The 111,915-nt window shown below is 72.8% G+C and carries 101 protein-coding genes, 1 tRNA gene and 6 pseudogenes; 56 read left to right on the top strand and 52 right to left on the bottom strand.

What is annotated here, in order from left to right:
* The first annotated feature begins 160 nt into the window (after positions 1-160).
* Both KJS59_RS11080 and KJS59_RS11075 read left to right on the top strand, forming a co-directional pair.
* Positions 161-1,255, top strand: a complete 1,095-nt coding sequence (locus KJS59_RS11080; RefSeq protein ID WP_213452728.1) for a hypothetical protein — start codon at positions 161-163, stop codon at positions 1,253-1,255.
* A complete protein-coding gene (locus KJS59_RS11075) occupies positions 1,252-1,833 on the top strand; it encodes a flavin reductase family protein (RefSeq protein ID WP_213452727.1) in 582 nt (193 codons plus the stop codon). Before KJS59_RS11080 ends, KJS59_RS11075 begins: the two co-directional genes overlap by 4 nt.
* Positions 1,834-1,859: 26 nt before the next feature.
* Here KJS59_RS11075 and KJS59_RS11070 read toward each other — a convergent pair.
* The 3 genes and pseudogenes from KJS59_RS11070 to KJS59_RS11060 all read right to left on the bottom strand — a co-directional run.
* Positions 1,860-2,120, bottom strand: a pseudogene (locus tag KJS59_RS11070) (helix-turn-helix domain-containing protein); the annotation flags it as partial.
* A complete protein-coding gene (locus KJS59_RS11065; protein ID WP_213452726.1) occupies positions 2,101-2,619 on the bottom strand; it encodes a DUF6879 family protein in 519 nt (172 codons plus the stop codon). The pseudogene KJS59_RS11070 and the gene KJS59_RS11065, both read right to left, overlap by 20 nt.
* 232 nt (positions 2,620-2,851) lie before the next feature.
* Positions 2,852-3,241 (bottom strand): Scr1 family TA system antitoxin-like transcriptional regulator, encoded by a 390-nt coding sequence (locus KJS59_RS11060; protein ID WP_213452725.1) that lies wholly within the window; start codon positions 3,239-3,241, stop codon positions 2,852-2,854.
* Here KJS59_RS11060 and KJS59_RS11055 point away from each other — a divergent pair.
* The gene (locus KJS59_RS11055) at positions 3,240-3,998 is read left to right on the top strand and encodes a hypothetical protein (RefSeq protein WP_213452724.1); all 759 of its coding nucleotides are present in this window, start codon (positions 3,240-3,242) and stop codon (positions 3,996-3,998) included. The two genes, KJS59_RS11060 and KJS59_RS11055, sit on opposite strands and share 2 nt — an antisense overlap.
* On the opposite strand, the gene KJS59_RS11050 is transcribed toward KJS59_RS11055, so the two are convergent.
* Entirely contained in the window at positions 3,984-5,018 is a 1,035-nt protein-coding gene (locus KJS59_RS11050) for an NAD-dependent epimerase/dehydratase family protein (RefSeq protein WP_213452723.1), read from the bottom strand. The two genes, KJS59_RS11055 and KJS59_RS11050, sit on opposite strands and share 15 nt — an antisense overlap.
* A gap of 410 nt (positions 5,019-5,428) precedes the next feature.
* Between KJS59_RS11050 and KJS59_RS11045 the strand changes: the two genes are divergently transcribed.
* A complete protein-coding gene (locus tag KJS59_RS11045) occupies positions 5,429-5,728 on the top strand; it encodes an SDR family NAD(P)-dependent oxidoreductase (protein WP_249714045.1) in 300 nt (99 codons plus the stop codon).
* A 220-nt stretch (positions 5,729-5,948) separates the two neighbouring features.
* On the opposite strand, the gene KJS59_RS11040 is transcribed toward KJS59_RS11045, so the two are convergent.
* Entirely contained in the window at positions 5,949-7,538 is a 1,590-nt protein-coding gene (locus KJS59_RS11040) for an acyl-CoA carboxylase subunit beta (RefSeq protein ID WP_213452722.1), read from the bottom strand.
* A 64-nt stretch (positions 7,539-7,602) separates the two neighbouring features.
* Between KJS59_RS11040 and KJS59_RS11035 the strand changes: the two genes are divergently transcribed.
* On the top strand, positions 7,603-8,463 hold the full coding sequence (locus tag KJS59_RS11035) for a biotin--[acetyl-CoA-carboxylase] ligase (protein WP_213452721.1): 861 nt from the start codon (positions 7,603-7,605) through the stop codon (positions 8,461-8,463).
* A gap of 80 nt (positions 8,464-8,543) precedes the next feature.
* Positions 8,544-9,104 carry a PH domain-containing protein gene (locus tag KJS59_RS11030; RefSeq protein ID WP_213452720.1) on the top strand — a complete coding sequence of 187 codons (561 nt, stop codon included), beginning with the start codon at positions 8,544-8,546 and terminating at the stop codon, positions 9,102-9,104.
* A gap of 4 nt (positions 9,105-9,108) precedes the next feature.
* On the opposite strand, the gene KJS59_RS11025 is transcribed toward KJS59_RS11030, so the two are convergent.
* Both KJS59_RS11025 and KJS59_RS11020 read right to left on the bottom strand, forming a co-directional pair.
* Entirely contained in the window at positions 9,109-9,705 is a 597-nt protein-coding gene (locus tag KJS59_RS11025) for a GtrA family protein (RefSeq protein ID WP_213452719.1), read from the bottom strand.
* 71 nt (positions 9,706-9,776) lie between these two features.
* Positions 9,777-10,307 (bottom strand): GtrA family protein, encoded by a 531-nt coding sequence (locus KJS59_RS11020; protein WP_249714044.1) that lies wholly within the window; start codon positions 10,305-10,307, stop codon positions 9,777-9,779.
* Between the two features lie 397 nt (positions 10,308-10,704).
* On the opposite strand from KJS59_RS11020, the gene KJS59_RS11015 reads away from it, so the two are divergent.
* The 5 genes from KJS59_RS11015 to KJS59_RS10995 all read left to right on the top strand — a co-directional run bounded on the left by KJS59_RS11015 (position 10,705) and on the right by KJS59_RS10995 (position 16,391).
* Positions 10,705-12,540, top strand: a complete 1,836-nt coding sequence (locus tag KJS59_RS11015) for a phosphoenolpyruvate carboxykinase (GTP) (RefSeq protein WP_213452718.1) — start codon at positions 10,705-10,707, stop codon at positions 12,538-12,540.
* A gap of 93 nt (positions 12,541-12,633) precedes the next feature.
* A complete protein-coding gene (locus KJS59_RS11010; protein ID WP_213452717.1) occupies positions 12,634-13,431 on the top strand; it encodes a hypothetical protein in 798 nt (265 codons plus the stop codon).
* 58 nt (positions 13,432-13,489) lie between these two features.
* Positions 13,490-14,377 (top strand): hypothetical protein, encoded by an 888-nt coding sequence (locus tag KJS59_RS11005; protein ID WP_213452716.1) that lies wholly within the window; start codon positions 13,490-13,492, stop codon positions 14,375-14,377.
* Positions 14,378-14,402: 25 nt separating this feature from the next.
* Positions 14,403-15,581 carry an NAD(P)/FAD-dependent oxidoreductase gene (locus KJS59_RS11000; RefSeq protein WP_249714043.1) on the top strand — a complete coding sequence of 393 codons (1,179 nt, stop codon included), beginning with the start codon at positions 14,403-14,405 and terminating at the stop codon, positions 15,579-15,581.
* A 24-nt stretch (positions 15,582-15,605) separates the two neighbouring features.
* Entirely contained in the window at positions 15,606-16,391 is a 786-nt protein-coding gene (locus tag KJS59_RS10995; RefSeq protein WP_213452715.1) for an isoprenyl transferase, read from the top strand.
* 45 nt (positions 16,392-16,436) lie between these two features.
* On the opposite strand, the gene otsB is transcribed toward KJS59_RS10995, so the two are convergent.
* From otsB to KJS59_RS10980, 3 genes are all read right to left on the bottom strand, one after another.
* Entirely contained in the window at positions 16,437-17,294 is an 858-nt protein-coding gene (gene otsB / locus KJS59_RS10990; RefSeq protein WP_213452714.1) for a trehalose-phosphatase, read from the bottom strand.
* A gap of 75 nt (positions 17,295-17,369) precedes the next feature.
* Positions 17,370-17,735, bottom strand: a complete 366-nt coding sequence (locus tag KJS59_RS10985) for a hypothetical protein (RefSeq protein WP_213452713.1) — start codon at positions 17,733-17,735, stop codon at positions 17,370-17,372.
* Positions 17,736-17,909: 174 nt separating this feature from the next.
* The gene (locus KJS59_RS10980; protein WP_249714042.1) at positions 17,910-18,353 is read right to left on the bottom strand and encodes a helix-turn-helix domain-containing protein; all 444 of its coding nucleotides are present in this window, start codon (positions 18,351-18,353) and stop codon (positions 17,910-17,912) included.
* A gap of 241 nt (positions 18,354-18,594) precedes the next feature.
* Between KJS59_RS10980 and KJS59_RS10975 the strand changes: the two are divergent.
* The 6 genes and pseudogenes from KJS59_RS10975 to KJS59_RS10950 form a co-directional block, all read left to right on the top strand.
* Positions 18,595-18,888: pseudogene (locus KJS59_RS10975) on the top strand (hypothetical protein); the annotation flags it as partial.
* A gap of 212 nt (positions 18,889-19,100) precedes the next feature.
* The gene (locus KJS59_RS10970) at positions 19,101-19,412 is read left to right on the top strand and encodes a hypothetical protein (protein ID WP_213452711.1); all 312 of its coding nucleotides are present in this window, start codon (positions 19,101-19,103) and stop codon (positions 19,410-19,412) included.
* A 469-nt stretch (positions 19,413-19,881) separates the two neighbouring features.
* Positions 19,882-21,156, top strand: a complete 1,275-nt coding sequence (locus KJS59_RS10965) for a PhoH family protein (protein ID WP_249714049.1) — start codon at positions 19,882-19,884, stop codon at positions 21,154-21,156.
* Positions 21,157-21,408: 252 nt separating this feature from the next.
* Complete coding sequence (locus tag KJS59_RS10960) at positions 21,409-22,083, top strand: aggregation-promoting factor C-terminal-like domain-containing protein (protein ID WP_213452708.1); 675 nt, start codon at positions 21,409-21,411, stop codon at positions 22,081-22,083.
* 104 nt (positions 22,084-22,187) lie between these two features.
* Entirely contained in the window at positions 22,188-22,826 is a 639-nt protein-coding gene (locus tag KJS59_RS10955) for a rhomboid family intramembrane serine protease (RefSeq protein ID WP_249714041.1), read from the top strand.
* Positions 22,827-22,968: 142 nt separating this feature from the next.
* The gene (locus KJS59_RS10950; protein WP_213452706.1) at positions 22,969-23,937 is read left to right on the top strand and encodes an NAD(P)/FAD-dependent oxidoreductase; all 969 of its coding nucleotides are present in this window, start codon (positions 22,969-22,971) and stop codon (positions 23,935-23,937) included.
* Here the strand turns inward: KJS59_RS10950 and glpX are convergent.
* Positions 23,934-24,953: a class II fructose-bisphosphatase gene (gene glpX, locus KJS59_RS10945; RefSeq protein ID WP_213452704.1), complete on the bottom strand. Its 1,020-nt coding sequence runs from the start codon at positions 24,951-24,953 to the stop codon at positions 23,934-23,936. The two genes, KJS59_RS10950 and glpX, sit on opposite strands and share 4 nt — an antisense overlap.
* Before the next feature lie 123 nt (positions 24,954-25,076).
* Here glpX and KJS59_RS10940 point away from each other — a divergent pair, with 123 nt between their 5' ends.
* Entirely contained in the window at positions 25,077-25,580 is a 504-nt protein-coding gene (locus KJS59_RS10940; protein WP_213452703.1) for a DUF4245 domain-containing protein, read from the top strand.
* Positions 25,581-25,600: 20 nt separating this feature from the next.
* Here KJS59_RS10940 and KJS59_RS10935 read toward each other — a convergent pair whose 3' ends face one another.
* On the bottom strand, positions 25,601-26,521 hold the full coding sequence (locus KJS59_RS10935) for an NADP-dependent oxidoreductase (protein WP_213452702.1): 921 nt from the start codon (positions 26,519-26,521) through the stop codon (positions 25,601-25,603).
* Between the two features lie 138 nt (positions 26,522-26,659).
* Positions 26,660-27,643: a 4-hydroxy-3-methylbut-2-enyl diphosphate reductase gene (locus KJS59_RS10930; RefSeq protein ID WP_213452701.1), complete on the bottom strand. Its 984-nt coding sequence runs from the start codon at positions 27,641-27,643 to the stop codon at positions 26,660-26,662.
* Between the two features lie 165 nt (positions 27,644-27,808).
* Between KJS59_RS10930 and xseA the strand changes: the two genes are divergently transcribed.
* The 3 genes from xseA to KJS59_RS10915 all read left to right on the top strand — a co-directional run bounded on the left by xseA (position 27,809) and on the right by KJS59_RS10915 (position 29,827).
* A complete protein-coding gene (gene xseA / locus KJS59_RS10925) occupies positions 27,809-29,032 on the top strand; it encodes an exodeoxyribonuclease VII large subunit (protein WP_213452700.1) in 1,224 nt (407 codons plus the stop codon).
* 73 nt (positions 29,033-29,105) lie between these two features.
* A complete protein-coding gene (locus tag KJS59_RS10920) occupies positions 29,106-29,303 on the top strand; it encodes an exodeoxyribonuclease VII small subunit (RefSeq protein ID WP_213452699.1) in 198 nt (65 codons plus the stop codon).
* A 152-nt stretch (positions 29,304-29,455) separates the two neighbouring features.
* Positions 29,456-29,827, top strand: a complete 372-nt coding sequence (locus KJS59_RS10915; protein ID WP_213452697.1) for a hypothetical protein — start codon at positions 29,456-29,458, stop codon at positions 29,825-29,827.
* An 80-nt stretch (positions 29,828-29,907) separates the two neighbouring features.
* On the opposite strand, the gene KJS59_RS10910 is transcribed toward KJS59_RS10915, so the two are convergent.
* Positions 29,908-31,095 (bottom strand): DNA recombination protein RmuC, encoded by a 1,188-nt coding sequence (locus KJS59_RS10910; RefSeq protein WP_249714040.1) that lies wholly within the window; start codon positions 31,093-31,095, stop codon positions 29,908-29,910.
* 62 nt (positions 31,096-31,157) lie between these two features.
* Here KJS59_RS10910 and KJS59_RS10905 point away from each other — a divergent pair, with 62 nt between their 5' ends.
* The 3 genes from KJS59_RS10905 (at position 31,158) to KJS59_RS10895 (ending at position 33,881) form a co-directional block, all read left to right on the top strand.
* Positions 31,158-31,937 carry a hypothetical protein gene (locus KJS59_RS10905; RefSeq protein WP_213452694.1) on the top strand — a complete coding sequence of 260 codons (780 nt, stop codon included), beginning with the start codon at positions 31,158-31,160 and terminating at the stop codon, positions 31,935-31,937.
* 124 nt (positions 31,938-32,061) lie between these two features.
* Positions 32,062-32,721 carry a hypothetical protein gene (locus tag KJS59_RS10900; RefSeq protein ID WP_213452692.1) on the top strand — a complete coding sequence of 220 codons (660 nt, stop codon included), beginning with the start codon at positions 32,062-32,064 and terminating at the stop codon, positions 32,719-32,721.
* Positions 32,722-32,915: 194 nt separating this feature from the next.
* Positions 32,916-33,881 carry a hypothetical protein gene (locus KJS59_RS10895; protein WP_213452690.1) on the top strand — a complete coding sequence of 322 codons (966 nt, stop codon included), beginning with the start codon at positions 32,916-32,918 and terminating at the stop codon, positions 33,879-33,881.
* 74 nt (positions 33,882-33,955) lie between these two features.
* On the opposite strand, the gene valS is transcribed toward KJS59_RS10895, so the two are convergent.
* From valS to KJS59_RS32185, 6 genes and pseudogenes are all read right to left on the bottom strand, one after another.
* Entirely contained in the window at positions 33,956-36,511 is a 2,556-nt protein-coding gene (gene valS, locus KJS59_RS10890) for a valine--tRNA ligase (RefSeq protein ID WP_213452688.1), read from the bottom strand.
* A 111-nt stretch (positions 36,512-36,622) separates the two neighbouring features.
* Positions 36,623-38,134, bottom strand: coding sequence for a trypsin-like serine protease (locus KJS59_RS10885; RefSeq protein WP_213452686.1), 1,512 nt, complete (start codon positions 38,132-38,134; stop codon positions 36,623-36,625).
* Between the two features lie 114 nt (positions 38,135-38,248).
* The gene (locus KJS59_RS10880; protein WP_213452684.1) at positions 38,249-40,099 is read right to left on the bottom strand and encodes an ABC transporter ATP-binding protein; all 1,851 of its coding nucleotides are present in this window, start codon (positions 40,097-40,099) and stop codon (positions 38,249-38,251) included.
* Positions 40,099-41,799: an ABC transporter ATP-binding protein gene (locus tag KJS59_RS10875; RefSeq protein WP_213452746.1), complete on the bottom strand. Its 1,701-nt coding sequence runs from the start codon at positions 41,797-41,799 to the stop codon at positions 40,099-40,101. Before KJS59_RS10875 ends, KJS59_RS10880 begins: the two co-directional genes overlap by 1 nt.
* Positions 41,800-41,922: 123 nt before the next feature.
* The gene (locus tag KJS59_RS10870) at positions 41,923-42,420 is read right to left on the bottom strand and encodes a methylated-DNA--[protein]-cysteine S-methyltransferase (RefSeq protein WP_249714048.1); all 498 of its coding nucleotides are present in this window, start codon (positions 42,418-42,420) and stop codon (positions 41,923-41,925) included.
* Between the two features lie 677 nt (positions 42,421-43,097).
* A pseudogene (locus tag KJS59_RS32185) lies at positions 43,098-44,258 on the bottom strand (bifunctional transcriptional activator/DNA repair enzyme AdaA); the annotation flags it as partial.
* 507 nt (positions 44,259-44,765) lie between these two features.
* Here KJS59_RS32185 and ychF point away from each other — a divergent pair.
* Complete coding sequence (gene ychF / locus KJS59_RS10860) at positions 44,766-45,854, top strand: redox-regulated ATPase YchF (protein WP_213452680.1); 1,089 nt, start codon at positions 44,766-44,768, stop codon at positions 45,852-45,854.
* Between the two features lie 13 nt (positions 45,855-45,867).
* Here ychF and KJS59_RS10855 read toward each other — a convergent pair whose 3' ends face one another.
* Positions 45,868-46,188: a 4a-hydroxytetrahydrobiopterin dehydratase gene (locus KJS59_RS10855; RefSeq protein ID WP_213452676.1), complete on the bottom strand. Its 321-nt coding sequence runs from the start codon at positions 46,186-46,188 to the stop codon at positions 45,868-45,870.
* A gap of 239 nt (positions 46,189-46,427) precedes the next feature.
* Between KJS59_RS10855 and KJS59_RS10850 the strand changes: the two genes are divergently transcribed.
* Positions 46,428-46,811, top strand: coding sequence for a (deoxy)nucleoside triphosphate pyrophosphohydrolase (locus tag KJS59_RS10850; protein ID WP_213452674.1), 384 nt, complete (start codon positions 46,428-46,430; stop codon positions 46,809-46,811).
* A 205-nt stretch (positions 46,812-47,016) separates the two neighbouring features.
* Here the strand turns inward: KJS59_RS10850 and KJS59_RS32180 are convergent.
* The 8 genes and pseudogenes from KJS59_RS32180 to KJS59_RS10815 form a co-directional block, all read right to left on the bottom strand.
* Positions 47,017-47,202, bottom strand: a pseudogene (locus KJS59_RS32180) (succinate dehydrogenase/fumarate reductase iron-sulfur subunit); the annotation flags it as partial.
* Between the two features lie 75 nt (positions 47,203-47,277).
* Positions 47,278-48,030: pseudogene (locus tag KJS59_RS10845) on the bottom strand (succinate dehydrogenase/fumarate reductase iron-sulfur subunit); the annotation flags it as partial.
* Entirely contained in the window at positions 48,030-49,940 is a 1,911-nt protein-coding gene (locus tag KJS59_RS10840) for a fumarate reductase/succinate dehydrogenase flavoprotein subunit (protein ID WP_213452657.1), read from the bottom strand. The gene KJS59_RS10840 and the pseudogene KJS59_RS10845, both read right to left, overlap by 1 nt.
* Positions 49,941-49,950: 10 nt before the next feature.
* On the bottom strand, positions 49,951-50,766 hold the full coding sequence (locus KJS59_RS10835) for a hypothetical protein (RefSeq protein ID WP_213452656.1): 816 nt from the start codon (positions 50,764-50,766) through the stop codon (positions 49,951-49,953).
* Between the two features lie 242 nt (positions 50,767-51,008).
* Positions 51,009-52,379, bottom strand: coding sequence for a TldD/PmbA family protein (locus KJS59_RS10830; protein ID WP_213452655.1), 1,371 nt, complete (start codon positions 52,377-52,379; stop codon positions 51,009-51,011).
* 263 nt (positions 52,380-52,642) lie between these two features.
* A complete protein-coding gene (locus tag KJS59_RS10825; RefSeq protein ID WP_213452653.1) occupies positions 52,643-54,067 on the bottom strand; it encodes a TldD/PmbA family protein in 1,425 nt (474 codons plus the stop codon).
* A 70-nt stretch (positions 54,068-54,137) separates the two neighbouring features.
* Positions 54,138-54,329, bottom strand: a complete 192-nt coding sequence (locus KJS59_RS10820) for a hypothetical protein (RefSeq protein ID WP_213452651.1) — start codon at positions 54,327-54,329, stop codon at positions 54,138-54,140.
* Positions 54,330-54,625: 296 nt separating this feature from the next.
* Complete coding sequence (locus KJS59_RS10815) at positions 54,626-56,776, bottom strand: S9 family peptidase (RefSeq protein ID WP_213452649.1); 2,151 nt, start codon at positions 56,774-56,776, stop codon at positions 54,626-54,628.
* A 133-nt stretch (positions 56,777-56,909) separates the two neighbouring features.
* Here KJS59_RS10815 and mshB point away from each other — a divergent pair, with 133 nt between their 5' ends.
* The 3 genes from mshB (at position 56,910) to KJS59_RS10800 (ending at position 58,918) form a co-directional block, all read left to right on the top strand.
* A complete protein-coding gene (mshB, locus tag KJS59_RS10810) occupies positions 56,910-57,815 on the top strand; it encodes an N-acetyl-1-D-myo-inositol-2-amino-2-deoxy-alpha-D-glucopyranoside deacetylase (RefSeq protein ID WP_213452646.1) in 906 nt (301 codons plus the stop codon).
* A 76-nt stretch (positions 57,816-57,891) separates the two neighbouring features.
* Positions 57,892-58,332: a hypothetical protein gene (locus KJS59_RS10805; protein WP_213452644.1), complete on the top strand. Its 441-nt coding sequence runs from the start codon at positions 57,892-57,894 to the stop codon at positions 58,330-58,332.
* Between the two features lie 109 nt (positions 58,333-58,441).
* Positions 58,442-58,918 (top strand): hypothetical protein, encoded by a 477-nt coding sequence (locus KJS59_RS10800; protein ID WP_213452642.1) that lies wholly within the window; start codon positions 58,442-58,444, stop codon positions 58,916-58,918.
* A gap of 10 nt (positions 58,919-58,928) precedes the next feature.
* On the opposite strand, the gene KJS59_RS10795 is transcribed toward KJS59_RS10800, so the two are convergent.
* Positions 58,929-59,882, bottom strand: coding sequence for a GNAT family N-acetyltransferase (locus KJS59_RS10795; RefSeq protein WP_213452639.1), 954 nt, complete (start codon positions 59,880-59,882; stop codon positions 58,929-58,931).
* Positions 59,883-59,962: 80 nt separating this feature from the next.
* Here KJS59_RS10795 and fdxA point away from each other — a divergent pair, with 80 nt between their 5' ends.
* The 3 genes from fdxA (at position 59,963) to gdhA (ending at position 62,923) form a co-directional block, all read left to right on the top strand.
* Positions 59,963-60,289 (top strand): ferredoxin, encoded by a 327-nt coding sequence (fdxA, locus tag KJS59_RS10790; protein ID WP_213452637.1) that lies wholly within the window; start codon positions 59,963-59,965, stop codon positions 60,287-60,289.
* Positions 60,290-60,311: 22 nt separating this feature from the next.
* Positions 60,312-61,424 carry a succinyldiaminopimelate transaminase gene (gene dapC, locus KJS59_RS10785; protein ID WP_213452745.1) on the top strand — a complete coding sequence of 371 codons (1,113 nt, stop codon included), beginning with the start codon at positions 60,312-60,314 and terminating at the stop codon, positions 61,422-61,424.
* Between the two features lie 155 nt (positions 61,425-61,579).
* The gene (gene gdhA / locus KJS59_RS10780; protein WP_213452635.1) at positions 61,580-62,923 is read left to right on the top strand and encodes an NADP-specific glutamate dehydrogenase; all 1,344 of its coding nucleotides are present in this window, start codon (positions 61,580-61,582) and stop codon (positions 62,921-62,923) included.
* A 22-nt stretch (positions 62,924-62,945) separates the two neighbouring features.
* Here the strand turns inward: gdhA and KJS59_RS10775 are convergent, their stop codons facing one another.
* Both KJS59_RS10775 and KJS59_RS10770 read right to left on the bottom strand, forming a co-directional pair.
* Complete coding sequence (locus KJS59_RS10775; protein ID WP_213452633.1) at positions 62,946-63,197, bottom strand: hypothetical protein; 252 nt, start codon at positions 63,195-63,197, stop codon at positions 62,946-62,948.
* A 5-nt stretch (positions 63,198-63,202) separates the two neighbouring features.
* The gene (locus KJS59_RS10770; RefSeq protein ID WP_213452631.1) at positions 63,203-64,123 is read right to left on the bottom strand and encodes a hypothetical protein; all 921 of its coding nucleotides are present in this window, start codon (positions 64,121-64,123) and stop codon (positions 63,203-63,205) included.
* A gap of 939 nt (positions 64,124-65,062) precedes the next feature.
* On the opposite strand from KJS59_RS10770, the gene KJS59_RS32175 reads away from it, so the two are divergent.
* From KJS59_RS32175 to KJS59_RS10750, 4 genes are all read left to right on the top strand, one after another.
* Positions 65,063-65,320, top strand: coding sequence for a helix-turn-helix domain-containing protein (locus KJS59_RS32175; RefSeq protein WP_213452629.1), 258 nt, complete (start codon positions 65,063-65,065; stop codon positions 65,318-65,320).
* Positions 65,321-65,531: 211 nt separating this feature from the next.
* Positions 65,532-66,017, top strand: a complete 486-nt coding sequence (locus KJS59_RS10760) for a hypothetical protein (RefSeq protein WP_213452627.1) — start codon at positions 65,532-65,534, stop codon at positions 66,015-66,017.
* Between the two features lie 11 nt (positions 66,018-66,028).
* Entirely contained in the window at positions 66,029-66,571 is a 543-nt protein-coding gene (locus tag KJS59_RS10755) for a GNAT family N-acetyltransferase (RefSeq protein ID WP_249714038.1), read from the top strand.
* Positions 66,572-66,666: 95 nt separating this feature from the next.
* Positions 66,667-67,296 carry a nucleoside/nucleotide kinase family protein gene (locus tag KJS59_RS10750; protein ID WP_213452625.1) on the top strand — a complete coding sequence of 210 codons (630 nt, stop codon included), beginning with the start codon at positions 66,667-66,669 and terminating at the stop codon, positions 67,294-67,296.
* A gap of 43 nt (positions 67,297-67,339) precedes the next feature.
* On the opposite strand, the gene dapD is transcribed toward KJS59_RS10750, so the two are convergent.
* On the bottom strand, positions 67,340-68,353 hold the full coding sequence (gene dapD, locus KJS59_RS10745) for a 2,3,4,5-tetrahydropyridine-2,6-dicarboxylate N-succinyltransferase (RefSeq protein WP_213452623.1): 1,014 nt from the start codon (positions 68,351-68,353) through the stop codon (positions 67,340-67,342).
* On the opposite strand from dapD, the gene dapE reads away from it, so the two are divergent.
* Positions 68,352-69,419 carry a succinyl-diaminopimelate desuccinylase gene (gene dapE / locus KJS59_RS10740; RefSeq protein ID WP_213452621.1) on the top strand — a complete coding sequence of 356 codons (1,068 nt, stop codon included), beginning with the start codon at positions 68,352-68,354 and terminating at the stop codon, positions 69,417-69,419. The genes dapD and dapE overlap by 2 nt on opposite strands.
* Before the next feature lie 78 nt (positions 69,420-69,497).
* Here the strand turns inward: dapE and KJS59_RS10735 are convergent, their stop codons facing one another.
* Positions 69,498-69,653 (bottom strand): hypothetical protein, encoded by a 156-nt coding sequence (locus KJS59_RS10735; RefSeq protein ID WP_213452619.1) that lies wholly within the window; start codon positions 69,651-69,653, stop codon positions 69,498-69,500.
* A 116-nt stretch (positions 69,654-69,769) separates the two neighbouring features.
* On the opposite strand from KJS59_RS10735, the gene KJS59_RS10730 reads away from it, so the two are divergent.
* The 4 genes and pseudogenes from KJS59_RS10730 (at position 69,770) to KJS59_RS10715 (ending at position 78,138) form a co-directional block, all read left to right on the top strand.
* Complete coding sequence (locus KJS59_RS10730) at positions 69,770-70,591, top strand: LOG family protein (RefSeq protein ID WP_213452617.1); 822 nt, start codon at positions 69,770-69,772, stop codon at positions 70,589-70,591.
* A 1-nt stretch (position 70,592) separates the two neighbouring features.
* Positions 70,593-71,135: pseudogene (locus tag KJS59_RS10725) on the top strand (LOG family protein); the annotation flags it as partial.
* A 230-nt stretch (positions 71,136-71,365) separates the two neighbouring features.
* Positions 71,366-74,728, top strand: coding sequence for an ATP-dependent helicase (locus KJS59_RS10720; RefSeq protein ID WP_249714047.1), 3,363 nt, complete (start codon positions 71,366-71,368; stop codon positions 74,726-74,728).
* Positions 74,725-78,138 carry an ATP-dependent helicase gene (locus tag KJS59_RS10715; protein WP_213452613.1) on the top strand — a complete coding sequence of 1,138 codons (3,414 nt, stop codon included), beginning with the start codon at positions 74,725-74,727 and terminating at the stop codon, positions 78,136-78,138. Before KJS59_RS10720 ends, KJS59_RS10715 begins: the two co-directional genes overlap by 4 nt.
* On the opposite strand, the gene lipB is transcribed toward KJS59_RS10715, so the two are convergent.
* A complete protein-coding gene (gene lipB, locus KJS59_RS10710) occupies positions 78,135-78,773 on the bottom strand; it encodes a lipoyl(octanoyl) transferase LipB (RefSeq protein ID WP_283775765.1) in 639 nt (212 codons plus the stop codon). The genes KJS59_RS10715 and lipB overlap by 4 nt on opposite strands.
* Positions 78,770-79,189 (bottom strand): pilus assembly protein CpaE, encoded by a 420-nt coding sequence (locus KJS59_RS10705; RefSeq protein ID WP_213452611.1) that lies wholly within the window; start codon positions 79,187-79,189, stop codon positions 78,770-78,772. Before KJS59_RS10705 ends, lipB begins: the two co-directional genes overlap by 4 nt.
* 129 nt (positions 79,190-79,318) lie before the next feature.
* On the opposite strand from KJS59_RS10705, the gene KJS59_RS10700 reads away from it, so the two are divergent.
* Both KJS59_RS10700 and KJS59_RS10695 read left to right on the top strand, forming a co-directional pair.
* Complete coding sequence (locus KJS59_RS10700; RefSeq protein WP_213452609.1) at positions 79,319-79,516, top strand: hypothetical protein; 198 nt, start codon at positions 79,319-79,321, stop codon at positions 79,514-79,516.
* A complete protein-coding gene (locus KJS59_RS10695) occupies positions 79,513-80,460 on the top strand; it encodes a hypothetical protein (RefSeq protein ID WP_213452607.1) in 948 nt (315 codons plus the stop codon). The genes KJS59_RS10700 and KJS59_RS10695 overlap by 4 nt, the downstream gene beginning before the upstream one ends.
* A 1-nt stretch (position 80,461) precedes the next feature.
* Here the strand turns inward: KJS59_RS10695 and KJS59_RS10690 are convergent, their stop codons facing one another.
* The 4 genes from KJS59_RS10690 to KJS59_RS10675 form a co-directional block, all read right to left on the bottom strand.
* Entirely contained in the window at positions 80,462-81,424 is a 963-nt protein-coding gene (locus KJS59_RS10690; protein ID WP_213452605.1) for an ABC transporter permease, read from the bottom strand.
* Entirely contained in the window at positions 81,414-82,190 is a 777-nt protein-coding gene (locus KJS59_RS10685; protein WP_213452604.1) for an ABC transporter ATP-binding protein, read from the bottom strand. Before KJS59_RS10685 ends, KJS59_RS10690 begins: the two co-directional genes overlap by 11 nt.
* Entirely contained in the window at positions 82,187-83,251 is a 1,065-nt protein-coding gene (locus KJS59_RS10680) for an ABC transporter substrate-binding protein (RefSeq protein WP_213452603.1), read from the bottom strand. The genes KJS59_RS10685 and KJS59_RS10680 overlap by 4 nt, the downstream gene beginning before the upstream one ends.
* Before the next feature lie 83 nt (positions 83,252-83,334).
* Positions 83,335-83,769, bottom strand: a complete 435-nt coding sequence (locus tag KJS59_RS10675; protein ID WP_213452602.1) for an RrF2 family transcriptional regulator — start codon at positions 83,767-83,769, stop codon at positions 83,335-83,337.
* 174 nt (positions 83,770-83,943) lie between these two features.
* On the opposite strand from KJS59_RS10675, the gene KJS59_RS10670 reads away from it, so the two are divergent.
* Genes KJS59_RS10670 through nudC form a run of 4 tightly spaced genes read left to right on the top strand, consistent with a single transcriptional unit; the run spans position 83,944 to position 88,012 of the window.
* On the top strand, positions 83,944-84,399 hold the full coding sequence (locus tag KJS59_RS10670; RefSeq protein WP_213452601.1) for an RrF2 family transcriptional regulator: 456 nt from the start codon (positions 83,944-83,946) through the stop codon (positions 84,397-84,399).
* Positions 84,400-84,432: 33 nt separating this feature from the next.
* A complete protein-coding gene (locus KJS59_RS10665; RefSeq protein WP_213452599.1) occupies positions 84,433-85,740 on the top strand; it encodes a M16 family metallopeptidase in 1,308 nt (435 codons plus the stop codon).
* Positions 85,737-87,050, top strand: a complete 1,314-nt coding sequence (locus KJS59_RS10660; RefSeq protein ID WP_213452598.1) for a M16 family metallopeptidase — start codon at positions 85,737-85,739, stop codon at positions 87,048-87,050. The genes KJS59_RS10665 and KJS59_RS10660 overlap by 4 nt, the downstream gene beginning before the upstream one ends.
* Entirely contained in the window at positions 87,047-88,012 is a 966-nt protein-coding gene (gene nudC, locus KJS59_RS10655) for an NAD(+) diphosphatase (RefSeq protein ID WP_249714037.1), read from the top strand. The genes KJS59_RS10660 and nudC overlap by 4 nt, the downstream gene beginning before the upstream one ends.
* 61 nt (positions 88,013-88,073) lie before the next feature.
* On the opposite strand, the gene KJS59_RS10650 is transcribed toward nudC, so the two are convergent.
* From KJS59_RS10650 to KJS59_RS10635, 4 genes are all read right to left on the bottom strand, one after another.
* Positions 88,074-88,388, bottom strand: coding sequence for a hypothetical protein (locus KJS59_RS10650; RefSeq protein ID WP_249714036.1), 315 nt, complete (start codon positions 88,386-88,388; stop codon positions 88,074-88,076).
* Between the two features lie 175 nt (positions 88,389-88,563).
* Positions 88,564-88,794, bottom strand: a complete 231-nt coding sequence (locus KJS59_RS10645) for a DUF397 domain-containing protein (protein ID WP_213452597.1) — start codon at positions 88,792-88,794, stop codon at positions 88,564-88,566.
* Positions 88,795-88,845: 51 nt separating this feature from the next.
* Positions 88,846-89,865, bottom strand: a complete 1,020-nt coding sequence (locus tag KJS59_RS10640) for a helix-turn-helix domain-containing protein (RefSeq protein WP_213452596.1) — start codon at positions 89,863-89,865, stop codon at positions 88,846-88,848.
* Positions 89,866-90,141: 276 nt separating this feature from the next.
* Complete coding sequence (locus tag KJS59_RS10635; protein ID WP_213452595.1) at positions 90,142-90,402, bottom strand: mycoredoxin; 261 nt, start codon at positions 90,400-90,402, stop codon at positions 90,142-90,144.
* A gap of 72 nt (positions 90,403-90,474) precedes the next feature.
* On the opposite strand from KJS59_RS10635, the gene KJS59_RS10630 reads away from it, so the two are divergent.
* Together KJS59_RS10630 and KJS59_RS10625 are read left to right on the top strand one after the other, a co-directional pair.
* Positions 90,475-92,601 carry an ATP-dependent DNA helicase UvrD2 gene (locus tag KJS59_RS10630; RefSeq protein ID WP_213452593.1) on the top strand — a complete coding sequence of 709 codons (2,127 nt, stop codon included), beginning with the start codon at positions 90,475-90,477 and terminating at the stop codon, positions 92,599-92,601.
* A gap of 532 nt (positions 92,602-93,133) precedes the next feature.
* Entirely contained in the window at positions 93,134-93,514 is a 381-nt protein-coding gene (locus KJS59_RS10625) for a WhiB family transcriptional regulator (RefSeq protein WP_213452591.1), read from the top strand.
* A 306-nt stretch (positions 93,515-93,820) separates the two neighbouring features.
* Here the strand turns inward: KJS59_RS10625 and KJS59_RS10620 are convergent, their stop codons facing one another.
* The 3 genes from KJS59_RS10620 to KJS59_RS10610 all read right to left on the bottom strand — a co-directional run bounded on the left by KJS59_RS10620 (position 93,821) and on the right by KJS59_RS10610 (position 96,602).
* Entirely contained in the window at positions 93,821-95,149 is a 1,329-nt protein-coding gene (locus KJS59_RS10620; RefSeq protein WP_213452589.1) for an ABC1 kinase family protein, read from the bottom strand.
* Positions 95,146-96,234, bottom strand: a complete 1,089-nt coding sequence (locus KJS59_RS10615) for a hypothetical protein (protein ID WP_213452587.1) — start codon at positions 96,232-96,234, stop codon at positions 95,146-95,148. Before KJS59_RS10615 ends, KJS59_RS10620 begins: the two co-directional genes overlap by 4 nt.
* A 215-nt stretch (positions 96,235-96,449) precedes the next feature.
* Complete coding sequence (locus tag KJS59_RS10610) at positions 96,450-96,602, bottom strand: DUF5679 domain-containing protein (RefSeq protein WP_213452585.1); 153 nt, start codon at positions 96,600-96,602, stop codon at positions 96,450-96,452.
* A 431-nt stretch (positions 96,603-97,033) separates the two neighbouring features.
* Here KJS59_RS10610 and KJS59_RS10605 point away from each other — a divergent pair, with 431 nt between their 5' ends.
* The gene (locus KJS59_RS10605) at positions 97,034-97,567 is read left to right on the top strand and encodes a M48 metallopeptidase family protein (RefSeq protein WP_213452583.1); all 534 of its coding nucleotides are present in this window, start codon (positions 97,034-97,036) and stop codon (positions 97,565-97,567) included.
* Entirely contained in the window at positions 97,564-98,160 is a 597-nt protein-coding gene (locus KJS59_RS10600) for a hypothetical protein (RefSeq protein WP_213452581.1), read from the top strand. Before KJS59_RS10605 ends, KJS59_RS10600 begins: the two co-directional genes overlap by 4 nt.
* On the opposite strand, the gene KJS59_RS10595 is transcribed toward KJS59_RS10600, so the two are convergent.
* Positions 98,143-99,426 carry a zinc-dependent metalloprotease gene (locus tag KJS59_RS10595; protein WP_213452579.1) on the bottom strand — a complete coding sequence of 428 codons (1,284 nt, stop codon included), beginning with the start codon at positions 99,424-99,426 and terminating at the stop codon, positions 98,143-98,145. The two genes, KJS59_RS10600 and KJS59_RS10595, sit on opposite strands and share 18 nt — an antisense overlap.
* Positions 99,427-99,514: 88 nt before the next feature.
* Here KJS59_RS10595 and KJS59_RS10590 point away from each other — a divergent pair, with 88 nt between their 5' ends.
* The 4 genes from KJS59_RS10590 (at position 99,515) to KJS59_RS10575 (ending at position 104,993) form a co-directional block, all read left to right on the top strand.
* On the top strand, positions 99,515-100,528 hold the full coding sequence (locus KJS59_RS10590) for a YlbL family protein (protein ID WP_213452577.1): 1,014 nt from the start codon (positions 99,515-99,517) through the stop codon (positions 100,526-100,528).
* A 101-nt stretch (positions 100,529-100,629) separates the two neighbouring features.
* A complete protein-coding gene (locus KJS59_RS10585) occupies positions 100,630-103,647 on the top strand; it encodes a UPF0182 family membrane protein (protein ID WP_249714035.1) in 3,018 nt (1,005 codons plus the stop codon).
* A gap of 48 nt (positions 103,648-103,695) precedes the next feature.
* Positions 103,696-103,772 (top strand) — tRNA-Met (locus KJS59_RS10580).
* 336 nt (positions 103,773-104,108) lie between these two features.
* Positions 104,109-104,993: a hypothetical protein gene (locus KJS59_RS10575; RefSeq protein WP_213452575.1), complete on the top strand. Its 885-nt coding sequence runs from the start codon at positions 104,109-104,111 to the stop codon at positions 104,991-104,993.
* A 63-nt stretch (positions 104,994-105,056) separates the two neighbouring features.
* On the opposite strand, the gene pepN is transcribed toward KJS59_RS10575, so the two are convergent.
* Entirely contained in the window at positions 105,057-107,474 is a 2,418-nt protein-coding gene (pepN, locus tag KJS59_RS10570) for an aminopeptidase N (RefSeq protein ID WP_213452573.1), read from the bottom strand.
* Positions 107,475-108,051: 577 nt separating this feature from the next.
* Here pepN and KJS59_RS10565 point away from each other — a divergent pair.
* The gene (locus KJS59_RS10565) at positions 108,052-108,990 is read left to right on the top strand and encodes a sensor histidine kinase (protein WP_213452571.1); all 939 of its coding nucleotides are present in this window, start codon (positions 108,052-108,054) and stop codon (positions 108,988-108,990) included.
* Positions 108,991-108,994: 4 nt separating this feature from the next.
* Here the strand turns inward: KJS59_RS10565 and KJS59_RS10560 are convergent, their stop codons facing one another.
* From KJS59_RS10560 to rsgA, 3 genes are all read right to left on the bottom strand, one after another.
* Positions 108,995-109,864, bottom strand: a complete 870-nt coding sequence (locus KJS59_RS10560) for a hypothetical protein (RefSeq protein ID WP_376771153.1) — start codon at positions 109,862-109,864, stop codon at positions 108,995-108,997.
* A gap of 99 nt (positions 109,865-109,963) precedes the next feature.
* Positions 109,964-110,797 (bottom strand): histidinol-phosphatase, encoded by an 834-nt coding sequence (hisN, locus tag KJS59_RS10555; protein ID WP_213452567.1) that lies wholly within the window; start codon positions 110,795-110,797, stop codon positions 109,964-109,966.
* Between the two features lie 68 nt (positions 110,798-110,865).
* Positions 110,866-111,915, bottom strand: coding sequence for a ribosome small subunit-dependent GTPase A (rsgA, locus tag KJS59_RS10550; protein ID WP_213452739.1), 1,050 nt, complete (start codon positions 111,913-111,915; stop codon positions 110,866-110,868).

The following is a 111,915-nucleotide window of genomic DNA, read 5'->3' as shown; positions in this document are numbered from 1 at the left end:
ACCCGTAACGATCGACAACGCCCTCATTCACCGTGAGGATGAGAGCGACGACAGGTGTTACTCAACTAGGCCCGCACGGTCACTAAACGCCGAAGACGCCGGAACAAGTTATAAAGGCGCCCTGAACCGCCGAAATGCGCCAAGCCCATCCTCCAACGGGATGGACCGTCGCACCCTGATCAAGAAGACTGCGGCAGTGGGTGTCGGCCTCGCGGCGGCTGTGCCCGCTTCATTGCTGTGGACGGCGGCCTACGAGTCGGCCCAGGTGAGCAAGGCGGTCATGCCGATCGATATAGCCCCTGGAACGGTTGACGACCTTCGCGGTGAGCTACACCGACTTGCTAACGACTACGTGCATACCTCCGACCTGCCGCGCATCATCGGTAGCGTGATCCTTCTGAGAGACCGGTTGGCGGTACAAGTTGATCCGCGGCGGCCGCACCCACGGCAGGCGCGCGAGCTGTACCTGATGATGGGTGCGACCTGCCTCCTTCTGGCATCCATATCCCATGACCTCGGCGAGTCCGACGCCGGCATGATGCAGGCCAAGTCGGCCGAGGTGTTTGCCGACCTCGCCGAATATCCCGAGTTGACCGCCTGGGTACTGTGCACACAGGCCATGATCGACTTGTGGCGACAGAGGCCAGCAGATGCACTCCGCCACGCGGAACGCGGCCGCGCCATGTCGATCACTGGAAGCGGAAGCGTGCGCCTGACGGGCCTGCACGTGCGTGCGTTGGCACAACTCAATCGCAAGGATGAGGCGAAAGCGCTCCTACCCCGGGTTGAAAGAACAGCCGGCCGCGTCACCAGGACCGATGCCCTCGCCGAGCTGGGCACGGTCTTCTCGTTCCCGGAGACACGTCAGCGCTACTATGCGGCGGTCAGCCACACCGAACTCGGCAACTATCCGGCAGTCGAGCGGGCTGTGGCCGCGCTGGGCCACGATGACCAACCACCATCATCATCTGACGGCGCGTGGCCCATCAGCTGGGCACTCAGCCGCTGCTATCTTGCACTCGCCCGACTGGACCACCGTGGCAGCGACGGGGGCCCGGAGGCCGCCGCTCAGGCCCTTCGGCCGGTCCTGAGTCTGGCGGAACCGCAGCGGATCAATCAACTCGGCCAGGTGTTCGATCAAATCAATGGGCGACTAACGACCCCGATGTTCAGTGGGAACAGCACCGCTCAGGAACTCCGCGACACGCTTCATAACTTCCGCCCTGACAAGCGTCTCGCGGTGACGGGCGGATGAGCATGCGACCTGGTCTCCCAGCCAAGGCCCACCGCCTCCTTGCCCCGCGCATCGCCTACCTTATCGGGACAAGAAGCGCAGGCGGCGAGGCTAACCTCATCCCGGTGTCGAACGTCACCTCGATATCCACTGATCCGCAACAGATCCTTCTCGCGGTATACAAGCAATGGCTCACCTACGACAACCTCAACGCGACGGCGGGATTCACTCTCTCGGTACCGTCCGCCGCGCAACTCGAAGGCGTTTGGAAGCTGGGAGCGCGCTACTCGCGGTATGACTTTCCTGACCGACCCGCGAAGCTTGGCGCCTCCAGACTCACCATTCTCGATCGACCGGATATGTTCGGTCCCGTACTGGCGGAGGGACTTGGTTGGCTATCTTGCCGGACGGTTCAACGCCTTGACTTCGGCGGCGACCACGGCGTCTACGTCGGAGAGGTCGTCCACGTGGAGTTCAACACCGACGTGTTCGGCGACGATGGAAGACCACTTACCGAGCTACGCCCACTGATGCAGGTCACTGGGAACCACTTTTCTACCGCAAGTGAAACAATCACAATTCCCTATGGCAATGAGTGACGCGGGCGAACCCACCGGCGCAGCGGATACGCCGATTCAACTGCCCGCAAGGTGGCAATCAGGTCTGCGACCTGGTCGTCCGCGCCGCACGCCCGGCACCTGTTGCGGATGTCCTGATCGGTCGGCGGCTGGACACCGTGCTCGATCTTGCTGACGCGCGTGAAGTGCTGGCCGGTAGCGGCAGCAAGCGCCCGCCCGGTGAGCCCCGCGTCTTTGCGAATCTCACGCAGGCGGACGCCCAGCGCTTCCTGCGCCTGCCGTACAGCGCTAGAAGGGTTGGTAGTCACGGTGCGGCACGGCCAACTTCCACACAATGCTGAACGCCGAGCGGCACAGGGCGACGTCCGCCGGGTCGGTCGAGCTCTCGTAGGCGGCGTTCAGACCGTTGCCGCTGTAGATTAAGAAAACCACCAAGCGGTCATCGAGCAGGTAGAAGTCGTTGCCAGGTACACCAATGGACGACACCAGCCGCCGCGGCACCCAGCGGATATCTTCACCGGCGTTGACCATCGGGTGGGCAATGCTGTACGACCACCGCTGGTAGTCGCTGAGAGGCTCGGAGACGATACGCGCCCGCTGTACTGTTTTGCCATCCGTTATGTGCTGGCGCAGGGTATCGCACCAACCGCCCAGCCATGAAAGGTCATCCGGCTCACCCGCCGCCCATTGCGCCATGTGCGGAAGTTCAACCGCCGTGCCATAGGCGTCTCGCGTTTCGAGGTGCACGCTCGAGCGCTCGAAGATGCGTAGCAGGCGGTCGAAATCGGCCTCACTGATCGAGGTCACGGCCCTCCCTGAAGAACTGCAGCATCCGGTCAGGAATCTCGACACGTTTCCCCAGCCGGGATGTCCATCTGTGCAAGCGCGTCCTGGTCCGCCACCACCCAGCCCTGCACAACCCAACTACGGATTGGAATCCAGGTCTTTGCCGATGAACGTTAGGCGCAACGTTACTCCCTGTCGCGAAGGTTGCGGAAAGTTGCGCTGTCGCCATCCTTGTTGCGTTGCTGGCGAAGGGTCAAGAGCCTGGCCGATTCCTCACGTTGTGCCAATGGCGGTGCCGCCTCACGGTCGGCGTGGCCGTGAGCTCGATCAGGTGGCCGAGCTGTCCGATCATGACGCCGGCCCCGCCAACTCCGGCGGTCAGCACTGATTCCTCGATCAGGAAGGCGAAGCGATGTCGCGGGTCCTGGAAGATGGTCTTGCGCTCCATGCGGACGGCTACGGCGCCCTCGATGTCGTCTGGGACGGAGCGGCGACGCCCGATCGCGGTCAGGATCGCGGTCGTGTACGCCTTCGTCTGGAGGACGCCGGGAAGCAGGCTCGGCGTGTAGACGCGGAACTGTCGGGTCTGTTGGTAGAGCGGCCAGATCGCCTCCTGGGCGTGCGGTAGCCCGGCCTGCTCCATGCGGTGCCACTCGATCCACATTGTTTCGACGGCGCCGAGCTGGGACGCCGCCGCCGAACAGGCTCGCGCGGCCCATGTGTACGCCGAACTGGTCGACCACCCTGGACTCCGTACCTGGGCACTCGGCACACAGGCTTTGATCGCTTACTGGACCGGTCGCCCGAGACAGGCCATCATCCACGTCGAGGCAGGACTCGACCGCACTCCTGCCGGTGCCGCCGGGGCGCGCTTGCGCTCGATTGAGGCTCGGGCATGGTCGTACATCGGAGGGGACCCCGATCGAGCCACAGCGGCACTCCAAGCCGCCGACGCGGCGCACGCCGCTGATCAAGGTGGCGATGATCTCCACGACGAGATCGGCGGCGAGTTCGGATGGGGACCATCGCGTCACGCCGCCTGTGCGGGAACGGCGCTGCTTGCGCTCGGGAACGCGGCCGGTGCCGTCGAGCGGGCGCGTCAAGCTCTCGACCTGCTAGTGGATGACCCTTCCGGCGGCCTGGTGACCGAGCGCGCACACATTGACCTTGCCGCTGCCGAGTTGGCGCTCGGACATCTGGACGTCGCCCAAGAGGCGCTCGTTCCGGTGTGGCTCGTTCCTGTGCCGCAGCGCCGCCACGGACTCACCGACCGGCTAGCGCAAATGGCCCGCTCGTTGGGCGACTCACGATGGTACGACGTTCACGAGGCATCAGAGCTTCGAGATCGCATCGAGGTCTTTAACTACGAGGCGGAGGCCCGTGCACTACCGTCCGGGTGACGCCAGCTCGGCCTCCCACGCCGCCAGCAACTCAGCCTCACGCCGTGCGCTCATGCCGTGCTCAGCCTGGCGTTCGTGCGGTACGGGTTGCTCAACCTGTAACCACCGCCATGTGTCGAACACCGTGTCACGCAAAGGCCGGCAAACCAATCCAGCCGAACGGGCGCGGGAGGCGTCCACTGCCCACGTACCAGTAGGCGTGCGCCACAGGGGAACCTCGGTCCACTGGCGTACGCCCTGGTTGGCCAGCCAATCTGAATCGGCCCACACCAACTCGGCGCCGGAGTCGGTTGCGTCCACGCAGGCACCAATCAAGTCGCCGTAGGTGGCGTGCCCGAACGGTGCGGCCACGTTCAACGCCTCACCCGAGCCCGTCTCGATCATGCGTAGCGTGAAATCAGTCAGATCACGCACATCAACCGGCTGAATTGGTTGCCCTGGATCGCCGGCTGCCAGCACCCGACCGCCGCGCGCAGCACGGCCGAGCAGGGCCGGGAGTCGACCGATGTACTCGTAAGGGCCGAGGACTACTCCCGGCCGCAGGATCAATGCATCACCGCCGTACAGGTCACGCACCGCTTGCTCGCACCCGGCCTTGAGCGTGCCGTAGGCGTACGGAACAGGCATCGCACCGATGTCCGCGTCCGAATCCCGTGCGTCTGGGCGTGACGGCCAGAGCGGCGAGGACTCGTCAACCGGTTCCTGAGGCCAGAACCGATAGGCCGAGACGGTGGACACCAGTACGTAACGGTCAACTGCCCGCCGCAACGCCCGCGCCATCATCAGCGCGTCCGGTGGTTCATAAACGCTGGTGTCCACCACCGCATCCCACGCCCCATGCTCGGCCAGCCGCTCCACATCCGCCAGATTTGTGCGATCCCCGCGGATGGACTCGGTGCCCGGAACGTCATGCCCGCTGCGACCACGGTTGAAGCACGTCACGCGCCAGCCACGCGCCAAGGCCGTCTCCGCAAGCGTCCGACCGAGAAACCAGGTGCCGCCGAGGATCAACAGTCGCATCCGCCCATCATGCCCGCGCGCTGCTGGCGTCGCTATACCTCTATGTCGACCAAATCGCCGCCATCCGCCGCAATCCCGGCGCCGCCGGCGAGCAAGCGCGGCGAATCTTTAACCGGGTCGCTTCGGCCGATGAGGAGGTCAGCGATTTCGCGGTACCGCCATGGCGTATGGAGAGCTTCCGATCGATGCTGTGCGCCCGCCTAGGCGACTGCAGCGCGGAACGGCAGCACCGGATTCGGCGGACGGATGCAGTCGGCGAACCCCGCTTTGCAACGCACACTGAACTGCACCGGGCGCTGATGATGGAAGGCCGGCGACCGGGATGCTGGGGTCGATTACGGCCGTCCAGCCATGTCGGAGCTGCCTCCGAGCCGCCGCAGCCAGGCGCTGCGCGTGCGTAGTCTGCTTGCATGAGTGAGGCCAAGCGCGTCGCTGTCGTCACCGGCTCCAACCGTGGACTCGGGAAGGCCATCGCCCGAGGCATAGCCGGTACGGGCGCCCACGTGGTCGTCACGGCTCGCACTGAGGAGGCCGCCGCGCGGGCCGCCGACGAGCTACGCGCAGAGGGGCTCTCCGCATCCGGTCATCAACTCGACATAGCCGATCCGGCCAGCGTTGCTCGTGTGATGGCCGACGTGGGCTATCAGTATGGCCGCACAGAGTGCCCAGTCGCACACTCTCCGACTTTGCCGTGCCCGTGGACCTCCTAGACGGCGCAGTCGCCCGAAAGGTTTATGCCAAGAGGGTCGACCTGGTGTTCCTGCCTGCGGATGCGTCGCGGCTGAACTGGATCGAGACCCGAATTCGTCGTGGTACGGTACTTCGCCCTCAACAGCGCCGACCACCGCTGTGGGCGTTTCCAACGCCGCGAGCACGTCGCCGACGATCCAGAATTCGGCTGAGGCGACGGCCGCGCACTCGCGACCAGTTCTAGAGCGGCATGTTGCCGTGCTTCTTCGGTGGCAGCGTCTCCCGCTTGGTGCGCAGCACCCGCAGCGCCCGTACGAGCTGGACCCGGGTCTGCGCCGGGCGGATGACCGCGTCCACGTAGCCGCGCTCGGCCGCCACGTACGGGTTGGCCAGCGCGTCCTCGTACTCGGTGATCAGTTGGGCGCGCAGCGCGGCCGGGTCCTCGGCGGCGGCGAGCTGGGCCCGGTACAGGATGTTGACGGCGCCCTGGGCGCCCATCACCGCGATCTGCGCGGTCGGCCAGGCGAAGTTCAGGTCCGCACCGAGGTGCTTGGAGCCCATCACGTCGTACGCGCCGCCGTACGCCTTACGGGTGATCACGGTGACCTTCGGGACGGTCGCCTCGGCGTACGCGTAGAGCAGCTTGGCGCCGCGCCGGATGATCCCGTCCCACTCCTGGCCGGTGCCGGGCAGGAAGCCGGGCACGTCCACGAACGTGACCACCGGGATGTTGAACGCGTCGCAGGTGCGCACGAACCGGGCGGCCTTCTCCGAGGCGGCGATGTCCAGGCAGCCGGCCAGGTGCAGCGGCTGGTTGGCGACCACGCCGACCGGGCGCCCCTCGACCCGGCCGAAGCCGGTGACGATGTTCTGCGCGTACAGCGGCTGGACCTCGAGGAACTCGCCGTCGTCCAGGACGTGCCCGATCACCTGGCGGATGTCGTACGGCTGGTTCGCCGAGTCCGGGACGAGGGTGTCCAATTCCCGGTCGGCGTCGGTGAGCTCCAGTTCGGCCGGCGCGTCGTACCGGACCGGCTCGTCCAGGTTGTTCGACGGCAAGTAGGACAGCAGCGCCTGCACGTACTCGATCGCGTCTTCCTCGTCCGCCGCGAGGTAGTGCGCGTTGCCGCTGCGGGTGTTGTGCGTGCGGGCCCCGCCCAGCTCCTCCATGCCGACGTCCTCGCCGGTGACCGTCTTGATGACGTCCGGCCCGGTGATGAACATGTGGGAGGTCTGGTCGACCATCACGGTGAAGTCGGTGACCGCGGGGGAGTACACGGCGCCGCCCGCGCACGGGCCCAGCACGAGCGAGATCTGCGGGATCACCCCGCTGGCCCGCACGTTGCGGAAGAAGATCTCGCCGTACCGCCCGAGCGAGACGACGCCCTCCTGGATGCGGGCGCCGCCGGAGTCGTTGATGCCGACCACCGGGCAGCCGATCTTCATGGCCAGGTCCATCACCTTGACGATCTTCTCGCCGAAGACCTCGCCGAGGGAGCCGCCGAAGACCGTGAAGTCCTGCGCGAACACGCACACCTGCCGGCCGTCCACGGTGCCGTACCCGGTGAGCACGCCGTCCCCGTACGGGCGGTTCCGCTCCTGCCCGAACGCGGTGGACCGGTGCCGGGCCAGTTCGTCCAGTTCGACGAACGAACCGGGGTCGAGCAGCAGCTCGATTCGCTCCCGGGCGGTCTTCTTGCCCCGGGCGTGCTGCTTGTCGACCGCGCGCGCGGAACCCGCGTGCACCGCCTCGAGGACCCGCCGCTCCAGGTCCGCCAGCTTCCCGGCCGTGCCCCGGAGGTCCGCCTGATCAGTGTGGAGGTCGGTCACGAGCAGGATCGTAACGACGCGCCAGGGCCGGCGCCGCAGGACGGCGGTGTGGCAGGGTGGCGGTGTGACGCAGAGCCCCTATACGGACCTGGACCGGCCGCCCCTGCACCCGGCCGGGCTGCGCCGGGCCCTGCTGGTGCCCGGCGGGCTGTGGACCCGGCTGGACCTGCGCGCGGCGACCGGTTCGACCAACGCGGACGCCGCGGCGGCGGCCCGGGCCGGCGAACCCGAGGGTCTGGTGGTGGTGGCCGAGCAGCAGACGGCGGGGCGTGGCCGGCAGGGCCGGCAGTGGACCTCCCCGCCGCGCGCCGGCCTGGCGGTCAGCGTGCTGCTGCGCCCGGCGGTGGCCCACCCCGAACGGGCCTGGCCGGCGGTGGACCCGGCCCGGTTCGGCTGGCTGCCGCTGCTGGCCGGGGTGGCGCTGGCCGAGGCGGTCAGCCGCCTGGCCGAGGTGGAGGCCGCCCTGAAGTGGCCGAACGACCTGCTGATCGCCGAGCGTAAGTGCGGCGGCATCCTGGCCGAGGCGGTCGGCGAGGGGGTGGTGGTCGGCATCGGGCTGAACGTGACCCTGCGGGCCGACGAGCTGCCCGAGACCGCCGGCGCCGTCCCCGCCACGTCGCTGCGCCTGGCCGGCGCCACCGCGACCGACCGGGACCCGCTGCTGCGCGCCCTGCTGCGGGCGCTGTCCGACTGGTACGACCGGTGGCGGCTGGCCGGCGGCGACGCCGAGAAGTGCGGCCTGCGCGCCGCCTACCTGCGGGACAGCGCCACCATCGGCCGCGAGGTGCGGGTGCTGCTGCCCGCCGAGGCCGACCTCACCGGCACCGCGACCGGCCTTGACGCCGACGGCCGGCTGCTGGTCACCGACTCCGCCACCGGGGCCTCCCGGGCCGTGGCGGCCGGCGACATCCGGCATCTGCGGTAGAAAGCCACCCGTGCGGTGCACCCCACGGGTGGCCGGTAACCGCTACCGTCGGCGCGGATCGATTCACGAGGAGGTTGACGGTGGCTTTCCCCGATGACGTGCTCACCAAGGACGAGCACGTCGTGCTGAACCTGCACCCGCACTGGAAGGCCCTGATCCGGCCGGTGTTCGTGCTGGTCCTGGCGGTGGCCGCGGTGGTGGCCGGGTGGATCTTCCTGCCGAGCGGCACGGCCGGCATGGTCGGGCTGTACGCCATCGGCGCGATCGCGCTGGTCCTGGTGGCGTGGCTCGCCCTGTGGCCGTTCCTGGTCTGGAAGACCACGCACTACGTGTTCACGAACGAGCGAGTGCTGCTCCAGCACGGGGTGTTCTCCCGCGGCCGGCGGGACATCCCGCTCGGCCGGGTGAACGACCACTCCATGAACCAGTCGCTGATGGAGCGGATCCTGGGCTGCGGCACGCTCACCATCGAGTCGGCGGGCGAGCGGGGCCAGTCGGTGCTCACCGACATCCCGCACGTCGAGCGGGTACAGACCACGCTCTACGAACTGGTCGAGGGGGACCGCGACAAGCACTCGCTCGGCGACGACGAGATGCGGGAGATCATGGAGTCGATGCGGGAGGGGCGCGGCGGCCAGTGACCGGCTAGCGGTTCCGGGTGCGACGGCCCGTCACCATGTCGGCCTTGGCCAGCTCCGCGGCCAGGTCGGTATCGAGCGGGCCGTCCAGCTCCGCCTCCAGCGTGGCGGTGAGCTGGTCGAAGTTCTGCCGCGCGCCGGGTTTCTCCGGCGCGACGGCGGTGGGCGCCGGCGCCGGCCGGAACACGAACGTGCGGTACGCCCAGAACCGGAACAGCGTGCCCAGGGCCAGGCCGGTGAACTTCGCCAGGTTGAGCGCCAGCAGGCTGGTCAGGCCCAGGCCGTACTTCGCGCCGCCGAGCACCGCCAGCTCGATCACCAGGCCCGCGCCGTTGAACAGGAAGAACAGCGTGTACTCGCGGCGCATCGTCGACTTGGGCCGGTCCCGGTAGGTCCAGTGCCGGTTCATGAAGTACGACGCGGTGGTGGCCACCACGGTCGCGACGACGTTGGCCTTGAGCTGGCCCTGGTGCAGCACGGTCAGCACGAGCGCGTTGAACACCAGGAAATTGATGACCGTATTCAGTCCGCCGACGATGCCGAACTTCGCCGCCTCGTGGGCCAGCTTCCGCCACCGCTGGGCGCGGGCTCCGGTATCAGGCACTTGGCCACCTTACGCGAGTCGGTTTACCGTCGCGTGTCCTGCGATCGGGGGGTGCGCCGCAGGTCACGCCCTCAGCTGCAGTCTGTCGCCGGGGCGGGCACCCCGGGTACCGGTGTGTTATCGCTGGGGTGCCCCGGAGCGCCGGCCAGAAACACGAACCGCCGGTAGGCCCAGAACCGGAACGCCGTCGCGGCCGCGTTGCCGACGATGCTGCCCGCGATGAGGTCGGCCAGGAACGTGTGGAACACGCCCGGCCAGACGGCACCCAGCACGGTGCCGCTGAGGAACAGGACGACCAGGGTGATGGCCAGGCCGACCGCGTTGTAGAAGAAGTACAGCCCGTACTCGCGCGCCAGGCCGGAGCGTCCGCGGTGCCGCCAGGTCCAGAAGCGGTTGCCGAGGAACGCGAGCGTCGCCGCGATCACCGTGGCGATCGTCTTGGCGAGCAGCCGGTCCATCCCGGTGCGCAGCAGCGCGCCGAAGATCAGGGTGTCCACCGCGAATGCGGTACCGCCCACCACGCCGAACTTGCCCAGTTCGTGGACCAGGTGCCCGAACCGGTCCCATAGCCGGCGGATCGGGCCGGGCGGGGTCTGCTGCACGGTCTGAGGGTACGCGGGGCGGCGGCGCCGCGACCCGCACTGTCCACGTGGTGGCAGCTTTCTGACAGCGGGCGCCGATCGCCGCCCCTCCCCGGGGTGTCGTACAGGAGTGGTGGCTACGCAGCGTGACGGTGGCGTAAGTGAATGATCACCGGAACGTTTGCGCGATCATGTCCATGGGAGCGCGAAAATGCTCGTCAGTCTGCACATGGACCGCATCTTGTGCAGTTCTTCACAAGCTTCCCAGGAGCCCTGACCGCTCCGCCGGTTTACCCTGAGCACATATCCCGCATGGCCCTTGCCCGGCGTGTCCGTACCGGTCACCCGGCGTATCCCCGTATACCCCGCCGGGGCCAGCCCGGGTTTCCGGTCAGTGCCGACCAGAGGGAGAAAGCTGATGACCGCTCCGGCCGCCGTGCAAGGGCTCGACAACCCCCCGACCACACACCCCCGCCTGCTCGCCTGGGTCCGCGAGGTCGCCGAACTGACCACCCCGGAGCGGGTGGTCTGGTGCGACGGATCCGAGGCGGAGTGGCGCCGAATCACCGACGAGCTGGTCACGGCGGGAACGCTGGTCCGGCTCAACCCCGACCGCCGGCCCAACTCCTTCCGGGCCTGCACCGACCCCGGCGACGTGGCCCGCGTCGAGGAGCGGACGTTCATCTGCTCGCCCGACCCGTCGGGCGCCGGCCCGACCAACAACTGGATGGCCCCGGCCGACATGAAGCGCGAAATGACCGCGCTGTACCGGGGCAGCATGCGCGGCCGGACCATGTACGTGGTCCCGTTCTGCATGGGCTCGCTGGACGCCGAGCGGCCGATGTTCGGGGTGGAACTGACCGACAGCGCGTACGTGGCCGCGTCCATGCGGATCATGACCCGGATGGGCGCCGACGTGCTCGCCCGGATGGGCGAGGACGCCGAGTTCGTGCCCTGCCTGCACTCGGTGGGCGCGCCGCTGGCGCCCGGCCAGCGCGACGTGCCCTGGCCGTGCAACGAGACGAAGTACATCTCGCAGTTCCCCGAGACCCACGAGGTCTGGTCCTACGGCTCCGGCTATGGCGGCAACTCGCTGCTGGGCAAGAAGTGCTACGCGCTGCGGATCGCCTCGGTCCTGGCCCGGGACGAGGGCTGGCTGGCCGAGCACATGCTGATCATGAAGCTCACCTCGCCCGAGGAGAAGACCTACTACATCGCGGCGGCCTTCCCGTCCGCCTGTGGGAAGACGAACCTGGCGATGCTGGAGCCCACGATCCCCGGCTGGAAGGTCGAGACCCTGGGCGACGACATCGCCTGGATGCGGTTTGGCGAGGACGGCCGGCTGTACGCCACCAACCCGGAGTTCGGGCTGTTCGGCGTCGCGCCCGGCACGGACTGGAAGACCAACCCGAACGCCATGCGGGCGCTGGAGCGGGGCAACTCCATCTTCACCAACGTGGGCCTGACCGACGACGGCGACATCTGGTGGGAGGGGATGGGCGAGCCGCCGGCCCACCTCGTCGACTGGCGGGGCCGGGACTGGACGCCGGAGTCCCCGACCCCCTCGTCGCACCCGAACAGCCGGTTCTGCACGCCGATCAAGCAGTGCCCGGTGCTGGCCGACGAGTACGAGGACCCGCGTGGCGTGCCGATCGACGCGATCCTGTTCGGCGGTCGGCGGCGCACCACGATCCCGCTGGTCACCGAGGCGCGGGACTGGGCGCACGGGGTGTACCTGGGCGCCACGCTCTCGTCCGAGACGACCGCCGCCGCGACCGGCCAGGTGGGCGTGGTCCGGCGGGACCCGATGGCGATGCTGCCGTTCATCGGGTACAACGCCGCCGACTACTTCGCCCACTGGATCGAGATGGGTAAGGGCGCCGCGGGCGCGGGCGAGCCGGGCAAGCTGCCCAGGATCTTCTACGTGAACTGGTTCCGCCGGGGCGAGGACGGGCGGTTCCTGTGGCCGGGCTTCGGCGAGAACTCGCGGGTCCTGAAGTGGGTCGTCGAGCGGATCGAGGGGACCGGCGCCGCCGAGGAGACCGCGATCGGCCGGGTGCCCGCCCCCGAGGCGCTGGACCTGACCGGCCTGGAGACCCCGCTGGCCGACGTGGCCGCCGCGCTGCGGGTGGACCCGGCCGAGTGGCGGGCCGAACTTCCGCTGGTCGCGGAGTGGTTCACCGGTTTCGGGGACCAGCTGCCGGGGGTGCTCTGGGCGGAACTTGACGCTCTGAAGGCCCGTTTGGGTGGATGATTCCCTCGATTGTGAGATTCCCCACTTTTTCATATGAGCGAATGATCCTCTTCGGCCCGATACGGGACGACCGGTCCTGCCTAACCTTGCGCGGTGCGTAAGGGGAGACACAGGCATGGACGGCGGAGCGCGCACCACCGGGGAACCCGGCGCGCGCTCCTGCTCCGGATCGACAAGCGGCTCGCCGGCCTCACCCTGGCCGGGGCCCTCGTCGTCGGCGGGCTCACCGCCGCCGGAATGATCGAGACCTCGCCGGTGGACGCCGCCGGCGCCGCGGCGGCCGTGGACCCGGCGGCGCTGCGCGACCGCCTCCGGGAGGAGGACCGCTCCTCCCGGTCGGGCCGCACCCCGCCGAGCCCGAGCCCGACCCCCGCCCCGACCGCGACCGCGACCGCGACGGCGGCCCCGACCAAGCCCAAGCCGACCGCACCGGCCACCCCGGCGCACGTCAAGCCGATCGGCGACCTCGACCAGCGGCAGATGGACCACGCGACGACGATCGTGCGGGTGGCCGAGCGCCGGGGCATGCCCGAGCGGGCCATGGTCGTCGCCCTTGCCACCGTCCTGCAGGAGAGCTACCTGCGCAACCTGGCGAACCCGTCGGTGCCCGAGTCGGAGCGGTACAGCCACGAGGGGGAGGGCGCGGACCACGACTCGGTCGGGCTGTTCCAGCAGCGGCCGAGCAGCGGTTGGGGCACCGTGGCGAACCTGATGAACCCCACCTACGCCACCAACGCCTTCTTCGACGCGCTCGAGGAGATATCCGGCTGGGAGCAGATGAGCATCGCCGCGGCGGCGCAGAGCGTGCAGATCTCCGCGTTCCCGGACGCCTACGCCCAGCACGAGTCGTTCGCCCGCCGGTTGGTGACCGCCATCCGCCACCCCGGGTAGCGGTTTTCCCCGCCGCGCGTCGTGATAGGCGGCGGCGGGGGATGGGTACCCTCGCCGCGTGACGGCGACGGCGACGGCGGCAACCACCGCGGCGGCGCCCCGGCCGGCCGCGGTCCGCGCGCTCACCGCGCTGCTCGCGGCCACGGCGGCGGCGACCGTCGCGGTGGAGGCGCTGAACTGGTGGTACGCCCCGGAGCGCGGCTACGGGCTGGCGGTGCGGACCGGCTGGGCGACGCTGCGCTCGCTCGGCTTCCTCGTCCTGGTCTGGCACGTGCGCCGGGGCCGGGCCGGTGCCCGCCCGTTCGGGCTGATCCTCGCCGTCACCACGGTCTTCGCGGTGGCCCGCCTGGTGGTGCCGCGGCGCGGCCTGCCGGTGCTGCCCGGCGTGCTCGGCTTCGCCGCCATCGCGCTGCTCGCCCTCGCGGCCGTGCTGCTGCTCTACCGCTCGCCCGCCGTCACCGGCTACCTGACCCGGCCGCCGAATCGGCTGGTCATCACCCGGCAGGGGTTCGCCCGCCGCCCGGTCGCCCGGACCGCCGCTCCGGTGCCCGGCTGGCTGCTCACCGCCCGGGTCGCGGCGCTCGCGTACGGCCCGCTGATGCTCGTACCGTGCCTGGTCTCGGTCGGGGTGATCGCGGACGGCCGGCTCGCCGCCATCCCGGTCGTGGCGCTCTGGGCGGCGCTCGCGTTCGGGGTCGGCTACGCGGTCCTGTTCACCAGCTTCTTCCTGCTGCGCGGCCGGCGCTGGGCGCGCTGGTGGCTGGCCGGCATCACGCTGCTGGTGGTGCTGATCGACCTGCCGCTGTGCTGGGCGATGCTCGGCGGGGACGGCCTGGTCCGCGACGGCGGCCCGCTCGCCGTCGCCGCCCTGATGGCGCTGTACGGCCTGTGGCGTGCCCCGCACCACGACCGGCTGATCCCGGCGCCCCGGCAGGCCACGCCGTGACGGGCGGGCCAGGAGGGAGCAGGCCATGACGGAGTACGCCATGGGGGAGCACCTGCCCGACGTCTTCGACGTGGCCGTGGTCGGCGGCGGGCCGGCGGGCGCCGCCGCCGCGCTGGCCGCCCGCGCCGCCGGCGCGAGCGTCGCGCTGATCGACCGGGCCGGCTTCCCCCGGGACAAGGCGTGCGGCGACGGCATCGCCGCGCCGACCGTGGAAGCCCTCGTCGACCTGGGCATCACCGGGGCGGTCGCCGGCTACGAGCCGATCGACACGCTGCGCCTGATCGCGCCCAGCGGGTGCGCCGTGGCGCGCCGGCTTTCGCACCCGGCGTACACGATCCCGCGTGAGGTGTTCGACGCCCGCCTGCACGAGGCGGCGGTCGCCGCGGGCGCGGTACCGGTCCGGCACGCCGTCCGGGCCCTGCGGCGCCGGGGCGGGCGGGTCGAACTGGACGGCGCGCTCGCGGCCCGCACGGTCATCGGGGCGGACGGGGCCGGCTCGGTCATCCGGCGCCTGCTCGGCTTCGGACCCAACCCGGACGGGCACGTGGCCATCGCCATCCGAGGCTACGCGCCCGCCCTCCCCGGCCCGGCGGAGCAGCTCATCGTCACCTCCTCGGCGCGCTGGCCCGCGTACGCCTGGGCGTTCCCCATCGGGGACGGCCGCGCCAACGTCGGCTACGGCGAGGTTCTTCAGGGGCGGCCGACCAGCCGGGCACACCTGATCGAGCGACTGGCCGCCCTGCTGCCCACCCTGGACCACGGCGCCGTGACCGGCCTGCGCGCCCACCACCTCCCGCTGTCCACCCGGCGCCCGCCGCCCGGCCGGGGACCGGTCCTGCTGGCCGGCGACGCGCTGTCCCTCATCAACCCGTTCACCGGCGAGGGCATCTTCTACGCGGTGCTCTCCGGCGCCCTGGCCGGGCGGGCCGCCGCCCTCGCCCGGGCGGCGCCGGACCGTGCGGTGGACCGGTACCGCCGCGCGCTGCGCCAGCGGCTCGGCCGGCACCTGGCGCACAGCCGGGTCGCCGCCGCGCTGGCCCAGCACCCCCGCATCGTGGACGCCGCGATCACCGCCGCCGCCCGTGACCAGCGGGTTTTCGGCGCACTGGTCGCCCTCGGGCTCGGCGACGGCCGGCTCGACGGGCGCACCCTGCTGCGCATCGCGGCGGGGCTAAGGGCCGAACGTTCGACTGTCGGGAGTTAGCCGGAACTCGATAGGCTGTAGGCGATGACTGTGCGCGAGCTCATCTACCGCCGCCTCGTCTACCCGGTGTACGAGTGGCGACTGACCACGCTCCTGGCCGGCAAACCGGTTCCCCAGCACGTCGGCGTGATGTGCGACGGCAACCGCCGGTGGGCGCGCGAAATGGGCTACGTCGATCCCAATGACGGCCACCGGGTCGGCGCAGCCAAGATCAAACACGTGCTCGGCTGGTGCGACAAGTTCGGCATCGGCCACGTCACCCTCTACCTGCTCGCCACGGACAACCTGCGCCGCCCCGCGACCGAACTGGAACCGCTGCTGCGCATCATCGAGGACCTGGCCGCCGAACTGGCCGAGGAGGGCAACCCGTGGCGCCTGCGCGTGGTCGGCGCCCTCGATGTGTTGCCCGCCGCCACCGCCGCCGCGCTGAAGGCGGCCGAGGAGCGCACCGCCGAGCGCGCCGGTGGCGCCCAGGTGAACCTCGCCGTGGGGTACGGGGGCCGGCGCGAGATAGCCGATGCGGTCCGGTCGCTGCTCTACGAACGCGCCCGCAGCGGCGGCACCCTGGAGGAACTGGCCGAGGTGCTGGACGTCGAGCACATCGCCGAGCACCTCTACACCCGCGGGCAGCCCGACCCCGACCTGGTCATCCGCACCAGCGGCGAGCAGCGCCTGTCCGGCTTCCTGCTGTGGCAGTCGGCGCACTCCGAGTTCTACTTCTGCGACGTGAACTGGCCGGACTTCCGGCACGTCGACTTCCTGCGCGCCCTGCGCTCGTACGCCTCCCGGCAACGCCGCTACGGCGCCTGACCGGCACCCGCCCCGACCGGGCGCGGCCCACCCCGCGCATCGTGGTCAGTGCGCGGTGGCGTCGGGGGTGCCGGTGGGCGCGGTCAGGAGGGCGAGCCCGGTGCGCAGGAAGCCGGCGAGGGCGACCGGCGAGTCGAGCGTCAGGTCGGCGGAACTGGAGACCTCGTGGCCGGTCTCCGGGTTCGCCACCGCCACGCACACGCCCAGGAACCCGGCGTCGCCGGCCGCGCGGGCCCGCACGGCGGCGAACGCCTGTAGGTCCGAGACGTCGTCGCCGAAGTACCAGGCGCAGTCGAAGCCGTTCAGCGCGCGGTGCAGCACGGTGCCCTTGTCCAGTCGGACCGGGGGCTTGAGTTCCACCACCATCCGGCCGCCCTGCGCGGTGGCGCCGAGCCGGTCGGCCTGGGCGCGGCCCCACCGCTCCACGGCGTCGCGCAGGTGCGGCGCCCGGCGGTAGTGCAGGGCGACGGAGAGCCGCTTGTACTCCACGCCGGCGCCCTCGGGCAGTTCGGCGCGGGCCAGGTCGGCCAGTTCCGCCATGGTCGGCTCCCAGGCCAGCGCGGTGGGGTCCGTCTCGGTGACGCCCCCGCCGTGGCTGCGTTCAAGGCCGTAGAGGCCGTACAGGTCGACGTCCGGCATACCGGGGAACCGGTCGCGGAGGAACTCCACCGGCCGGGCGGAGACGATCGCCACCCGGCCGACGACGCGGGCCAGGGCGCTGAGCGCCTCGGTCACGCCCGGAACCGGGAACACCGCGGTGGGATCGTCCTGGACCGGCGCGAGGGTCCCGTCGAAGTCGAAGAACAGCGCGCACCGGTCGGGCCGGTCCGCAGTGATCTTCCACGCCTCGGCGGCGGAGACCGGCCGGGCCGGACGCCGGTCCGCATCGTCGATCGGCAGCATGGCCGTAGCGTACAAGCGGTTGCCGCCGCGCGGTTCGTTCCCGCCGGCCCGATCGGGCGTGACCGCGCGCGCGGGTCAGTCGTCGGCGCCCATCGTCGCGCGTCGCTGGGAGCCGCGCGGGCCGAGCGGCACGACCGCCGCCTCCGGGCTGTGCCGCAGCAGGTAGCCCTCGACGAAGCCGGTGTTCCGGTCGCCGGTCCGGGCGTCCAGCTCGTCGAGCCTGGTCGCCAGCGTCTCGGCGAGTTGGTTGAGCCGGCCGGTGAGTCGCTCGAAGCCCTCCGCGACCACGGCCACCGCGATCGCCACGGCGGCCGCGCCGACCGTGATGAGGTTCAGCAGGGTCGGCGAGCCGCCGTCGGACACGCCGACGACCAGGTTCGCGGTGAGGCAGGCCGTCGAGGCGACGGCGGCGACGAGTAGGGCGCACCACTTCAGGGGCATGGTCGATGACCCCTCCTTCTTGTCCCGCAGTGCTCATCCAGGGTGCTGATCCGGCCTTGTCCCGTCACCCCGCCGACGACGAGCCCAAGCAGTACGTTCGGCGGCCGGTACCCCCGGTGCCCGCGGGTCATGCGCCTGCGGTTGGCGCCATTTGAACAACGTCCCCCGGTCGGGTCAGCCGGCGCGCTCCTGGCCCCGCTCCCGTTCGATGCGCAGCGGGGGGCGGTAGGCGAGGTACCGGATGGTCTCGCGGATGTGGAACTTCTCGGCCTCGGAGACGTTGGGGTCGACCAGGCGGCGCAGCAACGCCTCGACGTCCGGGTCCATCGGCGGCGGTGGCGGCGCGGGGCGGGCGGGCGCGGAGCGGTCCCAGCCGAGGATGCCGAACGCGACCGTGGGCGAGATGCCCAGGCCCTCGCAGAACGCGACCACGCGCTGCGGTTCGGGGTCGGTGGTCCAGTCGCCGCGCAGCCAGCGGTTGATGGTCTGCCGGGAGACGCCGGTGCGCCGGGCCACCTCGACGCCGGTCCAGGCGCGGATCGCGCGGGCGTCGTCCAGGGCCTTGCGGACGAACGCGGCGAACGCGAGTTTCCGCGGCTGAGCGGTGTCGGGGGGCACGCCGCGACGGTACGTCCGGTTTCCCGGAATGCCCCGGAGGGACCCGCCGTAGTCCTGACCACGTGACACGCGGTACCACCGCCCGGCCGGTTCCATCCCGCAAGTCTAGGTCGCCCGGATGGACCTCACGAATCAGCCGAATGGACGATGCTGTCACGCACGCGAGACGCTCTACGGTATGTCCCGTGCTTGAGACATTGCGTACCGGTTCGTGTCTCATTGTCGAGTCGGGGGGAGAGCGATGAGCGGACTGGCGACCCGCGGCGAAGCGTTCCGTCTGGTCGCCGACGGGGTGGCCGCCGGGCTCAGCGCCCCGTGGCGGCTCTACCTGGCGCGCGGGTGCCGGTACCTGTCCATGTCCGTCGGCGAGCGTGCGGAGTGGGACGCCTGGCGCTCCCACCTCGGCTGCCCCGTGATGACGGTCCGGGTCTACGACGTGGCCGGCGACATCCGCCGGGCGTCCGTGGCCGAGGCGGTCATCGACGGCTGCCGGATCAGCGTCGAACTGGTGGAGGACGTCTCCACCGGCGACCTCGCCACCGGCCTCGGGATGCTGGGCGGGGCGGCCGACGGTGCCACCGACAGCGCCGCCGGCAAGGTGTTCGACCGCGCGCCCGACCGGTTACTCGATCCGGACCCGGAGCGCCCGCTCGACCCGGCGGCCGAGCCGCCACTGCCGCCGCCGAGCGGCGCGCGGCCGATCATCCCGACCCAGTTCCGGGACGACGAGCGCGGAGGCCCGCCGGGATGAGCCCGTTCTTCGCAGTCTTCTTCATCCTCCTGCTCACCTCGTCCAGCTACGCCGCCGGGCGGCTGCACGGGCAACTCAGCTACCACCTGGGGTACCGGTACGGGTACCGGCAGGGATATTTCGACGGCGACCGCGCGGCCTGGAACCGCCGGCGCCGTGAGGCACAGGCGGCCATCGCCTCGGTGCTGACGGTGCCACCCACGACTCGCACCGTTTACGGCACCGCCGTTCGCTCGTCGACGACGTACACGGGTGCCTCGTTCGTGGCGGCCGCGACCAACGGCGGAAGGCACTCCCATCTGGAGTGAGCGGCAGCCACGAGCCGGTGTGCCGGATGCGACCGGGCGTCCGGCACACCCCGGGACCGGGTGACCGGTTCCAGCCCGGCCGGCGTGCGCGCAGGGGGCATGCGCGCCGGCCGGGCTCCCCCGCCCGGACGGGTGTCCGCCCTGAACAATGGGTGTCAACCTAGCCGTTTGCGGCTTGTTCCGGATAGCGTCTACCCCATGGACCGGGGCCTTCCCGGACCAGCCGGAGGCCCGGATCGCCAGCACAGCACGGGGCCGCACCCGACCCCGACCCCGGGCACCGGTCGAGCGGACCACGGGCGCCCGGGTGCTCGCCCGCCGGAGCGAGCCTGTGACCGATCGCCGCACTCCCGACTCCGCCGCTTCCACCAAGGCCCCGACCGTCCCCGCCGCCCGGCGGGTCCGGGCCGCTCGTCGCACCACCGGGTCGGCGGTCGACGCCGACCCCGCTCCACGCACGCACGTATACGTGCTCGACACCTCCGTCCTGCTCTCCGACCCGGCCGGCTTCCTGCGCTTCGGCGAGCACGAGGTGGTCCTGCCGCTGGTGGTCATCTCCGAGTTGGAGGGCAAGCGGCACCACGCCGAACTGGGCTGGTTCGCCCGGCAGTCGCTGCGCCTGCTCGATGACCTGCGGGTCAAGCACGGGCGGCTGGACGAGCCCGTGCCGGTCAACGACGTCGGCGGCACGCTGCGGGTCGAGCTGAACCACGCCGACCAGGCGCTGCTGCCGCTGGGGTTCCGGGCCGACACCAACGACGCCCGGATCCTGTCCGTCGCGCTCGGGCTCACCGCCGAGGGGCGGGCGGTCACGCTGGTCAGCAAGGACATGCCGCTGCGGGTCAAGGCCGCCTCGGTGGGGCTGGTCGCCGACGAGTACCGGCACGGCCAGGCCGCGGACGCCACCTGGACCGGCATGGCCGACCTGGAGCTCGCTGAGGAGCAGGTCAACCGGCTGTACGCGGGGGAGACGCTGGATCTGGACGAGGCGGCGGGGCTGCCCATCCACACCGGCCTGGTGCTGACCTCGGCGCGCGGGAGCGCCCTGGGCCGGGTGCTGGCGGACAAGACGGTTCGGCTGGTCCGCGGCGACCGGGAGGCGTTCGGGCTGCGCGGCCGCTCCGCCGAGCAGCGGATCGCGCTGGACCTGCTGCTGGACGAGTCGATCGGGATCGTGTCGCTGGGCGGGCGGGCCGGCACCGGCAAGTCGGCCCTGGCCCTGTGCGCCGGCCTGGAGCAGGTCATGGAGCGCCGCCGGCACCGGAAGGTCGTGGTGTTCCGCCCGCTGTACGCGGTGGGTGGGCAGGAACTGGGCTACCTGCCGGGCACCGAGGCGGAGAAGATGTCGCCCTGGGCCCAGGCGGTCTTCGACACGCTCGGCGCGGTGATCCACGAGAACGTGATGGAGGAGGTTCTGGCCCGGGGCATGCTCGAGGTGCTGCCGCTGACCCACATCCGGGGCCGCAGCCTGCACGACGCGTTCGTCATCGTGGACGAGGCGCAGTCGCTGGAGCGCAACGTGCTGCTGACCGTGCTGTCGCGGATCGGGCAGGGCTCCCGGGTGGTGCTCACGCACGACGTGGCGCAGCGGGACAACCTGCGGGTCGGCCGGCACGACGGGGTGACCGCGGTGATCGAGGCCCTGAAGGGGCATCCGCTGTTCGCGCACGTCACGTTGACCCGGTCGGAGCGCTCCGCAATCGCCGAAGTGGTGACGGACCTCCTGGAGGACATCCCGCGCTGACGCGTTTCTGGGCGGTTCTGCCCCGAAAAATCCCGTGACGCAAATCACAAACGGCCGCCTCGATTTCCCATCGGGGCGGCCGTTTGTCAGGGTGTCTGACGGACCGCCCGCGCCCCGGACGGCCGCCAGCCAGGCGGCGCACCGGCCTCGGCGCGACCCGGGCAGGGTCGGGTGGTCCCGGCGTGATCGCCCCGCAGCCCCGCTGCGCCGGGGTGGACCGCGCCGGTCCTAGCCCCCGACGAAGGGACGATTTTGTCCAGTCGCCGTACCAGCAGGTCCACCTGGACCCGCCTCGGCCTCCGGGCACTCGCCGTCGGCCTCCTGCTCACCGGCGTCGCCGGTGGGGTCTACGTCGGCCAGAACCGCCAGGACCGGCAGGTCCAGGCCGCCCGCGCCGCCGCCGCCGAGGCGGCCGACCAGGAACTGCTGGCGACCCTCGAGGAGCAGCGCCGGGAATCCAGCGAGCGGTCCGCTCGCGCGGAGGCCGAGCGCAAGGCCGCGGTGGCGGCGCAGAACGCGGCCGAACAGGGCCGCCGCGCCGAGAAGGCGGTCGAGCAGAAGACCGAGAGCACCACGGGCGGCCCCAAGCCGTACACGGGTCCGATTCCGGCCTCGTGCAACGAGTTCAGCGGCGTCCGCAAGACCGGCTGCGCGTTGATGATCGACGCCGGCTTCCCGATCTCCGAGTTCCCCTGCCTGAACAAGCTGTGGACCAAGGAGAGCGGTTGGAACTACAAGGCGGCCAACGCCGGTTCCGGGGCCTACGGCATCCCCCAGGCGGTGCCGGGAAGCAAGATGGCCTCGGTCGCCGACGACTGGAAGACCAACCCGGCGACCCAGATCAAGTGGGGCCTCGGCTACATCAAGGGCCGGTACGGCACGCCCTGCAAGGCGTGGGCGCAGTCGGAGAGTGAAGGCTGGTACTGAACCCCCTCGAGGGTTCGGTGGAACCAAGGGGCACGGGCGGTTCGCCCGTGCCCCTTCTTCGTCCCGCGTTGCTCAGCCGGAGCGGACCTGGTAGCACTCTTTGGGTGAACAACAACGACGAGGCCGCCTACCGCTTCGGCACCGAGGCGTTCTACGCCGCGCTGGGCCGCGCCTTCGTCGCCATGTGCGCCGTCGTGCCGGTGCTGTTCCTCATCGAGGTCATCGACCGGGGCATGGGCCAGGCCCTGGACGTGGCCGGCGGCATCCGTCCCGGCCACCTGACCGGCCTGGACGGCGTCATCTTCGCGCCGTTCCTGCACGCGAGCTTCGCCCACCTGTACGGCAACAGCGTCCCGCTGATCCTGCTGGGCACGTTCGTGCTGGCCGCCGGCACCCGCCGGTTCCTCTGGTCGACCGGGGTCATCATGCTGGTCAGCGGGCTCGGCGTCTGGTTCACCGGCGACCGCGACTCCATCGTGGTCGGTGCCAGCGGCGTCATCTTCGGGTACCTGGGCCTGCTGCTGGCCCGCGGCGTGGTGGACCGCAGTTGGTGGCACCTCGGCGTGGGCGCCCTCATCGGCCTGCTCTACGGCTGGCAGATCATCGGCGTGCTTCCCGCCGATCCGAGCGTCTCCTGGCAGGGCCACCTGTTCGGCTTCATCGGCGGCGTGCTGGCCGCGGTCCTCTTCCGCCGGCCCAAGGGCCCCACCTACCTCGCCGACCGCTACCTCACCTCCGACTGAGCCCGCCCCTCGGTCGGGGCCTTGCCTGCGCCCCGCGCCCCGTCGTAGCGTCTGGCGACGGGCGAGTGGTCGGGCCGGGGGTGAGAAACCGCTTGCCTCGCGTCATCCGCCCGGCCGGAGAGTCGACGGATGAGGAGCCTGGATGCGCGCGGTCGATGTCGCCATTGTGGGTGCGGGTCCGACGGGGCTGTTCGCCGCCTACTACGCCGGCTTCCGTGGGCTCTCCGTGGCGGTGATCGACGCGCTGCCCGAGCCGGGCGGCCAGGTGACCGCGATGTACCCGGAGAAGATGATTTACGACGTGGCCGGCTTCCCGGCCATCCGGGGCCGGGACCTGGTGGCGAACCTGGTGGAGCAGGCCGCGCCGGTCAACCCCGAGTACCTGCTCGGCGTGCGGGCCACCGATCTGTCCTACCTGGACGACAAGCCGGTGCTCGCGCTCTCCTCCGGCGAGACGCTGCACTGCGGATCCATCATCATGACGGCCGGGATGGGTAGCTTCACACCGCGCCCGCTGCCCGCCGCCGCCGCGTTCACCGGCGAGGGCCTGGTCTACTTCGTGCCCCGGCTCGCCGAGCTGACCGGGCACGACGTGGTGATCGTCGGTGGCGGCGACTCGGCGTTCGACTGGGCGCTGTCGCTGCAACCGGTCGCCAGGTCGGTCACGCTCGTGCACCGGCGGGACAGGTTCCGCGCGCACGCGAGCACCGTGGCGAAGGTGCGGGCACTCCCGGTGCGGATCATCACCGACGCCGAGGTGGCGAAGGTGCACGGCGAGGAGCGGATCACCGGCTGCGACGTCGCGGTGCGCGGCGGGGCGACCGAGACCCTGCCGGCGGACACCGTCGTCGCCGCGCTCGGCTTCACCGCCGACCTCGGCCCGCTCGCCGAGTGGGGCCTGGAACTGGACCGGCGGCACATCAGGGTGGACAGCCGCATGGCCACCAACCGGCCGCGCGTCTTCGCCGCGGGCGACATCACCGAGTACCCGGGCAAGGTCCGCCTGATCGCGACCGGCTTCGGGGAGGCGGCCACCGCGGTCAACAACGCCGCCGTGGTCATCGACCCCGCCGCGCACCTGTTCCCGGGCCACTCGTCGGACGCCGGTTAGGAGATCAGCGGGCTGCCGCCGAAGTCGACCGACGAGTACCGGCGCAGCTTCTCCAACCGGTGGAACGAGTCGATCCAGCGGATCGTGCCGCTCTTGGAGCGCATGACCACGGACTGGGTGTGTGCGCCCCCGGCCCGGTACCGCACGCCGCGCAGCAGTTCGCTCGAGGTGACGCCGGTGGCGACGAAGAAACAGTTGTCCCCGGTGACCAGGTCGTCGGTGGTGAGCACCCGGTCCAGGTCGTGCCCGGCGGCCAGCGCCTTCGCCCGCTCGGCCTCGTCCCGCGGCCACAGCTTCGCCTGGATCGCGCCGCCCATGCACTTGAGGGCGCACGCCGCGGTGATCCCCTCGGGCGTACCGCCGATGCCCATCAGGACGTCCACATCGGACGTCTCGCGGGCGGCGGAGATGGCGCCGGCGATGTCCCCGTCGAGGATGAACCGGATCTGCGCGCCGGCCTGGCGCACCTGCTGGACCAGGTCGGCGTGGCGCGGGCGGTCCAGGATGCAGACGGTCACGTCGCTGACGCTGCTGTTCTTGACCTTCGCGATCCGGCGCAGGTTCTCCGCCACCCCCGCCTCGATGTCGATGACCTCGGCGCAGTCCGCGCCCACCACGAGCTTCTCCATGTAGAACACGGCGCTCGGGTCGAACATCGCGTGCCGCTCGGCGACCGCGAGCACCGCGATCGAGTTCGGCATGCCCTTGCTCATCATGGTGGTGCCGTCGATCGGATCCACGGCCACGTCCACCTCGGGGCCGGTGCCGTCGCCCACCCGCTCGCCGTTGTAGAGCATCGGCGCGTTGTCCTTCTCGCCCTCGCCGATCACCACCACGCCGCTCATCGGCATCGCGTTGATGAGCTTGCGCATCGCGTCGACCGCGGCGCCGTCGCCGCCCTCCTTGTCGCCGCGGCCGATCCAGCGGCCGGCGGCCATCGCCGCCGCCTCGGTGACCCGGACCAGGTCCAGGGCCAGGTTGCGATCGAGATCCTGGGGGGTACGGGGTGCGGTCATGGCTCCTCCTCGCGGCACGGCGGGGCGGTCGGCTATGCGTCGCATAGTGGCATGCCCGCCGCCGGTCGCGCGCCGGTCGGTGCCCAAAAGTGGCCCGGATCGCGGTTCGGGCAGGATGGCCGGGTGAGTACGCGAGGTCCCCGCGACATCCTGCTGTCGCTTCTGGTGCTGCTGATACCGGTGGTCGTCGTTGTGGCGATCTACCGCGTGGTCCAGGGCGGTGACCAGCCGGTGGTGGTCGACCCGGCGCCGGCGGTGGCCGACGCGCGGGCGGCGAAGGCGTTCCCGGTCGCGGAGCCGGCCGGGCTGCCGTCGGGCTGGCAGCCGATCCGCGCCACCTACCGCGACCGGACGCTGCGGATCGGGTACCGCACCCCGAAGGGCGGCGGTGTGCAGCTCGTCGAGCGGCCGGGTACGACCGACCCGGGCCAGGCGATCCACGCCGAGCTGTCCGACACGGCCCGGCCCCTGGGTACGGTCGACATCGCCGGGCGGACGTGGCAGCGGTACGCGGGGCGCCCGGGCGAGTCGGGCCTGGTCCTGCTGGAGCCGAGCCGGACGGTGGTGGTGCTGGGCAACGCCGCGGAGGCCGAGCTGACCAGCCTGGCCGCCGCGCTCCGCGCCTGAACGGCACCCGGACCCCAGATTCAGGGAACGAGGACGATCTTGCCGCGGGTGTGCCGCTCGGCCAGTTCCCGGTAGGCGTCCCGCACCCGGTCGAGGGGGTAGGTCGCGGCGACCGGCAACTCCAGCCGCCCGTCCACGAGCCGGGCGGCCAGGTCGGCCAGGACCTGCGCGCTGGCCGCGTCGCTGTTCCCCTTCATGTGCGTCCCGTACTTCGCCGCCGCCTCGAAGTCGCGGATGGTGTTGACGCGCCCGGCCGGCACGCCCAGTTCCACGGCGAGGTCCACGTAGCCGGTGCCGAACGTGTCGATGAACGCGTCCACCTTCCCGCCGGCGGCCTCGCGCACCCGGTCGGCCTGGCCCTCGCCGTACTCCACCGGGATCACGCCGTGCGCCCGCAGCCACTCCGCGTTCGCCGGACCGGCCAGGCCGATCACGGTCGCGCCCATACTGCGGGCAAGCTGCACCGCCAGCGATCCCACACCGCCGGCCGCGCCCGAAACGACTAGCGTCTCGCCCTGTTGCGGGACGACCGCGCGCACCGCCGCGTACGCCGTCGTGCCCGCCACGAACAGGGCGCCCGCCACCTCCCACGGCAGCCGCTGCGGCTTCCCGGCCAGGTCGTGCTCGTTCGTGACCACGTACTCGGCCTGGCTGGCCCGCCGGTCGGTCCAGCCGATCACCTCGTCGCCCGGATGCCACCGGCTGACCCCCGGCCCGACCTCCTCGACCACGCCGGCCAGGTCGCTGCCCTGACCGGACGGGAACGTCGCCGGCCAACGCTCGGCGTGCTCGCCCTCCCGGATCGCGATCTCGCCGGGGTTGATCCCGGCCGCCCGCACCCGGACCAGCACCTCGCCCGCGCCGGGCACCGGCCGCGGTACCTCGGCGACGTGCAGCACGTCCACGTCGCCGTACCTGTCGAACATGACCGCCTTCGGCATTCTCGCCGCTCCTCCGCCCGTCCCGCCATCCGCAGTACGAGGAGGGTGCCACCGGTGGCGGCGGTTGAAACTCGGAGCGCCCCGGCCGGGGCGGGCGATCGGGCGCCGGAGGCGCGGGTGTGGCCCGCTTGTGTTCGCTCAGGCGCCGCGGGTCGCCGCGGCGGCGCGCATGTCGCGCTTGAGTTCCTGCGGGAGCGAGAAGACCAGCCGCTCCTGCGCCGTGGTGACCTCCGACACGTCGGTGAAGCCGCGCGCCGCAAGGTACTCCAGAACCTGCGCCACCAACTCCTCCGGCACGCTCGCGCCGGAGGTCACGCCGACCGTGCCGGCGCCCGTCAGCCAGGCGTCGTCGATCTCGTGCGCGTAGTCCACCAGGTGGCCGGCGCGGGCGCCGCTGTCCAGGGCCACCTCCACCAGCCGCACCGAGTTGGACGAGTTCCGCGACCCCACCACGATCATCACGTCGCAGTCGGCGGCGATCTGCTTGACCACCTGCTGCCGGTTCTGGGTGGCGTAGCAGATGTCGTCGCTCGGCGGGGACATCAGCAGCGGCAGCCGCTTGCGCAGCCGGGCCACCGTCTCCAGCGTCTCGTCCACCGACAGCGTGGTCTGCGACAGCCAGACGACCTTCTCCGGATCCCGCACCTTGATCGAGTCGGCGGCCTCCGGGCCGTCCACGAGCTGGATGTGCGCCGGCGCCTCGCCGGTGGTCCCGATGACCTCCTCGTGGCCCTCGTGGCCGATGAGCAGGATGTCGTAGTCGTCGGCCGCGAACCGCCGGGCCTCCTGGTGCACCTTGGTCACCAGCGGGCACGTCGCGTCGATCGCCTTGAGGTCGCGCTCGCGGGCCTGCTCGTAGACCTCGGGGGCCACCCCGTGCGCCGAGAAGATCACGATGGACCCCTCGGGCACCTCCTCGTTCTCCGCCACGAAGATCGCGCCCCGCTCCTGGAGCGTCGCGACCACGTGCCGGTTGTGCACGATCTCCTTGCGCACGTAGACCGGCGGCCCGTACAGCTTGAGTGCCTCCTCCACGGTCTGCACCGCGCGGTCGACACCGGCGCAGTAGCCGCGGGGCTTGGCGAGCAGAACACGCTTCGGCTGGTCAGTCACGCCACCCATGGTACGGCTGGCAGATGGTGCCATCGGCAGCGCGCAGGGCCACCGGTGCACCAGGGGAGCGCGTGCATGGTGATCCAGGAGCCGCTCGGTGAGGTCAGGGACTGCTGACCGGACGCCCCGGCGAGCGCGGCGCGACGGCCGGGCGGGCCGCCGTAGGGTGAGCGGGTGAGCGACGCGGAGGTACCCCGCAGCACGGCGGACGAGCCGTGGCCGGTGCGCGTGGTCAGCCAGAAGCTCAGCGCCTGGATCGCCCGGCTGGGCCGGGTGTGGGTGGACGGGCAGATCGCCCAGATCAGCCGCCGCCCCGGCGCCAGCGTGGTGTTCCTCACCCTGCGCGACCCGTCCGCCGACCTCAGCCTCACGGTCACCGCCCACCGGGACGTGCTCGACGCCGGCGCCCCGAACCTGACCGACGGCGCCCGGGTGGTGCTGCACGCCAAGCCGGAGTTCTACCCCGCCCGCGGCACGCTCAGCCTGCGCGCCGACGAGATCCGCCAGGTCGGCCTCGGCGAACTGCTGGCCCGGCTGGAGAAGCTGAAGAAACTGCTCGCCGCCGAGGGCCTGTTCGACCGCGCCCGCAAGCGCCGCCCCCCGTTCCTGCCGAACCGGATCGGCCTGATCACCGGGCGGGCCAGCGCCGCCGAGCGGGACGTGCTCACCAACGCCCGGCGCCGCTGGCCGGCCGTGGACTTCCGGGTCGTCAACGTGCCGGTGCAGGGGCCCACCGCGGTACCGCAGATGGTGGAGGCCCTGCGCATGCTGGACCGGGACGAGACGGTCGACGTGATCGTGCTGGCCCGCGGTGGCGGCAGCGTCGAGGACCTGCTGCCCTTCTCGGACGAGGCGCTGTGCCGGGCGGTCTTCGCCTGCCGGACGCCGGTGGTCACCGCGATCGGCCACGAGACCGACGCGCCCCTGGTGGACTACGTCGCCGACCTGCGCGCCTCGACCCCCACCGACGCCGCCAAGCGGATCGTCCCCGACCTGGGCGAGGAGCTGACGTCGCTGCGCGTGGCCCGGCAGCGGCTGGACCGGTCCATCGCGGTCCTGCTGGACCGGGAGGGGCAGCGCATCGACGCGCTGCGCTCCCGACCGGTGCTCTCCCGGCCCCACCTCATGATCGAGCAGCGCGCCGCCGAGGTGGCCGCCCTGCGCGACCGGGCCGCCCGCACCCTCGACCACCGCGTCTCGCGGGCCGCCGACGACCTGGCGCACACCCTCGCCCGGCTGCGGGCGCTGTCCCCGGCGGCGACCCTCCAGCGGGGGTACGCGATCGTGCAGCGCTCGGACGGGCACGTGGTCCGCGCCGCCGGCGAGGTCACCGACGGCGACGCGCTGCGGCTGCGGCTCGGCGAGGGCGAGGTCGCCGCTAAGGTGGTGGGCGCGTGACCGGGCCCGTCGCGTGGCGTTGGCGGCGCCCCGGCGAGTCGGACTTCGAGCGGTCTGGGGTGGACTGGGCGGCATGGCTGAGCTGAGCTACGAGCAGGCCCGGGCGGAGCTGGCCAGCGTGGTCGAGCGCCTGGAGCAGGGCGGCGGCACCCTGGAGGAGTCCCTGGCCCTCTGGGAGCGCGGCGAGGAGCTGGCGCTGACCTGCCAGCGCTGGCTGGATGGCGCCCGCGCCCGCCTGGAGCAGGCCCGCGCCGCCCGCGCCGAGGAGTAGTCGCGAAACAGTCACGGCTCCGCCGGTTCCGGGCCGGGCGCGTGCTTCGCTTCTCCCGCTCGGCTCGCTACGGTGGGTGAACATCGCCGCCGCGCGGTGGGCTCCCCTCCGGCCGGGGCCCCTGGGAGCAGGCGGCTGGGGGGAGGGACACAGTGGCGTACGACGACGCCAACGAGGAGTTCCTGCGCCGGTTCGCCGAACGCATCGACGAGCAGCTTGGCCAGGCCGACCAGCTCCGCGATGCGATGGCGCAGGTCAGCGTGGTGCACGCCGGCGTGAACGGCGCCGTGGAGGTGACGGTCGATTCCGCCGGAGGGCTCAGCGGTCTGCACCTCACCGAGGCGGCCATGCGCCTGGCGCCCGGCGACCTGGCCCGCGCCATCCTGGACTGCTCCCGCATGGCCCAGGCCAAGCTGGCGATGCAGCTCTCGGCCGCGGTCCACGGCGCCTTCGGCCCGGAGCCGGACGCCGACACCCCCGGCTACGGCCGCCCCAACCGCCTGCCCGGCCCCCACGGCTCCTGACCCTCGCTGCCTGGCGCTTCCGGCGCCGGAGCCGGCGTGGCTGGTTCGGGTCCCGCGCTTCCGGCCCCTGGGGTGGCTGGTCAGCGCGGATCCGGGAGGGGGAGCGGCTGGTCGGCGGGCCAGTCCGGCTCCTCGTCGAGCAGTTCCGGCGCCTGCGGCTGGCGGGGTGCCACCTCCACCTGCGCCGGCGTGGTCAGATCCTCCCCCGACACCCCCAGCTCGGCCAGCTTGCGGGCGCTGACCAGCACCCGCGCCTCCAGCGACCCGACCGCGCGGTTGTACGCGGTCACCGCGCCGCCCAGCGCCCCGCCGAGCCGCCCGACGTGCTCCCCGAGCGTGCCCAGCCGCCCGTACAGCTCTCGCGCCAGGGTGTGCACCGCCACCGCGTTGCGCGCCAGCGCCTCCTGCCGCCACGAGTACGCGACCGTGCGCAGCAGCGCGACCAGCGTCGCCGGTGTGGCGAGCACCACGTTCCGACTGAACGCGTGCTCCAGCAGCGCCGGGTCCCGCTGTAGGGCCGCGTCGAGGAACGGGTCGGCCGGCATGAACAGCACCACGAACTCGGGCGCCTGGGCGAACGCCGACCAGTAGGACTTGGCGGCCAGCGCGTCCACATGCGCCCGCAGCTGCTTGGCGTGCGCGTCCAGGCTGGTGGCGCGGCCGCGATCGTCGCGCGCCTCCATGGCCGCCAGGTACCCCTCGAACGGCGCCTTCGCGTCCACCACCACGCTGCGGCCGCCGTGCAACCGGACCACGAGATCCGGGCGCACGCCCCGGTCGTCCGTGGCCGCGGTGACCTGCTCGGCGAAGTCGCAGTGCTCCAGCATCCCGGCCGCCTCGACGATCCGGCGTAACTGGTGCTCGCCCCAGCGGCCCCGCACCTGCGGCGCGCGCAGCGCCGACACCAGCTGCTTGGTCTCGGTGCGCAGCTCGCCGGAGACCGTACTCATCGCCCGCACCTGCTCGCGCAGCTCGGCGTACGCGTCGACCCGCTCGCGCTCCAGTTCGGCCACCCGCTGCTCGTACCGGCGCAGCGTCTCGTGCAGCGGCGCCACCGCCCGCGCCACCGCCTCCTGCGACTGGGCGGTCGCCTCGAACGACAGTGCCCGCATCGCCTGCTCCAGCCGCGCCTCGCCGGCCCGCGTGGCGGCCAGCGTGGCCTGGAGTCGGGCCAGCTCAGTGCCGCCGCGCGCCCGGGCCAGCAACCAGCCCAGGGCACCGCCGGCGAGCAGGCAGACCACCACCACGACCACTGTCGACGCGTCCACACCGCGAGCATGCCAAACGGGTACGACGACGCGACCGCGACGCGACGACGTACCTTCGACGCATGACATGGTTATGGCTCGTTGTCCTGGTGGTTCTCGTGATCGGCCTCTTCACGTGGTGGCGGCGGGAGAGCGCCGGGCGGCAGGCGCGTGAGCTGGCCGACGCCCGCGCGGAGGCGCAGCGCTGGTACGAGCGGCTCGGCGGCCAGGTGATGAACCTGCGCGGCGAGGAGCCGGCGGTCCGCCAAGCGCTGAGCGACGCCTCGGAGCGGTACAACGCGGCCGGCAGCCAGCTTCAGCAGGCGCAGACCGCGCGGCAGTTCGTGCTGGCGCGGGAGACGGCCCTGGAGGGCCTGGCCTACATCCGTGCCGCGCGCGTGGCCATGGGCCTCGACCCCGGCCCCGAGGTGCCGCCGCTGGCCGCCGCGCAGGGCGCCGGCCAGCTCACGAAGGAGCGCGACGTCGAGGTGCAGGGGCAGCACTACCGCGCCGGTCCCAACCCCGGCAGCGACACCCCCTACTACTACCCGGGCGGCCGGGTACAGGGCCGTCCCGTCCCGTCCGGCTGGTACTCGCAGCCCCTGTGGAAGCCGGCGCTGGCGGGCGCGGCCGGCGCGATCGGCGGCATGCTCATCTTCGACGCGCTGTTCTCGCCGTCGTTCGCGGACCCGGGGTACGGGTACGCGGCCGGTTACGAGGAGGGCTTCCAGGACGCGGCCAACGACTTCGGCGGCGGTGATGCCGGGTTCGGCGACGCCGGCGACGGCGGCGGTGGCTGGGACGGTGGCGGCGACTTCGGCGGTGGCGACTTCGGCGGCGACTTCGGCGGCGGCGACTTCTGACCGGTCGCCATGCTCACGGCCCGGGGGCCCGCCGCAGGCCCGGCGGTAGGGCTAGCGGGATGGTGACCCACCGGCCCGACAACCATGATTCGTGGTGTCACAGTCGGACCGGGGGAGAAGCGCGATGACCGTCGAGGCGGGACCACGGATGGCCGCGGGAGCGCGCGGCGCCGGCCCGGTGGCCTACTGGATCGGCGCCGCCCTCGGCACCGCCGCCGTGCTGGCGGTGAACACCACCGCCACGATCGCGGGCGAGGCCGGCCGGCACTGGTGGGCCAACTTCATCCTGCTGCCCACCGCCGGCATCGCCGCGGTGGGCGGCTCGATGATGACCGGTCGCGGCGTGCGCGCCGCCGCCGGGTACACGCTCTTCTGTTTCGCGACGATCGGGTTCGCGGTCGGCGCGATCCTGATGTTCGGTGCCATGGGCCGGTGCTGGCCGCTGATGATCGTGCTCCCGGCCGCCGCGCTGCTCGGCACCGTCCGCTGGTGGCCCGCCGAACCCGCGGGCCGGGCCGTCCATGGCGCCTTCGCCGGCGTCGCGGCGGTCACCCTGGCCCTCGGCGCCGCCTTCCAACTGCGCGTCGGCGGTGGCGAGCCGGTCGAGCGGGCCGGGTACCACTGGTGGGGCTGGTTCATCGCCCTGGCCGGCGTCGTCATGGCCGGCAACGCCATCTGGCTGCGCACCGATCGCAGCGGCTACCGCATCTCCAGCGCCACCCTGCTCATCGGCCTCGGCCTGGCCGCCGTCGCCGTCGGCCTCCGCGCCGTCTACCGCTGGTAGGAGCCGGCCGCGGAGGCTTCTCCCCCGCCGAGCCCCTACCGCCCGGCGAACCCGCCTCGGCGGCGGGGCACCGCACCCCTCGTTCATGATCGTGGTGACGGCGCACCGTGTGTCTGCGGCGTGTCTCCACCACGATCATGAGCGTTTTCCACAGGCGTTGCCGGGGCTCGTCGCGGGGCGGAAGAGTCGTCCGCATGACGGGGGAGGCGCCGCTCAGGGCGGTCCTGCGCGGGCAGGACGGGTTGGTCCGCGAGGACCAGCTCATCGGGCTCGGGCTGTCCCGCGCAGCGATCCGGCGCCGCCTGCTCGACGGTGTGCTCCGCGATGTGCTGCCCGGCGTGTACGCGTCGGGCCTGGGCGGCCTCTCACGGCGGCAGCGGCTGCTCGCCGCACAGCTCTACGGCGGCCCGGGTGCGCTGCTCACCGGCGCCGCCGCGGCGACCGTGCACGGCCTGCGGTACGTGCCGGAGGACCGGTTCGTGCGCGTGCTGGTGCCGCACGCCCGGCAGCGGCGCCCGGCCGGCTTCGTGCGGATCCACCGCACCATACGGGCGGAGCCCGAGCCCTGCCGCATCTGCCCGTTCGACCTCTGCTCGGCGGCCCGGAGCGTCGCCGACGCGGCCCGGTGGAGCGGAGATCTGGGCGCCGTGCGGGCCATGGTGAGCGAGGCGGTACGGCGCGGCATCACCACCCCCGCCTCGATCCAGCGGGAGCTGGATTCCGGTCCCCGCCAGCACAGCGCCCTGCTCCGGCTGGTGTTGGCGGAGGTGGCCGCCGGCGTCTGCTCGGCGCCCGAGGCCGAGCTGCGGGAGCTGTTGGCCGCCTCGGCCGTGCTGCCCCGGATCCGGTGGAATCCGCGGCTCGCCACGCTGACCGGTCGCCCACTGCCCACGCCCGACGGCTGGATCGAGGAGGCCGCCCTGGCGATCGAGGTGGATTCGCGGGAGTACCACATCCTGCCCGAGCAGTGGGCGCGCACGCTCGCCCGGCACAACGAGCTGGCCGCGTACGGGGTCCAGGTGCTGCACTTCACGCCGGTACGCATCCGCCGGTCGCCGGCAGAGGTCATGCGCACCGTCGAGCTGGCCTACGTGAACCGGTTGCGGGCGGGCGTCGCCGCCACGGCCCGTGCCCTGCCGGAGCCGGCGGGCGTGCCGTGAGCGGGCACCGGGCCGGGTGGCGTGGTGCGCGCCGGATCGCCTGGACGCTCCGGCGCGCACGACGGTGGCCCCGCTCAGAACGCGCAGGCCACCACGAGCTCCGGGGCGCGGTCGGGCAGCAGGTCCAGCCGGTCGATCCGGCCGGCGGCGCGCAGGTCGGCCGCGGCCTCGGCCAGCCGGCGCAGCACGTCCGCCGGGCCGAGCACCTCGGCCAGCGGCACCGTCGCCCGCATGGACAGCTTCCGGTCGGACTTCGCCCGCCGCACCTGGGTCAGCGCGGCGCTGGTGAGCCGCAGCAGTTCGCCGTCGCCGGCGGTCTGGTCGCCGAGCACCTCGTGCCGGCCGGGCCAGGGCGCCCGGTGCACCGAGCCGGGCCGCCACCACGACCAGACCTCCTCGGCCGCGAACGGCAGGAACGGCGCGAGCAGTCGCAGGTGTACGCCGAGCGCGGTCGCCAGCGCCGCCCGCGCGGAGTGCGTCGCCTCGTCCGGCTCGCGATACGCGCGCTCCTTCACCAGCTCGATGTAGTCGTCGCAGAACGTCCAGAAGAACGCCTCGACCGCCTGCAGCGCGCCGGTGTGGTCGTACCGCTCGAACGCCGCCGTGGCCTGGTCCACCACGGCGGCGAGCTCGGCGAGCATCGCCCGGTCGAGCGGCTCGGTGACCGGCCGCCCCGCGGAGTCGGCCGCGCCGAGCCCGAGGATGAACCGGCCGGCGTTGAGCACCTTGGTGGCCAGCCGCCGGCCCACCTTGAGCTGGTTCGGGTCGAAGGCGAGGTCGGCGCCCGGCCGCCCGCCCGCGGCCCAGTACCGCACCGCGTCGGAGCCGTACCGCTCCAACAGCGAGACCGGCGTGATCGCCGCGTTCCCGCGGGACTTGGAGAGCTTCTTGTGGTCGGGGTCCAGGATCCATCCCGAGATCACCGCGTCGCCCCAGGGCAGCGCGCCGTGCTCCAGGTGCGAGCGGACCACCGTGCTGAACAGCCAGGTCCGGATGATCTCGGAGCCCTGTGGCCGCAGGTCCATCGGGAACACCCGGGCGAACAGGTCCGCGTCGCGCTCCCAGCCGCCGGCGATCTGCGGCGTCAGCGACGAGGTGGCCCAGGTGTCCATGACGTCCGGGTCGCCGACGAAGCCGCCGGGGCGGCCCCGGTCCCCGGCCGTATACCCCGCCGGCACGTCCGAGGATGGGTCAACCGGCAGCGCGTGCTCGTCCGGCGTGAGAGGGTGGAGGTGGTCCGGCTCGCCAGCGTCGTCGAGCCGGTACCAGATCGGCACCGGCACCCCGAAGAAGCGCTGCCGGCTGATCAGCCAGTCGCCGGTCAGCCCGTTCACCCAGTGCTCGTACCGCCGGTGCATGTGCTCCGGTGCCCACCGCAGCTCCCGGCCGCGGGCCAGCAGCCGCTCGCGCAGCTTCGGATCCCGCCCGCCGTTGCGGATGTACCACTGCCGGCTCGCCACGATCTCCAGCGGGGAGTCACCCCGCTCGTAGAACTTCACCACGTGGCTGATCGGCCGCGGCTCACCGACGAGGTCACCGGCGGCGGTCAGCAGCGCCACCATCTCCCGCCGCGCGGCGGTCACCCGGCGCCCGGCCAGCGCGGCGTAGGGCTCGGCGGGAACCCCGTCCGGTGGTTCCGGCAGCAGCCGGCCGTCCCGCCCGATGACCACCCGGGTGGGCAGCCGCAGCTCGCGCCACCAGGTGACGTCGGTCAGGTCCCCGAAGGTGCAGACCATGACCAGTCCGGTGCCCTTCTCCGGGTCGGCCAGTGGGTGCGCGTGGACGGGCACCTCGACCCCGAAGACCGGGGTGCGCAGGGTCTGCCCCACCAGGTCCGCGTACCGCTCGTCGCCGGGGTGGCAGAGCACCGCCACGCAGGCCGGCAGCAGCTCGGGCCGGGTGGTGTCGACCAGCGCCTCGCGCCCGTCCGGCCCGGCGAACCGCAGCCGGTGGTAGGCGCCGGCGATCTCCCGGTCCTCCAGTTCGGCCTGGGCCACGGCGGTCTGGAAGCCGACGTCCCACAGGGTCGGCGCCTCCGCGCTGTACGCCTCGCCCCGCGTCAGGTTGCGCAGAGAGGCACGCTGCGAGGCGGCCCGGGCGGCCCGCCCGATGGTGGTGTAGGTGTGGGACCAGTCGACCGAGAGGCCCAGCCGGCGCCACAGCGCCTCGAACGCCTGCTCGTCCCGGCGGGTGACCTCGTTGCACAGCGTGACGAAGTTCTCCCGGTCCACCGGCACCGGCCGGTCCCGGGAGGGCTTCTCAGGCGGCCGGAACGCCGGGTCGTGCGGAAGCGACGGGTCGCACCGCACGCCGTACAACAGTTGGACCCGGCGCTCGGTGGGCAGCCCGTTGTCGTCCCAGCCCATCGGGTAGAAGACCGCCCTGCCGCGCATCCGCTGGAAGCGGGCCACGAGGTCGGTGTGCGAGTACGAGAAGACGTGCCCGATGTGCAGCTCGCCCGATACGGTCGGCGGGGGAGTGTCGATCGCGTATACGTCCGCCCGCTCCTTCGAGCGGTCGAACGCGTACGTGCCCTCCTCCTGCCAGCGGCGCGCCCACTTCTCCTCGAGACCGTCCAGGCTCGGACGCTCGGGAAGACCGGCGCGCGCGGTCTTCGCCGTATCAGTCATGCGTCGATGCTACGGACGGTGAGGTGGGTCGGGCGACCGGTTTGCCGGCGACCGGAGGGCCGCCGGAGCCCGATGGGCGCGGCGGGGCGGTGGGGCCCTCCGCTCGCCCGGCTAGGGCTCAGGCTGCCACTGGGCGGTGTCCGGCTCGGCGGTGTCCGGCTCGGTGGCATAAGGCCCGGTGCTGTATGGCTCGGTCAGGTAGGGCTCGGTGGTGTACGGCTCGGTGACCAGCCGGAAGTCGCGCCCCGGCACCTGCGCGTTGACCCGGTCCAGGATCTTCGAGATCGGCGCGTAGCTGTTGTGCTCGTCCGGGTTGGTGCACGGCCCCTGGCCCGGGTCGCCGAACGACAGGATCCCGATCGCCTTCCCCGTGGCCTCCTCGAACAGCGGGCCGCCGCTGTCGCCCGGCCGGGCGCAGATCCGCACCTGGACGCCGCCGTTCAGGCCCGTGATCTCGCCGCAGCGGGTGCCCGGCAGGTAGCCGGCGCCGGCCCCGGAGTCCACGTACCGCTCGTCCGGCGAGGGCGTGTACGCGGAGCCGGTCGCGCAGACCACCCACCCCACCTTCACCGCGGAGTACAGGTGGTAGCCGGTGATCGGCACGTCCGGACGGGCGGCGCAGCCCGGCTCCACGCACCAGAAGTTGACCAGGTTGTCGGTGGCGAAGATCGGCCCGCTCGGGGCGGGCAGCCAACGGGCGGCCGCGTCCGGTTGGTACGGCAGGACGGCGTAGTCCAGCGGGAACGCGTTCTCGGCGAGGCCCGCCTCCGCGACGTTGACCGGCCAGTTCGGCCCGTACAGCTGATGGGACGTCGCGTCGGTCTTCTGGCGCGACTCCGAGGTCACGCAGTGCCCGCCGGTCACCACATACCGGGTACCGGTGCCCGCGGCGATGAGGTTGAAGCCGGTGGTGCAGCCGTCGTGGGTGCCGTCGTCGCGGGTCACGTCGAGCCGGATGCCCCCGCGCATCGGGGCCTGGGCGCAGTACCGCGGGTCGCACGACTTGTACCGGATCCCGGCGGCGCCGCGATCGAGCACCTGGGTGCGCTCCTCGGGGGCGCCGAGTGCGGCGGCGAGCCCGGGGTCGGCCGCCTCGATCCGATCTCCGGTGTAGACGATCACGGAGTTGGTGGGCTGGTCGACGGTCACGTCGGTGCCGACCGTGGTACCCAGCGCGGCCGCCAGCCGTTGCGCGGTGACCGTGAGCTGGCGCAACGACCGGGTCGCGCGGACCGGCTTGATGTACCGCGCCTCGGGCAGGGCGGCGACCGCCGGGCCGAGCTTCTCCGGGTGCACCATGCCCACCCGGAGAACGCCGCCACCGATCTGGTCCAGCCACATGCCCGCGAAGTCGGCGGGAAAGCGGCCGGCGAGTTCGTTGGCCAGGCCCACCGAGGCGGCCTGGAGGTCGAGCCGGCGCAGCGCCTCGCCCTCGCTCAGGCGGTAGGTGTTTCGCAGGTAGGCGACGGAGCCGGGCGCCTGCTCGACCGACGAGACGGCCCGGGGTACGGCGCCGGGGACGGACGCGGAGGCCACGGTCGCGGCCGGGGCGACCAGCAGGAGTGCGGTCGCCGCGCCCAGAAGGGCCAGCCGCCTGCCGCCCATCAGATCCGCCTCCCCCATCCCATGGACCTCGGTGAGTCTATGGCATCGGGTTGGGTCGGCAGAGCCCCGATCCGTACGGTTACCGCCCGCGGCGCCGCGAGCCGGCGGCGGAGGCCCGGTGGCCCGCAACGCTCAGACAAGCGACTCACGCCACTGGTTGTGCAGGGTGGCGTAGCGGCCGCCCCGGTCGATCAGCAGCGCCGGTGGCCCGTCCTCGACCAGCCGGCCCGCCTCCATCACCAGCACCCGGTCCGCGATCTCCACCGTGGACAACCGGTGCGCGATGACCAGCGCCGTGCGGTCACGCAGGATCGTGCGCAGCGCCCGCTGGACCAGCCGCTCGCTCGGCAGGTCCAGCGAGGACGTGGCCTCGTCGAGGATCAGCACCGCCGGGTCGGCGAGGAAGGCCCGCGCGAACGCGACGAGTTGCCGCTGACCGGCGGAGAGCCGGCCGCCGCGCTTGTGCACCTGGGTCTGGTAGCCGTCCGGCAACGCCGCGATGAACTCGTGCGCGCCGATCGCCCGGGCCGCCTCCTCCACCTCGCCCTGGCTCGCGTCCGGCCGGCCGAACCGGATGTTCTCGGCCACCGTCCCGGAGAACAGGTAGTTCTCCTGGGTCACCAGCACCACCGCGCGGCGCAGGTCGGTGTCGGAGATCTCGCGCAGGTCCACCCCGTCCAGGGTTACCGTTCCGTGCACCGGGTCGTAGAAGCGCGACACCAGCTTGGCGATCGTGGACTTGCCGGCGCCCGTCGCGCCGACCAGGGCCACCGTCTGGCCGGCGGGGATGCGCAGGTCGAGGCCGTCGAGCACGGCGTCGGTGCCGCGGTAGGCGAAGCCGACGCGGCGGAAATCGAGGTTGCCGCGGGGGCCGCGCAGCGGTGTCGGGCGAGCCGGCTCGCCGACCGTGGGGCGCTCGTCGAGCACGCCGGAGAGCTTCTCCAGCGCGGCGGTCGCGGACTGCAGCGCGTTGTAGAACTGGCTCAGTTCCTGCATCGGCTCGAAGAACCGGCGCAGGTAGAGCAGGAACGCGGCGAGCACACCGATCTCGGTCTGCTGGTGCAGCACCCGGTAGGCGCCGTAGGTGAGCACGACCGCGATCGTGACGTTGCCGATCAGCTTCAGCGTGGGCGCGTACTTGGCGATCAGGCGCCACGCCGTGAGGTTCGCCCGCCGGTAGTCGTCGTTGACCGCGCGGAAGATCTCCTGGTTGCGGGGCTCCCGGCGGAACGCCTGCACCGCCCTTATGCCGCCCAGCGACTCCACAAAGTGGACGATCACCAGCGCGACGGCCTCGCGGGTGCGTCGGTAGGCGACGGCCGAGGCGAGCGCGAACCAGCGGGACAGGAGGATCAGGAACGGGAACGACAGCAGCGTCAGAAACGCCAGCGGCGGGTCCAGCCAGAGCAGGATGCCGGCGACGCTGAGCACGGAGAGGCCGGCCAGCACGAGGTCGTCGATTCCGCCGTCCACCAGTTCGGCGATGGAATCCATGTCGCTGGTGAGCCGGGCCACCACCCGCCCCGAGGTGTACCGCTCGTGGAAGCCGACCGACAGGCGCTGGAAGTGGTCGTAGACGCGGCGGCGCAGGTCCAGCAGGACGGCCTGGCCGATCCGGCCGGAGAGGGTGAGGAACCAGCGCTTGCCGACATACTCGGCCGCCGCGGCGCCGAGGAACGCGACGGCGACCGCCACCAGCACGGTGACGTCGCCGTGGTCGTGCAGCGGCGGGATGCCGTGGTCGATGCCGAGCATCACCAGGTAGGGGCCGGCCATCGCGGCGGCGTTCTGCAGCAGGAGCAGGGCGACCGCCCAGGCGAGCGGGCGCTTGTGCGAGGCGAGCAGGCTGCCGAGCAGCCGGCGGCTGCGGGCGCGCAACCGGACCACCGACCGCTCGTCGGGTGCCTCGGCGGCCGTGCGCTCGGCGTCGGCGTCGGCCGCCCGGCCCCGCCACGCATCCAGGTTCACCGGTGCGTCCGCCATCAGCCGACCACGAGCCCCAGATCGTCGGGGTCCTGCTCGGCGGCGGCGGAGAGCACCGCCCGGTACGCGGGCACGGTGGCGAGCAGTTCGGAGTGGGTGCCCACGGCACTGATCCGGCCGTCCTCCAGCAGCGCGACCCGGTCCGCCAGCGCCACCGTGGAGGGTCGGTGCACGACCAGCAGCGCGGTGCTGCCGGTGAGCACCCGCGCGAGCGCCTGCTCCACGAGCGCCTCGGTGTGCACGTCCAGCGCCGAGAGCGGGTCGTCCAGGACGAGCACCCGCGGGCGCCCGAGGACGGCGCGGGCCAGGGCCAACCGCTGCCGCTGCCCGCCGGAGAGGGAGAGCCCCTGCTCGCCGATGCGGGTGTTCAGCCCCCACGGCAGGTCGTACACGAACTCGGCCTGCGCCACCGCCAGCGCCTCCCCGATGTCGGCGTCGGTGGCGTCCGGGCGGCCCAGGGCGATGTTCTCGCGCACCGACATGGAAAACAGCACCGGATCCTCGAAGGCCACCGCGACCGCGGCGCGCAGCGAATCCAGCCGCAGGTCCCGCACGTCGGTGCCGTCGAGGGTGACCCGACCGGAGGTGACGTCATAGAGCCGCGGAACCAGCGACGCGAGGGTGGTCTTCCCCGAGCCGGTCACGCCCACCAGGGCGAGCGTCTCGCCGGGCTCGATCTCCAGGTTCACGTCGCACAGCACGGGCTGACCGGTACCCGGGTAGGTGAAGCCCACGTTCTCGAACCGCAGCCGGCCCTCCACCCGCCCGACGGCGACGGCGCCGGGCCGGTCCACGATGGATGGAGGAATGTCCAGCACCTCGAAGATGCGGTCCGAGGCGGTCATCGCCTCCTGGCCGTTCGCGATGATCCAGCCCAGCGACTCGACCGGCCAGACCAGCATGAGTTGGAGCGAGACGAACGCGACGAGTCCGCCGATGGTCATGCCGCCGTCGGCCACCACCACGGCGCCGGCCACCAGGACCACGGCCAGGGCCAGGTTGGGCACCAGTTCGAACCGGGCCGACGTGCGGGCGACCAGCACCGACTTGCCCACGGCCGTGTCGCGCAGGGTGCCCGCGGCGGCGGCGAACTGCTCGGCCATGAACGACCGCCGGCCGAACGCCTTGATGGTGCGCAGCCCCTGCGCGGACTCCTCGATGAGCGTCGCGAGGTCGCCCAGCTGGTCCTGCATCCGGCGGGAGGCGACCAGGTAGTCGCGGGTGAACCGCTTGCTGAGCAGGAACAGCGGCACCGCGCTGGCCGCGACGATCAGGCCGAGCGGCCAGTGGAGGTGGACCAGCAGCGCGACCACGACGACGTAGGTGGCGCTGTTGACGATGAGGAACACCAGCCCGAACGACAGGAACCGGCGCAGCACGCCCAGGTCGGTGGTGACCCGGGAGAGCAGTTGCCCGGACTGCCACCGGTGGTGGAACGCGACCGGCAGGCGCTGCATGTGCGCGTACAGGTCGTCCCGGATCTGGGTCTCCATCGCGAGGGAGGTGCTGGACTGCACCCACCGCCGCACGAATATGAGCGCCGCCTCGACGACTCCGAGCACCAGGGCCAGCGCGCCGAGCAGGGCCACGCCCTCCGTGTCACCGTCCTGGACCGGACCGTCGATGACCCGCCGCACCACCATCGGTACCGCGATTCCCGCCGCGGTGGCACCACCGGCGCAGAGGAGCAGCAGGATCATGCTCCCCGTGTACGGCCGCAGGTAGCGGCTTACCCGCCAGAGGTTGTGCAGCGGATGCCGGGCCGGTTGTCCGTCATCCCCATCGTGCACCCTGCGACCGTAACTGTTCGAACTGGCGTACCACTAATCCATTTCGGTCAAGGGTCGTTCATGACCGAGAAGCCACTTCTTCACGGCCAGACCCCACCGGTACCCGCCGAGGCCGCCGTCCGTGCGCAGCACCCGGTGACACGGGACGAACAGCGCGGCGGCGTTGCGGGCGCAGGCCGCCGCGGCCGCCCGCACCGCGCGGGGCCGGCCGGCCAGCTCCGCGAACCGGGTGTACGTGATGGGTTCGCCCGGCTTGATCGTGCGCATCTCCTGCCAGGCCAGGGCCATGAACGGGCCGCCGGTGCGCTGGTGGACGGGCACCGCGTCCAGCGCGCCGAGATCCCCGTCGAAGTAGGCGGCGACCGCCCGGGTCACCGGCCCGAGATCGGTACGCGGGCGCGGCGCCGCGCGCAGGTCCGGGTGGACGAGGGGCAGCAGCGCCTCCACGTCCACGGTGAAACCGGCGGCACGGACGGCGCCGTCATCGCCGGCGAGGATGGTCAGCGGGCCGGCGGGAGTCGTCATGGTCATACTGTTCACGCATGCCTCCATAGGCGGATTACGGCGTACGAGCGCCAAGGGCTCCAGCGCTGGGCGTACGCGGCGAGGGTGGTCATCGGCAGATCGAGTTCCTGGGCGCCGCGCTGGACCCCCAGATCGGTGTGGAGGAAGACGTCCGGGTCGCCGAGCGCACGGATCGCGAGGTATCCCGCCGTCCACGCGCCGATCCCGGGCAACTCCAGCAGCCGGTGCTCCGTCTCCGTCCGGTCGGCGCCCGGGTCCAGATCGAGGGAGCCCGCCGCGACGGCGCGCGCCAGCCCGCGGATGGTCTCCCGGCGGGCGGCCGGCATCGCGAAGGCGGCGTCCGGCAACTCCGCGACCTGCGCGGCCGTGGGGAACGGCACCAGGTCGGGCACCGCACCGCCGGCGTCGCCGTTCGCCGTGAGCGCGCGGGCCCTGCTCGCCCCGTTCGCGCGGGCGCGCGGGGCACCGTCGGCCGCCGTGGGCGCGGTGCCGGCATCGTCGCTCGCCGTAGGTGTCATGTCTGGGGCATCGCCGCTGGCGGTGGGTGCCGTGTGCGAGGCATCGTCGCTCGCGGTGGGTGTCATGGGTGGGGCATCGTCGGCCGCGGTGGGTGTCACGTGTGGGGCATCGTCGCTCGCGGTGGGTGTCATGCGCGAGGCATCGCCGGCCGCCGTGCTTGCCGTGCGTGGCGCATCGTCCGGCGCCGTTAGCGCCGGGCGCGGCGCGTCACCCGCTGCCGTACATCCCGTGCGCGGCGAGCCGTCCGGGTGCGGCACGAGGGTCGGGTGCGAGGCAGCGGTGTGCGCCGCCGACGCGGCGGTGACGAGTTTCGCCAGGACCGTGCGGGCGGCGGAGACCGAGATCTGCTGGCCGACGATCGCCCGGACCGCCATCTCGAAGCCGTCGACGGCGCGCGGCAGCCGGACCCCCGGCTCCTTCGCCACGGAGGGGGCGAGCACGGGATCGGCGGCCAGGGTGGCGTCCACGGCGACCGGGTCGGCGTCCAGGTCCAGCAACCGCCGGCAGCGGGCGACGGCCGGGGCCAGGTCCCGCACATCGGTGAGGTGCAGCGTCGCGGCCACGTACCCCGGTTGCGGGGTCAGCGCCACCGTCGCCCGGCCGTGGGGCAGCGCGAGGGCGCGCCGGTACGTGCCGTGCTCCACCGACTCGACGCCGGGGATCGCGCGGTGCGCGAAGAACTCCAGCAGCGAGCCGGCGTGCAGCGGCGGGCGGTACGCCAGGCGCAGGCTGACCGTGCCGGTACCCCCGGCGCCGGCCCGGCCCACGGCCGCCTCGCGCAGCGCGGAGGGGGTGGCCGCGTACACCTGAAGGATCGTGTCGTTGAACTGCCGCACGCTGCCGAAGCCGGCCGCGAACGCGATTTCGGCCAGCCCCAGCCCGGTCGTCTCGATGAGCGTCCGGGCGGTCTGGGCCCGCTGGGCGCGGGCGAGCGCGAGCGGCCCGGCGCCCAGTTCGGCGGTGACCATGCGGTTGAGGTGGCGCTCGGTGTAGCCGAGGCGGCGAGCCAGGCCCGGCACCCCCTCGCGGTCGACCACGCCGTCCGCGATCAGGCGCATCGCCCGGGCAACCAGATCGGCCCGGACGTCCCAGGCGGGCGAGCCGGGCGCGGCGTCCGGGCGACAGCGCTTGCAGGCGCGGAAACCGGCCCGCTGCGCCGCGGCGGCGGTCGGGAAGAACCGCACGTTCGCCGGCTTCGGCGTGGCGGCCGGGCAGGACGGGCGGCAGTAGATGCCGGTGGAGGTGACGGCGGTGTAGAACCAGCCGTCGAAGCGCTGGTCCCGGCTGTCCACGGCGCGGTAACACCGGTCGAAGTCCATCTCCACGCGATCGATCATGCCCGCCCGGCACCCGGGACGCTCGCGGAAAACGGACACGAGCGCCCCGGTGCCGGGGAGTTCTCGCGCCGCACCACGGGCACCGTCGCCGATACCCAGGCGGCTTGTGCGCCGCGTCGCGCCCCGGCCGGCATAGACACGCCGATTTTCGGCCAGATCCATACAAAGATCTCCGCGCGACGTTGGACGGGGCGCACGGAGAGGGGCCGGGAGCAGGGTCGCGGCGAGAGGGTGCGCGGAGTGGGGTCGCGGGGAGAGGGCGCCGGAGGCGCGTTCGGGAGGGTGTCGCGGCGCGTGGGGAGCTGCGCGCAGGAGTTGCGTCGTCGCGCGGTGCTTCTGTTGCGGGGTGCGGGCCTGTTGGCGGATGGGGTGGGCCGCCGGGCCGCGACAGGCGGCGTGGGCGCGGTACGCGGCCCGTAGACTTGGCGGGTTGGCCGGACCACGGCACACGCCCGCCCCGCGCCGGGCGCAGATCGAGAGAGTGGCTGCGTACGCATGTCTTCCCTGACCATCGGCATCGTCGGCCTGCCCAACGTCGGCAAGAGCACCCTGTTCAACGCGCTGACCAAGGCGAACGTGCTCGCCGCGAACTACCCGTTCGCCACGATCGAGCCGAACGTGGGCGTGGTGGGGCTGCCGGATGAGCGGCTGGAGAAGCTGGCGGAGCTGTACTCGTCGCAGCGGCTCGTGCCGGCGCCGGTGTCGTTCGTCGACATCGCCGGGCTGGTGCGCGGCGCGTCGAAGGGGCAGGGGCGGGGCAACGCGTTCCTGGCGAACATCCGCGACGCGTCCGCGATCTGCCAGGTGGTCCGCGCGTTCTCGGACCCGAACGTGGTGCACGTGGAGGGCAAGGTTTCGCCGGCCGACGACATCGAGACGATCAACACCGAGCTGATCCTGGCCGACCTCCAGACGCTCGAGAAGGCGCTGCCGCGGCTGGAGAAGGAGGCCAAGACCCGCAAGGACCGGGCGCCGATGGTGGCCGCCGCGAAGAAGGCCGCCGAGGTGCTGGATTCCGGTACCACGCTGTACGCGGGTGCCGCAGCGGCCGGGATCGACCTGGCGGAGCTGCGGGAGCTGCACCTGCTCACCACGAAGCCGTTCCTCTACGTGTTCAACGTGGACGAGGAGGAGTTGGCCAACGCGGAGTTCCTCGACGAGCTGCGGGCGCTGGTGGCGCCGGCCGAGGCCGTGTTCATGGACGCGAAGGTCGAAAGCGAGCTGATCGACCTGCCGGAGGACGAGGCGCGGGAGCTGCTGGAAGCGATCGGGCAGCCGGAGCCGGGGCTGAGCCAGCTGATCCGGGTCGGGTTCCGCACGCTGGGGCTGCAGACGTACCTGACCGTCGGGCCGAAGGAGGCGCGCGCCTGGACGATCCCGGTGGGCGCGACCGCCCCGGAGGCGGCGGGCGTCATCCACACCGACTTCCAGCGCGGGTTCATCAAGGCGGAGATCGTCTCGTTCGACGACCTGATGGCAGCCGGGTCGATGGCGGCGGCGAAGGCGGCCGGCAAGGTCCGCATCGAGGGCAAGGACTACATCATGCGGGACGGGGACGTCGTCGAGTTCCGCTTCAACGTCTGACCCCGGACGGGAGCTAGGCGCTCGACGCGTCGCCGGTGACGGTGCGGTAGGCGTCCTCGATGCGGGCCGCCAGGGTCACTTCGCCGGCGGTCAGGTTGTCGCCGTCCTGGGCGCCGACCCGGATCTGGGTGTGGCCGTTGCGGCGGCTGATCCGCGGGCGCAGTTGTAACGCGTCCGCGACGACTTTGATGCGCTCGGTCAGGGCGGCGTGCTGGTGCTCGTCCAGCAGGAGGGTCCGCTTGATCTCTCGGCCGTCGCGCGTCCACCCGGTGAGGAGAGCCAGTGCGTCGTTGAGGTAGTCGTGCCGAGGGTTCCTGTTCCAGGTTGCGCGCATGACTCACCTCCAGGCGTCGTTGCCGGCTTGTGGCCAAATCGTCGCCGTATTGTCACTACGGTCGGTGCTCCCAGTTTGCCGCCGCACCGCGGATGTGTCGACGCCCACAAACCCCTCATCTCCCACCTACTGGACGGCATGACCTACCCGAACGCCCGATTGATCTGGCAGGCTTACCCGTCGTGCATACCGAACGGGGGGTCAGTCCCGACTCTGGCGTGTCGCCGGCCGGACTGAGGGTGATCGTGGGTGCCGCCATCGTGGCGGACGGGCGCGTGCTGGCCTGCGAGCGGTCGGCCCCGCCCGAGGTGGCCGGGCGGTGGGAGTTCCCCGGCGGCAAGGTGGAGCCGGGCGAGACCGAGGTCGACGCGCTGGTCCGCGAGTGTGTGGAGGAGCTTGGCGCGCGCGTGCACGTCGGCGACCGGGTGGGCGACGACGTGCGGTTGGCGCACGGGCGGGCCGTCCTCAAGGTGTACCTTGCGCGCCTGGTGCACGGTGACCGGCCGCAGGCGCTGGAGCATGGCGAACTGCGCTGGCTGGCGGCGGATGAGCTGGACAGCGTGGTCTGGCTGCCGGCGGACGCCCCGATCGTCGCCGCCCTCCGCCCCCTGCTCGCCAGCTGAGCGATGCCCCTGCTCGCCGGGCGAGGGACGGCTGAGCCGGGGGTACGGAGACGGGGCGTGGAGGGCGTCCGGATCCGTTGCCGCATTCCCTCAGACTGCCCCCTGAGGGGCCCCGCAGTCACCGGGGCGGGCGGTGGAAACGCGAGCGCCGGCTGGGCCGCGAGGGGCCCAGCCGGCGCTCATGGTCATTGTCGGATCGGACCCGTCAGGTGTCCCACTTATTGGAATGGTGGTAGTTCAGGTCGTCCGGCGGGAGCGGGAAGGTCACATCGTCGCCGAACGGGGACGGGGCGGCCGCGCGGTCGAAGGTGAACTCCGACAGCGGGAGGCGGCCGTTCTCGTCCACCGCGGCCGCTTGGCCCTGGGCGACCTGGCGGTTCCACTTGACCCCGTCCGCGCCGGGCTCGGCGTGGTGGCTCGGCTCCTGCGCGAGCAGCGGACCGGGCCGCGTGCCCTGCTCCTCGAGCTGATCCCGGCGGAAGATCCTGCGCCCAAGTTTCACGATCGGATCGTACCGCCGATCGACGACGCGCTCCTTCATCGGGATGATCGCGTTGTCCGTGATCTTGATGTGCTCGGGGCATACCTCGGTGCAGCACTTGGTGATGTTGCAGTACCCGAGACCCTGCTGCGCCTGCGCGTACTCCTTGCGGTCGCCCTTGGCGTCGAGCGGGTGCATGTCCAGCTCGGCGGCGCGGATGAAGTACCGCGGTCCGGAAAAGGCGCGCTTGTTCTCCTCGTGGTCGCGGACCACGTGGCAGACGTTCTGGCACAGGAAGCACTCGATGCACTTGCGGAACTCCTGCGAGCGCTCCACGTCGACCTGCTGCATCCGGTACTCGCCGGGCTCGAGGTCCGCGGGCGGCGCGAACGCCGGGGTCTCCCGGGCCTTCACGTAGTTGAATTCGACGTCGGTGACCAGGTCCCGGACGATCGGGAACGTGCGCAACGGGGTGACCGTGACGGTCTCGTTCTCCTCGAAGGTGGACATCCGGGTCATGCACCCGAGGCGGGGGCGACCGTTGATCTCCATGGAGCACGAGCCGCACTTGCCCGCCTTGCAGTTCCAGCGGCAGGCCAGGTCGGGCGCCTGGGTGGCCTGGAGCCGGTGGATGACGTCCAGGACCACCTCGCCCTCGTTCACCTCGACCTGGTAATCCTGCAGGTCGCCGCCGTTCTCATCACCCCGCCAGACGCGGAAGTGGCGCTTGGTGCCCATCAGTTGCTCGCCTCCTCGGCCAGGGCGTCAAAGCCGGCCAGCTCCTCGTCGGTCAGGTACTTCGACAGCTCAACCCGATCGAACAGGGTGATGAGCTCCGGGCGCATCTCGGGCACCGGCTTGCGGGAGAGCAGCACCTCGTCGCCCTCCAGCGAGGTGACCAGGTTCAGGCGGCGCCAGTTCGGGTCCATCGCCGGGAAGTCCTCCCGGGTGTGCCCGCCGCGGGACTCCTCCCGCTCCAGCGCGGCCTTCGCCGTGCACTCCGAGACGACCAGCATGTTGCGCAGGTCCAGCGCCAGGTGCCAGCCAGGGTTGTACCGCCGGCCGCCGCTCGCGCTGACCTTCGCCACCCGCTCCTTCAGCTCGGCCAGCCGGACCAGCGCGTCCTGCAGTTCGCCCCGGCGGCGGATGATGCCGACCAGGTCGCCCATGACCGCCTGAAGGTCCTGCTGGAGGGTGTACGGGTTCTCGCCGTCCCGGGACAGCGGCGCCAGCGCCGCGTCCACCGCCGTGTCGACCAGGGCCTGCGACACCTTCGGGCGGGCGGGCAGCGAGTCGGCGTAGGCCGCCGCGTACTCGCCGGCCCGCTTGCCGAAGACCAGCAGGTCGGACAGGGAGTTGCCGCCGAGGCGGTTGGAGCCGTGCATGCCGCCGGAGACCTCGCCCGCGGCGAACAGGCCGCGCACCTGGCCGATCGTGGCGCCCGTGTCGGGGTCCACCTCGACCCCGCCCATGACGTAGTGGCAGGTCGGGCCGACCTCCATGGCCTCCTTGGTGATGTCGACGTCGGCCAGTTCCTTGAATTGGTGATGCATCGACGGCAGCCGCTTGATGATGGTCTCGGCCGGCATCCGGGTGGAGACGTCCAGGTAGACGCCGCCGGCGGGGGAGCCGCGGCCGGCCTTCACCTCGGCGTTGATCGCGCGGGCCACCTCGTCCCGGGGGAGCAGCTCCGGCGGGCGCCGGTTGTGGTCCGGGTCGGTGTACCAGCGGTCCGCCTCCTCCTCCGTCTCCGCGTACTGCTTGCGGAACACGTCGGGGACGTAGTTGAACATGAACCGCTTGCCCTCGGAGTTCTTCAGCACCCCGCCGTCGCCGCGGACCGACTCGGTGACCAGGATGCCCTTCACCGAGGGCGGCCAGACCATGCCGGTGGGGTGGAACTGGAGGAACTCCATGTTGATCAGGTTCGCGCCGGCGCGCAGGGCGAGCGCGTGCCCGTCGCCGGTGTACTCCCACGAGTTCGAGGTGACCTTGTAGGAGCGGCCGACGCCGCCGGTCGCCAGCACGATCGCCGGCGCCTCGAACAGCAGGAACTCGCCGTCCTCCCGGCGGTACCCGAACGCGCCGGCGACCCGGTCCCCGTCCAGGATCAGCTCGGTGATCGTGGTCTCGGCGAAGACGCGGATGCGGGCGTCGTAGTCGCCGTACTGCCGCTTGTCCTCCTGCTGGAGCGAGACGATCTTCTGCTGGAGGGTGCGGATCAGCTCCAGGCCGGTCCGGTCGCCGACGTGCGCCAGCCGCGGGTACTCGTGGCCGCCGAAGTTGCGCTGCGAGATCTTGCCGTCCTTGGTGCGGTCGAACAGCGCGCCGTAGGTCTCCAGCTCCCAGATCCGCTCCGGCGCCTCCTTGGCGTGCAGTTCGGCCATCCGGAAGTTGTTCAGGAATTTCCCGCCGCGCATGGTGTCGCGGAAGTGGACCATCCAGTTGTCGTTGCTGTTCACGTTGCCCATCGCGGCCGCGGCGCCGCCCTCGGCCATGACCGTGTGGGCCTTGCCGAACAGCGACTTGGAGATGATCGCGGTGCGCTTGCCCGCCAGCCGGGCCTCGATCGCGGCGCGCAGGCCGGCGCCGCCGGCGCCGATCACGACCACGTCGTAGTGGTGTCGTTCGATTCGATTGGTCGTCATCGCCGGGCCCCTAGTTGAAGATCCGCAGGTCGGTGATCCACTGCGCGGAGACCGCCATGATGTACGCGTCAGTGATCATCACGCTGAGCAGCGAAGCCATCGCGAAGGTGCCGTGCCGGCCGTTCAGCTTCGACACGAAGGTCCAGAACCGGTACCGCAGCGGGTGCTTGGAGAAGTGCTTGAGCCGCCCCCCGACCACGTGGCGGCAGGCGTGGCAGGAGAGCGTGTAGCCGGCCAGCAGGGCGACGTTGGCGCAGATGATCAGCGTGCCCACGCCCAGGCCGAACCCGCCGTCCCGGCCGTGGAAGGCCAGCACGGCGTCGTAGATGTTGATCAGCAGCACGAGGCTCGCCAGGTAGAAGAAGTACCGGTGCGAGTTCATGAAGATCAGCGGGAAGCGGGTCTCGCCGGTGTACTTGGCGTGCGGCTCGCGCACGGCGCACGCCTGCGGCGACAGCCACAGCGACCGGTAGCCGGCCTTGCGGTAGTAGTAGCAGGTCACCCGGAAGCCAGCCACGATCGGGAACACCAGGGCGCCCAGCGGGATGAAAAACGGGAACTTGGGCAGCGGGGTACCGAAGTGCGACGAGCCCGGTACACAGGACTTGCTGACGCACGGCGAGTACAGCGGGGTGAGGTAGTGCCCCTCGCCCACCCAGTAGTGCTTGCCCATGAAGATGCGGACGGTCGAGTAGATCACGAAGATCGCCAGGATGATCGCGATCCCGAGGGGGCTGGCCCACCACCGGTCGGTCCGTAGCGTCTTCGCCAAGATTGCGGCGCGTGGCCGGGCACCAGCGGCCGGCCTCGTTGCCGTCGTCGTCATGTTGTTCTCCCTGACGGGCGGGTGATCAGCGGGCGCGGCGCGTCCGGCACGCCTCGGCCTCCGGCCGCGCTACCAGCGTCCGCATTGTGCACACGTTACGCCGCGTGGTGTGGGGAACGTGCGAAGGGAGAGTCTCGCCCGTAAGACGGCCGTAAGGAAGCCAGAGCGCGCGTTTAGGGCGTCGTTGTGCATAACTTCACTACCGCGCACCGAAAAACGACGCCCGCGCCCCCGGCCGCCGGTCAGCCGGAGGCACCGCCCGTGAAGTGCCACGACGCCAGGTGCAGGGCGGGCGCGAGGTACCCGCCGAGCGCCCAGTTGTCCGGTACGCGGGCCGCGGTGGCCCCCACGCCCAGCACCGCGCCCGGCGCCAGCGCCCGCGGATACGACTGGGTGAACCGGAAGTTCTGGACCGGGCGGGTGACAACACCGTCCTCGATCAGCCACACCCCGTTGCGGGTGAGCCCGGTGACCGCCAGCGTCCGCTCGTCCAGCACCCGCGTGTACCAGAGGTCGGTCACCAGCAGACCCCGGCTCACCTTCGCCACCAACTCGGCGGCGGAACTGTCCACCACCGGGCCGGCGACCTCGGCGGCCGGCGGGGCATCCGGGTCGCCCGGGGCCAGCGCCATGTCCAGCGGGATGGCGCCCCAACTGCTCGGCCCGTCCGGCGGCGCGTGCCCGGTCGACGCGGAACCCGCCTCGGCCCCGCTGCGCCGGTCGTGCGCGACCGCCACGGTCCGCCCCGCCTCGACCAGCGGGATCGTTCGCTTCGGCGTGCCCTCCGAGTCGTACGGCGCGGTCAGCACCGGGTCGTCCAGCAGCGTGAGCGACGGGTCGAACTGGTCCGCGCCCGGCTCCGCGAACGAGCGCCGCTGCGTGACCAGCCGGCCGTTGAAGCCGAACAGGGCCAGGTTGTTCAGCAGGTCGGAGACCGCGTTCGGCTCCATCACCACCTCGTAGTGCCCCGGCGGCAACTCCACCGGGTCGGCGCCCGCCGCCGCCTTGGCCGCCGCGCGGGCACCCAACACCACGCCGTCCACCTCCGACAGGCGCCCGGCGAGCAGCCGCGCCACCCCGTCGGCCCCCGGCCGGCGGGCGATGCCGTCCAGCGCCGCGCTCGCGGTCCGCCCGGTCGCGCAGTGCCCGGCCGAGTTGGCGAACGCTCCCGTCCACCGGACCGTGCGGCAGTACCCGGCGGTCTGCATGCCCTCCGCCGCCGCCACGAAGTCCCGGACCCGCTCCGCCCGCTCCGCCGGCGTGGCGTGTGCGGTCGCCTCGTCCCAGGTCTGCTCCCGCACCGGGGCGGGCGGCGCCAGCCCCGGCCAGCCCGGGTCGGCGGGCGAGAGCCGGGCCGCCGCGACGGTCCGCTCGACCAGGCCGCGCAGCCCCGCCGGGTCGGTGACCGTGGTCGTGCCGCTCGCCGTGCGCCCCGCCAGGTGCAGCCGCAAGCGGACCGAGGTCGTGTCGTCCGCGACGTTCTGGTGGATGTGGGAGGTGGCGAACCGGGTCAGCGCCAACACGCTGCGGTCCACCGACACCTCGGCCTCCGCGCCGCCCGCCGCCGCGCGGACCAACTCCAGCACCTGGGCGGCGACATCCAGCTCACTCACGGTGTCTGCCTTTCGTTCGCGACTGCGGTGCTTCCTGCGCGGCCGCCGGTCCTTCGGTCCGGCGCGCTGCGGGCGCTCCTCGCGCTCACGGTGTCTGCCTTTCGTTCGCGACTGCGGTGCTTCCTGCGCGGCCGCCGGTCCTTCGGTCCGGCGCGCTCCGGGCGCTCCTCGCGCTCACGGTGTCTGCCTTTCGTTCGCGACTGCGGTGCTTCCTGCGCGGCCGCCGGTCCTTCGGTCCGGCGCGCTCCGGGCGCTCCTCGCGCTCACGCCCGTACCCCCACGCGGACGTTGCGGAACCGGGCCGGCGCCGCCGGGTGTCCGGTGTGGCCGATCTGCCCCGGTTGGCCCTTGCCGCAGTTCGGCGTCCCCCACGCCACGATCTCGTTGGAGAGCATGTCCATCGACTGCCAGAACCGCGGCCCGATCCCCGTGTACGTGGGGTTGCGCAGCATCCGGCCCAGCCTGCCGTTCTTCACCTCGTACCCGATCTCGCACCCGAACTGGAAGTTGAGCCGCCGGTCGTCGATCGACCAGGACCGGTTGGTCTCCATGTAGACCCCGTCGTCGGTGCCGGCGATGATCTCCTCGAGCGTGTGCGGGCCGGGTTCCAGCCCCACATTCGTCATCCGCACCATCGGCAGCCGCGCCCAGCCGTCGGACCGCACGCTGCCGCCGTAGTCGAGCCCGGCCACCGCGGCCGAATCCCGCCCGGCCAGCACACCCACCCAGATGCCCTCGCGCACCGCGTCCCGCGACCGGGCCGGAGTGCCCTCGTCGTCGAACCCGAACGAGCCCAGCGCGCCGGGGATGGTGGGGTCGATCGTGATGTTCATCAGCTCGGACCCGTACCGCAGGTCGCCCAGCCGGCTCAGGTCCAGCCAGGACGTGCCCGCGAACGCGGCCTCCCAGCCGAGGATCCGGTCCAGCTCGATCGCGTGCCCCACCGACTCGTGGATCTGCAGCGCCAACTGCTCGCCGCCGAGGATCAGCGAGGTCTCGCCCGCCGGGCACAGCGGGGCGGTCAGCAGTGCCCGCGCCTCGTCCGCCAGCCGCGGTGCCCGCTCCAGCAGGTTCTGCGCCTCGATCAGCTCCCAGCCCTGCGTCCCGTACTGGGCGTGCGAGCGGCGCTGCGTCTCACCCTCGCCGACCGCGGTCGCCGCGATGTCCGCCCCGCACTCACGGATCCGCTGGTCGATCCGGTGCCCCTCGCTGGAGACGAACCACTTCGCGGTGTCCCACACCGCGTACGAGCCCTCGGCCACGTCCGCGCCACCGTCCACCATCGCCTTCGTGGCGTGCACCAGCAGGTCGCCCTTTGTGGACAGTGGTACCGCCAGCGGGTCGACCGCGCACTCCGAGGCCCACGACCCCGTGGACGCCGCCACCGGCACCAGATCCGCCGCCGGCCCCGGCACCCGCGCGCTCGCCGCCGCGATTTCCGCCGCCCGCGCCCCGGCCGCCCGCGCCGCCGTCTCGGACAGGTCCGGCACCGCGAAGAAGCCCCAACCCGAACCGACCAGCGCCCGTACCCCGACGCCGGCGCTCTCGTACTGCCCGACGTCCTCGATCTCCCCGTTGCGCGCGGACATCGACTCCGTCCGCCGGTGCATGATCCGGACGTCCGCGTACCGCGCGCCCGCGTCCAGGGCCGCCTGCACTGCCCGGGCGGCCGTGTCGAACTCGCTCATCCACGCACCCTATGCGACCCGCCCGCGGCCCGGCGGACGCTCAGGCGGGCGGCCGGCGGCCGGCGGCAGGTCAGCTCTGCGGCGCGAGCGAGTCGGGTTCCAGGACCGCCTCGACCGGCTCGGTCATGACCAGCTTCTCGCCCCGCTGGGCGGCGGCGTGCCCCACGTAGTGCTCGCCTTCGAGCCGGTAGAGGTCAAGGGCCCCGGTCTGCTGCTCGACCGGGAGGTACCACTCGATGCCGGCCGCGGCGTAGTGGTGCATCTTGAGGATCTTGTCGGTTGCCGCGTTACCGGCGAAACGATCTCGCAGACCAGCCGGGCGGAGGACGCCTCGACGATCGGCTCGAGCATCTCGATCCTGGTCGTGATCGCGAGGTCGGGAACGGTGATCCGGCCGGGGCGCGGCCGGAGACGGATGCCGTCATCGTCACCTCCGGTGGCACGTGGCACCGTCGCCAGTCTCCCGCAGGGGGCGGGGCCGGCCGTGCCGATGACGAACCGTAGGGGCGCCGATGCGCCCTGTCCGCCCTGTTCGCTGTGCGACGAATGCATCAACCACTATGTGTCGGCGTCCCGGGTCAGCGCCGCCTGGATGAACGCCAGCTCCGCGCGCAGGAGCCCACCGGCCGCCTCCGCCACCTCCGTATGCCCCGCCCCGGGCAGCGGCAGGACCGAGTGGGGTCGGCCCGCCGCGAGCAGCGCCGCGCTCAGGCGCAGGGTGTGCTCGGGCAGGACGTCCGCGTCCGCCAGGCCGTGTACGAGCAGCAGCGGGCGCGCCTCCGCCGGCCTGGCCGGGGGCTCGGCGGCCAGGTCGAGCAGGTTGTGGTGGGCGTAGACCTCGCCGGCGTCGTCCGGGGGACCGAGGTGGCGCTCGGCGTAGGCGGCCCGGTAGCGACTCCAGTCGGCGATGGGCGAGCGGGCCACGGCGCAGCGGAACAGGTCGGGGCGGCGCAGCGCGGCGAGCGCGGCGAGCCAGCCGCCGAAGCCCTGGCCGCGCACGGCGACCCGGGCCAGGTCCAGGTCGGCGTGCTTGTCGGCGAGGGCGGCCAGGGCGTCGGTCAGGTCGGCGAGGATGACGTCGGCGAGGCGGCGGTGCACGACCTTCTCGAAGGAGGGGGCGACACCGCGGGTGCCGCGGTTGTCCACGACCACGACGGCGAAGCCCGCGTCGGCCCACCACTGCCGGTCCAGCCAGCCGGACCGGGCGGCCACCACCTGCTGCGGCGCGGCGGGCGCACCGTGGATGTCCAGCAGGACCGGCAGCCGGCGGCCGGCGACGTGCTGGCGGGGGTAGAGGACGCCGGTGGGCAGGCGGCGGTCGGTGACGCGCTCCAGCACCGGGCGGGGCGCGTACGGGGTGGTGGCGGTCCTGGCGCCGAGCCGGCCGACCTCGGCGCCGCCGCGCCAGACGGTCCACTCGGTGCCCGGGGCGTCCAGCGAGGCGCTGCCGACGACCAGGGTGTCGCCGCCGGCCGCGCCGCGGTGCCAGCCGGCGCCCGTGGTGATCCGCCGGGCCTCGTGGCCGCCGCCGAGGGCACCGTGCACCCGGTAGAGGTGCTGCTCGCTGGGCTCGCCCTCGCTGCCCTCGAGGAGCAGGTCCATGCCCCGGCCGGTGCCGAGCCGGCCGACGACGCGGCGCACGTACAGGGTGGGCGGGGTGAGCAGGGTGCCGTCGGCGAACAGGCAGCGCGCGTCGTAGCCGTCGTGGGCGAGTTCGCCGCCGACCAGCACCCGGCCGTCGGGCAGGTGGCGCGGGGTGCCGGGGATCGGCTCGACCCAGCGCGGGTCCGCCAGTTCGGCGTGCACCTGGGTCTCCCCGGTGCGCGGGTCCACGGCCAGGACCAGCCCGTGCTGCTGCGGGCGGCGCAGCACCGTGATCAGCGGGGCGGCGTCCGCCCAGCGGACCGCCGCCAGGTACGGGTACGTCTCCCGGTCCCAGTGCACGTCGACCCAGCCGCCGTCCAGGTCCAGCAGGGCCAGGCTGGGGCGCGGGGTGGTGGCGCCGGCGCCGGGATAAGGCACGCTGCGCGGCTCGGCCGCCGGGTCCGCGGGATCGGCCAGGTACAGCCGGGGGACCCGGGCCGCGTCGACCCGGGCGGCGAGGATCGTCTCCCCGTCCGGGGACCACCAGTACCCGCGCCGCCGCCCGAAGTCGGCGGCGGTTTGCGGGTCGCTGAGCCCCCAGGTCACGTACGAGGGGCGACCCGGCGAACCGGTCTCGCCGGCGAGCAGGGCGTCGGTGCCGTCCGGGTGGACGACGTGGAGGGAGTCACCGGTGACGTAGCCGATGCGCCGGCCGGTCGGGTCGGGGCGGGGGTCGATCGCCGGGCCGGCCGCGGGCAGCCGGGTCACCTCCCCGGACACCAGGTCGGCCCGGAACAGCGCACCGTCCAGGGTGAATGCGGCGACCGTGGCGCCCGGGTCGGTCGCATACGCGGTAATGGAAGCGGCACCGCCACCCAGGCCACCGGCACCCGCTTCGACTGGGTCGGCGTTCGGGCGGTCGGGTAAGGCGCCGAGGTCGGTGGGGTCGGCGACCAGGCGTTCGGTGCCGGTCGCCACGTCGAAGACCCACAGCCGCTCGACCGGGTCGACCGGCCCGGTGGAGCGCAGGAACACCACCCGCGCGCCGTCGGCGCCGACCCGGACACGGCGCGCCGCGCCACGGGTGAATCGGCCGGTCGCGGCCGCCAGTTCCGGATACTCCACCCACGGATAGTGACCCGAGCGGCGCCGCCGCGCGAGCGATTCCCGCCCTCTTGCGCCCGGCCCGGGCGAGAGCGGGCGATCGCCGGGCCGCGCGCCGGGCTGGCGGCGATCCTCGCGCGCGTAGAGTGTCGGCGTGACCTCTTCCCCCGCGGTTGGGCGCCGGATTCTGTTCGTGCACGCGCACCCGGACGACGAGTCCATCGGCACCGGCGCCACGATGGCGTACTACGCCGCGGCCGGCGCGCACGTCACGCTGGTCACCTGCACGCTCGGGGAGGAGGGCGAGATCCACCGCCCGGAGTTGGCCCAGCTCGCCGCCGGCCAGGCGGACCAGCTCGGCGGGTACCGGATCGTGGAGTTGGAGCGGGCCTGTGCCGCGCTCGGCGTGACCGACCACCGGTTCCTCGGCGGTGCCGGCCGGTACCGCGACTCGGGCATGATGGGCGCGCCCACCAACGAGCACCCCCGGGCATTCTGGCGCGCCGACGTGGCCGCGGCCGCGGCCGAACTGCTTGAGGTGATCCGCGAGGTGCGGCCGCAGGTGCTGGTCACGTACGACGAGAACGGCTTCTACGGTCACCCGGACCACATCCAGGCGCACCGGGTCGCGATGCGCGCCGCCGCGCTGGCCGACGGCGAGCGGATCGGTCCGGACAAGATCTACTTCACCGCCGTCCCGCGTCGGGTGCTGATGGACGGCATGGACGCGTTCGCCCGGTCCAGCGACAACCCGTTCGGGGACGTGCACGACGTGAACGAGTTGCCGTTCGGCTCGCCGGACGGGGACATCGCCGCCCGGATCGACGCCACCGACGTGGGCGGGCGCAAGGAGGCGGCGCTGCGGGCGCACGCCACCCAGATCCCGGCCGACTCCTGGCTGTACGTGGTCGCCGGGCGGTACGGGCGCGAGTTCATGGGCGTGGAGTACTACACCCTGGCCGCCGGCGCCCGTGGCCCGGGCGGCGGGCCGAACGACTGGGAGTCCGACCTGTTCGCCGGCCTGCCGGCCGAGCCGCGCGAACTCAGCCCCGCCCCGTGAGCGCGAGGAACGCCCGGAGCGCGCCGGCGGGCGGCTGCGGAGGAAGTACCGCAGTCGCGAACGAAAGGTTGGCTCTGTGAGCGAACCCGCCGCGGCCGGCCCGCCCCCCGCGCCGCCGGCCGGTTCGCCACCCCGGCCGCCGAGCCGCGGCGCGGACCGCGCCCTGCGCGTGGCCGGGGGTGTGGTCGCCGTGTACGGGGCGGTCATCACCGCGCTCATCGAGATCGCCTACACGCCCCTGCACGCGGGGCGCTGGCCGGTGCCGATCTCGATTCCGCTGGCCATCGTCCTGAACGCGGCGCTGGTCTGGTTCGCCTACCGGGCGACCGGGCACAAGGGCGCGGCCCTGCTGCCGGGGATCGTCTGGTTCGGGATCATCGTGGCGGCCGCGCAGCGGACCACCGAGGGCGATCTGGCGCTGATCAGCGACTGGGTTTCGCTCGGCACCATCTTCGGCGGGACCATCGGGTGGGCCGTCGGCGCCTACCGCCTCATCGTCCCCAGCCTCGCCAGATGACCCTCTCCGGGTAAACGGGAGCTTGCGGCGCGTCGAGCGGGGGAGCCACTATGGGCGACACCGGGCGCCGGACGGGCGGCGCCCACACACGTGTCCTGCGGAGGCAAGCATGGTTCAGCGGTGGCTGCCGGCCGGCGTTCTGGTGGGTGCCCTGTTCGGGATCAACGTGGTGGCCCGCCTGGTCACCCGGTTCACGGCCAAGGACGACCTGGACCGGCAGGACGTGATCACCCTGGTCACGCTGGTGGTGATCGGCCTGGTGTTCGCCGCCGTGGCGTTCGCGCGGTGCCGCAACCGTCCGCTCAACCCGCTCCTGCTGGAGCTCACGGTCGCGGCGGCGGTCGCTCTGCTGCTGTCCATCTTCGTCGGGCCGTTCATCAGCGGCACCACCCCGTTCGCGGCCGGCGCGGGCGCCTTCTTCGGGCAGATCTGGCAGTACTCCGCGGCGGTCATCCTCGGTACGGCACTGGGCGTCTCGATCGCCACCCTGCTCGGCTGGGACTACCGGTCCCGCTCGCTCAAGCGGTACGCGGAGGCGCACCTCAAGGCGGCACGGGTCAAGCCGGCGCGGCCGGTCCGCCGATAGCGGGTGGCCCTCACCCGGGTGCGATCCGGGTGACGTAGGTGTGGTGGGTGGTGAAGCCGAGGTCGCGGTAGAGCGCCTTGGCGGGTTCGTTGTGCTCCTCCACCTGGAGGAACGCCTCGATCGCGCCCTCGCCCGCGGCCCACTGGGCGAGCGCGCCGATCAGGTGGCGGGCCACCCCGCGCCGCCGGGCCTCGGGGCGCACGTCGATCAGGAACAGGCCGAGCCAGCGTCCGCCGCCGGTCACCGTCCCACGGGCCGTGCCGAGCAGGTCGCCGCCGTCGCCGTACACGTGCGCGAAGCGGACCCGCTCCACGGCGGCGAGGATGTGGTGCGCGGCCGGCGGGAGGGTTCCTGTGCGCCCGGCGACGGACCTCAACCACCCCGGCGTGGGCGTCGCCGCCAGCTCGACGCCCTCGCCGGGCGCCGCGGCGACCAGGTGCTTCACGGCGGCGGTCTGCACCAGGGTCGGGGGCCGGCTGCGCCAGCCGCGGGCGTCCAGTTCCGCGGCGACGGGTGCGGCCAGCGGCAGCGGCAGGTTGATCATCGGGGGTCGGCCGCGCGCCGCGTACCAGTTCTCCACCGCGTCGACCGCCGCCGGCAGCGGGAGCCCCGGGTCGCCCACCGCCAGGGCGGAGTTGCCCCGCCCGGTCCAGCCCTCGGCGCAGCGCAGGACCCACTCGCCGAGCGCCTCGCGCACCGGCGCGGGCCACGCCTCCTCCGCCGCACGCTCCAGCGCGGCGACCCGGCGGTTCGGCGGCCGCCACGGGGGTACCCGTTTGGCCCCGATGATGTCGCCCCGCGCGACCCGGTGCGTGGCGCCGTCCCGGGTGCGCAGGCGCAGGGTCTCCTCGCCGAACTCCAGCAACTCCCCGATCAGGTCGCCGAACAGCGGGCGCCCCTCGGGGCCCAGCCGGACGAACCGGCGGACGACCACCCGGTGTCCCACATCGTGTTGCCCGAGCACCTAGAGATCCCTCCCCAGCGAGATACTAGGCTCGTACCGCCGCGGGCGAAGAGCGGCGTGGCTTGCCGGAAGGAAGACCAGTGACCTACATCATCGCCGAGCCGTGCGTGGATCTGCTCGACAAGGCGTGCATCGAGGAGTGCCCGGTCGACTGCATCTACGAGGGCAACCGGATGCTGTACATCCACCCGGACGAGTGCGTGGACTGCGGGGCGTGTGAGCCGGTCTGCCCGGTGGAGGCCATCTTCTACGAGGACGACGTCCCGGAGCAGTGGAAGGACTACGTCTCGGCGAACTACGAGTTCTTCGAGGATCTCGGCTCCCCGGGCGGCGCCTCCAAGATCGGCAAGGTGGAGAAGGACGCCACGTTCGTCGCCGGGCTGCCGCCGCGCGAGACCGAGCACTGAGGTACCGGCGCTGAACCCGACCCTGCCCGCCGCGGCGGCCCGGCCGGTCTCGGCCGGGCTGCCCGACTTCCCGTGGGACCTGCTGGAACCGGCCAAGGCGATCGCCGCCGCGCACCCCGGCGGCATCGTGGACCTGTCCGTCGGCACCCCCGTCGACCCGGTGCCCGCGCTGGTCCGTGACGCCCTCGCGGCCGCCGCCGACGCCCCCGGCTACCCGCTCACCGCCGGCACCGCCGTGCTTCGCCAGGCCATCACCGACTGGGTACTGCGCGCCTGCGGCGCCCGCCCCGGCTTCGGGGTGCTGCCCACGATCGGGTCCAAGGAGTTGGTGGCCTGGCTGCCGACGCTGCTCGGCATCGGCCCGGGGGACGTCGTGGTGATCCCCTCGGTCTGCTATCCGACGTACGAGGTCGGCGCCCGGCTGGCCGGCGCCACGGTCATGCGCTCCGACTCGCTGACCGCCCTCGGCCCCACCGGCCGGGTCCGGCTCGTCTGGGTGAACTCCCCGGCCAACCCCACCGGCCGGGTCCTGCCCCCGGCGCATCTGCGCAAGGTGGTCGACTGGGCCCGCGAGCGGGGCGCCGTCGTGGCCAGCGACGAGTGCTACCTCACGCTGCCGTGGGAGGACGCCACCCCGGTCTCCGCCCTCTCGTCCGAGGTCTGCGGCGACGACACCACCGGGGTACTGGCCGTCCATTCGCTCTCGAAGCGCTCCAACCTGGCGGGGTACCGCGCGGGCTTCGTCGCCGGCGACCCGGCGCTCGTGGGCGAGTTGCTGGCGGTCCGCAAGCACGCCGGCATGCTGGTACCCGCCCCGGTCCAGGCCGCGATGGTCGCCGCCCTGGGCGACGAGGACCACGTCGCCCGGCAGCGTTCCCGGTACGCGGCCCGCCGCGAGATCCTGCGTTCGGCGCTGACCGCGGCCGGGTTCGAGATCTCCCACTCCGAGGCGGGCCTGTACCTGTGGGCCACCCGGGGCGAGGACTGCTGGTCCACGGTTGACTGGCTGGCGCGGCGCGGGGTGCTCGTGGCGCCTGGCGCGTTCTACGGTGCCGCGGGGGAGCGGCACGTGCGGGTGGCGCTGACCGCCACCGACGAGCGGGTGGCCGCCGCCGCCGACCGCCTGAAGCGGTGATCTACCCGCCGCCACGGCCGTTGCGGCACCGATCAGGGCGACCGCATGGATTTGCAGGTGAGTGGGTTAGTAAGCTCTAGGTCAGAACGTCCCCCAACGGTGTGGGCTCGGCCCGATGTGGCGGCCGGAGCCGGCCACATACCACCGGAGGCGGCGTGCAGACACCTACGAAACTCGAATCGATCTTCGGTGCCGTGGTGGCCCGCAACCCGGGGGAGCGCGAGTTCCACCAGGCGGTGCGTGAGGTGCTCGACAGCGTGGCACCGGCCCTGGACAAGCACCCCGAGTACGCCGAAGCGAAGATCATCGAGCGGCTCTGTGAGCCGGAGCGGCAGATCATCTTCCGGGTGCCGTGGGAGGACGACCGCGGCGAGGTGCACATCAACCGCGGCTTCCGGGTCGAGTTCAACAGCGCACTCGGCCCGTACAAGGGCGGACTGCGGTTCCACCCGTCGGTCTACCTCGGGATCGTGAAGTTCCTCGGCTTCGAGCAGGTGTTCAAGAACGCCCTGACCGGCATGCCGATCGGCGGCGGCAAGGGCGGGTCGGACTTCGACCCGAAGGGCCGCTCCGACCGCGAGGTGATGCGCTTCTGCCAGTCGTTCATGACCGAGTTGTACCGGCACATCGGCGAGTACACCGACGTGCCGGCCGGGGACGCCGGCGTGGGCGGGCGGGAGATCGGCTACCTGTTCGGGCAGTACAAGCGCATCACCAACCGGTACGAGTCGGGCGTGTTGACCGGCAAGGGGCTCAGTTACGGCGGTGCGCAGGTGCGCCGGGAGGCGACCGGGTACGGCGCGGTGTTCTTCGCTGACGAGATGCTGCGCACCATCGGGGACAGCTTCGACGGCAAGCGCGTCGTGGTCTCCGGCTCCGGCAACGTGGCGATCTACGCGATCGAGAAGGTCCACCAGTTGGGTGGGGTCGTGGTGGCCTGCTCGGACTCCTCCGGTTACGTCGTCGACGACAAGGGCATCGACGTCGACCTGCTCAAGGACATCAAGGAGGTGCGCCGGGCCCGCATCGACACCTACGCCGCGGCCCGCCCGCACGCCTCCTTCGTCCCCGGGCGGTCGGTGTGGGAGGTGCCGTGCCAGGTCGCGGTGCCGTCCGCGACCCAGAACGAGATCTCGGAGGTCGACGCCGACGCGCTGATCAAGGGCGGGTGCACGATCGTGGTCGAGGGCGCGAACATGCCGACCAGCCCCGAGGCGATCCGGGCCTTCACCGCGGCCGGGGTCCGGTTCGCGCCGGGCAAGGCCGCCAACGCCGGCGGCGTCGCCGCCAGCGCCCTGGAGATGCAGCAGAACGCCAGCCGCGACTCGTGGACCTTCGAATACTCCGAACAGCGGCTCCAGACGATCATGTCTGACATCCACGCCCGCTGTTACGCGACCGCGGAGGAGTACGGCGCGCCCGGCAACTACGTCACCGGCGCCAACATCGACGGCTTCCGCCGCGTCGCCGAGGCGATCCTCGCCCAGGGGCTGATCTGAGGGTTCTCCCACCGACCGCCTCCTAGCCGTTCCGGAGGCGGTTCGCCAGGTCGGCGGCGAAGGTGCGCACCTGGTCGTCGGTGCTGCGTGCCCGGGGAAGGACGATGATCCCCACCACGAGGTTGCTCACTCGGAACAGCACGTTCCGGTCCCAGAGGTACGCCTCGTCGCCGACCCCGGGCAGCGGCCGCAGGGCCTTACCGACCGGGGCTAGTTCCTCGCTCGCCGCCTTCGGCACCTTGCCGCGGCGGGACGTGGCGACGTAGTGCGCCACGGTGGTTACAAGGGCCGAGACGAACCGTGGATCGTCGATTCGGGTTCTTTCCAGCCGCGTCGGGTGAGTGCTTGGCATAGCTCGCGGTGGGCGGCGGGGAAGTCTTTGCGGCCGCGGTGGGGCGGGATGTGGATGACGAGCCATCCTGCTGCGGTGAGTAGGGCGATGCGGTGCGGGGTGTATTCGACGGCGACTCGGTAGGTAGGCCAGGCGAGGTCGGGGAGGATGGTGAGTCCGGCGGTGAGGGTGACGGCGTGGTCGAGCTGGGGTTTGGGGATGCCGGCTTGGACGAGGCGCGTGCGTAGGTGGGAGGCGGTGGGGTCGGGGGAGTGTGCGTCAGCGAGGTCGAATGCGGTGTGTGCGCGTTTGCTGCCGCGGCATCCGGCGTAGCGGTTGACGAGGGTGGTGAGGTGGGTGGGGGTGAGCAGGTTGTGGCGGAGCATCGCGTCGAGGATGGCGACGGCGCGGGGGGTGGGGAGCCGGGCGGCGATGTCCCAGGCGGTGCGGTCAGGCGCGGTGACCGGCAAGGCCGGTTGGTTTCTGGTGTTGGGTGTAGCGATGGTGGTGGTGTCCGTGGGGGCGATGCGGGTGACATGGATGCGGACGCCGCGTTGGGCGGCGACGCGGATGCCGGATGGGGCGAGGATGTGGACATCGTCGGTGAACGTGGCGGCGTGGTCGATGCCGTGTAGGTAAGCGGCGGAGGGTCCGGCGATCACGACGCCGGGTGGGGTGCGCATGGCGACGGCGCGGCAAACCAGGGCGTGGTCGCGGTTGAGGCGGGCGTCGGCGTAGACATCCTGTCGCAGCCGGATCCAGGCCAGGCTGCGCAACTGGTGCTCCGTCAGCAGATCCCGACGGACTGCGTCGGCGCCACGGAACACTTGCCACTCCAGTTCATGTGCTCGATAGGCTGCCGTGGGCATGGTTTCTGCTCTTCCTCGTGGCGTGTGAACGCGGAGGACTGTCGCGGGCAGGTGGCGAGAGGCCCGGGCAGGGCCAGGCCCCGGGCGGCGACGTTGCCGCCCGGTGACGTGCGCGTCAGTCGTTACGACCCTTCCAGATGAAAATGAGGCCGGTGGTTCTCACAGGAATGGTTCGCTTGCGGACCGCATAGCCACCTCGGCCCAGCTCGTATCCGTGCATCCAGGCGACGCCCGATATGACCGAGTGCGGGACGATGCGAACGACTCGCACCGCGATGTGGTTTCCGCTGACGATGCGGCGGTTGGCCGCCCGACCGATCCATACAAGGTCACCCGGCCTGGGCATCGGTAGCGGTGGCATACCAGAGGCAGAGTGGACTTCGGACCCGATCACCGGAGCTTCCCCCTTGGGCGAGGGAGATCCGGCCATTGGCATTGGCTACTCAGCTTATGCTCGGTCAGCAAACGACGGAGGACAGCTTCGGAACCGTGAACGATCCGTCTGATCAGCTCCGGCGGTCGGCACGGTGATCGCGGCATCAGCCACACCGGCCGTGGTGCCCCTGCCGCTACGGCCACAGCCTCGTCCCGCGTCGTGAGTGACACCGGAACCTGGATGATGAACGGCGCTGGCCGCTGCCCGGTGAAGTGCTCCACGGCGGAGCAAGGAAGTGGATCAAATGCGGGACCGTCGATTCCGGCTCGCACGGGCTGCTCATGCTGCCCGACGCTCGCGTTTATGTGCAGCGCCATGGCGCCTCCAGTGTCAAGAAGAATCGTCAATGCCGCTCTCTGGCGCGTTAGGAGATGACGCCGCCGCTTGATTTAGTCGACGCTTTCGTCATTGCGGCGTCACCGGTAGCGTCGTACGTGCGGTATCAATGAGGAAGTGGTGAGCGCAGGGCCCACACTTCTGCCCACATCTCTCAGGAGCCGATCATGGAGTCGTTCGGGAACGTCCTCCGCCAGCTACGTCGACGGCGCGGCCTGTCGCTGCGGGTGTTGTCGGCGCGGGCGGCTTACGACTACGGCTATCTTGGTCAAATAGAGCGAGGCGACCGACCGCCGACCGCTGCGGTCGCGGAGGCTTGTGATCGGGCGTTGGGTGCCGGCGGCCTGCTTGTCCAGGCTTACCGGGAACGGGCCGGGGAGGCGGAGATGCAGCGACGCATGCTGTACTGGTTGCACTCGCGCTAACGGACACCGGACAGAGGCACCTGGCGGCGAGGTGGTGGGCGTCCGCGAGGCTCGCGGCCAAACGGTCCGGCGATAACGATGCTGCCGTCCTGGTCGGTGCCTGGGAGGTGGTCAACGCGCTATACGTGGGCAGACCGCTAGAGCAAGTGATCGGGCGGGCCGACGAAACCGTGGCGCTGGCCGGACCCATGATCAAGCGGCGGTTGCGGGAGTGCATGCCGGTCGGGCGCAGGCGCTGGCGCTGGCCGGGCGCTTCGCTGAAGCGGAGCGGAGCGTGCGCCGGGTCCAGGAGGTGACGGACCGGATGCCAGCGACGGTACTGGCAGCCGCGGACTCGATCTTCGGCTGGCCGGAGCACAGACTGCGTCATACCGAGAGCTACGTCTACACGCACACCGGCAACACCCAAGCGGCAATGGCCGCGCAGGAGCAAACCCTCTCGCTCTACCCGGAGAGCCACATCCGGTTGCGCACCCAGGTCCAACTGCACCGCGCAGTCTGTCTCATCAAGGACGGTCACGTCGGCGACGGCCTGCGGTACGCGGCAACCCTGATCGATGAGCTACCCCGCGAGCACCACACGGCGATCCTTTACGAGGTCGCCTGGAAGGTCGTCGCGGCGGTGCCGGTCGAGGAGCGGCGCCGGGTCGAGGTTCAACAGATGCGGGAACGGCTGGCAGAGAGTGCCTCCGAGTAGGCTGCACAGGCGTGGGCGACGTGCGGTACTTCCGGCTGGACGCACAGCACGCGGCGGAACTGACGGAGAACTTTGTGCGGCTGTACGCCGTTGTCTACGCCGAGCCGCCGTACGAAGAGGGACCGGAAATGGTCGACAAGTTCGCACGGAGCCTGACGGAGGAGATGAACCGGCCCGGCTTCACCCTTGTCGATGCCATGGAGGGTGAGCGGGTAGTCGGTGTGGCGTATGGCTGGACGATGCCGGCCGGCCGTTGGTGGTCCAACGCTGAAGACGACCCACCGGAGCACCTCCGCGATGCTCCGAAGTTCGCGGTCATGGAGTGGATGGTCCACCCGGACATGCGCGGTCGGGCTGTTGGCCGCCGGCTGATCGTGGACCTACTCTCCGGTCGACCGGAACCGTGGGCGGTTCTCGCATCCAATCCCCGGGCGGCCGCGCGGGGCATGTACGCGCGGTCGGGCTGGTCGCTGTGTGGCCGTCTGAACCCGAGCTGGGGACCGCCCATGGATGCCCTGGCCTTGCCTCTGCCCCTGCGTCAGCACGAGTCCTAACGAGGTGCTCACGCCGGCGCCTACGGCGCCCGCCTACCGGAGGCGCTGGTCAGGGGGGCGCCGCTGTTTCTCTGAAATGAGGGCAGAATGGCGCGGTGACTCGCACCGTGCCGTACGACCTGGCCGCGCTCATCAACCGGGCGGCGGGGTTGGCCGTGGCCGGTGAGCGGCGGATTCTCGGCATCGCCGGTGCGCCGGGTGCCGGGAAGTCCACCCTCGCCGCCGCGCTCGTCGCCGCGTTGGGGGAGCGTGCTGCGCTGGTACCCATGGATGGGTTTCACCTCGCGGAGGCGGAGCTTCGGCGGCTGGATCGGCATGAGCGCAAGGGCGCGGTCGATACGTTCGACGCCGCCGGCTACGTGGCCCTGCTGCGCCGTCTGTACCTGGGCGAGGAGACGGTGTACGCGCCGGTGTTCCGCCGCGAGATCGAGGAGCCGGTCGCGGGCGCCATCCCGGTGCGGCCGGAGACGCCGCTGGTGGTGACCGAGGGCAACTACCTGCTGCTGGACGCGGGCGGCTGGGCGCCGGTGCGGGGGCTGCTGGACGAGGCGTGGTTCATCGAGTTGCCGGCGGAGGAGCGGCTTCGCCGGCTGACCGACCGGCACATCGCGTTCGGGCGGCCGGCGGAGGTGGCGGCGGCGCGGGCGCGCGGCACGGACCAGCGCAACGCGGAGGTGATCGCGACCACGCGGGAGCGCGCCGATCTGATCATCGCGTCCGGTTGAGGTCCCCCGCCCGCGCGGTGCGAGCGGGGGAGGGTGCGCGGCGTCAGTCGTTGGCGTGCAGGGCGGCGTTCAGAGCGATGCCCGTGCCCTTGCGCGGCCGTGCCTCCAGCCCGCCGGTCACCGAGTTGCGCCAGTACAGCAGGCCGGACGTGCCGGACAGCTCGCGCGCCTTGACCACCCGGCCGTCCGGCAGGGTGAGCTTCGAGCCGGCGGTGATGTAGCAGCCCGCCTCGACCACGCAGTCGTCGCCGAGCGAGACGCCGATGCCGGCGTTCGCGCCGAGCAGGCAGCGCTCGCCGATCCGGACCCGCTCCTTGCCGCCGCCGGAGAGCGTGCCCATGATCGAGGCGCCGGCGCCGATGTCCGACCCGTCGCCGACCACCACGCCGGCGGTGATCCGCCCCTCGACCATGGACGTGCCGAGGGTGCCGGCGTTGAAGTTGCAGAAGCCCTCGTGCATCACGGTGGTCCCGGCGGCCAGGTGGGCGCCGAGACGCACCCGGTCGGCGTCCGCGATCCGCACGCCGCTCGGCGTCACGTAGTCGGTCATGCGGGGGAACTTGTCCACCCCGTACACGGTCAGGTAGCCGCCCGTGCCGCGGACGAGCAGGCGCAACTCGTCCACCCGGTCGGCCGGGCACGGGCCGGCGGAGGTCCAGGCGACGTTGGTCAGCAGGCCGAAGACGCCCTCCAGGTTCGCCTCGTTCGGCTTGATCAGCCGGTGCGAGAGCAGGTGCAGCCGCAGGTAGGCGTCGTACGCGTCCTTCGGCGGGTCGGCGAGCGAGCCGATCACGGTGAACACCGCCACCGCGCGCAGGCCCGGCAGCGGCCGGTCGCCCAGCGCGCCGGGCGGCGCACCCAGCAGGGCCGCGCCCTCCGCCGGCGGCAGCGGCGTGTTCGCCGGTCGCCCGTCCGCCTCGGGTACCCCGAGAGCGAGCTTGCCGGCCGGGTACCAGGTGTCGAGGACCTGGTCGTCCGCGGTGATGGTGGCGAGGCCGATGCCCCAGGCTCCAGACGTGGATGCGCTCACGAGGTCAAAAGGTACCGTGCGGGGCATGGCTAACCCGCTGACCCCCGAGGTACTCGCCGATCCGGTGGTGCTGACCCGCGCCCTGGTCGATGTGGAGTCCGTGTCGCTGAACGAGGCGACGATCGCCGGCCACGTCGAGCAGGTGCTGCACGGGCTGCCGCACCTGACCGTCGCGCGGCACGGGAACACCGTGATGGCCCGTACCGACCTGGGCCGGCCGCAGCGGGTGGTGCTGGCCGGGCACCTGGACACCGTGCCGCACGCGGACAACTTCCCGTCCCGGGTGGACGGGGACCTGATCTACGGCTGCGGCACCTCCGACATGAAGTCCGGGGTCGCGTTCCAACTGCACCTCGCGGTGAACCTGCCGGAGCCCCGGTACGACGTGACGTACCTGTTCTACGAGGCCGAGGAGATCGACTCCCGGCACAACGGGCTGAACCTGGTCTCCCAGGCGCACCCGGAGTGGCTGGCCGCCGACTTCGCGGTCCTTCTTGAACCCACGTACGGGGTGGTGGAGGCGGGCTGCCAGGGCACGCTGCGGGCCACCGTGCGCACCGCCGGTCGGCGGGCCCATTCGGCGCGCTCGTGGCGCGGGGTGAACGCCATCCACGCCGCCGGTGAGGTGCTGCGCCGCCTGGAGGCGTACCAACCACGGATGGTGACCATCGACGGCTGCACCTACCGGGAGGGGCTGAACGCGGTCCGGATCGCCGGAGGCATCGCCGGCAACGTCGTACCGGACGCGTGTGAGATCGACGTCAACTACCGGTTCGCCCCGGACCGCTCTGCGGAGCAGGCCGAGGCGCACGTCCGAGACCTGTTCGACGGCTACGTGGTGGACGTGGTCGACCTGGCGCCCGGCGCGCTGCCGGGGCTGGCCGCGGAGCCGGCCCGCGAGTTCCTGGCCGCCGTCGGCGCGCAGCCCGTCGGCAAGCTGGGCTGGACGGACGTGGCCCGGTTCGCGGCGCTCGGCATCCCGGCGCTGAACTTCGGGCCGGGCGATCCGAACCTGGCGCACAGCGCGGACGAGCACGTGGAGATCGGCAAGATCCGCGAGGGCGCCGCCACCCTGCTGCGCTGGCTTGGCTGACGCGGCGTTGTCCACCGGGGTGCGGTGCGGCGCGCTTGGTCGGTGCCTTCGCGGCGTCGCCGGCGGCGGTGGGCGCGCTTAGTCCACGCCGTCCGTGGCGTCGTCGGCCCCGGGCGGCGCCGCGGCCTCGTCGGCGCGTGCCGGCGGCACGGCCAGCCGGCGCTCGGCGACCAGATCCTGGATGCGCCGGTGCATGAGCCGCCGACGGCGGAGCAGTTCGATGCGGTTCATCATGGTGGCCCTCCCCCCGACTCGAGCCATACCGAGTATGCGCCTTGGTAGACGCGCGGCAAGCCGATTTGGTTGCAGGGGTACCACGTCCGCGGCGCGTTACTGACTACCGTGGGCCCATGAGCCAGAACCGGACCGGCCGCGGACCCGTGCGGCACCGCGGCGCGCTGACCCTGCGGCGTGCCGCGATTCCGCCCAGCACCGCCGACCAGCGACTCCTGGATTCGCGCAGCCGCGCCGACTGGCGCACCCGGGACGCCTGGCGGGCGTTGCGGATACTGGCCGAGTTCGTCGAGGGCTTCGAGTCGCTGGCGGAGTTGCCGTCCGCGGTCAGCGTGTTCGGTTCGGCCCGCAGCAAGCCGGACAGCCCCGAGTGCGAGCTGGCCCGCCGGCTCGGCGCCGCGCTCGCCGAGGCCGGGTACGCGGTGATCACCGGCGGCGGCCCGGGCGTGATGGAGGCGGCGAACCGGGGCGCGGCCGAGGCGGGCGGGATCTCCGTCGGGCTCGGCATCGAGTTGCCGTTCGAGCAGGGCCTCAACCAGTGGGTCGACCTCGGCATCGACTTCCGGTACTTCTTCGCCCGCAAGACCATGTTCGTCAAGTACGCGCAGGGCTTCGTGGTCCTGCCCGGTGGCTTCGGCACGCTGGACGAGTTGTTCGAGGCGCTCACGCTGGTCCAGACGAGGAAGGTGACCCGGTTCCCGGTCGTGCTGATGGGCACCGAGTACTGGTCCGGGTTGATCGACTGGCTGCGCGCCCGGATGCTCGCCGAAGGCAAGATTGGACCGGAGGATCTGGACCTGATCTGCCTCACCGACAGCGTGGCGAACGCCGTCCAGCACCTGGTCGACTCGGACGCGGCGCTCGCCGCCGAGCAGGAGGCCCGCGAGGAGGCCGCGGTGGCCCGGACCCGGGTCGACAGCGGCGCGGACGGCGAGTGACGTGGCGGCCATCTGCGTCTTCTGCGCCTCGTCCCGGCGCCTCGACGGGCGCTGGCTCGAACTCGCCCACGCCACCGGCCGCCAGCTCGCCGCGCGCGGGCACACGCTGGTCTCGGGCGGCGGCTGCGTCGGCATGATGGGCGCCGCCGCGGACGGGGCCCGCGCCGGCGGCGCGCACACGCTGGGGGTCATCCCGCAGAACCTGGTGGACCTGGAGGTCGCCGACTCCCACGCCGACGACCTGGTGGTGACCGGCGACATGGCGGCCCGCAAGACGCTGATGGTCGACAAGTCGGACGCGTTCCTCACCCTCCCGGGCGGCCTCGGCACCCTGGACGAGTTGTTCGAGGTCTGGACGACCGCGACGCTGGCCGTGCACCGCAAGCCGGTGGTCCTGGTGAACGCCGACGGCTTCTACACCGGCCTGCTGGAGTGGCTGCGTGCCCTGCCGTCGGCCGCCTTCGCCCGCCAGGCGGCCCTGGACCTGCTGATCGTCGTGGACACGGTCCCCGCCGCCCTGGACGCGATCGAGAGCCGGCTCGCGCCCGCGCCCGCCCCGGCCGGTCGGGGTGGGCCGCTCAACGTCGGTGGCGCCACCGTGCCGGCAGGCTGAGGAGATCTTGGTATGGATGCGCCGGTTTTTGGCCGGGTCCGTACCAAAATCTCCTCAGTCTGCGTGCCGTGCCGCCCGCCCGGTGGCTCGTGGCGGTGGCGTGGTGTGCCGATCCGCTGTCGGGGGTTCGTGGTTCGATAGCTCGCGTGAGTGCGGCGGGTGTGGTGTTTCGCCTGGTGCGGCAGGCGCCGGCGCCGGGCGTGCCCGCGCTGCGGGAGGATCCGCTCCAGCGGCGGGTCGTCGGGCACACGGCCGGGCCGCTGCTGGTGGTCGGCGGCCCCGGCACGGGGAAGACCACAACCCTGGTCGAGGCGGTCGCGGCCCGGGTGGCGGAGGGCGCCGACCCGGAGCGGGTGCTGGTGCTCACGTTCGGCCGGCGGGGCGCGCAGGCGCTGCGCGGCCGGATCGAGGCGCGGATCGCCGGCGCCGGTGCCCCGCTCGGTGCCCCGCCGACCGCCTCGGTGGTGCACGAGCCGCTGGTGCGGACCTTCCACGGGTACGCGTTCGGGCTCCTGCGGCGGGCGGCGGCGCAGCGCGGCGAGCCGGCTCCCCGGCTGTTGACCGCGCCGGAGCAGGATCTGGTCATCCGCGAGCTGCTGGCCAGCGCGGAGGAGGGCGGCTGGCCGGCGTCGCTGCGGTCGGCGCTGCACACCCGGGCGTTCGCCGAGCAACTGCGGGATCTGCTGCTGCGGGCCAACGAGCGGGGCATCTCCGCGGCGCAGCTCGCCGAGCTGGGTGAGCTGGTCGGCCGGGAGGACTGGCCGGCGGCGGCCCGGTTCCTGCACGAGTACCAGGCGGTGCTCGCCCTGCGCACCGGCACCGGCCGGGAGCCGGTCGCGTACGACTACGCGGAGCTGGTCCGGGCGGCGGTGGGGCTGCTCGCCGGCGACCCGGAGCTGCTGGCGGCCGAGCGCCGCCGGCTCGAGTTCGTCTACGCCGACGAGCTGCACGACACCGATCCCGCCCAGCTCGACCTGTTGGAACTGGTCGCGGGCGGCGGGCGTCACCTGGTTGCCTTCGCCGATCCGGATTCGTCCACGTTCGCCTTCCGGGGCGCGGACCCCGGCGGCGTGCACGCCTTCCCCGACCGGTTCACCACGGTTGCCGGGGCGCCGGCGCCGGCGGTCACGCTGACCCGGTCGTACCGGTCCGGGGCCGATCTGGTGGCGGCGACCCGCCGGGTGGCGTCCCGGCTGCGCGGCCCGGCCCGGCACCGCGCCCTGCTGCCCGCCCCCGAGGCGGGCCCCGGCGAGGTGGAGGTGCGCCGCTTCGCGTCGGCCACCGCCGAGTCCGCGTACCTGGCGTACGCGTTGCGCGAGGCGCACCTGATGGGCGGGGTGCCCTGGTCGCGCATGGCGGTGCTGCTGCGCTCCACGCACCTCCAGCTCGCGCCGATCCGGCGGGCGCTGCACGCGGCGGGCGTGCCGACCAGCACGCTGGCCGAGGATCTGCCCCTGCACCTCCAGCCCGCCGTGGTCCCGCTGCTCCTGCTGCTGCGCTGTGCGATCCAGCCCGACCTGCTGGACGAGCCGGCGGCGGTCGTGCTGCTGCACTCCCCGCTGGGTGGGGCCGATCCGCTGGCCGAGCGCCGGCTGCGGCACGGCCTGCGCGCCCGCGCGCTGGCGGGCGGCGACCGGCGCCCCTCGGGCGACCTGCTCGTCGCGGCGCTGCGCGACCCGGCCGGCCTGGCCGACCTGGAGCGGCGCTGGGCGGCGCCGGCGCGCGCGGTCGCCCGGCTGCTGGCCACCGCGCGCGAGGTGGCCGGGCCACCGGAGTCCACTGTGGAAGATGTGCTGTGGGCGGTGTGGCGGGCCAGCGGCCTGGCCGATCGCTGGGTCGAGGCCGCCCTCGGCACCCCGGCCACCGAGGCGACCGGCGTGACCGACGCCGCGGCCCGCTGGCGCGCCTCCGCCGCGGACCGCGACCTGGACGCGGTGGTCGCGCTGTTCGACGCCGCCGCCCGGTTCGCGGACCGGCTGCCGGGCGCCCGGCTCGAGCTGTTCCTGGAGCACGTCCTCGGCCAGGACCTGCCGGCCGACTCGCTGGCGCCCACCGCCGACCGGGGCGACGCGGTCCGGCTGCTCACCGCGCACGCGGCGAAGGGGCAGGAGTGGGACGTGGTGGCCGTGGCGGGCGTGCAGGAGGGCATCTGGCCGGACCTGCGCCTGCGTGGCAGCCTGCTCGGCTCCGAGCGGCTGGTGGACGTGGCCGCCGGGCGCGCCACCGGCCCCGGCGCCGCCGCTGCGGGCATGACCTCGGCGCTGCTGGACGAGGAGCGCCGGCTGTTCTACGTGGCCGCCACCCGGGCCCGCCGCAGGCTGCTCGTCACCGCCGTGGAGTCCGCCTCGGTCGGCGGTGCCGACGGCGCGGAGCAACCGAGCCGATTCCTGCACGAGTTGGGTGGCACGCGCCCGTCCGGCCGGGGTGACGGGCCGCCGTCCCCCCGGCCTCCGGAGGGTCCCACCCAGGGCCCTCAGGCGGGCGCGGGCGCTCCTGAGCCCGGGCCGGAGAGGGAACCGGATGATGCGGGAGAGCCGCCGCTCACCCGCCCGCCCCGGGCACTGACCCTCCCGGCGCTCGTCGCCGAGTTGCGAACCGCCGCCGCCGACGAGGCGGCGCCCGAGGCGCGGCGGCGGGCGGCCGCGGCCCAGCTCGCCCGCCTCGCCGGGGCCGGTGTGCCCGGCGCCCACCCCGACGAGTGGTGGGGGCTGCTCCCGCTCTCCGACGACCGTCCCCTGGTGCCGGCGGGCGCCGAGGTGCGGGTCACGCCGTCCACGATCGAGAGCGCGCTGCGCTGCGGGCTGCGGTGGCTGCTGGAACGGCACGGCGGCGGGGCCCCGCCGAGCCCGGCGCAGAACATCGGCATGCTCGTACACGCCGCGGCGACCCGGGCGGCGGACGCGGCCGCGGACCGCGAGGCGATGCTGGAGTACGTCGCGCAGCGGTTCCCGGCGATCGAGCTGGCGGCGCGCTGGCTGGCCGGCCCGGAACAGGCGCGGGCCGAGCAGATGGTGGACAAGCTGCTGCACTGGCTGTCGTCGAACCCGCGCCGGCTGCTGGCCATCGAGCGGGAGTTCGAGGTGCGGCTGGCCGGCGACGGCGACCGCCCGGTGGTGCTCTCCGGCAAGGTGGACCGGCTGGAGCGGGACGCGGACGGCCGGCTCGTGGTGGTGGACCTGAAGACCGGGCGCAGCACGGGCACCCGGGCCGAGCTGGCCGAGCACCCGCAGCTGGCCGGGTACCAGGTGGCGGTCGAGGCGGGCGCGTTCGCCGAGCACGGCACGGTCTCCGGCGGTGCGGCGCTGGTGCAGTTGGGAACGACCACCCGGCAGGCGCGGGAGCAGGAACAGCCGCCGCTGGCCGGGGCGCCGGACCCGGCGTGGGCCCGCGAACTGGTCCAGCGGACCGCGGCGACGATGGCGGCCGGCACCTTCCAGGCGGTCGCGAACAGCCGCTGCCGGATCTGCCCGGTGCGCACGGCCTGCCCGCTGTCCGGCCACGGGCGGCAGGTGGTGCAGCCGTGACCGCCGCCGCCAGCCGCCGGCGGGTGCGCGCCGACGCCGGCCCCCGGTACACGCCGGTGGAACTGGCCCGGCTGCTGCGGCTGCCCCGCCCGACCGAGGAGCAGGCGGCGATCATTTCGGCGCCGGTGGAGCCGCTGCTGGTGGTGGCCGGCGCCGGCTCCGGCAAGACCGAGACGATGGCGGCCCGGGTGGTGTGGCTGGTCGCCAACGCGTACGTGCGACCGGAGCAGGTGCTCGGCCTCACGTTCACCCGCAAGGCGGCCGGCGAGTTGGCGCACCGGGTCCGGACCCGGCTCGGGCAGCTCGTCCGGCGGCTCGGGCGGCAGGTCGACAACCCGCGCGAGGACCTGCTGAGCGGCGAACCCACGGTCGCCACCTACCACTCGTACGCGGGCCGGGTGGTGACCGAGCACGGCCTGCGGTCGGGGTACGAGCCGGCGACCCGGCTGCTGACCGAGGCGTCCCGCTGGCAGGTGGTGGACGGGCTGGTCCGCGCGTACGCGGGCGACATGGCGGGGATGAGCAGCGCGCCGAGCACGGTTACCGACGCCGTGTTGGCGCTCGCGGCGGAGCTGTCGGAGCACCTGGTCGGCCCGGCGGAGCTGTCCGCCTGGACGGGCCGCTTCTACGCGGAGGTCACCGCCCGCCCCGGCCGGATGCTGAAGGCGGTCAGCGACGCGCTCGGCCAGCAGCAGCTGCGGCTCAAGCTGCTGCCGCTGGTGCGGGCGTACGCGGAGCGCAAGCGCGAGCTGGAGGCGATGGACTTCAGCGACCAGCTCGCCCGCGCCGCCGTCGTCGCCCGCGACCATCCCGAGGTGGGCCGGATCGAGCGGGAGCGGTACCGGGTGGTGCTGCTCGACGAGTACCAGGACACCAGCCACGCCCAGGTGGTGATGCTGCGTTCGCTGTACGGCGAGGGGCACCCGGTCACCGCGGTGGGCGACCCATGCCAGTCCATCTACGGCTGGCGCGGGGCGAGCGCCGGCACCCTGGAGCGCTTCGGCGAGCAGTTCCGCCGGCCGGACGGCACGCCGGCCCGGGAGCTGACGCTCACCACGAGCTGGCGCAACCGGCCCGAGATCCTGTCGGTGGCGAACGCGCTGTCGGCGCCGCTGCGCCGGGCCGGCGCCCGGGTCGCGCAGCTGTCCTCGTCCCGCCGGGTGGCCGGCGCGCTCTCCGGCGGCGCGACGGTCCGCTGCGCCCTGCTGGAGACGGCGGCGCAGGAGGCCGAGTGGGTCGCGGACCGGGTGGTCGCCGCCTGGCGGGCCGCCGCCGGCCGTCCCGGCGCCGCGCCCGAGGAGATCCCCGTCGAGGCCCGGCCCACCACGGCGGTACTGGTGCGGCTGCGCGCCCAGATCCCCGCGATCGAGGCGGCGCTGCGGGCCCGCGGCGTCCCGGTGGAGGTGGTGGGCCTCGGCGGCCTGCTGGACACGCCCGAGGTGCGCGACGTGGTCAGCACCCTGCGGGTGCTCGCCGACCCGGCCGACGGCGCCGCCCTGCTGCGGCTGCTGACCGGCGCGCGCTGGCGGATCGGTCCCCGGGATCTCGTGGCCCTGCACCGGCTGGCCCGCAGGCTGTCGTCCCGCCGCCGCACCGAGCGGCTGACCAGCCCGCCACGGGAGGACCCGGAGCCGGTGGAGGAGCCGCTGCCGGATCGGTTGGACGAGGTGACGCTGGTCGAGGCGCTCGCCGAGCTGACCTCGCCGGCGCCCGGGTTCTCCCCGGCTGGCCTGGCGCGGCTGCGCGCGTACGCGGTGGAGCTGGACGCCCTGCGGCAGCGGCTGGACCAGCCGCTGCCGGACCTGGTCGCGGACGTGGAGCGGACCCTGGGCCTGGACGTCGAGGTGGCCGTGCGCGCGCTGGGTATCCGGGGCGCGGGCGCCGAGGCGGGCGACGCGGGCCTGGCCCGGGGCCACCTGGACGCGCTCGGCGACGTGGCGGCCCGGTTCGCGGGCGAGGCGGAGGGCGCGACGCTGACCGGCTTCCTGGCCTACCTGGCGGCGGCCGAGGAGGAGGAGCGCGGCCTGGAGCCCGGCGAGGTGGACGTGGTGGCCGGCGCGGCCCAGATCCTCACCGCGCACGCCGCGAAGGGCCTGGAGTGGGACGTGGTCGCGGTGGCCGGCCTGTGCCGCACCCAGTGGCCCGGCCGGGCCCGCAACAGCGACCACTACCTTCAGGGGCTCGGTGTGCTGCCGTTCCCGCTGCGCGGCGACCGGGCCGGCCTGCCCGAACCGCGCCTGGACCCGGCCGTGGACCAGAAGGAGGTCGCCACCGCGCTGGAGGCGTTCAAGCAGGAGTGGCAGCACCACGACGAGCGGGAGGAGCGCCGCCTGGCGTACGTGGCAGTGACCCGGCCCCGCCGGCTGCTGCTGTGCTCCGGCCACTGGTGGGGCGAGGGGCTGAAGACGGCCCGGGGTCCGTCCATATTGCTCACCGAGGTGAGGGCGGGTTGCCTGGCCGGCGCGGGCGTCGTGGACCACTGGGCGCCGGTGCCGCCGCCGGGCGCCACCAACCCCACCGAGGACGAGGTGGCGAGGGCCGGGTGGCCGGCCGACCCGCTCGGCGGGCGCCGGGCCGCGCTGGAACGCGCCGCCGCCCTGGTCCGCGAGCACCTGGGCGCCGAGCGGCCGGGCGTCGAGCAGCCGGGCGGGGAACAACTCGCCGGTGAGCAGGGGGCCGGCGACCCGCCGCCGGCGGCATCCGCGCCCGATGAGGAGGCGCGGCGGTGGGCGCACGAGGTGAAGCTGCTGCTCGCCGAGCGCGAGCGCGCCGCCCGCCCGCCCGGGCCGATACCGGTGGCGCTGCCGGAGCATCTGACCGTCTCGCAACTGGTCACCCTGCACCGCGACCCGCAGCGCCTGGCCCGCGCGCTGCGCCGCCCGATGCCCGCCCGCCCCGATGTCCACGGCCGCCGGGGCACCGCGTTCCACCGCTGGCTGGAGCAGCGCTTCGGCGGCGAGCGCCTGCTGGACGTGGACGAGTTGCCCGGCGCCGCCGACGAGGACGCGGCCCCCGATTCGGCCCTCACCGAGCTACAGGAGCGCTTCCTGGCCAGCGAATGGGCGAGCCGGGTACCGGTCGAGGTGGAGGTGCCGTTCGCCACCTCCATCGGCGGGGTCGTGGTCCGGGGCCGCATGGACGCCGTGTTCGCCGACGCCGGCGGCGACTTCGACGTCGTGGACTGGAAGACCGGCCGGCGCCCCACCGGCGCCGACGGGGCGGCGGCAGCGGTGCAACTGGCCGCGTACCGGCTGGCGTGGGCGTCCCTGGCCGGCGTCCCGGTCGAGCGGGTGCGGGCGGCGTTCCACTACGTGCGGGAGGGCCGTACCGTGCGCCCGGCCGACCTGCTGGACGCCGAGGGCCTGACCGCCCTCGTCACCGGCATCCCCCCGGCGGAGCCGGATCGTTAGGTGGCGCCGAGGGCGGTGGCGACCGCGTCCCGGACGGCGGCCTCGGTGGGCAGCGGGACGCCCAGGCGTTCGGCCTCCCGGCGCAGCGAGGTCATCGTCACCTCGTGCAGGCCGCAGACCGTGAACCGGTCGAAGGCGGTCATGTCCGGGTCGATGTTGAGGGCGAAGCCGTGACTGGTGACCCCGTGGCGGATCCGCAGGCCGATCGACGCGATCTTGTGGTGGTCCGAGGTCCAGACGCCGACCAGGCTGCTCGCGCCCGGCGGGGTGTCCCGGCGCAGGGCGGGGAAGCCCAGCGCGCCGAGCGCCGCCACCAGCCCGTTCTCCAACCAGCGGACGATGTCGGCGGGTCCGCGTGCGCGCACGTTCAGCACCAGGTAGCCGACGAGCTGCCCCGGGCCGTGGTACGTGGCGTACCCGCCGCGGTCCACGGGCACGGCGCGGATGTCGAGGTCGGCCGGCAGGTCACCGGGGGCGGTGCGGGGACCGTAGGTGATGACGGGCGGGTGGCCGAGTAGGAACAGCCGGTCGGCCACCAGGCCCTCCTGGCGCTCCTTCACCCACGTCGCCATCCGGGCCGCGGCGTCCTCGTACGCGACCTCGCCCAGGTCGACCCGGTGCAGCGGCGGCGTCACGGGGCCACCGGCGCCACGGCGGACTCGATCAGGTGCAGCAGCGCGTGCCCGTACGCCTCCTCGGCGGTTTGCGCGCTGAACGCCCGCCCGCCGTCAACGGTTTCCAGCGTGACGCGGTAGGCGCCGGCCTCCCGCTCCAGCCGGCGGAACGTGCCCCGGAGCAGGTCGCGGAGCTGGTCCTCGCGGGGCAGCCAGATGGCCTCGTGCACGGCGATGTCGTCCAGCGCCCACTCGACCGTGCCGTTGAAGCCGATCAGTTGCTCGTCCGGGGTGTCGTACACCTGGATCGTCATGTCGCTGAGCACGAACACGTCGTCGTCCAGGTCGCGGTCGGGCATCGCGAAGCGGTCGCCCGGGGCGGGGTGCCACTGGAGGCCGGCGCGGTGCAGTCGCACCGCGAGGGTCACCGGGATCATGCGTCCATCGTCCCCCGGGCGCCGGGCGCCGTCGAACCGAATGCACCCGTCCGGTTGTCCGCTGGTCGACTGCGGCGGGGCTGAGCAGGGCGGATCCTGAAGGTCCGAACTTTCGTATGCGGGGCTGCGATGGATGGCGTTCGGGAAGTCGCGCTCGTCCTGCTGCTGGCGGCGGTGGGACTGCTGCTGGTCGCGGTGGCGGTGTTCGGCCCGTGGTACCGGGACGCCGCGCTGCCGGCGTTCGTGCCGGTCGTGCAGGTGTGGGCGCCGGGGTCGGGGACGAGCGTGCCGGCCCCGACTGCGGTGGTGTTCACTGGTGGGGGATGAGCACCACCGAGGAGTCGACGTCGCCGTGGTCCCGGCCGGGGGACTGGCAGCCGCCGCCTGCCCCGAAACCGGCGGCAGCGGCGCCACCGCCGGGGGCCGTGCCGCTGCCGGTGAAGGAGGGGCACGGCGCGGGCGCGGTGACGCGGCTGACCACGCCACCGCCGCCGATCGCACCCCCGGCCGAGCCGCCCGCCGACCCGGGCGCCGCCGACCGGCGCCGGCTGCTGTGGTTCGGCGGCATCGCCGCGGCGGTGGTCGCGGCCGGGCTGGCGATCGTCCTCGGGCTCACCCTCGGCGGGGGAGCCAAGCCGTTCTGGGAGCGGCCGTCCGGGCCGAGCGACGTGCGGCCGCCGCTGGCCCGCGCCTGCCCGCCGCCCGGCGCCCCGCCCAGCGACGAGCCGCCGCCGCCGGCCGTCGCCCCGGCCACCGGTCCGCGCACCGTCGACCAGCGCGCCGGCATCTCGTACCGGAAGTACCCGGCGCCGTGGGAGCCGTGGAACACGGTGTGGCGGCAGGGCAGCCTCCAGGTCGCGTACGGGGTGGGGCAGCACTTCATCACCGAGGAGTACGACGGTGGCTCGTACCACGCGTCGATCCTCTCCGGCTCGGTGCCGGCGGCGGAGAACGACGCGATGGTGCTGGACCTGGAGTGCGTCGGCCGGGCCGTCTCCAACGACGTGCGCAATTCGTACTACCCGCGGCCGAACACGCTGGAGTTGCTGCGGGACGGCAAGACCACCCTGGGCGGCCGCCCGGCCTGGGTCACCGAGTTCCGCCTGCACTTCAACCGCCCGGGCCTGATGGCCAAGGACGAGCGGGCGGCCGTCGCCACGATCGACGTCGGCCGCCCCGAGGCGGCGATCCTCTACGTCTCCATTCCCGGCACGCACAAGCAGTTCGACTGGGTCATCGACGACGTGCTGGCCAGCGTCCGGCCGACCTGAGCTACCCGCTGAGCAGCCCCCAGCGGCGGCGCAGCGCGGTGTCGGCGGCGTTGAACAGCACGTCGATGAGGATCCCGATGACGAGCACCACCACGATGTACGCCATCAGCAGGGGCGCCTCGGTGAGGTCCCGGGCGGCCTGGAGTCGGGCGCCGATGGACAGCGTGCCCGGCACGATCACCAGCAGTTCGCCGGCCATCAGGCTGCGCCAGGAGAACGCCCAGCCCTGCTTGAGTCCGGAGACGAACGACGGCAGCGCGGCGGGCAGGATCAGGTGCCGGTACCGGGCCGGGCCGCGCATGCCGAGCACGTCGCCGACCCGCAGCCACAGCGGCGGGACGTAGTCGATGCCGCTGATCAGCCCGTTCGCCACCGAGGGGGCGGCGCCGAGCACCACCACGAACAGGATCGCGCTCTCGCTGAGCTGGAACAGCAGGATCGCCAGCGGGAACCAGATGATCGACGGCATGGTCTGCAACCCGGTGATCAGCGAGCCGATCGCGGCGCGCAGCGGCCGGAACCGGGCCACGGCGATGCCGACCAGCGTGCCGATCGCGACCGCCAGCAGGAAGCCGACCACGGCGCGGCGCATCGTGATCAGCACCGCCCCGTAGAAGTCGCCGGAGCGGACGATGTCGCGCAGTTCGGCGGCCACGTCGGACGGCGGCGGCAGGATGAACTCGGGCCGCCAGCCGCTGAGCACGACCAGTTGCCAGGCGGCCAGGGCGAGCGCGATCGCCAGGGCCTTCGGCCAGGCCGAGGCCCAGATCCGGGCGGCGTACTGGCCGAGGGTGCGGTCCCGGTCGGCGGGTGGCGCCAACTCCAGCACGTCCAGGCCGGCGACCTGGTCGGCCGCCTCGTCCCGCCCCTTCGGCGGGGTCTGGTCGGGCGGTCGGGTCTCGCTGGGTGGTCGCGTCTCACCGGGCGGCTGGGTCTCAGCGGGCAGCCGGGTCTCAGCGGGCATGGCGGGACACCTCCGCGCGGAGCCGTTCGGTGATCTTGCCGGCGAGTTCGGCCACCTCGGGCGCGTCGATGCGCCGGGGGCGGTCCAGGTGCACCGGGTAGTCCTCGATGACCCGGCCCGGGCGGCTGGAGAGCAGGATCACCCGGTCGCCGAGGCGGACCGCCTCGCGCACGTTGTGGGTGACGAACAGGACGGTCAGGTCACGTTCCCGCCAGATCCGCTCCACCTCGTCGTGCAGGATGTCCCGGGTCATCGCGTCCAGCGCGCCGAACGGCTCGTCCATCAGCAGCAGGTCGGACTCCTGCGCCAGCGAGCGGGCCAGCGCGACCCGCTGCCGCATGCCGCCGGACAGTTCGTGCGGGCGCTTGGCGCCGAAGCCGTCCAGCCGGACGGTCTCCAGCAGGTCCGTGGCGCGGCGGCGGCGTTCGGCCCGGTCCACGCCGCGCATCCGCAGCGCGATCTCGACGTTGCCGGCCACGGTGAGCCAGGGGAACAGCGCCGGCTCCTGGAACATCAGCGAGACCCGGCCGCCGCCGGTGTCGACGCTGCCCCTGGTGACCGCGTCCAGTCCGGCCACCAGGGACAGTAGCGTGCTCTTGCCGCACCCGGACGCGCCGAGCAGGCAGACGAACTCGCCCGGCCGGACCGACAGCGAGACGTCGTCGAGGGCCAGCAGCGCGCCGCGCCCACGACCGTACACCTTGGACACTGCGTCGATGTGCAGCCCCGACGGTGCGTCGCCGCGCTGCCGATCCGTCACCGTCATGGCGCCAGGCCCCCCGGGCTCACCTCGGGCTTGCCGGCGGACTTGAGCAACTCGTTCAGCGGGCCGAGGTCGTAGATGCCCTTCAGGTCCACCGGCTTGAGCAGGCCGATCTCCTCGGCGTGCTGGGCGCTGGCCGCGAGCGAGGCGGCGACCGGGTCGGCGGTGAAGGTCATGTTCTGGAACGCGGCGGCCAGGATCTGGTCGTTGAGCGGCTTGCCGGTGAGCGCGGCGATCTGCTCGTTGGCCGCCTTCTGGGCGCCGGCCGGGTCGCTGGCGATCTGGTCCAGCGCCTTGAGGTGCCCCTGGAGCAGGGCCTTGACGGTCTCCGGGTACTTGCGCAGGAACTCGGTGCGCACGATCAGGTGGGTGGTGACGAACTGCCCGCCCGGCCAGAGCGTCTTCTCGTCGACCAGCAGCTTGCCCTTCTGCTCCAGCAGCAGCCGGCTCAGGTGTGGCTCGGGCAGCCAGGCGCCGTCGATCGCGCCGCTGCTGAACGCCTGGATCGCGGTGGCGTTGTCCTGCGGCAGCACGGAGACGTCGCCGCCGCCCTGCTGGTCCGCCGTGAGGCCGTTCTCCTTGAGCCAGTAGCGCAGCGCGACGTCCTGCGTGTTGCCGAGCTGCGGCGTGGCGATCTTCTTGCCCTTCAGGTCGGCCGGGCCGTTGATGGTGGACCTGACCACCAGCCCGGCGCCGCCGGACGTGGTGCCGGCGATGATCCGCAGCGCCTCGCCCTTGGACTGTGCCCAGCCGTTGATGGCCGGGTTGGGGCCGATGTAGGTGGCGTCGATGGCGCCGGAGAACAGCGCCTCGATCGCCGCGGGTCCGGCGTTGAACGTCTTGGTCTCCAGCCTGGTGCCGCCGAGCGACTGCTCGAAGAGCTTCTGCTGGACGCCGACCAGGGCGGGGGCGTGGGTGATGTTCGGGAAGAACCCGAGCCGCAGCGCCGTGGCGGCGCCGGATGAGCCGGTGTCGGCGCCGTCGTCGCCGCAGCCGGCCAGGGTGGTCCCGGCCAGAAGTAATGCGGCCGCCGCGGCGACCGCGCGGATGCTCCGGGGCGTCATGCGTCCCGTCCTCCTTCGCACTCGGCTGTTCAGGAAAGAGCTGTTCAGGAATCGGTGCTGTTCGGGATCGGTGCTGTTCGGGCTCAAGGGAGCCGGTTTCGGGTCAGCGCTCCCGGGCGGCGCCCGGGGAGCAGATCGGCGAGGCTGGTGCTGTCCACGACCTGCTCGATCGCGGCGTGCACCGCGAGCCACACGTCGCGCAGCCCGGTGGCCACGCCGTGGTAGGTCGCGTCGTCGGCGGGCAGCCCGCGGACCGTGGTCAGGCTGCCGCTCACCGCCCGCAGTACGTCGCCCACCGTCACCTCGCCGGCCGACCGGGCGAGCGTGTACCCGCCGTCGGTGCCCCGGTGGCTGTGCAGCAGGCCGGCCCGGCGCAGGTCGAGCAGGATCCCCTGGAGGAAGCTCAGCGGGATCTCCTGCGTGCGGGCCAGCGCGGCGGCCTTGACCAGTGCCGGCTCGCCCGCGGCGATGGCGAGCATGGCGCGGACGGCGTAGTCCGCGCGGGCCGACACGTACACGGGTGTGGTCTCCCTATTCTTGATATTCCCTACCTGTTCAATAGGAACGATCGATTAAGTGGACCACTGCGTCAAGGGCTGTCCGCATCGTGGGAGCCGGCGCGCGGTGACCGGCGCCGGACCGGGTGCGGGGCCGGGCGCCTGGCCGGCCGGCGGGCCGGGCATGATAGGCGCATGCAGGTGTCGGCACGAGGGGACTACGCGGTGCGGGCCGCGCTGGGTCTGGCGGCTTCCTACCCGGCGACCGTCTCCGCGCAGACGCTCGCCGACGCGCAGGGCATGCCGCGCAAGTTCCTCGAGGCGGTCCTCGCCGACCTGCGCCGGGCCGGGCTCGTGCAGGGCGTGCGCGGCGCGGAGGGCGGGTACCTGCTCAGGCAGCCGCCGGACCAGATCACGGTGGGCTCGGTCCTGCGCGCCGTGGACGGCCCGCTCGCCGGCGTGCGGGGCATGCGCCCGGAGGAGACCGCGTACGAGGGGACCGCGGCCCACCTGTCCGAACTGTGGGTGGCGGTGCGCTCCGCGGTGCGGGGAGTGGTCGACGAGGTGACGCTGGCCCAGTTGGTCAGCGGCCGGCTGCCCGCCCGGGTACGCAAGCTCACCGCCACGCCGGACGCCTGGCTGCCCCGCTGATCCTTTCCGGCCGGACGCGCTAGGGTCGCCTTCATGGCGCGTAAAATCCGGATCCCCGCGACGAAGTATCCGGTGGAGCGGTTCACGCTCGGCAACGGCCTGCGGGTGGTGCTGGCACCGGACCGCAGCGCGCCGGTGGTCGGAGTGGCCGCCGTGTACGACGTCGGCATCCGGTCCGAGCCGCAGGGGCGCACCGGGTTCGCGCACCTGTTCGAGCACCTGATGTTCCAGGGCTCGGCGAACCTGGAGAAGCTCGCCCACTTCCGGCACGTGCAGGGCGCCGGCGGCACCTTCAACGGCTCCACCCACCTGGACTACACCGACTACTACGAGACCCTCCCGTCGAACGCGCTGGAGCGGGCGCTGTTCCTGGAGGCGGACCGGATGCGCGGCCCCCGGCTCACCGAGGAGAACCTGCGCAACCAGGTGGACGTGGTGAAGGAGGAGATCCGGGTCAACGTGCTGAACCGGCCGTACGGCGGGTTCCCGTGGCTCAAGCTGCCGCCGGTCATGTTCGACACGTTCCCGAACGCGCACGACGGGTACGGCTCGTTCGACGACCTGGAGAGCGCCACCGTCGCCGACGCCGCCGGCTTCTTCGAGCGCTACTACGCGGGCGGCAACGCCGTGCTCACGGTCGCCGGTGATCTCGATGTGGACGACTGCCGCCGCCTGGTCGAGCGGCACTTCGGCGACGTGCCGAAGCGGCCGGCGCCGAAGCGCCCCGACTTCGCCGAGCCGGACCTGACCGCCGAGCGCCGGGCCAGCTACCCCGACCCGCTCGCGCCGCTGCCCGCGGTCGCCGCCGCCTGGCGGGTACCCGACCCGGTCACGGACTTCGCCGGGTACCTGCCGTACGTGGTGCTGGCCGAGGTGCTCACCGACGGCGACGCCGCCCGCCTCCAGCAGCGCCTGGTGCTGCGCGACCGCACGGTCACCACGGTCGGCGGCTACCTCGGCTTCATGGGCGAGCCGTTCGAGGTGCGCGACCCGACCGCCCTGCTGCTCCAGGCCCACCTGCCGCCCGGCGGCGACGTGGAGAAGGTGCTCCGCGCGGTGGACGAGGAACTGGACCGCCTCGCCACCGGCGGCACGAGCCGCGGCGAACTGGCCCGCGTCCAGGCCCGGATGGCCACGCACCTGCTCCGGGACACCGACGCGGTGCTGGGCCGGGCGCTGCGGATGGCCGTGCTGGAGCAGCAGCGCGGCGCCCCCGAACTGATCAACGACCTGCCCCGCCTGATCGGCGAGGTGACCGAGGAGCAGATCCGGGCGGCCGCCGCGGCGCTGCGGCCGGACCGCCGGGCGGCCATCGAGGTCGTGCCGGGAGGACGCCCATGACCCACGTACTGCCGGCCCTCGGCCCGGCCCGCAAGCTGAAGCTGCCCCGGCAGGCCGAGCGCACCCTGCCGAACGGGCTGACCGTCGTCGCGGTGCGCCGCGCGGCGGTCCCGCTGGTCGAGGTGCGGCTGCGGGTCCCGTTCCCGCGGGCGCACCTGGCCCGCGCGTCCCTGCTGTCCCAGTCGCTGTTCACCGGCACCGCCGGCATGTCCACCGTGGAGATAGCCGCCGAGTTGCAGACCGTCGGCGGCGCCCTGTCCGCCGGCCTCGACCCGGACCGCCTGCTCATCTCCGGCAACGGCCTGGTCTCCGGCCTGGACCGGCTGCTCGAACTGCTGGCGGAGGTGCTCACCGGCGCCGCCTACCCGGGCGACGAGGTCGCCACCGAGCGGGAGCGCCTGGCAGACCAGATCCAGCTCGCCGGGAGCCAGCCGCAGCACCTGGCCCGGGTCGCGTTGCTGAAGCGGGTCTACGGAAATCACCCGTACGGCGTACAGACCCCCGAGGCGGAGCAGGTCCGCGCGGTGCGCCCGGCGCAGTTGCGCGCCCTGCACGGCGAGCGCCTGCACCCGGGCGGCTCGGTCCTGGTCCTGGTCGGCGACCTGCCCCCGGAGAAGGCGCTGGACGCGGCGGAGAAGGCGCTCGGCGGCTGGAACGGCGGCGGCAAGCAGGCCGTCCTGCCGCCGGCACCCGAGCCGCGGCCCGGTCCGCTGCTGCTGGTCGACCGCCCCGGCGCGGTGCAGTCCTCGTTGCGCATGGCGCTGCCGGCGGTGCCCCGCACCCACCCGGACCACGCGGCGCTCCAGTTGGCCAACCTCATCTTCGGCGGCTACTTCTCCTCCCGGTGGGTGGAGAACATCCGCGAGGACAAGGGCTACACGTACGGACCCAACTCGCTCGTCGAGCACGCGTCCGCCGGCTCGGTGCTGACCGTCAACGCGGACGTCGCCACGGAGGTCACCGCGCCCGCGCTGCTGGAGACCCAGTACGAACTGGGTCGGCTGGCCGCGCTGCCGCCCGACGAGGCGGAACTGGAACAGGCCCGGCAGTACGCGCTCGGCACGCTGCTGCTCGGCGCGTCCACGCAGGCGGGGCTGGCCGGGCTGCTCAGCACGTACGCCGGGTTCGGCCTGCGGCTGGACTTCCTGGCCGAGCACGCCGCCCGGCTCGCCGCCGCGACGCGGGCGGAGGTGGCCGCCGCGGCGGCCCGGTATCTGGCGCCCGCCCGCGCGGTGACGGTCGTCCTGGGGGACGCCGAGAAGGTCGGCGGTCCGCTATCCGCGCTCACCGCCGTGGAACCCGCGGCGTGACGCGACCCGACCCGGACGCGGAGCCGGCGTGGGCCTTCGGCGTGGCGCCCGGCCAGCCGCCGCTGGCCCGCACCACCCTCAACCGGGCGGCTCACCGGCGCACCGATGAGGCGTGGCTGGCCGAGGCGTACAAGCGCGGGCTCGTCCTGGTCGTCGACATCGCCGCCGGCGGCCGGGCGCTGATCGGCGAGGCCGACAACGGCCTGGTCCTGCTCGACGCCGACCAGGCGCCGGCCGTCCCGCCCGCCGAGCGGATGTTTCTCGGCCTGGTGGACGGCGACACGCCCGTCTTCGCCGTCGTCGGCGAGGTGGCCGAGCGGTCCGGGCTCCGCCCCGCCGACCTGCGCCAGGCCGGCCACCTGCTCAGCGACCGCGACCTCGGGCTGCTGACCACCGCCGCCGCCCTGGGGCACTGGCACGCCCGCCACCCGTTCTCGTCGCAGACCGGCCTGCCCACCACGCCGACGGACGGCGGCTGGGTCCGGCAGGACCCCGAGGCCGGCACCACCTGGCCCCGCACCGACCCGGCGATGATCGTTCTGGTCCACGACGGGGTGCCGGGGCCCGAGGGGCGCTGCCTGCTCGGCAACAACGCCACCTGGCCGGCCGGTTGGCGCCGCCGCTACTCCTGCCTCGCCGGCTTCGTCGAACCGGGCGAGTCGGCGGAGGCGGCGGTGGCGCGGGAGGTCGAGGAGGAGGTGGGCATCCCGGTCCGGGCCATCACCTACGCCGGCAGCCAGGCGTGGCCGTTCCCCGGTTCGCTGATGCTCGGCTTCTTCGCCCTCGCCGACCCGGACACCCCGCTCCGCCTCGACCCCGCCGAGATCGCCGACGCCCGCTGGTTCACCCGGCGCGAGATGTCGGAGGTGCTGGCCGGCACGCCGGAGGCGCCGTTCACGCTGTCGATGAGCGCATCGATCGCGTACTACCTCATCACCCGCTGGCACGCGGGTGCCCGCTGAGGCCGAGCGCCGGTCCCTGGCCCGCGGCCGTCGTTGCCGCGGCGGTCACGGGCCGGGACGGTTATGGCGCGCCGCGCGGCGGCGGGGCGGCGATGCCGGCGGTGAACGGTGACCGGTGCCGGCCGTCCCCTGTGGAGTGTTCGCGGGGGCCGAACGGCAGGATCTTGACCCGGCAGCGCCCGCTGCGCACGAGGCCCGTGGCGGTCAGGGCCCGGGCGAGGATGAGCGCCGCGGGGAGGTCGTCGGCGGTGGCGGTGAGGCGGCGGGGTTCCGGGTGTTCGCGTTCGTCCCGGACCCAGCGGCTGTCGGACCAGGCGTTCGCGAGTTCGTCGGAGGCGACGGTGCGGACTTCGGTGCGGACGATCAGATAGCGCATGCGCTCGCTCCCCAAGGTTCGCCACCGCCCGGGGGTAGCGAATGATCCAAGGATGGAAGTTCCACGCTCGTCCTCATGCTGCGCCCCGGGTGCCGTCGCCGCAACCGAAACGCTGGAGAAAGGCCCCCGACACCCCGCGTATACCTAGGGGGCCCTCCCGGGTGGTGCCGTCCCGCTAGGACATGACGTGCAGGTCGAACTCGCCGTCCTTGGTGGCCGCGACGAACCGTTGCCACTGGACGCGGGAGAACACCAGCACCGGACCCTGCCGGTTCTTGCTGTCCCGCATGGCCACCGACGCGTCGAGGCCCGCTCCGAGCGGTCCCACCTCGACGCAGTTGGTGCTCTGGCTGCGAGTGCTGATGCGCCAAGGCACGTCGGCCAGGCGCGCGCGGCTGAGGTTCATCTCGATACTCCTGATTATTCGATGGGCCGGCTTGGGTTCGCCGGTGGCCGGTTACCCACCCGGTTTCAGTGCCGGGGTTCCCCTGCGCTGCGCGGGCGGTTCGGTTCGGGCCGGGGGTACCCCGACCGCTGGTGTGTCATGCAGGTGTCCGGCGAGGGCGCCGGCGGCCTCGGTGAGCCAGGCGAGCGAGTCCTCCGGCGGCAGGGCGGCGCGGCACAGCCACTCGTAGGCCCGCTCGTACCGGCGCAGGCGGGCCTCGTCGGTGACGACCAGGTCCGAGTACAGGGCCTCGACGGCGACCGTCGGGGGGTCGGCCGGGTCGGTGAAGTCGTAGATGGAGAAGCCCGTCTCCGGCAGGTACCAGCCGGCGATCAGCGCCTGGTGCGACAGCACCCGGATGGTGATGTTCGGCCGTTCGGCCAGCGCGCACAGGTGCCGCAACTGGCCGATCAGGACGTCCGGGGGACCGGCCCGGCGGGTCAGCGCGGACTCGTCCAGCACCGCCTCGTACTGCGGCGGGTCGGCCGGGCGGGCGAGCAGGCGCTGCCGGCCGAGGCGGGCGGCCACCTCGTTGGCGATGCCCGCCTCGTCGTCCGTGGGGACCGGAGCGCCCGGCGGTGGCGGCGGCCCGTCCGCGGACAGCGCGTGACCGGCGAGTAGGCGCACGCGGGCGTACTGCCCGGTCTGGAGCAGCCCGGGGACCATGACCGGCGCGAACTCGCGGATGCGGGCGCAGCCGGACTCCATTTCGGCGTAGCCTCGCTGGCTCGGTGTCATTACCGGGTAAGCGCGCAACCACCCTCTGGTGTTACCTGCGTCACGCGCGATGGCGACCAACTCGTCCCGGGTGGCGCCGCCGACCCGGTAGAGGTCCAGCAGGTCGAGCACGTCGCCGAGGTCGGGCTTGCTGCGGCCGTTCTCCAGTCGGGACAGCTTGGACGCCGAGGCCCAGCCGATCCGCTCCACCACCTGGTCCCCGGTCAGCCCGGCGGCCTCGCGCAGTCGGCGCAGCTCGGCACCGAGCCGGCGGCGACGGATGGTGGGGCTGGGCGAGCGGGTCAAGGTGGACATCCTACGGACCTTTGAGGACGGACAACGTGGTCATTATGGCCCGCTTTTATCACTGTGCTATGACATCACGAGCGTTTCTCTGAAAGGACCCGTCCACCCGGCCACCAGGCGCCCGCCCCGTCCGCCTGGTCGCGTGGGGCGTCCCGGCGCAGCCGTACCGGGCCGAACGGGAGGACCGAGATGGGTGAGATGCTGCGGATGCCGTCTCCATCGGTACCGGCGCGGTACCCGTCAGCCGAAAGAGGGCGCCGTGGTGCCCCCTTTCGGCATGGGTCCTTACGCTACGGCGTCGCCGCGCGTGGCCAGCTCCGCCAGGCGCTTCTTGACCTGCACGATCGTCGGGTTGGTCAGCGTCGAGCCGTCCGCGAAGCGGATCGTCGGGACGGTCTGGTTGCCGCCGTTCACGCTCATCACGAACTCCGCCGACGCCGGGTCGTGCTCGATGTCGATCACCTCGTGCCCGATGCCCTCCCGCTCGAACTGCGACTTCAAGCGATGGCAGAAGCCACACCAGCTGGTCGAGTACATCGTGAGCATCGCGCCTACCTCCGTGTCGGTGAGTTCGGGCTGAAGTTACAACGTCAGAGGGGGGTGCCATGATTTCCGGCTGTGGCGGGTGACTCGGTGCGGGCGGCCCTGACCGGGCTGGACCCCGAGCAGCGGGCGGCGGTGACCGCGCGCGCGGGGCCGGTCTGCGTGCTCGCCGGCGCCGGCACCGGCAAGACCCGGGCGATCACCTCCCGGATCGCCTACCGGGCGCTGACCGGCGAGATCGCCGCCCGGCACGTGCTCGCCGTCACGTTCACCGCGCGCGCGGCGGGCGAGCTGCGGGCCCGGCTGGCCCGGCTGGGCGTCGGCGGGGTGCAGGCGCGCACGTTCCACGCCGCCGCGCTGCGCCAGTTGCGCTACTTCGCGCCCCGGCTGCTCAACGGCCGGGCGCTGCCCGAACTGATCGAGAGCAAGGCCCGGCTGGTCGCGCTCGCCGCGCACCGCGCCGGTCTGCGCGCCGACCGCACCGCCGCCCGGGATCTCGCCACCGAGATCGAGTGGGCCAAGTCGTCCCTGGTCGAGCCCGGCGAGTACGCGATCGCCGCCGCCAAGGCCGGCCGGGAGCCGCCGTACGAGGCGGCCAGGGTGGGCGAGGTGTTCGCCGCCTACGAGACGGTCAAGCGCGGCTCCGGCGTGATCGATTTCGAGGACCTGCTGCGCGCCGCCGTCTGGGGCATCGAGGAGCACCCGGACGTGGCCGAGCAGATCCGGGCGCAGTACCGGCACCTCGTGGTCGACGAGTACCAGGACGTCAACCCGCTCCAGCAGCGGCTGCTGGACGCCTGGCTGGGCGGCCGGGACGACCTGACCGTGGTCGGCGACGCCAGCCAGACCATCTACTCGTTCACCGGCGCCACCTCCGGCTACCTGATTGACTTCCCGCGCCGGTACCGGGGCGCCACCGTGGTGCGGCTGGTGCGGGACTACCGGTCCACCCCGCAGGTGGTCGGGTTGGCGAACGCCGTCATTCGGCAGGCCCGCGGCACCGAGGCGCGGCTGCGGCTGGCACTGGTCGGCCAGCGCCCGCCCGGCCCCGAGCCGGACCTGCGCATCTTCGCGGACGAGCCGGCGGAGGCCGGCGCGGTCGCCGCCCGCGCCGCGGAGCTGATCGGGGCCGGCACCCCGCCCCGCGAGATCGCCGTGCTGTTCCGCGCCAACGCCCAGTCCGAGGCGTACGAGAAGGCGTTCACCGAGGCCGGTGTCGCGTACGTGGTGCAGGGCGCCGCCCGGTTCTTCGACCGTGCCGAGGTGCGCCAGGCCCGCGTGGCGCTGCGCGCCGCGGTCCGGTCCACCCCGCCGGAGACCCCGCTACCCCGCGCCGTGACCGAGGCCCTCGCGGCGGTCGGTTGGCGGCCGGAGCAGCCCCCGCCCGGCGGCGCCGCCCGCGAGCAGTGGGAGGCGCTGGCCGCCCTCGTCGCGCTCGCCGAGGAGGTGGCGGCCGAGCGGCCGGCCGGCACGCTCGCCGAGTTCAACGAGGAGTTGGCCCACCGCGCCGAGCAGCAGCACGCCCCCACGGTGGAGGGCGTGACGCTGGCCAGCCTGCACTCCGCCAAGGGCCTGGAGTGGGAGGCCGTGTTCCTGGTCGGCATGGTCGAGGGCACGCTGCCCACCACGTACGCGAAGACGCCGGAGGCGCTGGAGGAGGAGCGCCGCCTGCTCTACGTCGGCGTGACCCGGGCCCGCCAGTGGCTCTGGCTGTCGTACGGTGCCGCCCGCTCGCCGGGTGGCCGGCCCCGCCGCCCGTCCCGGTTCCTGCCCCAGTTGGACCGATCGGGTGGCGGTGAGCGGGCGAGCGGCCTGCGGCCGGGCGAGCGGCGGGCCGCCCGCCGCCGCGCCCAGGTGGTCTCCTGCCGCGTGTGCGGCGCCACCCTGCTCGCCGGCCCGGACCGCAAGCTCGGCCGCTGCGCCACCTGCCCGTCCGACCTGGATGAGGATCTGCACGCCCGGCTGATCGAGTGGCGGGCCCGCACCGCCGAGGCCCAGCGGGTGCCGGCGTACGTTGTTTTCACTGACGCAACATTGATAGCTCTCGCTGAGCGTCGACCCGGTGCGCCCGAGGAACTGCTGGCCATCGCCGGTATCGGTCCCCGGAAGCTGGGCTTCTACGGCGATGCGGTGCTGGCCCTGGTGTCCGGCGCCCGGGTAGATGATCTTGCTCCGGAAAAAACTTCGGCAACAGACCCGTAAAACCGTTTGCCCTCGCAGCCGGGGCAGGCATAGCCTCAGGACACACCTCGCCGAGCGGCGGCATCTGCCCTGCTCGACGGCGGTCTACGAGGATGAGAGCGAGTGAGGAGGTGGCACTGATGGAGATCTTTATGGCGATCGAGCGACTGTCGGCGCTACCCGCTGCACGCGCTCTGGCGTCCGCGGTCCGGTCCCGCTCGGTGTCCGCCGTAGCCCGCGAGGAGATCGCGGGCGGGGTGGCTGTCCGGGTGCGTCCGATCACTGCCGATGCGGCCCGTGGGATCACCGGCACTGCCATCTCCTACGGGACCAATGGGTCCACGGCCCACCAGCGGACCGCCGCCATGAGCAAGCAGCTCAAGGGGGCCCCGCGCGGCGTTCCACCTCGAGGACGACCGGTCTAGTCTCTAGACCGACCGGCGCACCTCGAGGCCGCGGAACCCGCACACCGGGATCCGCGGCCTTATTCATTTCCACCACACCCTGGTAGCGGACCAGATCGACAAGATCGATGGAAGGAAGAGGTGACCGGATGAGTCTGGCGTTGGCGCCACTCGACATCGTCGAGTTCGGTGCCGAACTGCCGTGTCGGAAGTTCGACCCCGACCTGTGGTTCTCCGACGCCCCGGCGGAGCTGGAGCTGGCCAAGTCGCTGTGCGGCGACTGCCCGCTCAAGCTGGAGTGCCTGGCCGGCGCGGTGGAGCGCGCCGAGCCGTGGGGCGTCTGGGGCGGCGAGATCTTCGAGCGCGGCGCGGTCGTCCCGCGCAAGCGGCCCCGGGGCCGCCCGCGCAAGGAGGACGTCGCGCGCGACGCCGCCCTGAAGATCGAGGCCGAGCAGCGGACCGCCGCCGTGGTGCGGTCGTTCGCCGACGACACCGAGCCGGCCCGCACCGCCGTGCGGCTGGCAGCCTGACGACCCAGTCGAACCGACTCAGCCAACCACCCCGCCGGCCTGGCCGGCACGACAAGGGAGCAGCCCGACCATGAGCAATCACCACGGAGCCGACAAGATGCAACTTCTCAACGAAGCGTTGTCCAGGGCCCGAATGCTTCTGCCTCAGAAGTCCCGTTCTGAGGCGTTCCGACCGGCCCGTTCGATCGCGATGAAGGCCCGCCACGCGCAGGCCCGTGATCTGGGCAACCTGTAAGACCCATGGTGACCAGTGGGGCCCGTCCACCCGGACGGGCCCCGTTCCGTTCCCGCCACCGCGGGCGGGGGTCAGCGGGGAGTCGGGGCGAAGCCGGGGAGCCAGCGTTCGAGGATCTTGCGGTACGGGGCCTGGGCCTCGAGCTGGCAGAGCACCCCGATCGAGCCCAGCGTGACGCGGTGGATGAGCAGGTACGAGGGGGGCAGGGTGAGCTGCTTGCCGAGCTGGTAGGCGGGGCTCTTCGGGTTCGCGAGCCGGTTGGCCTCGCCGCGCAGCCACGCACGGGTGAAGCGGAACTCTGGTTCGGCGATCGGGTCGAGCATGGGCAGGAGGTAGTCCAGGACCGCCCGGGCGTCGATCTCCAGGTCGGGGCGGATGAAGCCCTCCTCGCGCAGGCCGGCGACGACGGCGTCCGCCTCACCGTCGAGGGCGTGGCGGACCATGCGGCCGATGACCTCCGGGTGACCGCCGGGGAGCCGGGCGATGCCGCCGAAGTCGAGGACGCCGAGGCGGCCGTCGGGCAGGACGCGGAAGTTGCCCGGGTGCGGGTCGGCGTGCAGCAGTTCGACGCGCGCCGGGGCGGAGAAGTGGAACAGGGCCATCCGGCGGCCGGCGTCGTCGCGTTCGGCGGTGGTGCCCACGGCGATGACGCGGGCCAGCGGGGTGCCCTCCACCCACTCGGTGACCAGGGCCCGGGGGGCCGCGGCGATCACGGGCGGGACGAAGATGTCCGGGTCGCCGGCGTAGGCGGCGACGAAGGCCCGCTGGGACTCGGCCTCCAGCTCGTAGTCCAGCTCCTCGGACAGGCGCTCCTTCAGCTCGTTGAGCAGCGGCTTGACGTCCAGCCCGGGGTGGATGACGCGGAAGAGCCCGGCCAGCCGGGAAAGCTGGTTGAGGTCGGAGACGAGGGCCTCGCCGGCGCCCGGGTACTGGACCTTGACGGCGACCGGGATGCGCTTGCGCCCCTTCTTCCACACCCCGCGGTGCACCTGGCCGATGCTGGCGGCGGCGGCCGGGGCGTCGTCGAACTCGGCGAAGCTGTCCCGCCAGTTCTCGCCCAGCTGCTCGGCCAGGACCTTGTGCACGCTGGCCGCGGGGAGCGGGGGAGCGGCCTCCTGGAGGCGGGTCAGTGCCTGCCGGTACGGGCCGGCCAGTTCCTCGGGCAGCGCCGCCTCGAACACCGACAGGGCCTGGCCGAACTTCATCGCACCGCCCTTGAGCTGCCCCAGCACGCTGAACAGCTGCTCGGCGGTGCGCTGCTGGATCTGCTCGGAGACGACCTCGGAGGCCATGCCGGTGACCCGCTTGCCGAAGCCGAGGGCGGCCCGGCCGGCGAAGCCGAGCGGGAGGGAGGCCAGCTTGGCGGTCCGGGAAACGGCCCGGCGCGGGATGTCGCTCACCGGATCATTGTGACCGATGACCGGCGCCCAGCCGGCTCCCTGACCGGGTTCCGGCAGTCACAGCGGGGGTGCGGTGGCCAGCTGCGGCGGCGCTGCCGGCCGGTGTGGTCGATCTCCACGGCGGCGCCGAGGGTGACCGGCGGGCGGCCGTCGAGGTGGTTGAGCGTCTCGGCGACGGCCAGGCCGGCCGCGGCGAACAGGGTGGGTACCGCGCACGGGTCGGTGCCCGGGTCAGCGGCGGCGAGCTGGGCGGCGAGCGCCGGCCAGGCCGGATCGTGGTCCCGCCGGTGCAGTTCGAGGCAGTTCAGGCAGGCCGCCTCGGCGCGCGTTCCCGGGACCAGGGGACCGATCATGGCCCGGCCCTCCTGGACGGTGACGGCCAGGTACGCGTGCCCGTGGCGGGCGTACCGGGCGGCGCGCACGGAGGCCGGACCGGGTGCGTCCGCGTCCACGATGAGGGTGATCTGCTCCGGGTGCGCGGGTGGGGCGGTCCGGGTGCCGGGGGCGTGGCGGGCGATGGCGGCGGTGACCGCCGCGGACCGGGGCGCGCCCAGGCCGGCCGGCACGAGGCCGCCCACGAGCGCGTCGGCGGGGTCGACGGCGCCCGCCAGGTCGGGCGTGACGTGCCCCACGCCGGCGGCGGCGAGCCCCAGCGCGATCGGCGGGCCGAGCCGGCCGCGCCCGGTGACCACCACGGTGGCGCGGGAGCGCCGTCTCAGCAGCTGCGCGGGGGAGTGGGCAGCCCGGTGGCCCGACCCGTCCAGCGCGAGCGAGGCGATCTCACCCGCGAGCCCCTGCCGGTGGGGGCCGGGCGCCAGGGTGTGCGCGCCGACGACCAGGCCGGCGCCGCGGAGGGCGGCCAGCAGGTTACGGGCGTCCGCGGGGTCGATGCCGGCGGCCGCGGCGTCGGCGAGCAGGGCCCGCTCGGGCCGGGCGCCGTCGAGCAGCGCGAGCAGTCGCGCGGTGCCCGGGTCGGCCAGTTCGACGACCAGCCCCCGGGCGGGATCGAGGCCCACCTGGAGGGTGTTCCGGTCCCGCCAGAGGCGGCGTAGACCGGGTAGCAGCGTCGGCCGGGTTCGCGTCATGGAGTGACAGTCTGTCACCACCACGTACACAGCACGCGGAGTTTTCCACAGGCGGGCAGGGCCGGGCACTGGGTTGTCCACAGGAGGGGGCCCAGTTATCCACAGGTGGGTGCGCGCACTGTCGCGCCTCTGACTTAACGCTTGGTGTCGCAACGGGTGACGGCATGCGGAGGGGGACGGCCGGAGCCGTCCCCCCATCCCTGCGATCGCGCCGGTCAGGCCTTGCCCAGGATCCGGTTGACCGTGGTCCCGCAGACCGGGCACTTGCCCTTGGCCATCTTCATGCCGGTCTTCGAGATGACGACGTCGCCCTCGAAGTCCCGCTTCTCCTTGCACTTCACGCAGTATCCGTTGTACTTCTCGGCCACGGTGCCCTCCTTGTTCTCTCACCGGCGCTTTGTCGCGCGTCCGGCGCAGGACCGTGCGGCCCGACCAGGGGTGCGGGCCGGCGCAGCGGTGTCACGGCAGCCGCGCTGGTCGCGGCCACTGGTCCGCGCGGGACCCTACCCACCCGCGGGGGCTGATGCACCTCGGCGTACCGCGGAACCAGCGTCACGATGGCGACACCGAACCGGTTTGCGACCAGCAGAGTGTGCCTGCCCGAATAGCGTGATTTCATCAAACTCGCGGGGACACGCCGGAAAACACTCCCGGCGTGGGTCCCCCGAAGAAAATTCCGGACGACCGGCCGGGAACCACCGCGATCCCGGCGGGTTCGATCGGTTTGCCTATTGGGTCCGCCGCCGGGAGCAGGCTAGTTTGCCTTCGTGAGCGAAATCCGGGGCTGCGCGGTGCGCTGATGGCGGCGACGCGCAAGCCGGTCGTGGAGGTGCGGCGCAGCCAGCGCCGACGACGCACGGTGTCCGCGTACCGGGACGGTGAGCGCGTCGTCGTGCTCATCCCGGACCAGTTCTCGCGGGCCGAGGAGACCGAGTGGGTCGACCGCATGCTGGCCCGCCTCGCCGCCCGCGAGCAGCGCGTCCAGCGCACCGACGCGGACCTGGCGCTGCGCGCCCGTCGCCTGGTCGACCGGTACCTGCCGGACCTGGCGGCGCTGGTCACCCCGGCCAGCATCCGGTGGGTGGAGAACCAGAACGGCCGCTGGGGCTCCTGCACCCCGGCCGACCGCACCATCCGCATCTCGCACCGGGTCCAGGAGATGCCCGACTGGGTGATCGACTACGTGCTCCTGCACGAAATTGCCCACCTCGTCGTGCCCAGCCACAACGCCCGCTTCTGGGCGATCGTGGCCCGGTACCCGAAGTCCGAGCGGGCCCGCGGCTACCTGGAGGGCGTCGCCGCCGCGGCGGGTCTGCCGCTCACCGAAGGATGACGCGGCGCGCCGTCGTCGCCCTGCTGCACCCGATCGGGTGGCACCCACCGGGCGTTGACCCCGAACGCTGGCGGCACGCCCTCGCCGAGGACGCCGTCGACCTGCTCAACGGCCTCAACGAGGTCACCCCGGCGGTGGCGCACGCCCCGGGGGACGGCGCCCTCGCCGCCGCCGTCACCTGGCCCGGCACCCTCCGCTACCCGGTACCCGGCGCGACCGTGACCGGCGCGCTGCGGGCGGCGGCGGCCGACGGGTTCGACCAGGCGGCCGTGCTCGCCGCGGACGCGCCGGACCTGCCCGGGCTGCTCGTTGGCAAGCTGCTGCGCCCGCTGACCACCCGCGCGGTCGCGGTCGCCCCGGCGCTGGACGGCGCGGGACTGCTCGGCGTGGCGTGCCGGCTGCCGGTGCCGGCGTGGCTGCCCGAGATCGACCTGGACACGGCCGGCGCGGCGCGGATCAGGCACGCCGCGCCGGCGCCCACCGACGTCGTCTCGACCCCCGGCTGGCGTCGGCTGCGCGGCGCCGCGGCCCTGGCCGGCCTCGACCCGGCCGTCGAAGGCTGGGACGCGACCCGGCTACTGCTCGGCGGCTGACCCGGGGCCCTCCGGCTCGGGGCCGCCGTCCTCCTTCGGCGCCTGGCTGGGGTCGAGCCCCTCCAGGTCGCTGATGTCGAAGTCGAACGAGGAGCGGGCGAAGGACTGCGGGTCGGCGAAGTCCTCCTCGCCGGGGAGCAGGTCCGGGTGGCCCCAGAGGGCGTCCCGGCCGGCGATGCCCCGGTGCTCGGCGAGCGCCGACCACAGCGCCGCGGCCTCCCGCAGGCGGCGGGGGCGCAGTTCCAGCCCCACCAGGGCGGCGAACGTCTGCTCGGCGGGGCCGCCGGCCGCCCGGCGGCGGCGGAACGCCTCGGCGAGCTTGCCGGCGTCCGGCAGCCGGTCCGCCACGGCGGAGTCCACCACGTGGCAGACCCACCCCTCGACCAGCGCGAGCGCCACCTCCAGCCGGTTCAGCGCCGCCTTCTGCTGCGGCGAGTCCTCCGGGGTGAAGATGCCCTCGACGCCGACCGCGCGCATCGACTCCGGGTCGGTCGGGTCGATCCGGCCCATCGCCTCCTCGATCGCCTCCCGGTTGACCCGGATGCCGGAGGCGTACGCCTCGACCGCGGAGAGCACGTGCGACCGCAGCCACGGGACGTGCCCGAACAGCCGCTGGTGCGCCGCCTCGCGCAGCGCCACGTACAGCCGCACCTCGTCGTCGGGCAGTTCCAGGCCCCGGCCGTACTCGGTGATGTTGGCCGGGATCAGCGCGGCGGTGCCCGCCGGGCCGAGCGGCAGGCCGATGTCGCCGGCGGAGAGCACCTCGGCGGCGAGCGAGCCGAGCGCCTGGCCGAGCTGGCCGCCGAACAGCGCGCCGCCCAGCGTGGCGACCATCGACTTCATCGGGCCGAGTTGCGCCCGGGCCTCCTCCGGCACCAGGTCGCCCATGGCCGCGACCATCCGGCCGGCGACCGGGTCGCACAGCTTCTTCCACACGTCGAGCGTGTTGTAGATCCACTCGTTGCGGTTCCAGGCGACCGAGGCGCGGATGCCGGAGGGCAGCGCGGCCGCGGGCTCCAGCCACAGGTCGGCCAGGCGCAGGGCCTCCTCGACGGCGTGCCGGTCGAACGGGCTCACCGCGGGGTCACCGCCGGCGGCGAGCTGGCTGGCCGCGACCTGGCGGGCCAGGTCCCAGTTGACCGGGCCGCTGCCCGGTGCGGCGAGCAGCGACTGGAGCTGGTTCATGAACTGCTGCATCTGCGCCGGGTCGTTCGGGTCGGGTGGCTGGCCGCCCGGCAGGGCGAAGCCGAAGGGGATCTCAGGCACCCGTCAACGGTACGCCGGCCGAACCGCCGTCACCGGTACGCGGAGGCTCTCAGGGAGAACTCAGGGAACAGGTCGGTAGTCTCGCCGCATGAAACGTCGCGGCGTCACGGTGCTGTTCGGCGCGGTCATGGTCGTCCTGCTGAGCGTCGGCATGTTCATGCAGGTGCCGTATGTGGTGCTCGGACCGGGTCCGACCGTGGACACGCTGGGCTCCGCGAACGGCGCCGAGGTGATCCAGGTGACCGGCCACGCGACCAGCACATCCGCCGGGCAGCTGCGGCTGACCACCGTCGGAGTTCAGCCACGAGCGAACCTGTACACCGCGATCCGCTCCTGGTTCGACAGCGAGGAGGCGGTGGTGCCGCGCGAGCTGATCTACCCGCCGGGGCAGACCCAGCAGCAGGTGGACCAGCAGAACGCGCAGGACTTCAAGCGCTCGCAGACCAGCGCGGAGACCGCGGCGCTGCGCGAGCTGGGGTTCCCGGTGCAGGTGCGGATCACCAAGGTGGATCCGGGCGGCCCCTCGGACGGCGCGCTGGCCGTGGGCGACATCCTGACCGGGGTGGACGGCGTCCCGGCCGAGGACGGGGAGAAGCTGGTCGAGCTGATCCGGGGCAAGCCGGCCGGCACCACGCTGAGCATCGACTACACCCGCGAGGGCCGCACGGTGACCGCCCGGATCACCACCGCCGGCAACCCGCCCGCGATCGGCGTCCGGGTGGAGGACCAGCAGCCCCACCCGTTCCAGCTGTCCATCAAGCTGGACGAGATCGGCGGGCCGAGCGCCGGGCTGATGTTCGCGCTGGGCATCGTCGACAAGCTGACCCCCGAGGACCTGACCGGCGGCAAGATCATCGCCGGCACCGGGGAGATCGACGGCCGGGGCGCGGTCGGCCCGATCGGCGGCATCGGGCAGAAGCTGGTCGGCGCCCGGGACGCGGGCGCCCGGTACTTCCTGGTCCCCGCGGACAACTGCGCCGAGGCGCTGGCGAACGCCCAGCCGGACCTGGTGATGGCGAAGGTGACGTCGCTGCGGGACGCGCTGGCCGCGCTGGCGCAGGTGCGGGCGGGGACGACGCCAACGCCGTGCACCGCGGGTTGAGCGGGGCGCCGCGTACGCTGGACGCCTGATCGACGAGGATCGGATCGACACGAGGGTGCGGAGCTGAGACCGTGGCAATGCGAACGAGTCCCCTGCCGCGAATGAGCCGGCGCGGGCGGGTCACCATCGGCGTGCTGATCGGGGTGTTCCTGCTCTTCACCCTGCTGGGCTGGCTGGTGGACGCCTGGACCGACTGGCTGTGGTTCCAGGAGGTCAGCTACACCGAGGTGTTCACGCACGTGCTGCGCACCCGGCTGCTGCTGTTCGCCATCGTCGGGCTGGCCGTCGCCCTGATCGTCGGCCTCAACCTGTACCTGGCGTTCCGGCTGCGCCCGATGCTGCGCCCGCACTCCGCGGAGCAGGCCACCCTCGAGCGGTACCGGATGGTGCTCGGCCCCCGCATCGGCACCTGGATCGGGGTGCTCGCGGCGGTCATCGGCTTCTTCGCCGGCCTGTCCGCGCAGACCCACTGGGGCGACTGGATGCTGTTCCGCAACTCCCAGCCGTTCGGGCAGACCGACCCGCAGTTCCACGTCGACATTGGCTTCTACGTCTTCGAGTACCCGTTCTGGCGCTACCTGATCGGCGTCGGGTTCACCGCGGTCGTGCTGTCCGTGATCGGCGCGCTGGCGATGCACTACATCTACGGCGGTGTGCGCCTGCAGGGTGTCGGCGACCGGATGACCCCCTCCGCCCGGGCCCACCTGACCACCCTGGTCGCCGCCTTCGTGCTGCTCAAGGCCGTCGCGTACTTCCTGGACCGGCGGGCGCTGCTGCTCGGGTACAACGAGGGAACCAAGCTGTACGGCGGCGGCTACACCGACATCCAGGCGCTGCTGCCGGCGAAGGAGATCCTCGCCTACATCTCGATCGTGGTCGCGGTGGCGATCATCGTGTTCTCCAACGCGATGATGCGCAACCTGGTCTGGCCCGGCGTCTCGCTGGCCCTGCTGGGCGTCTCGGCGGTCGCGATCGGCGGCATCTACCCGTGGGCGGTGCAGACGTTCACGGTCAAGCCGAGCCTGCTGAACAAGGAAGCGCAGTACATCCAGCGCAGCATCGACGCGACCCGGGCCGCCTTCGGCCTGTCCGACGTCGTCTCGACCGACTACCCGGCGTCGAACCTGGTACCGCAGGACAACCTGGAGGCCGACCAGGCGGTGGTGCCCACCATCCGGCTGCTCGACCCGGAACTGGTCTCCGAGACGTACACCACGCTCCAGCAGGTCCGCGGCTTCTACGACTTCGGCTCGAAGCTGGACATCGACCGGTACACGACCAAGGACGCGGAGGGCCGGGAGAGCACCCAGGACTACGTGGTCGGCGTCCGTGAGATCAACTACGACAAGCTCACCGATCAGCAGAGCAACTGGCTGAACCGGCACACGGTGTACACGCACGGCTTCGGCCTGGTCGCCGCGCCCGCCAACGAGGTGCGCTGCGGCGGTCAGCCGTACTTCGTCTCCGGGTTCCTGGACGACGAGGCCAACCGCAAGAGTTGCTCGGCCCAGTCCGAACTGCTGTCGGTCGGCGAGCCGCGGATCTACTACGGCGAGCTGATGTCGGGCCGGGACTACGCCATCGTCGGCTCCACCGGTACCGGCCGCGACGCGGAGTTCGACCGCCCCGTCCGCGAGGGCGGCAACCAGCAGCCGGCCGAGGGCGAGGGGCAGTACTACACCTACGCCGGCACCGGTGGCGTCAAGCTCGACTCCTTCACCCGCAAGCTGCTGTACGCGGTCAAGGAGCGGGAGGCCAACTTCATGCTCTCCGACGCGCTGAACAAGAACTCCAAGCTGCTCTACATCCGTAACCCGCGGGAGCGGGTGCAGAAGGTCGCCCCGTTCCTCACCATCGACGGCGACCCGTACCCCGCCATGGTCGACGGCCGGATCGTCTGGATCCTGGACGGCTACACCACGTCCGCCACCTACCCGTACTCGCAGCGCATCAACCTGCAGGCGGAGACGACCGACGAGACCACCGGCGTGGGGACCTTCCGCCTCCAGCGGGAGAACGTCAACTACATGCGCAACTCGGTGAAGGCCACCGTCGACGCGTACAACGGCACGGTCACCCTCTACGGGTTCGACGAGACCGACCCGGTCCTCAAGGCCTGGAACAACGCGTTCGGCGGCAAGCTGATCACCCCCAAGAGCCAGATCTCCCCGGACCTGGCGGCGCACCTGCGCTACCCGGCCGACCAGTTCAAGGTGCAGCGGAACCTGCTCGCCCGGTTCCACGTCACCGAGCCGGAGGACTTCTTCTCCGGGCAGAACTTCTGGGAGGTCCCGAACACCCCGGACCGCCCGGACAGCGGGGTCAAGCAGCCGCCGTACTACCTGTACACGAAGCTGCCCGAGCAGGACGCCCCGCGCTTCCAGCTCACCTCGACGCTCACCCCGCGCAACCGGCAGAACCTGGCCGCCCTGGTCTCCGGCTCGTACGAGGACGGCAAGCCCAAGCTTGAGGTCCTCAAGCTGAGGGACAACACGGCCATTCAGGGCCCCGTCCAGGTACACCAGCGGATGACCAACATCGGCCCGGTCCGGACCGCGCTCAGCCAGCTCAACGCCGACGGCCAGGCCGACATCCTGTACGGCAACCTGCTCTCGTTGCCGGTCACCGACGGCATGCTGTACGTCGAACCGGTGTACGTGCGCAGCAAGCAGGCCGACGCGTACCCGACGATGCAGAAGGTGCTGCTCAGCTTCGGCGACGGCGGCCAGTACGTGGTGCTCGCCGACGACATCGACACCGGCCTCAAGCAACTCATCGCCGCCGGCAAGGCGGGCGGGACGCCCCAGACCGGGGAGGCGCCCGGCACCGGCGAAACGCCACCGGCCTCCGGCGAGACCGGCACCGGCACCATGACCCCGCAGATGGCGGCCGCCGCGGCGAAGGTCCGCTCGGCGATCGCCGAGGTCAAGGCCGCCCAGGCGTCGGGGGACTTCGCCCGCTACGGCCGCGCGCTCGCCGACCTGGAGGCGGCGATGAGCGAGTTCGACGCCGCCAGCAAGGCGGCCGGCGGCGGCACCCCGCCGTCCTCGCCCCCGGCGTCACCGCCGGCGTCACCGCCGGCCGGCCCCACGCCGACGGGTCCGTCGAGTGGGGGGTGACCCCCGTTTTGGCGTACGGGCAGGAGTGCGCTAATCTTTACAAGTCGCCGCGGGGTGGAGCAGCTCGGTAGCTCGCTGGGCTCATAACCCAGAGGTCGCAGGTTCAAATCCTGTCCCCGCTACCACGGGAAACGCTCCCGGAGAGATTCTCTCCGGGAGCGTTTTCGTATCCGCTGCTAACGGATTCGCTAACGGCCGCTCCGCACCCGTTTCGAGGTGAGAACCCCTTCCGAATAGCGGTAATCAACTCATCTGCGGCACTCTCGGCACTGTCAGTAACGGTGGCTCGCTCGGTGGCGCCCAATAGACGGGGGCTCGGAAGGAGCGCAGGGGGCAGGGACGATCGCGCTAGGAGTTGATCGCTATGGGGGCGGGGGTTTGCCGGCTACGCGCGCGGGTGCTCGCGGACGCCGACGCGGCCGGTGGCCAGCGGACGGGCGAGGAACCGGAGGGCGACGAGGATGCCCCCTGAGCCGCACCGTCCGCGCGAACTCGAGTACCAGATATTCCTCGGGTCCGAGGTCGTCCAGCGCGGCCTGCTCACCGGGCATCAGCTTCGCAGCCAGGCGTGGCGGCGGATCCGGCAGAACGTGTACGCCGACGCGAGGCTGGCACCGGACCACCCGCTGGCCTGCCGGGCCGTTGCGCTGCGGGCGGTGTCGGGCCTGGTGATCGCCGGACCGTCGGCGGCGTCCCTGCTGGGCATCGAGCACGCGGCCGCCTTCTCGGACGACGTGCACGTGCTCGCCCCGCCGGACGTGCGGGTCAGCGCCCAGCGTGGCCTGCGGGTCCACGCGACGGCGTACGACCACGATGACCTGGTCGAGACGGGCGCGTTGCCGCACACGACGGTCGAGCGGACGGCGTGGGACGTGGCGGGCTGGCTGCCCCCGTTGCGGGCGGTGCCGATCCTCGACGCGATGCTCAACCGCGGGCTGCTCGCGGCGAAGGATCTCCCGGCCATCCTCGACCGGTGGCACCGCCGGCGGGGGTACCGGAAGGGCCACCTCGTCTTCGGGCTGCTGGACGGGTCGGCGGGCGGCCCCGCCGAGTCGTGGGTGCGCGCCCGCCTGCGGCTGGCCGGCGTGCCGCGACCGGTGCTCCGGTACCCGCTGCGCCTGGGCGAGGCCCAGGGCGCTCCGCTGACGCTGGACGTCGACATGGCGTGGCCGGAGCGCCGGGTGGCGGTCGAGTACACGGCGAACCGGCTGACGATGCTGAGGGTGGCCGGCTGGCTGGCCATCCACGCTCCGCTCGCGCGGGTCGGTCGCCATTTTCCACGGGTGCTGAAGGAGGTGCGGCAGGCGCTACACCGCCGGGGCTGGCGGCCGGAAGAGCGTGTCTGACCTCGGCTGTCGGGCTGCCCGAATGCCGCAGGCCGCCATCCATGCCCCAGCCTCGGCCCGCCCCTATTGGCGGCTCAAGCCGCGGGAGCGGAGCATGCGACGGATCACGTCGGCGCGCTCCAGGAGCGTCTTGCGGACGACCGGGGCGGCGGTGGCGGCCGCGGCCTCCGCGCGGGCCAGGTACGCCTCGTCGATGGCGAACAGCGGGAACAGGCGGTTCGTGTAGACCATCGCGGGGATCATCCCGCCGCGGCCCAGCCCGGGTACCAGCTCCAGATAGCTCCCGGCGTACGGGGCCAGCAGGTCGTCCTGCCCCGGGGACCAGAAGGCGGCGGTGACCTGCCGGACCGAACTGATCGGCACGGCGTGGTCCACGGCGAGGCGCTGCCAGACCTCCCGCTTCTCGGCGGCGTCCGGGATCGCGGCGCGCACGGTGAGGGCCTGGACCCAGGCGTCGGGGTCGGGGTCGCGCTCCAGCAGGGCGGCAACCTCCGCCGACGTGTCGGCGCCGAGTTGGGCCCTGCGGGTCAGGGTGCGCCACTGGAGGTCCACGTCGTCGCCGGAGCGGGACTGGAGCCAGGCGATCTCGTCCAGGTTCCCGGCGGTCCGGGCGAGGGCGCGCAGGGCGACCCGGCGGCGGTCCGGGGCGTCCGCCAACCGGCGGCAGGCTTCGGCGACCGTGGCGATCAGGCCGGCGCGCTCGGCGGGCGGGGACCACAGCTCGGCGATGTCGCAGGCGAGGGCGGCGTAGGGCTCGATCACCCAGTCGGAGGTCTCGCGGGCCAGGACGCCGGCCAGGCAGCGGACGAGCTCTGCGGCGGTGGCCTCGCCGGTCACCAGCATGTCCCAGACGGTCGCCACGGCGACGGCGCGCGAGATCGGGGTGGGCAGGGTCGGCGCCAGGGCCGCCAGGGCCTCGGTGGTCCTGGTGGTGGCGAAGGTCAGATCCTCGTCGTTCACCAGGTACAGCTCGGCCGGGGGCAGGTCGACCAGGGTCCGCCCGTCCTGGACCTCCACCGTGGACAGCGCCGTGCGGGCCCCGTCCTGGTAGGCGCCGACGGCGAGAACCTGGGGCCGGGGCGGCCCGTCCGGCCCGGTGGCCACGAGCGTCAGGGCGCCGCCGTCGCGCTCCAGGGTGAGGCGGTCCGTGCCGGCCTGCTCCAGCCACCCGGCACGCCAGGCGTCCAGGTCCCGGCCGCTGGCGGCGGCCAGGGCGTCCACCAGGTCCTGGAGGGTGGTGTTGCCCCAGGCGTGGCGGGCGAAGTAGGCGGTCATGCCGGTCCGGAAGTTCTTTTCGCCCACGTACGCCATGAGCTGGCGCAGGACCGAGGCGCCCTTCGGGTACGTGATGGTGTCGAAGATGGCCGCGGCCTCGGCGACGTCCCGGATGGGCTGGCGGATGGGGTGCGAGGTGGGTCCCTGGTCGGCCAGGTAGGCGGAGAGCTTGCCCATGGCCAGCAGCGAGGACCAGGCGTCGGTGTAGGCGGTGGCGGACGCGGCGGCCCAGTGGGCGGCGAACTCGGCGAATGCCTCGTTCAGCCACAGGTCGTCCCACCAGCGCATCGTGACGATGTTGCCGAACCACATGTGCGCCATCTCGTGCAGCAGCACCCGGGCGAAGCCGGCCCGCTCGGCCACCGTCGGGGTGGAGCGTTGCAGCGACCAGTCCGACCAGGTGACGCAGGCGTAGTTCTCCATCGCGCCGCCGAACTCCGGCATGAAGACCTGGTCGTACTTGCGCTCCGGGAACGGCATGCCGAACGCCTCCGCGAAGAAGGCGAGCCCCTGCGCGGTGACCGTGAAGATCTCGTCGGCGTCCCGCTCGAGGATCGGCGCGAGCGACCGGCGGGCGTAGAGGCCCAGGTCGTACCCGCCGGCCCGGCGGCGGATCTCGTGGAACGGCCCGGCGTTGACCACCACGTTGTACGTGGACAGCGCCGGGGTGGCCGGGAACGTCCACCGGCGGGCCGTGCCGACCCGCTCGATGGTCGGGTCGGCGGCGTTGGTCGTGACGGTCCACGCCTGCGGGGCGGTGACGGTGAACGCGTGCGGGGCCTTGAGGTCGGGCTGGTCGAAGCAGGCCCAGACGAACCGGGCCTCGTCCGGCTCGAAGCTCGTCCACACGTAGACCTCGCCGTCGGCGGGGTCGACGGCGCGGTGCACCCCCTCGCCCGCGGTGGTGTCCGACTGCACGGTCTCGACGCGCAGCGTGTTGTGCTCGGCGAGATCGGGCAGGACGATCCGCCCCGCCTCGGCCGGTGGGAGGGGCCGGCCGTTGAGCGTGGCGCTGACGACCTCCGCGGCGCAGTCGACGAACGTCTCGGCGCCCGGCTCGCGGCAGTCGAACGTCACCGTCGACACGCACCGCACCCGCGGGCCGTCGGGCAGCGCGGTCAGGTCGACGGCGATGTCGTACCGCTGGACCGAGAGCAGCGCGGCGCGCCGCTCGGCCTCGACCTGGGTCAGGCTCCGGACGTTCATCGGCCCTCACTTTCGAACGTGTCGAACGATCTTAGAAAACGTTCTCCCGTCGATGGGTCCGGGGAAGTCCGGGGAAGGAAGCGAGCGTCCGAAGCTCGGGCTCTCCGGCCGGAAGCTTGCGCGCTGCTCTGGGCGCCGCGGCCGGGGAAACGCCGCGGGGGAGGCGAACCGCCTCCCCCGCGGCTCGGCAATTGGCGCCGTTCACGCGAATCGCTGGGCCTGAAACCTCCGAGCGGCACCGAGCCCAAAGTTACCCACATTGCCGCAAGTGACAACAGGTTCGGGCGAAAAAACACCAGACTTTTTCGATCCGGACTCGGCTCCGAGCCGGAGAGAGATCGTTTTCTCGGCGTCTCTCCATCCGTGAATTTGGGCAAAGCGCTACCTTGGGCATCGATCGGGGTCGAGTCGGATTCTCGCCCCGTACAGCGGTCCTGACCTGCAACAACTGGCCCGGTTGGCCGAGCCTGCTCCTCCGTCGTATGGTGGAGTTCATGCACCCCGGGACGGTCCGCGTGACGTCGGTTCTGAGCGCGTGCAGATGCACGTGCGAGTGCTCGGGCAGTACGGTGCTTCTATGACAGCCGTCACGGGGGAGCTCACGCCGTTCGTACACGAGGCGTTGCTCTACCGTGACGCGGAGGATTACCTCGCCGGCACGGTCCCATTCATCTCCGATGCCCTGGCCGCGGCGGAGCCCGTCCTCGTGGCCGTGCCGGGGGAGAACCTCACCCTGCTGCGGGAGGCGCTCGGCGCCGCGGCCGGCGGGATCACCTTCATGGACATGGCCGAGGTCGGCCGCAACCCGGGCCGGATCCTGCCCTGGGTGATGCACGCCTTCATGGACGAGCGGCAGCACCAGCGGGTCCGCGTGGTGGGCGAGCCGGTCTACGTGGGCCGCACGGACGCCGAGTACCGCGCCTGCGTGCAGCACGAGGCGATGGTGAACGTGGCGTTCGCGGACCGGCAGGCGCTCATGCTCTGCCCGTACGACGCGTTCCGGCTGCCCGCGGCCGCGCTGGCCGACGCCGCGAGCACCCACCCGCTGGTCCGCCGGGGCGCCGACCGGGCGTCCAGCCGCGCCTACGCGGACCCGGACCAGGTGGTGGCCGCGTTCAACGTGCCGCTGGCCGAGGGGCCGGCCGCCGAGGAGCTGATCACGTTCGACGCCGCCCGGCTGGGCGAGGTGCGCCGGGCGGTGGTCCGCCTGGCCCGGGAGGCGGGCCTGGTCGGCGAGCGGGTCACCGACCTCCAACTGGCGGTCAACGAGGTGGCCACCAACGCGGTCGTGCACACCTCCGGGCCGGGCACGCTGCGGATCTGGCGGGAGCCCAGGGAACTGGTCTGCGAGATCCGCGACCACGGCCGCCTCGCCGACCGGCGGGCCGGGCGGACGCCGGTGGACGTCTACGACGGCAGCGGGCGCGGCCTGCTGATCGTGCACGAGCTGTGCGACCTGGTGGAGATCCACACCGGCGAGGCGGGCACGACCATCCGCCTGCACATGCGCCTCTGACCGGTTACCGGCGCGGTGCGGGGTACGCCGCCGCCCCGGCGAGGCCCCGCTCCCGGCGTGCCGCCGCCACCGGGTGGTGGTGCTGCGGCTGTGCGTACCTGGTGAGGCAGACGACCGCCAGGATCGTGATGACGAAGCCGGTGGCCGCCAGCCACTCCCGCCCGGGTGCGATCTTGTCACCGAGCAGGGCCAGGCCGATCGCGGCGGCCGGGATCGCGCCGGCGGCGTCCATCGCGGCCACCGCGGCCGTCGTGGACCCGCGCTGCATCGCCAAACCCAGCAGCAGTTGGCCGACCAGCGAGTGGGCCACCAGCAGGTAGAGCAGCGGATGCTGGACGATCTGCTGGACCGAGTGGGCGCCGGCCAGCGGGCGGGCGGCGATCGCGGCGGACGAGAAGGCCAGGCCGGCGAGCGCGCCCAGGACGACCGAGCCGGGCGCCCCATGCAGCCGGACGGCGAAGAAGCCGGCGGTGCCGATCAGGACCAGCGCCACCGCGAGCCCGGCCACGCCGCCCGCGCCGAGCGGGCGGGCGGTACCCGGCTGCGCCGAGATCACCAGCGCCGCGATGCCCAGCACCAGCAGCGCCAGCAGCAGCACCTCCGCGACCGGCAGCCGCCACTTCAGGACCAGGACGCCGAGCAGCGCCGTGACCCCGAGCCCGGCGGCGACCGACGCCTGGACCAGGAACAGCGGCAGCTCGCGCCGGGCCAGGAAGGCGAGCACGAAACCGAGCAGCTGGCAGAACACGCCGAGCAGGTAGGTCCGGTGCCCGGCCAGGCGCAGCAGCAGCCCCGGGTCGAACGTGTGGTGCACGGTGGTGCGCGTCGCCGCCATCGACTGGAGCAGGTTCGCCACGCCGTACGCGGCGATCATTGCCGCGAGGAAGCACCAGCCGGCGGATATCACGTGGCGAGGATAGCCGTAACGGGTTGCGTCGAAACGCGGTCCGGCGCCGGACCGCTCGGCCGCCCGTTACCTCCCGGTCGCCTCCCGGTCGCCCAGCCGCTCCAGCAGGCCGGGGTGGAGCTTTCCGTTGGTCGCGATCGCGCTGCCGCCGCCCGGCCCCGACCGGCCCGCCAGGTCCGTGAACGTGCCGCCCGCCTCGGTGACGATCGGGATGAGCGCGGCCACGTCCCACAGCGACAGCTCCGGTTCCGCCATCGCGTCCAGCGCGCCCTCGGCCACCAGCATGTACCCGTAGAAGTCGCCGTACGCCCGGCTGCGCCACACCTCGCGGAGGATCTCCAGCATCGCCGGCAGCCGGCCGTTCTCCTCCCAGCCGGTCAGCGACGAGTAGCAGAACGACGCGTCGGCGAACCGTTCGACGCCGGAGACCCGGATCGGGGTGGCGGCGGCGGTGTGCCGACCGGCGTAGGCGCCGTGCCCGGCCGCCGCCCACCAGCGCCGGCCCAGCGCCGGCGCCGAGACCAGCCCCACCACCGGCTCGTCACCCTCCATCAGCGCGATCAGGGTGGCCCAGATCGGTACGCCGCGGATGAAGTTCTTGGTCCCGTCGATCGGGTCGATCACCCACTGCCGGCTGCCCGGCCCGGCCGCGGCGGCGGTCTGCCCGTACTCCTCGCCGAGCACCGCGTCCCGCGGGCGGGTGCGGGCCAGGGTGGCCCGGATCGCCTTCTCCACCGCCGTGTCCGCGTCCGAGACCGGTGTGAGGTCCGGCTTGGCGCTCACGTGCAGGTCCAGCGCGCGGAACCGGGACATGGAGATGGAGTCCGCCGTGTCCGCGAGCACGTGGGCCAGCGAGAGGTCGTCGTCGTACCGGAGCGACCGGTCGTTACGGGGGGCCATGCAGCGAAACCTAGCGGATGGGTGATTGGTTAACGTCATCCGCGTGCGACCCGAAACGTCTCCGGCGGCTACATGGAGGTCTGATCACCCGCCGGCTCGTCCCGGCTGCGGGAGGCCAGCAGGCGGCGGTACGAGCCGAGCCGGCGCGGGTCGGCGTGCCCCTCGGCCACCCAGGCGTCCAGCGCGCAGGACGGTTCCGCCGCGGTGTGCTCGCAGTTCGGCGGGCAGTCCAGGGTGCCGTCGACCAGGTCCGGGAAGCCGTGCAGCAGGTCGTCGGCGCAGACGTGGGCCAGCCCGAAGCTGCGCACGCCCGGGGTGTCGACGATCCAACCGGGGTCGTCCCGCCCGCCCGCCGCCCCGGGCAGCCGCAGCGCCACCGCCGAGGTGGACGTGTGCCGGCCCTTGCCGACCGCGCTGACCGCGCCGACCGCCCGGTCCGCCGCGGGCACCAGTCGGTTGACCAGCGTCGATTTGCCCACGCCGGAGTGGCCGACCAGGACCGAGATCCGCCGGGTGAGCGCGGCGCGCAGGTCGTCCAGCGGCCGGTCCGGCCGGCACCGCACCGAACGCAGGTCCAGCTCCGCGTAGTACTCGAGCACCGGGGCGGGGTCGCCCAGGTCCGCCTTGGTGAGGCAGAGCAGCGGCTCGATGTCGGCGTCGTACGCGGCGACCAGGCAACGGTCGATGAATCCGGTGCGCGGCGGCGGGTCGGCGAGCGAACTGACGATCACCAGTTGGTCGGCGTTGGCGACGACCACCCGCTCTATCCGCCCCTCGGTGGTGGTCTCGTCGTCGTCCGCGGTGCGGCGCAGCACGCTGGTGCGCTCGGTGATCCGGACGATCCGGGCGAGCGCCCCCTCGGCGCCCGACACGTCGCCGACCAGGGCCACCCGGTCGCCCACGACCACGGATCTGCGCCCGAGTTCGCGGGCGCGCATGGCGGTGACCGGCGGCTCGCCGGGGTCGACCACGATGGTGTACCGGCCGCGGTCCACGGCGATCACGAAGCCGTCCACGGCGTCGGCGTGCCGGGGGCGGGTACGGGTGCGCGGGCGCGAGGACCGGCCCGGTCTGACCCGTACGTCCTCCTCGTCGTACTCCCGGCGCTTCCCCGTCAG

Origin of the sequence: Rhizomonospora bruguierae (assembly GCF_018397995.1) — a bacterium.
Classification (GTDB): Bacteria; Actinomycetota; Actinomycetes; order Mycobacteriales; family Micromonosporaceae; genus Rhizomonospora; species Rhizomonospora bruguierae.
This window is presented reverse-complemented; position numbering and strand designations above follow the sequence as displayed.

Bases quoted from the DNA above. Each gene is read 5' to 3' on its own strand.
- KJS59_RS10615 (WP_213452587.1), bottom strand. From the start codon at position 96,234: ATGACGCGAACCCGGCCGACGCTGCTACCCGGTCTACGCCGCCTCTGG.
- KJS59_RS10645 (WP_213452597.1), bottom strand. From the start codon at position 88,794: ATGAACCTCAGCCGCGCGCGCCTGGCCGACGTGCCTTGGCGCATCAGC.
- KJS59_RS10880 (WP_213452684.1), bottom strand. From the start codon at position 40,099: ATGGCGGACGCACCGGTGAACCTGGATGCGTGGCGGGGCCGGGCGGCC.
- KJS59_RS10935 (WP_213452702.1), bottom strand. From the start codon at position 26,521: ATGCCGAAGGCGGTCATGTTCGACAGGTACGGCGACGTGGACGTGCTG.
- KJS59_RS10950 (WP_213452706.1), top strand. From the start codon at position 22,969: ATGCGCGCGGTCGATGTCGCCATTGTGGGTGCGGGTCCGACGGGGCTG.
- KJS59_RS10770 (WP_213452631.1), bottom strand. From the start codon at position 64,123: ATGCCCACGGCAGCCTATCGAGCACATGAACTGGAGTGGCAAGTGTTC.
- dapE (WP_213452621.1), top strand. From the start codon at position 68,352: ATGGCTAACCCGCTGACCCCCGAGGTACTCGCCGATCCGGTGGTGCTG.
- ychF (WP_213452680.1), top strand. From the start codon at position 44,766: ATGTCTTCCCTGACCATCGGCATCGTCGGCCTGCCCAACGTCGGCAAG.
- pepN (WP_213452573.1), bottom strand. From the start codon at position 107,474: ATGAACGTCCGGAGCCTGACCCAGGTCGAGGCCGAGCGGCGCGCCGCG.
- KJS59_RS10985 (WP_213452713.1), bottom strand. From the start codon at position 17,735: ATGCCCCTGAAGTGGTGCGCCCTACTCGTCGCCGCCGTCGCCTCGACG.
- KJS59_RS10640 (WP_213452596.1), bottom strand. From the start codon at position 89,865: ATGTCCACCTTGACCCGCTCGCCCAGCCCCACCATCCGTCGCCGCCGG.
- KJS59_RS10905 (WP_213452694.1), top strand. From the start codon at position 31,158: ATGACATGGTTATGGCTCGTTGTCCTGGTGGTTCTCGTGATCGGCCTC.
- KJS59_RS10660 (WP_213452598.1), top strand. From the start codon at position 85,737: ATGACCCACGTACTGCCGGCCCTCGGCCCGGCCCGCAAGCTGAAGCTG.
- KJS59_RS10665 (WP_213452599.1), top strand. From the start codon at position 84,433: ATGGCGCGTAAAATCCGGATCCCCGCGACGAAGTATCCGGTGGAGCGG.
- KJS59_RS10735 (WP_213452619.1), bottom strand. From the start codon at position 69,653: ATGATGAACCGCATCGAACTGCTCCGCCGTCGGCGGCTCATGCACCGG.
- KJS59_RS10565 (WP_213452571.1), top strand. From the start codon at position 108,052: ATGACAGCCGTCACGGGGGAGCTCACGCCGTTCGTACACGAGGCGTTG.
- KJS59_RS10855 (WP_213452676.1), bottom strand. From the start codon at position 46,188: ATGCGCGCAACCTGGAACAGGAACCCTCGGCACGACTACCTCAACGAC.
- KJS59_RS10690 (WP_213452605.1), bottom strand. From the start codon at position 81,424: ATGCCCGCTGAGACCCGGCTGCCCGCTGAGACCCAGCCGCCCGGTGAG.
- KJS59_RS10840 (WP_213452657.1), bottom strand. From the start codon at position 49,940: ATGACGACCAATCGAATCGAACGACACCACTACGACGTGGTCGTGATC.
- glpX (WP_213452704.1), bottom strand. From the start codon at position 24,953: ATGACCGCACCCCGTACCCCCCAGGATCTCGATCGCAACCTGGCCCTG.
- KJS59_RS10625 (WP_213452591.1), top strand. From the start codon at position 93,134: ATGAGTCTGGCGTTGGCGCCACTCGACATCGTCGAGTTCGGTGCCGAA.
- KJS59_RS11050 (WP_213452723.1), bottom strand. From the start codon at position 5,018: ATGCGACTGTTGATCCTCGGCGGCACCTGGTTTCTCGGTCGGACGCTT.
- dapD (WP_213452623.1), bottom strand. From the start codon at position 68,353: ATGCCCCGCACGGTACCTTTTGACCTCGTGAGCGCATCCACGTCTGGA.
- KJS59_RS11055 (WP_213452724.1), top strand. From the start codon at position 3,240: ATGCGGTGCCACTCGATCCACATTGTTTCGACGGCGCCGAGCTGGGAC.
- KJS59_RS10705 (WP_213452611.1), bottom strand. From the start codon at position 79,189: ATGATCCCGGTGACCCTCGCGGTGCGACTGCACCGCGCCGGCCTCCAG.
- otsB (WP_213452714.1), bottom strand. From the start codon at position 17,294: ATGCTGCCGATCGACGATGCGGACCGGCGTCCGGCCCGGCCGGTCTCC.
- KJS59_RS10685 (WP_213452604.1), bottom strand. From the start codon at position 82,190: ATGACGGTGACGGATCGGCAGCGCGGCGACGCACCGTCGGGGCTGCAC.
- KJS59_RS10885 (WP_213452686.1), bottom strand. From the start codon at position 38,134: ATGGGGGAGGCGGATCTGATGGGCGGCAGGCGGCTGGCCCTTCTGGGC.
- KJS59_RS10970 (WP_213452711.1), top strand. From the start codon at position 19,101: ATGAGCCCGTTCTTCGCAGTCTTCTTCATCCTCCTGCTCACCTCGTCC.
- KJS59_RS10670 (WP_213452601.1), top strand. From the start codon at position 83,944: ATGCAGGTGTCGGCACGAGGGGACTACGCGGTGCGGGCCGCGCTGGGT.
- KJS59_RS10800 (WP_213452642.1), top strand. From the start codon at position 58,442: ATGGTTCAGCGGTGGCTGCCGGCCGGCGTTCTGGTGGGTGCCCTGTTC.
- KJS59_RS11075 (WP_213452727.1), top strand. From the start codon at position 1,252: ATGAGCATGCGACCTGGTCTCCCAGCCAAGGCCCACCGCCTCCTTGCC.
- KJS59_RS10605 (WP_213452583.1), top strand. From the start codon at position 97,034: ATGGCGGCGACGCGCAAGCCGGTCGTGGAGGTGCGGCGCAGCCAGCGC.
- KJS59_RS10575 (WP_213452575.1), top strand. From the start codon at position 104,109: ATGCCCCCTGAGCCGCACCGTCCGCGCGAACTCGAGTACCAGATATTC.
- KJS59_RS11080 (WP_213452728.1), top strand. From the start codon at position 161: ATGGACCGTCGCACCCTGATCAAGAAGACTGCGGCAGTGGGTGTCGGC.
- KJS59_RS10875 (WP_213452746.1), bottom strand. From the start codon at position 41,799: ATGATCCTGCTGCTCCTCTGCGCCGGTGGTGCCACCGCGGCGGGAATC.
- KJS59_RS10825 (WP_213452653.1), bottom strand. From the start codon at position 54,067: ATGAGCGAGTTCGACACGGCCGCCCGGGCAGTGCAGGCGGCCCTGGAC.
- KJS59_RS11000 (WP_249714043.1), top strand. From the start codon at position 14,403: ATGACGGAGTACGCCATGGGGGAGCACCTGCCCGACGTCTTCGACGTG.
- KJS59_RS10835 (WP_213452656.1), bottom strand. From the start codon at position 50,766: ATGACGACGACGGCAACGAGGCCGGCCGCTGGTGCCCGGCCACGCGCC.
- KJS59_RS10650 (WP_249714036.1), bottom strand. From the start codon at position 88,388: ATGCGCTATCTGATCGTCCGCACCGAAGTCCGCACCGTCGCCTCCGAC.
- KJS59_RS10695 (WP_213452607.1), top strand. From the start codon at position 79,513: ATGAGCACCACCGAGGAGTCGACGTCGCCGTGGTCCCGGCCGGGGGAC.
- KJS59_RS10730 (WP_213452617.1), top strand. From the start codon at position 69,770: ATGAGCCAGAACCGGACCGGCCGCGGACCCGTGCGGCACCGCGGCGCG.
- KJS59_RS32175 (WP_213452629.1), top strand. From the start codon at position 65,063: ATGGAGTCGTTCGGGAACGTCCTCCGCCAGCTACGTCGACGGCGCGGC.
- KJS59_RS10680 (WP_213452603.1), bottom strand. From the start codon at position 83,251: ATGACGCCCCGGAGCATCCGCGCGGTCGCCGCGGCGGCCGCATTACTT.
- KJS59_RS10900 (WP_213452692.1), top strand. From the start codon at position 32,062: ATGACCGTCGAGGCGGGACCACGGATGGCCGCGGGAGCGCGCGGCGCC.
- KJS59_RS10635 (WP_213452595.1), bottom strand. From the start codon at position 90,402: ATGCTCACGATGTACTCGACCAGCTGGTGTGGCTTCTGCCATCGCTTG.
- KJS59_RS10700 (WP_213452609.1), top strand. From the start codon at position 79,319: ATGGATGGCGTTCGGGAAGTCGCGCTCGTCCTGCTGCTGGCGGCGGTG.
- KJS59_RS10820 (WP_213452651.1), bottom strand. From the start codon at position 54,329: ATGCACCACTACGCCGCGGCCGGCATCGAGTGGTACCTCCCGGTCGAG.
- KJS59_RS11015 (WP_213452718.1), top strand. From the start codon at position 10,705: ATGACCGCTCCGGCCGCCGTGCAAGGGCTCGACAACCCCCCGACCACA.
- KJS59_RS10590 (WP_213452577.1), top strand. From the start codon at position 99,515: ATGAAACGTCGCGGCGTCACGGTGCTGTTCGGCGCGGTCATGGTCGTC.
- KJS59_RS11045 (WP_249714045.1), top strand. From the start codon at position 5,429: ATGAGTGAGGCCAAGCGCGTCGCTGTCGTCACCGGCTCCAACCGTGGA.
- KJS59_RS10930 (WP_213452701.1), bottom strand. From the start codon at position 27,643: ATGGGTGGCGTGACTGACCAGCCGAAGCGTGTTCTGCTCGCCAAGCCC.
- KJS59_RS10995 (WP_213452715.1), top strand. From the start codon at position 15,606: ATGACTGTGCGCGAGCTCATCTACCGCCGCCTCGTCTACCCGGTGTAC.
- KJS59_RS10600 (WP_213452581.1), top strand. From the start codon at position 97,564: ATGACGCGGCGCGCCGTCGTCGCCCTGCTGCACCCGATCGGGTGGCAC.
- KJS59_RS11060 (WP_213452725.1), bottom strand. From the start codon at position 3,241: ATGGAGCAGGCCGGGCTACCGCACGCCCAGGAGGCGATCTGGCCGCTC.
- valS (WP_213452688.1), bottom strand. From the start codon at position 36,511: ATGACTGATACGGCGAAGACCGCGCGCGCCGGTCTTCCCGAGCGTCCG.
- KJS59_RS10585 (WP_249714035.1), top strand. From the start codon at position 100,630: ATGAGCCGGCGCGGGCGGGTCACCATCGGCGTGCTGATCGGGGTGTTC.
- KJS59_RS10560 (WP_376771153.1), bottom strand. From the start codon at position 109,864: ATGATCGCCGCGTACGGCGTGGCGAACCTGCTCCAGTCGATGGCGGCG.
- hisN (WP_213452567.1), bottom strand. From the start codon at position 110,797: ATGGCCCCCCGTAACGACCGGTCGCTCCGGTACGACGACGACCTCTCG.
- KJS59_RS10870 (WP_249714048.1), bottom strand. From the start codon at position 42,420: ATGACCATGACGACTCCCGCCGGCCCGCTGACCATCCTCGCCGGCGAT.
- KJS59_RS10895 (WP_213452690.1), top strand. From the start codon at position 32,916: ATGACGGGGGAGGCGCCGCTCAGGGCGGTCCTGCGCGGGCAGGACGGG.
- KJS59_RS10920 (WP_213452699.1), top strand. From the start codon at position 29,106: ATGGCTGAGCTGAGCTACGAGCAGGCCCGGGCGGAGCTGGCCAGCGTG.